This is a genomic window from Novosphingobium sp. AAP1, assembly GCF_001295765.1.
Classification (GTDB): Bacteria; Pseudomonadota; Alphaproteobacteria; order Sphingomonadales; family Sphingomonadaceae; genus Novosphingobium; species Novosphingobium capsulatum.
On record NZ_LJHO01000007.1, the window covers coordinates 1 to 114,249 of the forward strand.

Genomic DNA, 114,249 nt, shown 5'->3' on the forward strand with positions numbered 1-114,249 from the left:
CGAGCCACAGCTACGGGCCAAATGCTCTCCAACACGGGGGCACATTTAACTGATGCCATAACTGCTGCTGCGATGAATGGGCGCCGACACGTAATAAGCACCTCCTTCTGCCACAAATTGCTCATAAAAGAGTGATGACTTTCACCAATTGGAAATCTATGGTTGAGATAAATTGAAATCGGCGTAAGGTCAGCGGGAAAATCTAACGAAAAGAGTGCTATAGACGAGGTCGGAGCAGGTCAGAATTTCGCACAGCCAAGACCACGCCGTGATCGCAAGATTCTGAAAAGTTTCAATATTTTCCAAACAAGTAAGCAGTGCTGGAGGCCAACCGACGCCCGCTGCTGGATATACGAAATTTAATGCTCGATGCTCACGTTAGTATGCAGTCAAATAATCTGAGACGTAAAATTCCAAAATGGTCGGAAATTATCAACCGGGGAATCTATGTCAGTTTCACTTTCTAAAAATCAGAGCGTTAGCCTCTCAAAGCAAGCACCCAATGGCCTATCGGCAATCACGCTGGGCGTGGGCTGGGATGTTGCCAAGCCTAAGGGCTTCTTTGGCAAGGTTTTTGGCGGTGGCAACGACAGCATCGACCTCGATGCCTCAGCACTTCTGCTAGACTCAAACAAGAACGAAATCGATGCCATCTGGTTCGGTCAATTGCAGAGCAAGGACGGTTCGGTTCGCCACAGCGGCGACAACCTGACTGGCGAAGGCGACGGCGACGATGAGTCAATCGCGATCAACCTAGATCAGCTGCCGGGTCAGATCGAGCATGTCGTGCTAACCGTTAACAGCTTTCGTGGGCAGACCTTTAACCAGGTCGAAAATGCTTACGGCCGGGTGGTCGACAACGCGAATGGCAAAGAACTCGCGCGTTTTCCCATCTCGGACAGTGGCCCGCACACGGGCCTGATCCTCGCTTCCCTGAGCCGCAACGGGGGCGACTGGACATTCAAGGCGATCGGCCACCGCACCAACGGCAAAACTGTCAAGAATCTGGTAGGCGACGCTAAGCGCGTGATCTGATTGCCGCATTCAGAATGCCGTGCCCTGAGTGGCACGGCTTTTCCATGTGATACGGGGGACCTCCATGCAGCTACAACGCGGCGAAAAGCGCGGGCTGTCTGATCTTGGCATCGGCACGACGTGCACGGTGAAGATCGACTTCGGCCTTGATGGCATCGACATTGCAGCCTTTAGCCTTAATGCCGATAAGAAAATAGGGGACGACCGCTACGTTGTGTTGTTCAGCAATCTGAATAGTCCGGAAGGTGCGATTAGGCTCACCCCCTACTCGGATACGGCGACCTTCAACTTCGAACTAGATCTTCTCCCGGCACATATTGAACGCATTGTATTGACCGCCACTCATGACAGCCAACCGGTGGCCAATTCACGCCCCCTGATCGTCAGTGTGGATGGTGGGAAAGCCGTGTTCGATGTAGCACCGTACTTGTCGAGTGAGAAAGCTATCATGCTCGTCGAGTTCTACCGTCACACCAGTGGCTGGCGTCTGGGCACGGTTGGCGCAGGCTTCAACGGTGGCCTTGCCGCCCTGGTGGCTCACTTTGGCGGTGATGTCGCTGAATCCTCGCCCGCCCTTGCGCCAGCGCCGATTTCTCCGTCGCCACCGCCGCCGACACCCTCGGCACCCGTTTCGCTGCGTAAGATTTCACTGGAGAAGTCCAATTCAACCGTCAGCCTGAAGAAACAAGGTTCGACGTTCGGTGAAATCGTTCTAAACCTCAACTGGAACCAGGACACTGGAAAGAAGGGTTTCTTTGGACGGTCAAAGGGCGTCGATCTTGATCTGGGTGTCATTTACCAGATGAAGGATGGGCACGGGGGCATCGTCCAAGCGCTGGGACGGACTTTTGGCAGCTTCCACCAGTTCCCTTGGATCGAGCTGTCAGGAGACGATCGCACTGGCGCTGTTGCCGCCGGTGAGACAATCCGGATCAACGGCAAGTACTTCGACGAATTCGAGCGTATCGCTGTCTTCGCATTGATCTACGACGGCGTGCCTGATTGGAGCCACACCGACGGTGTTGTTCGTATGAATATTCCTGGTCAACCTGAAATCGAAGTACGCATGAACGAGGGGCGGAACGACAAGCGTCTGTGCGGCATCGCCACCATCGAGAACCGTAACGGTGAACTCAAGATGGAGCGCTACATGCAGTATTTCGATAGCCAACAGCCGTTCGCTGAGTCGCTGGGATACTACTTCAACTGGCGCTCCGCGACCAAAGACTAACGTAAAACTGTCCGTCTTTCGAGACGCTTCTGGAAATAGGAATTAGCCCATGCAAGCTTTCCGCGGCTCGATCGTCTTTACGATCGTTTGCCTCACTCTTGCAGGCATTCTCGGGTATGCCGAGACTGGCCTTCTCGGCCAAGCCCTCTCGATGATCTTTCTCGCCGGTGTGCTCGGTGTGATGGAAACCTCGCTCAGTCTCGACAACGCCGTGGTCAACGCCTCGATCCTCAAGGACATGGATGAGAAGTGGCAGCGTCGCTTCCTTACCTGGGGCATTCTCATCGCCGTTTTCGGCATGCGCATCGTCTTCCCTATCCTGATCGTCTCATTCGCCGCGATGGTCACGCCATGGGAAGCAGCGCGCATCGCGATCACCGACCACAAGCTTTACGAAGCGATCGTCACCGGTGCGCACATCGGCATCTCCGGCTTCGGGGGCGCATTCCTCATGCTGGTGGGTCTCAGCTTCTTTTTCGACGAAGATCGCGAGCACCACTGGATCGGCTTCATCGAAAAGCCACTCGCAGCCTTCGCCAAAGTCCCGGCCGCACCCTATATCGCGACAGCCGCGATCATCGGTGCTCTCTCGTTCACACTCGACGCGGCCGCACAGCGCACCTTTCTGATCGCCGGCTTCTCGGGCGTTGCGGTCTATTTCCTCGTCCAGACGTTCGGCGACTTCATGGGCGGGGAGGAAGACGCAGCAACAGGCAAGATTGTGCGTTCGGGCGCGGCGGCTTTCGTCTATCTCGAATTCCTCGATGCCTCGTTCTCATTCGACGGCGTGATCGGTGCCTTTGCCATCACCAACGATATCTTGCTCATTGCGCTTGGCCTCGGGATCGGCGCCATGTTCGTCCGCTCCATGACCGTCGCTCTCGTGAAGGGCGGCCACCTCAGCGAGTTCCGATTCCTCGAGCCAGGCGCATTCTACGCCATCGTGGCTCTGGCCGTCATCATGCTAATCAGCATTCGCGTGCATACTCCCGAAGTCGTGACCGGCCTCATTGGCGCGCTGATAATCGGTCTCTCGCTTTGGGCCTCCATCCGCCACAAGAAGCTTTTCCCGAACGAGTATGAGGAAGACGGCGAGGCCGATGCGATCCTGCCGACCGGCGACGTCGTGCCAGGAACGCATACCACATGATCCATTAGGCGGCTCTACCAGAGCCGTCGTTCTCTTCCGGATCCGCGGGTGTTCCAGGCGGCGCACACGCAACTTCTACCACCGGTTACTGCCACAAATGGAAAGGACCAATGCCATGGCAATTTCTCTCTCAAAAGGCGGCAATGTCTCGCTGTCGAAGGAAGATCCCGGCCTCGACGAGATCATGGTCGGCCTGGGTTGGGACGCACGCTCGACCGACGGCCAGGATTTCGACCTCGATGCCTCCGCATTCCTGCTCAAGACCGACGGTAAGGTGCGCAGCGACAGCGACTTCTGTTTCTACAACAATATGAATGTCGCAACCGGCGCGGTTGTGCACCAAGGCGATAATCGCACGGGCGCAGGCGATGGCGACGATGAGCAGATCAAGATCACCCTGTCCAAGCTTCCGGCTGACGTCGACAAGGTTGCCATCGTCGTCACCATCCACGAGGGGGAACAGCGCCGCCAATCGTTCGGCCAGGTCTCGAACGCCTTTATTCGTCTGGTCAATGAGAAAACAGGCAAGGAAGTTGTCCGATTTGACCTGTCTGAGGACGCTTCCATCGAAACCGCGATGATCCTCGGTGAAGTCTACCGCCATGGCTCAGACTTCAAGTTTCGAGCGGTTGGCCAAGGTTACAAGGGAGGACTTGCCCCGCTTGCCACCAATTACGGAGTTAACGTCGGATAATTTATGCCGAAAGATATTGAATCAGCTTTGATCCACAAGATATCTTTCTCTTTGCAAGTAGCTGGCAATCTCTTTCCCCAGGGCGGGGTACAGCCCCGCCCCCTCGCCTTAAGGATCCCTCCCCCATGACAGTTTCCCTCGTCAAAGGTGGCAACGTCAACCTTAGCAAGGAAGCGCCGGGCGTTTCTTCCATCACCGTTGGCTTGGGCTGGGACGCCCGCAAAACCGACGGCCAGGAGTTCGACCTCGACGCCTCGGCCTTCATCCTCGGCCAGGATGAAAAGGTTCTTTCGGACACCCACTTCGTCTTCTTCAACAACAAGATTTCACCCGAAGGTGCCGTTATCTATGGCGGAGACAACCGCACCGGTGCCGGTGACGGCGACGACGAAACCATCAAGGTGGACTTCGCCAAGCTTCCAGACACGGTAAAAAAGATCGTGATCGCCGTGACAATCTATGAAGGCCAAGCCCGCCGCCAGAACTTCGGCATGGTCTCGAATGCTTATGCGCGCGTAGTCAACGATGCCGATGGCAAGGAACTCGCTCGCTTCGACCTCAGCGAGGACAGCAGCACCAATGCAGCCATGACCTTCGTTGAGCTCTATCGTTCAAACGGCGACGTCAAGGTGAAGGCCATCGGCGAAGGTTGGGCTTCGGGACTGGCAGGGCTGGCTGGCGCAATGGGCGTCAATGTCTGAACCTGCGGGAATTTAGCACGCCATCTTGCCCAAGACTGGGACCGGGTCACCTTGGCACCGGCCCCAGTCCCTTGATAACAAGGAACACGTTGTGCTCACCATGTCACCCGGCGAGAAGCGCGCTGTATCGGATCTGACCGCCAGCCGTCAGCTCGACGTTACCGTCCGCCATGCACCTGACGACATCGACATCGTCGCCTTTGGGCTGAATGCCGAGCGCAAGATTGCTGATGATCGCTACACCATTCTCTTCAGCAACGAACGCAGTCCCGACGGCGCCATCGCCTATCGCCGCACGTCGGGCGCAACAGTCATCTCGATCGCCCTCGATCGGTTACCAGCCTCGCTGGATCGCATCTCGCTCGTCGCAAGCCATGATACGGTGCCGCTCAAGCAGGCGCGTGAACTCTGCGCCGACTTCGCTGGTGTAGCTTTGGTTCAGCCCCTGCCCCATCTCGGCGACGAAAAGGCGGTGATCCTGCTCGACCTCTATCGCCACAACGGAGCATGGCGCATTGGCGCGGTGGTGCAGGGCTTTTCTGGTGGCCTCGCCAACCTCGTCCGTCACCTCGGTGGCGAGGTGGAAGTAGCCCCGGCAGCACCACCTCCTCCACCTTCGTCGCCACCGGTCTCCCTGAGCAAGGTCGACTTGCGCAAGCAGAAGGTCGGCGTCTCGCTCAAGAAGCTCGGGATCGACCAGGAGAAGGCGGAAGTCCTCTTCGTGATCGACGCAACCGGCTCCATGAGCAGACTCTACAGCAACGGTACAGTGCAGGAAACGGTCGAAAGGATCGTGCCCGTCAGCCTGCGCCTCGACGATGATGGCACCATGCCGACCTGGTTCTACGCTTCGGGCTGTGCCCGCACCGAGGACATTACCGCGAAGAACTATGAGGGTTACGTACCTCGCACCCTCCCCGGCCCGATGAAGCCTGTCCAAGGCGTGCAGAAGCACTCTTGTGCATCAATCAATCGCAAGGGCGAGGTCACCATCGGCGGGGTCAACAACGAGATCGTCATTCTCAATGCTTTGCTCGCCGACGAGCCTGCCGACCGCACTACGCCGCTCCTTGTGATCTTCATGACCGACGGCGGGTTTGCGCCGAGCAAGGACATCGCCCGCATCATTACCAACGCGGCACACAAGCCGATCTTCTGGCAGTTCGTTGGCATTGGCAACAGCAACTTCGGCATGCTGCGTAGCCTCGACACGCTGCCGAACCGTGTCGTCGACAACGCCGGTTTCTTCGCCGTCAACGATCTCGCCAAGATCACCGACGAGGAACTTTATGACCGCCTGCTTTCCGAATTCCCGGCCTGGCTCAAAGCCGCGCGCGCCAAGGGCATCCTGCGGACACGCTGAGTGCGTCCCTTTTATCTCTTTCAGGACATCCGATGCGTATCTGGTTCAATCGCGGCTTCTCGCTGGCTCCCATCGCCAAGGCGATGATGGCAGCAGACACCGACCTTGAGGTCGTCACCAGCGTGGACAAGAACAGGCCGGTCCATGCCGGGGCATATGACACCTGGGTTGAGCCTACTGTCGACGACGAGGCCTATGTCGCATGGGTGCGCAACCAGATCATCGAGAACGAAATCGACCTGTTCATTCCAACGCGGCACCGCAAGCTTCTTGCCGGCATCGCGCTGCCTTGTGCGGTCCATCTGCCAGCCGATATCGCTACGCTCGAACTCCTCGACGACAAGTTCGCCTTTGCCGATGCCATTGCTGGCGAGCCGTTCCACCTCGAGACCATCAACATCGCCAGTTCCGCCGATCTTGCTGCCGCACTTGCGGCATTCGCCGCGCTGCCGGATGAAACCTCGCTCTGCATAAAGCCGCGCAGCGGTGTCAACGGGCACGGCTTCTGGCGCCTGACCCGAGAATCGCCGCTCTCGCACATCATCAATCCGGATGCTCGCACCATGCAGCAGGACCTGTTCCTTGCGGCGCTGCGTTTCGAGGAGGCAGAGCGCCCGCTCGCGCCCTTCGTCCTGATGGAATATCTGCCAGGTCCGGAGGTATCGTTCGACGTATTGTGCCACCACGGCATTATCCTGAAGTACGTTGCCCGCACCAAAGAAGCCGCATACCAACGCTTGCAGACCTATCACCCTCTTGAGGAACAGGCTCGCAAACTGGTCGGAAGATTTGGCCTGCACGGGGTGATCAACGCCCAGTTCCGCAAGGCCAGAGATGGCAGCTGGAGAGTGCTTGAGATCAACGCCCGGCCGGCCGGCGGGTCGATCTATGGTGAAGAGTTTGGCACTGGCCTTCTTGCCGATTGGGGCGGCCTGCTGAGCGGCCGTCTTACGCCTGATACAATCTCGCGGCCAGATCTCGACTGCAAGATCGAGACCATTTCCTGCATCACCCAGATGTCGGAGCACCAAACGCGATGAACGACCTGCAACCTGGTCAGCGCTTCTCCTTGCCCGAGGGGCAGGGAATCTCGGTTCGTTTTGATGGACGCGATGCCAGCCGCCTGGCAGTCGCGGCCATCACCCCACAAGGACAGGCCATCGCCTTCGATCAGATCGACCATGGGCAGTGGGCGCTACAATCGCTGCACCGCATCGGCAAGCAAGCGGATATCATCGTGTACATCACCGACGACACACAGGGCGGCTTCGCCAGCTATGCCTATCCTGCGAGCCTACAAATAGGCTCAGATCACTACAGGCTGCCCGCACCGAGCGAGCAGTTGGCTGCGGTCATCATCGGTGAGATCTATACCCGCGACGGGACTCTGCGTATCAAAGTCTCGAACGAAGGATATACGTTCGGGATTGATGCTTACATTCGCGCGCGCAATTTCACATCAATCTCGATCCCGCATCGGAAACGACGGAATGCAGAGCAGACGCCGCCGCTCGGGCCGGATCATCACGATAGCAGACCTTCAGGCAGCACGATTGGCACCGGCAGCGGTGTGATCGTCGGCTCGAACCTGATCGTCACCAATGCCCACGTGATCGAAGGCGGCACCAGCTTTTTCCTGAGTCGCACCCGGACGTTCGTCACTGCCCTGGCGGTCGATGAACTTCATGACCTCGCGCTGCTGCAAGGCAATGTTCAAGGCGAACCACTCCCCCTCCGGTTGGCGGCACCGCTGTGGCTGGGTGAAAGCATCATGGCCTCGGGCTTCCCGCTGATGGATCTCCTCGGCGGCGACCTCAAGGTAACGACTGGAAACGTCTCGGGGTTGACCGGCGGTATGGGAGACGTTTCGCGCTTCCAGTTTACCGCTCCGATCGGCTCGGGCTCGTCTGGCGGCGCGATCATTGACGAGGCCGGTAATGTTGTGGGCATCACCTCCGCATCGCTCGCCCACCGCGACGTGCGCAAACGTGGCAGCATCTCGGAAAACGTCAACTTCGGCGTCAAAGCCAGCCTCGTCTATGAGTTGATTGCCGCGGCTGGCATGCCTCTGCCGGACATCACCGTGCTTTACGACGCCAACCGCCGCTCGGTTGTCAATCGACTGCGCGACTCGGTCGTCAGCATCACCGTACTTGCTTAGGAACGGTCATGGGTTTCCGATTTCAGAAGCGTATCACCCTCTGCCCCGGTCTGCGGCTGAACCTGTCGAAGTCAGGCATATCAATGAGCGCCGGGCCGCGCGGCGCATCGGTCACAGTTGGCAAGAACGGCGTCTACGGCAATGTCGGCCTTCCCGGCAGCGGCCTGAGTTGGCGTGAACGCCTGGACAAGCCCGATAGCCGGTCTCGGGCGAGCGGGAATCCGCCAGGCCTGCCGCCGATGCCAGCCTCTGCTCAGGCCCGGATGGTCGGCAACGGCATTGAATTGGTCGATGGCGATGGCGCCCCCATCCACCCTGCGCACATTCCGGGTGTGAAATCGCAGATGAAGAATTTGATCCGGGATCTGCTCGAAGCCAACGCCGCAACACGCAATGAAGCGCTCAACCTTCTGCGCCACCTTCATCACGATATCCCGCGCTCTGTCGCTCAGGCGAGGACAAGCAACACCGGGAAGCCGAAGTCTCACGATTTCGCTGCACATGGCGAATATATGGAAGCCCTGATGAAGTGGCGCGCTGACCAGGCGAATTCCGGACCGGATGATGCGGCCGTGGCCAACGCGGTCCTGCAAGCGCTTGGTCCTCTCGACTGGCCTACCGAGACGAACGTCGCGCTCGACGTCAGCAACGGACGCTTGCTGCTCGACGTAGATCTTCCAGAAATTGAGGACATGCCCTCCACTCGCTGGACTGTGCTGATATCCAAGATGGAACTGTCCGAAAAGCCTTTGAGCCAGAACGACCTCGCGAATCTCTATCTGGACCATGTCTGCTCTGCTATCGTCCGCTTGGTCGGACACAGTTTTGCAGCATCAAGCGCGGTCCAGACCGTTGCGCTATCGGCCTATACCCAAAGAAACACGGCGACAGGACGTCTTTCAGATGAGTACGTTGCCACCGTTTCAGTGACGCGCGATGCGTGGCGAAATGTGGACATATCGCAAATCACCGCAATCGATCCGCACAACTTGTTGCGCAACTTTGGCGCGAACATCGCTACAAATTCACGTGGCATGCTTCTCTTACAGCAGCCTCTGACTTGACGTCTCGCCTGCGATTGCCGCCGTGCCCTAAATTCAAATCTAATCAGCCTTGATCGAAACTAGGCGTGGGAAGAAGAAAGCCAGTGACTGACCAGATCACCGCCACAGCCGCCGTTCAAAAGCAGGTCGTGCTACCCACCGGCACACTCAACGTCACGATCGACAAGGATGCGGACATCGATGCCCTGTGCGCCTTTGCTGCCCGCGCCAATCCGAAGCGTGGCTTCCTGGTCGTCTCCAAAGTTCTCGGGCGGCACATCCCAGCGCGGCCAGCAGCCATGCGCGCGACGATGGATGAACTCGCCGCATCACTCGGGACCGATCTGCCGCAGCCAGTCGTCTTTCTCGGGATGGCAGAGACGGCCACCGCGCTTGGCCAAGGTGTCTTTGCCGCCTACCAAGCGCGCAACCCCGATGCTGCCTCGCTCTATCTCCAGACCTCGCGCCAGCGTGTGGAGGGCCTGACGCCAATTGCAACATTCGAGGAAGGACATAGTCACGCAACCTCCCACCTCGTGCAGATCGCAGAATCGGCAATGCTGGATTTCATCTCGACGGCCCGAACATTGGTTGTGGTGGATGATGAATGCTCCACTGGCAGCACGTTCGTCTCTGCGGCTGAAGGCATGCTCCATCTGATGCCACAGATGGTCCAGGCCGAGACGTGTTGCATCACCGATTGGAGCGGCGGCAATTACCTTCCCCTGATGCCGCGCCCGGCGAGGGGCCGTTCCCTGTTGTCGGGCAGCATGACATGGGAGACCAATCCTGCGGCCCCCTCGCCTCAGCTCGCAGCTGGATCGAATGGTGCTGGAATCGCGCCCGAGACTGGTATGCGCAGCCGGTGCGGCCTGTGGCGACCCGAAGCCGCCCGCCGCCCGCACATCCTCTGCGAGGCTGGCGAGCGCATCCTCGTTCTCGGCGACGGAGAGCACTCGTATGAAGCGCTAAACATCGCGGAAGAAATCGAAGCGCAGGGCGGTATCGCCGCTGTGCAAAGCATCACCCGAACGCCAGCAATCACTGGCCATGCCATGCGCACCCGCTCACGCTTTACCGACAGCTTCGGCTCGGGCGCCCCCTGCTTCCTCTATAACCTACTGGAACACCGCCCTGATCGCGTGATCATCGCAGCCGAAGCCATCGGCGAGCAAGTGAATGATGCACGGGCTGCATTACGTGAATTCGGCAGCACAATCCCTGTGGAACTGGTGCATTGCCGCTATGACCGTATTGTGTAAGCAGCAGCATGGCCGCCACATTAGGCGGCGCGGGCACCGACGCGACACCGCTAGTGCTTGGGCATTACAACGATCAACGAGAAGCATCGCTCCCTGCCTCCGCTCTGGACCGAGGGAATTTGGGCCCAGGCCGAGCAGGACAACGTCTCGGTCTGCTAAAGCGGCTTTGATAACGACGCGATCACCCGATGCGCCAGGAGGTCGCCGCCGCCCCCTCGATCCTTGATCGGGACAGGCGGAGAGCATGCAAGTGTTCCTGCGCGCGCAGGACAGGAAGGCCCGACCACGTAATGTTGATCCTTACAGACCTTGACGATACCCTCTTCCAGACGGCCCGCAAGTGTCCGCCGGAGGATAGAGCGCTGCTCGCCGTGAGCTACCTTGCGGATGGTCAGGAAAGCGGCTTTGCCACACGCCGCCAACAGCATATGTTGGATTGGCTACAGCAAGGCAAGGTCGTTCCGGTTACGGCTCGCAGCCGAGCAGTGCTCGGCCGCGTCAAAATCGAGCAGCATCCTGCAATTTGCTCGAACGGCGGCTGCATTGTCACTGCCAACGGCGACGTGGATGCTGATTGGCATGCGCGCCTGCACGAACAGTCGCGACGTGGTGTCGCGCCCGCTGACGCCTATGCCCAACTCCGCCATGTCATTGCTGGCGAAGAATATCGCCATTGGCTCGTCCAGGAGGGCGATCTTGACCTCTACCTTGTTGTCAAAAGCAACATCGACGAAGGCGACATGCTCAAGGACGTCGAGCCCTCCCTCAATGCAATGTTGCCAGAGGGCTGGCGCACGCATCGCAACGGCAACAATCTCGCCTTCCTGCCGCCATGGCTGAACAAGCGGGACGCGGCGCGCTACCTGATCGAGAACGCGCGAGCAGTAGACCACGATCTTCTCGTGGTGGGTGTGGGAGACAGCCACTCCGACGTCGGCTTCATGGATCTATGTGACTACGCCATGACCCCGACCACATCCCAGGTATGGGCCGAGATGAAGCTGGGGAATGTGTGGTGCTGCTGACCAACAATACGCAGGCAGCGCCCTTCTCTGGCTCTTACGATCCCGGCGACGTCCAGATCCTGTTGAAGCCGGCAGCAATCACTCCAATCTCTATCGAGCAGAAGGAGACGCTGATCCAGTCGGGTAGGCGTCACTATTCAGAAATGCTCAGCGCCGAGCAGTTGCCCGATGCGCGCTATCTGGCGCTGTACCGCGAAGCGCTCGAGCGCAATGCCTCCGCTTTGCATACCGACATCGCACGACTCGCCAGCGCCGTGGCGGCACGACCGGAAACGTCGCGGGAATGCGTGGTGATCTCGCTGGCCCGCGCCGGCACGCCAATCGGCGTCCTGCTCAAGCGCGCGCTCGCGCGCATGGGCATCGTCGCCCACCACTACTCGATCTCGATCATCCGCGATCGTGGCATTGACGAGAATGCTCTGCGCTTCATCAAGCAACGCCACGGGGTCGATACTTCGATCTTCGTGGATGGCTGGACCGGAAAGGGCGCGATCACCAGGCAGCTCGTGACGTCACTGGCGAACAGCGACCTGGGATTCAAAGCCTTCCTGGCGGTCGTTGCGGATCCCGCTGGCTGCGCCGATCTTGCCGCGACCACCGAAGATTATGTCATCCCGAGCGGCTTGCTTAACGGGATCGTCTCGGGTCTCATCAGTCGCTCGGTACTCAATGACGATCTGGTCGGTCCCGGAGACTTCCATGCCTGCAACTTCATGGAAGAACATCGCCCACACGACATGAGTGCGGCCTTTATCAGCGCGATCGAAGCGGCGCCGATCGATCCAGCACGGCCGGCAGGTCTGCACCAGGTCGGCGCGACGGCTGCCCGCACGAACTGCCAGGCCCTGCTCGCGTCGATTATGGCCGACGACGGGATCCGCGACGTGAACCGGATCAAGCCTGGCGTGGCGGAAGCAACCCGTGCCATCCTGCGTCGCGTACCGGAAAAGCTCTACCTCGCCGATATCGACGATCCTGAGGTCCAGCACATGATCCTGCTTGCGCGAACCGCCGGCGTGCCCATCATCGAACGCGACCTGTCGACCTATCGCGCGGTCGCGATCATCAGGAAGCTTGGAGGCGCTCAAGAATGAATGCGATTGCCCTTGGCGCAACCCTCTACATCCCGGTGCTGCGCCCAAATCTCCTCGACATCTGCCTTGGCGGCAGTCCCGATCTGCGCTCGATCGTGTGTGCCTTGAGGATTCCATCAGCGAAGACGAGCTTGACGCCGCGCGGGTGCGGTTTGCGTCTTTCTTGCTGACACTGACCACGATCACCTCACGCCTCACGATCTATGTGAGGCCACGCGACTTCGGCATGCTGGTATGGATGGCTGGCCTACCCGGCATTCATGCCGTGGATGGCTTCGTGCTACCCAAGGTGGAAGCGAGCAACGTTGCCCACTGGCTGTCAATCATGTTGGGAAACAACCACGCTTTCATGCCGACCATTGAGGGAATTGACGCTTTCGATCGTGCTGCGCTTGCGCAGTTGTGCAAGCAGTTGCTGCCCTTGCGTGAGCGAGTCACCGCGATCCGTATTGGCGGCCACGACATCCTCAACATTCTCGGTGTGCGACGCTCCAAGCACCGCACAGCCTACGAAGGACCGCTCGGCGCTGTCATCCGGGACATCGCAGGAACATTTATCCCGGCAGGCTTCGCCGTCGCAGCGCCGGTTTTCGAGCACTATGCCTCACTCGACCTGCTGCGTGAGGAAGTCGAGCAGGATATCGAGCACGGCCTTTTCACCAAGACCGCGATCCACCCCTGCCAGATCGGCATGATTCATGGTTGCTATCAGCCGAGCCCTTGCGAGCTTCTGGAGGCGCAGGCGATCCTCGAGGCTGATGCACGCGCCGTATTCGGCTCGCGAGGCAGCATGTGCGAGCCTGCCACGCACCGCCGGTGGGCTGGAAACGTCATCGCACGCGCACGGGCCTTCGGCGTCGCAGCGAGCGATCTGATCCCGGCGATCCGGGTGGCCTGACAATCTCGTCCCAGCCTCCTGTGACCGATTGCATGGAGTGCCGCCCGGCTCTAGATTCGCTCCATTGTGCTAAAGGCTTGTCATGTCTCAGCTTGCCCTGATTGCTCCTGATCCTGTGGCCGCCGTTCCCGTTGAGCAGGCTGCCGGCCTCGTTCCCGTCTCCGATGAAGTGCGAACGCACCTTCAGGGCAAAGTTGACGCCTATGTCGCCGACCTTCTCAAGCACGACACGCAGAGCCCCGAATTTGGCAAGGTAGCCGGCCAGCTAGCCAGCATTGGTCAGAAAGAAATCGTGGCGCTGTCGAGCGTATCCAGCCGCTTTCTCGACATGCCGGCCACGGCGATGGGCAATGAAAGCGGCGTCGGTCGCGCCTTGCTCGATCTGCGCACTGTGATCGACCGGCTCGACCCGGCTCGTGAAGGCGATCTCCTCAAGCCGCGCAAGCTTCTCGGCATCATCCCCTTCGGCAACAGGATAAAAGCGTACTTCGATCGCTACGCCTCGGCCCAGGATCATATCCAGGCCATCATCACCAGCCTCGTTCAGGGCAAGGATGAGTTGCTCCAAGACAACATCGCGATCGAGACGGAGCGCGACAAGATCTGGGAACTGATGGACAAACTCGAGCAGATGATCGTCGTCACCAAGATGCTCGACACCAAGCTGGAAAAGAAGTGCGCCGAGCTCGACAGTTACGATCCGGCCAAGTCCCGCGCGATGCGTGAAAATGCCTTGTTCTGTGTTCGTCAACGCCAAACCGACCTTCTCACGCAGATGACTGTATCTGTTCAGGGTTATCTCGCGCTCGACCTGATCAGAAAGAACAACGTCGAACTGATCAAGGGAGTCGATCGCGCGACCACGACGACGATTGCCGCACTGCGTACGGCAGTCACCGTCGCACAGGCCCTCAACAACCAGCGCTTGGTGCTCAATCAGATCACGGCGCTCAACTCGACGACAGCCGGCATGATCGAGTCCACGGGCAACCTCCTGCGCACGCAAACGACCGCGATCCACGAACAGGCCGCTTCGGCAACGATCCAGGTCGAGGTGCTCCAGCGCGCATTCCAGAACATCTACGCGACGATGGATGCCGTCGACTCCTTCAAGCTCAAGGCTCTGGATGCAATGAAAGCCACAATTAACTCGCTGTCTGTAGAAACGGAAAAAGCGCAGGATTACATCACCCGTGCTCAAGGCGCAGGGCCTTCTACCGGCGATTTTCTCCCGACAGCGAACTGAACCATGTTTTGGGCCGTTTTGTCTGCTCTGCTGTTTTTGGCCACAGTGAGGGTAGTATATGTTCGCCTTTTCCGCGGGCCGCCACGAGCAGACTTTGTTCTGGCATCGGATCAGGGAATACAGGGACGTAACAGATCTGGCTTTGCAAGAAGACACAAGGGCGTGAATGAAATGAGCAACGACAGCTTCATTGCCCGCATCGGAAAGGCGCTTCGAGGCGGAGCAGCCTCTGCACTCCCGCCTGCACCCGCTCCGGCCGCGACCCCGCCAGTGGCTGTCGATTATGAAGACAGCCGCATTCCGCCCAGCGCGAAGGACCGCATCCGGCGCATTCTCGCGTGCTTGCGCGAAGTAGAAATTGCGCTTGATCGCGAGGACATGCCGGGCTTCTCGCGCATCGACATCGACCAAATGCGCGAGCAGCATCTACCCAAATTGGTAAAAAGCTATATCGACATTCCAGAATCTCACCGATCGGAAATATTTCGTAAGACTGGAAAATCGGCCAGCTTCATCTTGAATGACAGCCTCGAGCAGATGCAGAGTCGTATTGACTCGATCCTTCGCAACCTTGCACAAAAGGATATTGACGCATTTACGAACAATATTCGTTTTGTGGACGAACGATACACATCGCACAATCCTTTTGATTAATAAGTTCATAATATAATTATATCTTAATTACATATATTTTTGATATTCTAAGAATAAAATTTCCCCTGATCATCACGGTATAGCTTGAAATTTTATCCTCGATTTTCGGCCGAGTTATGTCGGCGCAAGGTCATAAATGACAACGCTAGCAAAACTTTTTGCCGGAACTGCCATTCCGGGCGGCAGTGGAAATTCAATTGATAAACTTAAAATTTTATATAATTTCATTATGTTGTGTTATTTGGAAATCGGCCCATCTAGCGCGCGCCTGTCAAGGAAAGTGTGACGCAGTTCGGTTCCACGAGCGGGGGCTCATCTCGACCAACGCGCCTGCGCCAATCAGGGAATAGTCATCCTCAGACCGGTCTTTTAGAGCCCGATCCGAAAGTTGTTAAGCGATACCAGTATGTTGTGATTCACGCCGTCCTTGCGAGAAGATGGTGTGACCAATGGCATGGACTGATATCGCTCAACAACTTTCGGATCGGGCTCTTAGAATCCTGCCGCCCCAGCCAGATTTGCTGTCCATGAAGCCAACCGGCGCGGGCAGAGCACCCTCCATATGCGCCAGAACTTGCTTTTGCGCACAACGCGCTGCTTGTCTCCAGCAGCCTGCCCATGAGCACGCGGGCACCCCGTTTCGTGCGGAAGCGGGACCGACCTGACCCAATGCGGGCGCAATCGGCGTTGTTATACCAGCGTCAAACAGCTATTGCCCCGCGCCGGGGACGATTGGAGGTTGGGGTTGTTGCGCGTATATCGATGGCTTGGCCGGGACGGCGGGACGGCCGATGGCTGATCGCGCCCTGGCAAGACAAGCCCCGGCGCCTTTGCTTTCCGCCCTGCCTGTTGCCCCCTCTCCTGCTCCAGCGCCGTCTGTCGCGCTGGTCTACAATCCCCATGCCGGGAATTTTTGCGCGCGCACGCTGGAACGTTGGCGCGCCGCGTTGACCGCCGCCGGCCACGCCACGCGCCTGGTCGACAGCCTTGACTATGCCCGCGCGCCGCAGTGCCACCGCGCCGATGTCGTTTGCATCGTCGGCGGCGATGGCACCGCGCGGCTGGTGGTGGAAGCCGAACTGCACGCGCCACGCATCACGCCCGCGCCAGCCGTGCGCCACGCCTTGCTGCCGGCCGGGACGGTGAACCTTATCGCCCGTGAAACCGGCTGCGGCACCGATCCGGCAGGGCTGGTGGCGGCACTGGCGCAGGATGATGCCCCTGCCCTGCAATATCATGGGCTGCTCGATGGCGCGGCCTTCCTGTGCTGCGCCTCGGTCGGGCCAGACAGCGCCGTGGTGGCGCGGGTGACGCCTGAGGCCAAGCGGCGGTGGGGCCGCGCCGCATATGGCCTGGCGCTGATTGCCCAGCTCTGGCGCTGGCCTCGCCCGGCCCTGGCCGTGACGATCAACGGCGCAGCCCACCGCGCCGAAGCGGTTTTCGTACTCAAGGGCCGCTTCTATGCCGGGCCGTGGACTCTCGATCCCCAGGCAGACTTGCGTTGCCGCGAATTTCGCGTGCTGCTGCTGCCGCGCGCGCGCCGGCGCGACATTGCGCGGCTGGCGCTGGCGGCCATGGTCAACCCCCGCTTTGCCGATCCGGCCTGGCAGCGATTTTCGGCGCAGACCGTCACGGTGACAGGGCAGGACGCCGTGCCGATCCAGGCCGACGGCGACATTCTGGGGCAAACGCCCGCCCGGTTCAGCTTGGCGACAGCGCCCATCGCGTTTCTCTCATCTGCGGCGCGACAGACCACAAGGGACCAGGCCTGATGCGCCCGCAGATCGAACGAGAACCTTGTGATGATGCTGTCCAGCCCCGGTCTCTTGCGCCGCCGCCACACCCTGGTCCTTCGCGGCCGCGCCCGATGCCCGTTCCACCACCCAGCGGCACGGCCCACCCTTTCCAGCCGATGACGCCTGAAACATCGTTGGCGCCCGTACGCGCCGCGCCGCCGGTCGATCGCTGCCTTTGGGCACTGGTCGGCGGTTCGGCGCTGGTCGTCATGGCCATGATGGTGGGCAATCGCCTTCCAGTCGTGGTGGCGAGCCCGTCCTTCGCGGTGCTGGCCCTGATTGTCGCCCTGTTCTTGGCCACCTGGCGCCACTGTGCCCGCGCCACCACGCCGTTGCAGGCCCGGCTGCGCAACCTCAGCGAATATGGCCTGATCCTGATCGCGATCGGCGTGCTTGGCGCGGTGGCCAGCTATCAGGTGGCAGCGATTTCGCGCGGGTTCTGTGACGATGCCCTGCAACGGTGGGACGAGGCACTGCATTTCGACTGGCTCGGCCTCTATGCCCTGGTGGTGCGCCATCCGGTGCTGCAATATACCGGATCGGCGGCCTATAACGCCGTGTTCCTGTACCCCTGGGCCATTCTGATCTGGCACAGCTGGAAGGGAGAACGCGACAAGGCGCGCGAGTTCCTGCTCACCTTCTGGCTGGCCGCGGTCATCACGCTGGTGCTGTTTCCGCTGTTCCCGGCACGCGGCGCGCTATCGCACCTGTGGCACGGCGCGGTGCCCTATGCGCCCAGCAACGGGCTGGACCAGGGCACGGTGATCGCCGCCCTGCGCGCCCATCGCCTGGCCGGAATCGAGCTGTCTTCGGTCACTGGCCTGGTATCCGCGCCCAGCTTCCACACTGTGTGCGGCCTGCTGTTCATCACCTTTTCGTGGCGGATCGCGCACCTGCGCCCACTGATCGTGCCGCTCAACCTCGTGCTGCTGGCCGCCACCCCGATCGAGGGATCGCATTACCTGGTCGACATGGTGGTGGGCGCCGCGGTGGCTGGGGCGGCCTATGTGCTGGTGCGCAAGCGCGTGGCCTTGCTGGCCTGGGTCCAGGGCATTGCCACCCGCCGCCTGCGCCCCGCTGCCGTTACGCGCTGATCTCTTCCTGTTGCTACCGACCTGAGTCCGCTTGATGGGCAAGCACGCACCCGTGCGCGCGCCTGCCCATGGCCTTCAATAGTCCTTGCTGGCCTTCACGCTGATCTGTTCATCCCCGATCGTCGAGATCGTGGCGAGCAGGGCCAGCCAGCGGGTGATGCGGAATTCGATCGAGGTGGCATTATAGCCGCGCCCGTCGGTCACCAGTTCCAGATAAAACCGGCGCCCCAGGTACTTGCCCACGGCGATCGACGTGCCGCGACCGGTGGTGGCATCAGCGCCAACGATGCGCAGGCGATCGAGCCCGATGGCGCTGCGCACCTTGTTGATCGGATCGCCGCCGCCGCCACCGCGCAGGCTGGCCAGCGCCGATGCCAGCTGCACCGCTTCCGGCGCCGAAATCTGCGTGATCGACGTGCCGAACAGCAGGCGGCTGAGCAGTTCTTCCTCGGGCAGCGCCGGGGTTGAGCTGAACGCGATGGAAGTGTGCGCCGCCGTGCCGGTGATGCTGATCGTGGCCGTCACCCCGTTGGCATCGCCCGTGGCGACGATATCGAGCTGCGGATCGATCGGCGTGGAGCCGGTAAAGCGGATCTTGCCGCGCGTCAGGTCAAAGCGCTTGCCGGCAAATTCATAGGCCCCCCGGATCACTTCGGCGGTGCCGGTGATCTCGGGCGCGGCAGTGGTGCCGCGCAAGTGAATGTCGGCGCCCCATTCGCTGTCGAGGCCCATGCCGCGCACCGCCACGCGATTGGCGGCGACGGCATCGATCATGAACTGCCATGGCGCCGAAGGCACCTTGGCCGGCGCGGCATCGGCCGGGGCATTGATTTCACGCGTCTTGATCGTCGGCAGATCGGCCGCCGCGCTGGCCTTGCCCAGCGCCCAGCTGGCCTGGTCAATCCGCACGCGCCCGGCAATGGTACCGCCATTGCCGGTGCTGATCACCCGCAACGGCCCGGTGACCGTGGCCGACATATCGTCGCGCCGGATCAACTGAGCGTTGCTGGCCGCCAGGCGCAGGTCGATGCCCACGCCCTTGGTGGCGATGGCCGAGAGGTCGATCGTGCCACTGCCTTCCACCTTGCCCCCATTGCTGGTAGTGCCGGCAAAGTGCTGCAACGCCAGGTGAGAGGCATCGAAGCTGCCCGCAGCCTCGACATTCTGGATATCGGCCCCGATCAGCGAAGAGCGCACGCGCAAGCCCTTGGCCGCCAGCGCGCCGGACATCACCGGGGCATCGATCGTGCCGGTAATGTTGGCAGTCGCGCCCAAGGGGCCGGTAAAGTCGAACGCTTCCACCCCCGCCAATCGCCAGAGCGATTCGGCCGGTCCGCTATAGCGCACCTGCGCATTGAGCTTCCCGCCGCGCAGGCGTTCGGCAAGCGTGCCGCCACGCGGCAGATCGGCGATCGCCGCCTGCAAGCGTCCGCGCACCGCGCCCTGGTCCTTGACCACGGCGCGCGTCTGCAACGACGCGGCATCGAGTTGGCCAATCAGATAGAGATCGACCGGTTGCGAGGTAAGCACCAGGCCCGAGCGCGAGAAGTTGCGCACCTGGATCGCCACGTGCCCTTGCGGTGCGCCGGTGCCATCGTCGCTGTAATCGATCAGGCCCGATGCCAGGCCGCCCAGGCCAAGGTCGGCCACGGCGATATCCAGCACCGACAGCGGCATCCGCGCGACCTTGAGGTCGATCTTGGTCGGCCCGCCCAGCACATGGCCTTCGGCGATGACGATGCCGCGGCCGAAAGTGACCTGCGTGGGATTGAGCTTCCAGCCCTCGCCCTCGCGCTCCATCACCATGCGGCGCGGCATGTCGACCGTGCGGCCGGCATAGTTGCCCGCGACATAGGCCACGATCTTGTCCGGCTCGAACGCGGCAGTGCCCTGCAGCGCAAATTGCGTGCCGCGGCGCCCGGCGATCGACGCGGTGACGCTGCCCGAGCCGTTGACCAGCGCGGCGCTGGCCGCCATCCGGCCGATGAACACCTTGCCCGCCGAAAGCCCCTGCGCCGTGACGTTGGCGGTCAGCGTGCTGTTGCCCTTGGCAAACAGGCCGTCCACGTCGATCTTGGCATTGCCGATGGCAAGCGGCGTATCGCCCCCGAACCTGGCGTTGCGCGCCAGGATCAGCGCCTTGACCATCTGCCCACCATCTTGCGGCGCGAGGTGGATCGTGCCGTCAAGCCCGCCGCCCTTGAGCGCGAGATCGCCGGTTACCCCACCGCTGCCCAGCGTGACGCCGCCGGTCACGTCGGTTTGCCACACGCGCAGGAACTGGATTTGCAACCGGGTCGGCCCGCCCTTGGGGGAAAACAGCCCCATCGAGCCGTTGAACGGCCCCAGGCGCGACTGGCCTTGCGCGGTAATGCCCAGGCCATCGGCGATCGGGCTGATGCCCACGCGCACGTCTTTGAGGCCAGCGGCCGGCAGCGGGCTGGCAAAGACCAGTTCCGCATGCGGGCCATCCTTGGCCATGCGCGCGTCGACGGTGAATGGGCCGTAATCGGTGGAGCGGCCCTGGCCGACCACGCTGGCGGTGCCGTCCTGGCCAACCTGGCCATCCATCGTCAGGGTCAGCTTGGGCGCGTTGACCGCCACCTTGCGCAGCGTGAGCGGGATATTGCCGCCCATGCGCGCGCTGCCGGTAAAGCGCACGTCTCCCCCGGCAAGATTGGCCAGGGTAGCGTTGCTGAGGCGCGAGAGGCGCCCGGCGGCATTGGCCTGGATCGACCACGGCAGATTATCACCCACCTTGATCAAGACCTTGGCCGTGCCATCGAGCATGCCGACATCGGGCACGGCAAAGCCGCGCGCCACGATCGGCCCGGCCAAAGCATAGCCGCCGCGGGCGATATCGCCGCGCAGCGTCAGCCGCGCATCGAGGCCCTTGAGATGCAGCGCCAGCGGATCGGCCGAGAGCGCATTGCCGCGCAAGACCAGGCTGCCCTGCAGGCGCGCGCCCGACAGATGCTGATCGACCATCGCCTGGCCGCTGCGCAGAACCTGCGCTGTCACATCAAGCGGCAGCACCAGCGCCTTGCCATCCCAGCGCGCAGTGCCCGCACTACGCAGACCCTCTGCGGTGATCTGGCCGCTGTGCAGATTTCTGATGGTCAGCACGTGCTGGAACGACAGATCGGTGAACGCGCCATCGAGCGTGCCGGTCAGTGCCACGCCATCGGCTTGAGGATTGGCCAGCAGCTTTTCCGGGCGCAGGACTTGCGCCTTGACCGCGATCGCTTCGGCGCGATTGTTGGCCAGATCAAGGCCGCCCTGGGCCATCGCACGCAGCGTGGGCGTGACGGCAAAAGCCGTGCCCTGCGCGTGGCTTTGCGCAAAGGTGCCTTGATAAAGCAGCGACACCTTGCCACCGGCTGCGGCCGCCGCAGTGCCCTTCAGCAGATCAGCCGGAAACAGCTGGCCGGCCAGGCGATAGGTGCCACTGCGATTATCGAGCAGGAAGGCCGCCATGGTCTTGCCATTCTGCTGCGCCCAGCCAAACCCGTGCCAATCGGCAAAGCTGCCACGCCCGGCCACGCGCAGATGCACATCGCGGCGCAGGCCGGACAGCCCGGCCAGCAGGCCATCGCGCGGCGCATCATAGATGCCACCCAGCTCGAAGCGGTCACGATCGGGCTGGCTATTGAGATGCAGCACCAGGCGATCGCGCCCGCCGAGCTTGCCGGTCACATCAACCAGCGCGCGGCCGTTGCGGATATCGGCGCGCGCCTGTACGTCGATGTGGCGGCGATCGCCGACGATGCCCTTGGCGATCGTCAGGTCATCCAGCGCAAAGCGATCGATGCGGATGTTGAAATCGGGCAGGATCGGAGCGTTGGGATCGCCCGGGTTCATCTTGGGCGTGCGCCACAACGTGCCGTGGTGAAACACCAGCGTGCGAATATCGAGGCCGCTGTGCAGCCACGACAGCGGGCGCCAGTCCAGCTCTACCTCCGGCACGGTCATGAAGCGGCCGTGGGGATCGCTGATCACCACATCGCGCAGGGTGGAGGCGCCGAACAGCGAGCCATCGATCCGCCCGATCTTGACGCGCAGGCCCGATCCCGGCGTGACCTGGGCAATGCGATCGATGACGAAGCGATGCCCGATCGCCGAATCGAGGATCAGGAACAGCACGCCAAGACCCGCTGCCAGCAGCAGCAGGCCAGTGCCCAGGCGCCTGGCCCAACGCGCGGCAAAGCCGGGCTGGCGCGGCGTGGCGCGGGGCGGAACAGGGGCAGGCCCGGGCGCGCCGGCCGGGCCGGTATCTTCCGTTTCCTGCACCATCAGAAAGCTTGCCCCAGCGCGATATAGACACCCAGGCGGCTGTCGCCCGGGCGTGGATTGATGGGCGTGCCCACGTCGATGCGGATCGGGCCGAAGTTGGTCTGATAACGCAGGCCCAACCCGGCGCCCAGGCGCAGGCCGTTGAGGGTGGGCGTGGCGTTGGTGCCCACGGTGCCCGCGTCAACGAACGGCACCAGGCCCACGGCCCCACCGAACAGCCCGGTCTTGACCCGCGCTTCCAGCGAGAATTCGGTCAGCGAGCGGCCGCCGGTCGGCTCTCCGGTAGCGTCGAGCGGCCCCACCCGCTGATAGGAATAGCCGCGCACGGAGGCGCCACCACCGGCGTAGAACCGCCGCGACGGCGCGATATTGTCAACCTGTGTGCCGACGATGGCGCCAAGCCGGGTGCGTGCCGCCAGGATCACCCGGCTGCTGATGTGCTGGTACACGCTCGCGTCGATCTGGGTTTTGACATAGCTGGACTTCGTGCCATCGGTGGTGGACAGTTCCGGTGAAACGCGCAGCGACAGGCGCCAGCCCTTGGTGGGATCGAGCAGGTTGTCGCTGGCATCGTAGGCGCCGCGCAATGGCAGCGCGGCAATGAAATACGTGGTGCGCGGCGTGGTGCTGGTGGTTTCCTGCGTGCCGATCAGCTGGATGCCGAACGAATAGGTCCACGGCTTCTGGAAGATCAGCGTGGATTGCTTTTCCAGGCTGGCCGTGGCCGACAGCGTATTGGCGTCATAGGCGCGGACCTGGATCGTCTGGGCATAGAGATCGGCCGTCAGAACCTGATCACGCTCGTGGAAATTGTTGCGGCGGAACGTGAAGCCGGCGAGCTGCTCCTGCGTGCCGAGCACGCCGCGGAAACGGATCATCCCTTCGGGCGGGAAGAAGTTGCGGTGTTCCCAGCTGCCTTCCAGCCGCGCGCCTTCCCCGCTGGAATAACCGATCAGGCCCGCCAGCGTGCGCTGCGGCGCCTTGGTCAGGTCAACATCCACGTCGACCACGCCCGGCTGGCCGTTGCTGGGCGGGGTCACTTCGCGGGCCTTGACCGTGGCGGTGGACACCAGGCTGGTGGCAAGAATGCCCTCGCGCAGATCGTCCATATCGCTGCGCTGGTACATGTCGCCGGGGCGGAAGCGGGCGATGCGTTCCAGGTGGCGCGAGCTGAGATAGGCCGGCAGGTTGCTGTTGACGTGGCCAAAGCGATACTTGCCACCGGTGGTGACCGGCAGGTTGAGATCGCCGGTGCGCGGTTCGTGGTCGATCACCAGATCGGGTTCGCCCACGGTGGCAAAGGCATAGCCGCGCTCGCCCATTTCCTTGTTGAGGCTGTCCTTTTCCGTCAGAATCTTGTCGGAATTGATCGGATCGCCAACATTGAGGTGGAACGCCGCGCGCAGATCCTGCGCGTCGCTTGCGGCCTGGATATCGCCCAGCGCGATATGGGCAAAACGGTATTGCGGGCCGGGCTGGATATCGAACCGTACCACGGCCTTGGCCAGGCTCGCCTGGCGCCGCGCCCGCGCCTCTTCAGCGGTTTCCGCCTTGGCCGGGGCAGCACCCGCACCGGTTGTAGCGCCGGCCGTTCCAGCCGCTACGGGCGTAGTCGTCGGGCGCTCGATCGTCTGGATCACGTCGGGATCGTAATAGCCATAGACGCGCAGTATCTGTTGGAGCAGATCAGCGTCACTCTTGGCGCGCCGGGTCAACTGCGCCAGGTTGTCTTCATCATCCTTGAGCGTGGCGAGCGCGGACAGCCCCTTGAAGCGGGCAACGATGGCATCGCGATCGGGCAGCGTGACATCAGGCGGGAACGCCAGCTCTACCTGGTTGGCCACATGCACCAGCGTTGCGTTGGCGATGCGCAGCCCTTGTGCCGAATCATCGGTTTCCAGCGCCACGCCGGCGGCCTTGGCCTGTTCCTGGGCATCGGCGATGTCGGGATCGGCGCTCAGCGGCTCAATCGCGGGGAGATCGGCCTTGTCCGGCCATTCCAGGGTGATGCCCGGCATGGGCAGCAGGGCCGGCAGCGGATCGGGGCTGATCAGCGTGGAAACATCCGGCACGGTGGTGTGCGCCGCATCGGTGTCGCGCGCCCATGCCTGCGGGTTGTCGATCGCCGAATCCGGGATCAACGCCTCGAGCGCGGGATCGGCGTTGCGCGACTGGCCCAGCGCCGGCAGCGGACCGAGCGTTGCACCAAGGCCCAGCCCAAGCGTGGCCAGAGCCCGCGCCAGGCCTGACAGGCAGAAGATGTCAGAGCGGAGGGAAACCTTCGGCCAGGCCAGTGCCGACCACCCTTGCCGCGCCATGGCCCACCGGCTGGGACGCCAGTTCAGGCTTGGCCGGCATGGCATTGCCGCCATCGCTGCGGCCAAGACGGTCAATCGCGTCGGCCTGGGCATCGGGCTCAAAGGCGTGCCAGCCATCCCGGCCCAGTCGCTCCATCGGGCGATAGCGAACCTTGTACTGCATCCGGGCCGATCCCTCGACCCAATAGCCGAGGTAGACGTAGGGCAGGCCGATCCTCTGTGCGTGGAGGATGTGATCGAGAATGATGAAGTTTCCAAGCCCGCCGCGCGTTTCGTGATGTGGATCGTAAAAACTGTAGACCATCGAGAGCCCATCACCCTGCTGATCGGTCAGGCAGGCCCCCACCAGTTTGCCCGGGCTGCCATCGGCAGTGGGCTCCCTGTATTCAATCACATAACTTTTCACCGACGTATGTTCCACCATGTCCGCGAAATCGATTTCGTCCATGGTCGCCATGCCGCCACCCGGATGACGGGCAGCGAGGTAACGCCGCAAGAGGTCGAATTGTTCCGCAGTGGACCACGGTTTGCATGCGGTGACAACCAGATCGCCGTTGCGGCGCAGATCGCGGCGTTGCGTGGCCGAAGGGCGGAACGCGCCCGCCACCACCCGCACCGAAACGCACGCGGTGCATTCAATGCATGAAGGACGATAGGCCACGGTCTGGCTGCGGCGAAAACCGATCCGGCTCAAGGCGTCGTTGAGTTCTTCCGCGCCCGGCCCCTTCAGCTCGGTAAACACCTTCCGCTCCTGCCGATCGGGCAGATAGGGGCAAGGCGCCGGGCTGGTGACGAAAAAGCGGGGAAAACGGACAGGCGCAGTCACAGCCAGAGCAGTTCCTTGTCGCTGGCCGGCCCATCCGGCGCGCGTCGTGCCCATCACCGTGCCCCGGCATGGCCCTGGGTTAAAGCATGTTAACCACGAAATCCGTTCCGCCGACAAGCCTGCCCGGTCATTTCGGAGTGTATTTCCATGCCGCCGCGCGATCCCGTGCCATGGCAGGACACCCTGCCCGGCACGGGTTAACGGATCAGCGCGTCACGCCAGTTCCACCTGGGTCACGTCATAGCCACGGTTGCGCAGCGCGCGCACTAGGAGATCGATCTGCTCGCGGTTGCGCGCTTCGCACTCGATCTCGGCGGTGAGGCCCTTGGCCGGCAGCGAGGTGAAGATGCGCTGGTGCCACACCTCCAGGATGTTGACCTGGTGGCGGTTGAACTCTTCCACCACGCTGTAGAGCGCGCCAGGACGATCCTGCAGCACGATGCGCAGGCGCCCGAGCCGGCCCGAGCGGGCGAGATCGCGCAGCAGCACGTTGGCCAGCAGACGCGTATCGATATTGCCGCCGGTCAGCACGATGCCCACCTTGCGCCCTTCGAACATGGCGCGGTTGGCGATCACGGCGGCCAGGCCAGCAGCGCCCGCCCCTTCGACCACGGTCTTTTCGATCTGCAGCAGCAGCGCCACCGCCGATTCGAGCGCGGCTTCATCGACCAGGACGATATCGTCCACCAGCGTCGCCAGCACGGCCGAGGTGAACGCCCCCGGTTCCTTGACCGCGATGCCTTCGGCCAGCGTGTCTCCGCCGCACGGCAGGCTCTGGTGCTTCAGCTTGTCATACATCGAGGGGAACAGCTTTGCCTGCACGCCGACCAGGCCGATCCCCGGCTTCATCGCGCGCGCAGCGGTGCCCATGCCGGTAAGCAGCCCGCCCCCGCCGATCGGCACGGCCAGCATGTCGATCTCCGGAACGTCGGTGAGCATTTCCAGCGCCACGGTGCCCTGCCCGGCCGCGACGGCCGGATCATCGAACGGATGCACGAACGTGAGCCCGCGCTCCGCCTCAAGCAGGCGAGCATGGGCGTAGGCTTCGTCGAACGTTTCCCCTTCGAGCACGACGTTGCCGCCCACGCTTTCGGTCTGCATGATCTTCACCGCCGGCGTGGTGCGCGGCATCACGATCGTGACCGGCACGCCGAGCCGCGTGCCGTGATACGACAGGCCCTGGGCATGGTTGCCGGCAGAGGCCGCGATCACCCCGCGCGAACGCTGTTCTTCGGTCAGCAGGAGAAGGGCATTGAGCGCGCCGCGTTCCTTGTAGGCGGCGGTGAATTGCAGGTTTTCGAACTTAAGATAGATTTCTGCGCCGGTGATCCGGCTCAGCGTCTGGCTATGCAGCGTGGGGGTGCGCACCACCTTGCCCATAATTCGCCCGGCCGCCGCGTGAACGTCGGCAAGGGACAGCAGGGCATGTGCCGGCTGTTGGGCGAGCTTGTGGACAAGGTTTTCCATAGTGAGCCACCCCCTAATGCAAAGGGGGCAGCAAAGAAACCGTTTCCGCATCCAGCGATCAGCCCCAAGGGAGGGCTGGCGCGGGTGCACAAAGCGGCTAAACAGCGGGCATGACCGAACCACTCACCATCGCATGCATCGGCCTTGGCACCATGGGCGGGCCGATCGCCCGCCATCTGAGCCAGGCCGGCCACCGCCTGACCATCTTCAACCGCAGCGATGCCCGGCGCGAGGCCTGGATGGCCGCCAATCCGGGCCTGGCCACGCGCATTGCCGCCAGCCCGGCCGAAGCGGCCGAAGGCGCCGATGCGGTGATCACCTGCGTGGGCAACGATGATGACCTGGCCGACGTGGTGCTCAGCCCGCAGGGCGCCTTTGCCACGCTGCGCCCCGGCGCCGTGCTGATCGATCATACCACGGTTTCGGCGCGCATAGCCCGGCAGATTGCCGTGGAAGGTCGCGACAAGGAAATCCTGTGTGTGGATGCGCCGGTTACCGGCGGCCAATCCGGCGCGGAAAGCGGCACCCTGTCGATCATGTGCGGCGGCAGCGACAAGGCGATCGCAGCAGCCCGGCCGATCCTGTCGGCCTATGCCAAGCGCGTGGTCCACGTGGGCAAATCTGGCGCGGGGCAGACCACCAAGATGGTCAACCAGATGTGCCTGGCCGCCACGATCGCCGGCCTTTCCGAAGCCATGCGCTTTGCCCAGGCCGCGCATCTTGACCTTGCCAAGGTGTTCGAGGCGATTTCCGGCGGCGCCGCGCAATCGTGGCAGATGGACAACCGCTGGGACACCATGGCCGCCGATTCCTTTGATTTCGGCTTTGCCGTGGACTGGATGCGCAAGGACCTGGGCCTGGCGATCGAGGAAGCGCGCGGCCTGGGCGCCAGCGTGCCCACCACCGCCCTGATCGACCAGTTCTATGCCGAAGTGCAGGCGCTGGGCGCAGGCCGCCAGGATACCAGCGCGCTGATTCGCCGCCTGCCGCTGCGTGGCCAGAAGCCGGCATGATCAGCCTGCGTCCGGCGACCCGCCCCGCCCTCATCGCCGCCCTGCTTGCCGCCGCAGCCCTGCCGGTTGCCGGGCATGCCGCGCAGGCCCCATCCACCGATACGCTGGTGGACAATGTCCATGGCGAAACGATCGGCGCCGATGGCCAGCCCGAACAGGTCATCGGCCTGCTGTTCGATCGGTCCGGCGTGATCCGCCAGGTCTTTCACCCTGGCGACAAGCTGCCCAAGAAGGGTTTTGGCTATCACATCGATGGCCAGGGCCAGGTGATCCTGCCCGGCCTGATCGACGCGCACGTCCACGTGATGGAACTGGGCCTGGCCGCCCTCACGCTCGACCTTTCGTCAACGCGCACGCTGGCCGAGGCGCTAGATGCGATCCGCGCCTATGCCGCGCAGCATCCCGATCGCACCTGGATCACCGGGCGCGGCTGGAACCAGGAGCAATGGGGCCTGAAGGATGGCAGCGGGCACAGCCGCTATCCCACGGCGGCCGAGCTCGATTCGGTGGTGGGCGACCGTCCGGTCTGGCTTGAGCGGGTCGATGGCCACGCCGGCTGGGCCAACAGCGCTGCGCTCAAGGCCGCCGGGATCACCGCCGCCACCAAAGCCCCCGACGGCGGCGCGATCGACCGCCGCCCCGATGGCACGCCGGCCGGGGTGCTGGTCGATGCGGCGATGGGCCTGTTGACGCCGCGCCTGCCCGCGCCGCGCGCCGCCGACCGCGATGCCGCGCTGGCCAAGGCGCAGTCGATCCTGTTCCAGCGCGGCGTGACGGCCGTGGCCGACATGGGCACCAGCATCGAAGACTGGCAGGCCTTCCGCCGCGCTGGTGACAAGAACCAGCTCTATGTGCGGATCATGGCCTATGCCATGGGCATCGACCAGATGGCCTTGATCGCCGGGGGTGAGCCGACGCCGTGGCTCTATGCCGACAGGCTGCGTATGGGCGGGGTAAAGCTGTTCATGGATGGCGCGCTGGGCTCGCGCGGGGCCTGGCTCAAGGCGCCCTATGCCGATGCGCCCAACACGCGCGGGTTGCCGCGCATGACCGATACCCAGTTGGGTAACCTGATGAGCCGGGCGGCGATGGACGGGTTCCAGGTGGCGGTCCATGCCATCGGCGACGCGGCCAATGCCGCCGTGCTGTCCAGCATCGAGGATCTTTCCGCCACCTATAAAGGCGATCGCCGCTGGCGGGTGGAACATGCCCAGATCGTCGATCCGGCCGATATCGCCCGCTTTGGCCGCAACGGCGTGATCGCGTCGATGCAGCCGGTGCACGAAACCTCCGATCGCGTGATGGCCGAAGCGCGCCTTGGGCCGCAGCGGCTGGCCGGGGCCTATGCCTGGCAATCGATCGCCAAGGCAGGCGCCCGGCTCGCGTTCGGTTCGGATGCGCCGGTGGAAGCGCCCGATCCCTTTGCCGGGATCGCGGCTGCAATCAGCCGCGAGGGCCCGGATGGCCAACCGGCCGGTGGCTGGCAGCCGCAGGAAAAGGTCTCACCCGTGCAGGCGCTGGCCGCCTATACCACCGGTGGCGCCTATGCCGGCTTTGCCGAAGGTCGGTTTGGCCGCCTGGCACCGGGCCTGCGCGCCGATTTCATCCTAGTCGATACCGATCCGCTGACCGCCACGGCCGATGCCATCCGCCACACCCGCGTGCGCGAAACCTGGGTGGGTGGCGGCAAAGTGTGGCCGGATGATGCCGAAAACGGGGCGGCCAAAAAGGATGGAAACCAAAAAGGCTGAGAGCCGTTAGATGGCGCGACGCGGAAGGCGCCGGGTTCCCCCCTCATCCCGGCGCTGCGTTGCCAAGCCTTGATGGTGTTCTCCCCTCGCACCCGGGCACGGCCATGCGGGCAGCGGAAAAATTCGGCCGCGCATGCAATTTCCCTCAAGACTGCGCAGGCGGTGGGGGCCAGTGATGGCCCCCACCGCATAGCCAGGTCAGGGCAGCAATTGCGTAGGATTGCCGGCGGCCTGCTGGGCCGCTGCGGCGGCATCAGCCGCTGCCTGGGCCGCCTCTGCCGCGGCTTCTTCGGCCGCCAGGCGGGCCTTTTCCTCGGCATCGGCCTTTTCGACAAAGCGCATGACGATCAGCGTGCCTTCGAACAGGATCAGCAGCGGGATCGCCAGCATCAGCTGCGACACCACGTCAGGCGGGGTGATCAGCGCCGCCAGCGCCACGATGCCCACGATCACATAGCGCCGCGCCTTGACCAGCGCATCACGGCTGACGATGCCCGCGCGGTTGAGCAGCATCAGCAGCACCGGCAGCAGGAACGACACGCCGAACGCCAGGATGAACTGCATCACCAGCGCGAGATATTCCTCGATCCCCGGCAATGCTTCTAGTTGCAGGCCGCCTTTGTTGCCCTGGAACCCGACGAACCATTTGAACGCCGTGGGCATGACCACGAAATAGGCCAAACTGGCGCCCATCCCGAACAGGATCGGCGTGGCGATCAGGAACGGCAGGAATGCGCGCTTTTCCCGGGCATAGAGCCCGGGCGCGACAAACGCCCACAGCTGGTTGGCGACCACCGGGAAGCTGAGCAGGAAACCGGAAAACAGCGCCACTTTCAGGTTCACGAAGAACGCCGAATAGAGCTTGGTATAGATCAGCCGCCCATGCCCAGCCGGAAATGCCAGGCTGAGCGGGTGGACCAGGATCGCCAGGATGGCGTCGACAAAGTAATAGCTGATCGCCGAGGTCAGCGCCAAGGCATAGACACAGCGCAACAGGCGGGTGCGCAACTCGATCAAGTGATCGAGCAGCGGGGCCTGGGTTTCATCGATATCGCGTATCTGGATCACGGTTGGCCAGGCTCGGTGTGGGGGTGAACGGCAGGCGCCACTGCCGCATGGCCTTCATCGGCCGGCTGCGGACCGCGCGGACGCTCGCCCCTGCTTTCCACCGGCAGCAACTTTTCAGGCGGCGGCGGAAGCGGCGCGGGATCGGTCGGCGCATGGGGCGCAAGCACCGGATCGACCGGATGAGCCGGCGCTTCGGCGGTGGCGGCGTGGGGCGTTTCCGCCGCGCTCGCAGCCGCGCTTTGCGCCATGATCTGCGCGTTCTGCTCCTGCCACTTCTTTTCCATGTCAGCCAGTTCCGCCTCGCGGATCATGGTTTCGATACCGGCGCGAAAGTGGTTGGAAACACGGCGCATCTTGCCGATCCAACGGCCGGCGGTGCGCAGTGCGAGCGGCAGATCCTTGGGCCCGATCACCACGATCGCCACGATGACGACCAGCAGCAATTCGGACGGCGCAATATCGAACATCGATGGTCAGCCCTGCGTTATCGGGCCGATCAGGCCTGCGGCCCCTGCGGATGATCGCCCGGCTGCTGGACCGGCGCGGGGTGAACCGGCGCTTGCGGCGCAACGGGGGGAACCGGCGGGGTCTGCTGGATCTGGGCCGGCGGCGGCGTGACCGGAGGATTGGCTTCCTCGTTCATGCCCTGCTTGAAGCTTTTGATACCCTTGCCGAAATCGCCCATCATTTCAGAAATGCGGCCACGCCCGAACAAAATCAGCACGACCAGCGCCAGAATGATCAGGTGCGGTAGAGAAAGGCCACCCATTTCAAATTCTCCTTTGCCTGCCCAGATAGGGGATGTTCCCGCACTTCGCCAGCGGGCAAAGCCGATTCTTGTCGTTTAGTCCGCCTCGCCCGGTTCGTCTGGCGCGTCGGCATCCTCTTGCCCGGCCTCCTCCCGGTTGCCGGTGAGCACGGCATAGGCTTCGTCCACCGGATCGAGCAAGCCGGCGGCGCGCAACTCGCCAATGCCAGGCAGATCTGCCCGGCTGGCAAGACCGAAATGGCTGAGGAACTGCGGCGTGGTGGCATAGATGGTGGGGCGGCCCGGCACCTCGCGCCGACCGGCCATGCGCACCCAGCCCGCTTCCATCAACACATCGAGCGTGCCCTTGGCGGTCTGCACGCCGCGGATCGCCTCGATCTCGGCCCGGCTGACCGGCTCGTGATAGGCGATGATCGCCAGGGCCTCGGTCGCCGCGCGCGACAGGCGGCGCACTTCTTCCTTTTCCCGCCGCAGCAGATGCGCCAGATCGGGCGCGGTCTGGAAATGCCAGCGCCCGCCGCGCTCCACCAGATGCACCCCGCGCGGGGCATAGTGCTCTGCCAGCAGGGCCAGCGCCGCGCGCACGTCTGCCCCGCCCAGATGGCGCGAAATCTCATCAGCACGCAGGGGTTCCTGCGCGGCAAACAGCGTGGCTTCCACCGCGCGTACCAGATCGTCGGGCGCGCTCATGGCCTGGCGCCCTGCAGCGGCCGGATCAACAGCGGGCCAAAGCATTCGTCCTGCACCAGTTCCACCCGCCCTTGCTTGGCCAGTTCCAGCGCCGCCAGAAAACTCGACGCCAGGGCCGATCGCGCCAATTGCCGATCGGCCGCGCCGTTGATCGCCATTGGCGGCAGGAAGGCGCGCAGATCGCGCCATTCCAGGCTGGTGCCGAGCAGCGCGGAGATGCGGGCGAGCGCGGCGTCGAGCGTCATGACCAGACGCTCGCGCACCATGTGCACCACCGGCCGGTTGCGGTGCTGGATCTGGCCATAGGCCTGGATCAGGCCAAACAGATCGGCCTGCCACAGCGACCGGCGGGCCAGGGTAATCCCTTCCGGCGCGCCGCGCGTGAACACGTCGCGCCCCAGCCGATCGCGCGCCATCAGCCGGGCGCCCGCCTCGCGCATGGCGCCCAGCCGCTGCAGGCGCAGTTGCAGGCGCAGCGCCATTTCTTCCGGGCTGGGCTGCATATCGGGATCGCGCGGCAACAGCAGCAGCGATTTGAGATAGGCCAGCCAGGCGGCCATCACCAGGTAATCGGCCGCCAGTTCCAGCTTCAGCGCCTCGGCCCGGTCAATATAGCCAAGATATTGATCGACCAGTTCGAGGATCGAAATCCGCCGCAGATCAACCTTTTGCCGCCGCGCCAGATCGAGCAGCAGATCGAGCGGCCCTTCCCAACCATCGAGATCGAGATAGAGCGCATCGCCCGTCGCCACGGCCGGGGGCAGCCCGTCCCACAGCGCGTCGTCCTGCGGCTCTGCCCCCTCGGCCATGCCGGATCAGGCCAGGGCCAGCAGCGTGTCGCGCCGAGCGAAAAGCTCTGCCTGCAAGGCCACGTCGCGCGGGACGGCGGCGGCAGCGGTAGGCGCCAGGGCGCGGTCCAGCCGCGCGGCAGTCTGGGCGCTCATCGGCGCCAGGGATTGCGCGATGCCGATCATGTCGGGCATCCTGGCCCAGCAATTGAGCGCAATGTCACACCCGGCGGCCTGCGCGCGCGCCGCGCGTTCCGGCACAGTGCCTTCAAGCGCCGCCATGTCGAGATCGTCGGTCAGCAGCAGCCCGTCAAAGCCGATGCGGCGGCGGATCACCTCTTCGATCACGAAGGGAGAAAGCGTGGCCGGCAGATCGGCGTCCCACGCGGTGAAGCGGATGTGCCCGGTCATGCCGATGGCGGCGCCAGACAGGGCCTGGAACGGGGCGAGATCGGCGGCCAGTTCGTCTTCCCCGGCGGTGACCGTGGGCAGTTCCTTGTGGCTGTCGGCCATGGCGCGGCCGTGGCCGGGCATGTGCTTGATCACGCCCATCACCCCGGCCCGCGCCAGGCCATCGAGCGTCGCGCGGCCCAGGGCTGCCACGCGCTGCGGTTCCTTGCCCAGGGCGCGATCGCCGATCACGTCGTGCGCGCCGGGCTGCCGCACATCGAGCAGCGGCAGGCAATCCACGCTGATGCCAGCTTCGGCCAGATCGATGCCCAAGGCTTGCGCATTGGCGCGCGCCGCCTCGATCGCGCTCGCGGGCGCCACGTCATAGAGCCGGTCGAACGCCTCGCCAGCGGGATAGGGAACCCAGACCGGCGGCTTCATCCGCGCGACGCGGCCACCTTCCTGATCGATCGAGATCAGCAGCCGGTCGCGCCCGTGCAGGTCACGCAGCGAATCGGTCAACTCTCGCAGCTGTTCGCGCGATTCGACATTGCGGCCGAACAGGATGTAGCCGGCAGGATCGGCGTCCTGGAAAAAGGCGCGCTCGTCGGCGGTGAGAACGGGGCCGGAAAGGCCGAAAATGGCTGGAAGCATCGGAGAAGCTTTCCCGCAATTCGGTGCCTTTGACAAGCCACGCAGGCCTTGCCGCCCCATCCGCATTTCCGCATTCCCCGGATGAAGCCATCCGGGGTCAGGCTGTCAGGCAGATCAGTGCTTGACCTGGCACTTCACCCCTTCGCCCTGCAGCGTGTTGCACAGCGAATTGGCAGCGCTCGCGTCGCCGGGCACGGCCTGAAGGCGATAGACCGTGCCGATATCGGCCTTGCCGGCGATGATGCGATGGCTGACGCCCTTGAGGCTTTCATGCGCGACGACCAGCTTGTTCCACCCGGCTTCGGCCAGGGCCTGGCTCGAAAACGCGCCAACCTGCACGCCCACGCCGCTGACCGGCGCAGCGGCGGGCGCGGCCTTTTCAGCGGGCTTGTCTGCCGGCTTGGCCGTGGCGGATGGGCTGGCCGCGGGCGCCGGCGCGTCCTTGGCAGCAAGGGCCGCAGTCGGGCGTTCGCCTTCGCTGACCTTGAAGCTGGAATCGCCAGTGCCCTGGAACGTCTTGCCGCCCGGATCCTTGGGCGCAACCTTGTAGGGTTCCTTGCTCGCCTCGATCAGGCTGCCATCGGCAGCGGCCGGGGCGGCGTTGCGGTGCGTGGCCCAGTAGATCGCCCCGACGATCGCGGCGAGCAGGATCAGCGCCAGCACGCCAAAGCCGATCAGGCGCCCGTTGTCGGGGCCTTCCTCTTCCAGATCGACATCGTCGGCGCTTTCCAGCCAGGGCAGGCGTTCTTCGCTGCCCAGGTCCAGCGCCTGCGCGCCGGTGCCCTGGCCATTTTCGCCGATCGCGGCGTTGTCATGCTGATCCCCGTTCACCATTGCCTTCAAAGCTCCTGCGCGGCCTCAACCCCCAAGATGGCCAGCCCGTTCTTCAATACCTGCCCGATTTGCGCGGCCAGGAAAAGGCGCGCCTCGGTCAGGGACTGGTCCTGTGCCACAATGAAGCGCTTTTCCGGCTTGTCGTTGCCTACGTTCCAATAGGCGTGGAACGCGGCAGCCAGATCATAGAGGAAAAACGCGATGCGATGCGGCTCGCGCGCAACTGCGGCGCCTTCCACCATGCGCGGGAACTGCGCGGCCTGCTTGATCACGGCGAGTTCTTCCTGGCCCAGCAGCGCGAGATGGGCAGCGCTGGGCGCCCAGCCCAGTTCGGCGCCCTTGCGCAGGGTGGAAGAAATCCGGGCATGGGCATATTGCACATAGAACACCGGATTGTCCTTCGACGCTTCCACCACCTTGGCAAAGTCAAAGTCCATCTGCGCATCGGGCTTGCGGGTCAGCATGGTGAAGCGCACCACGTCCTTGCCCACTTCCTCGACCACATCGGCCAGCGTCACGAAATTGCCCGCGCGCTTCGACATCTTGACCGGCTGGCCATCGCGCAACAGCTGGACCATCTGCACCAGTTTGACTTCAAACGGCTTGGGGCTCGCGCCTTCTGCCCCGGTCAGCGCGGCAACGGCGGCCTTGATCCGCTTGACCGTGCCGGCATGGTCCGCGCCCCAGATATCCACCAGTGCGTCGGCGGTTTCCGCCTTCTGGAAGTGGTAGGCCAGGTCGGCGCCGAAATAGGTCCAGCTGCCGTCCGACTTCTTGATCGGGCGATCCTGGTCATCGCCAAACCGCGTGGAGCGGAACAGCGGCAGCTCGACCGGTTCCCAGTCTTCGGGCGTCTTGCCCTTGGGCGCTTCGAGATGGCCGTCATAGACCAGATCGTGCGCGCGCAGCCAGGCTTCGGCCGCCTCGGGCTTGCCGGCGGCCTGCAGTTCCGCCTCGGACGAGAAGAGATCGTGGACGATGCCGAGCTTGGCGAGGTCTTCCTTGATCATCACCAGCATCGCGGCCACCGCCTTTTGGCGGAACAGCACCAGCCATTCGCTTTCGGGCGCGGTGACATAGCGATCACCAAATTCGGCCGCGAGGGCCTGGCCCAGCGGGATCAGGTATTCACCCGGATAGAGGCCTTCGGGAATGCCGCCAACGTCTTCGCCCAGCGCCTCACGATAGCGCACGTGCGCCGAGCGGGCGAGCACATCGACCTGCGCGCCGGCATCGTTGACGTAATATTCCTTGATCACCTTATGCCCGGCAAATTCGAGCAGGGCCGCGAGGGCATCGCCCACCACCGCGCCGCGGCAATGGCCCATGTGCATCGGCCCGGTGGGATTGGCCGAGACATATTCGACGTTCACCGTGCTGCCACCGCCCAGGGTAGAGCGGCCATAGCTGTTTGCGGCCTGGCCGATCAGGGCCAGCTCGTCGGTCCACGCGGCATCGGCCAGGCGCAGGTTGATGAAGCCCGGCCCGGCGATCTCGGCGCTGACGACGCGCGGATGGGCGGCGAGTTCCTCTACCATGAGCGCGGCCAGCGCGCGCGGGTTGGTGCCAGCGGGCTTGGCCAGGACCATCGCCGCATTGGTGGCCAGATCGCCATGCGCGGCATCGCGCGGCGGTTCGCACGTGACGGCGCCGCGCGGCAGGCCGGCGGGCAGCGCGCCCTTGGCGACAAGGGCATCGAGCGCGGCATCGATCACGCCGGCATAGGCAGCGAACAGCGTCTGGGCGGCAACGGGGCTATCGGTCGTCATGGCACGGGCCGATAGCGAATTTGTGGGGCGTTGGAAACCCGAGCGGCGCGGGCATGCGCAACGCCGGTTCAGCCAACGCCGGTTCAGCCCCTGTGCGCCATCCACCATTCCAGCAGGTGCCGCGCCACCGCCGTATGGGTCGGCGCCCCGAACGGCGCATCGGGCCGGCCCTCCAGCGCGGCGCTGACTTCTTCGCGGGTGAACCAGCGCGCGTCTTCCAACTCGTTCTGATCAATAGTGATGGTGGGATCATCGGCCACGGCATGGCAGGCGATCATCAGCGACGAGGGATAGGGCCAGGGCTGGCTGGCGACATAGCGCACGTCGCGCACGCGCACGCCGGCTTCCTCCAGCACTTCGCGTGCCACGGCTTCTTCCACCGTTTCGCCCGGCTCGACAAAGCCGGCCAGCGCGGAATAGCGCCCGGCGGGAAAGCGTGGCTGGCGCCCCAGCAAGAGGCGCCCGTCATGTTCGACCAGCATGATCGTGACCGGATCGACGCGCGGAAAGTGATCGGCGCCGCAGTCCGCATTGCTGCATGAGCGCTGCCAGCCGCCCTTGGCCGCCTGCGTGGCATGGCCACAGCGCGCGCAAAAGCGGTGGCGCGCGTGCCAATCGACCAGGCTGCGCGCGCCGCCATAGATTGCCAGATCGCGCGCCGGCATGGCATCGAGCAGGGCGCGCAGATTGGGCGCGGCGGGAGCCGTGCTACCGCCCAGATCCGGCGCGGCGGCGGCAAAGCAGCCCCGCCCCGCTTCATCCAACCCCAGGAACACCAGATCCGCCCCTTGCGGCGCGGATTGAAGCGGCGCCCAGGTCAATCCACCATCGGCGCCGAACGCCGGCGCCAGGCCATCAAGCACCAGCAACTGCGCATCGGGCGCAGCCTGCACCGCAGCCAGCCGCGCGGGATCGGTGCGCACGGCATCGGCCCGGTCCAGCGGATTGCCGGCATAGGCAATCGGCGGCAGCGCGCGGGCCAACGTGCGGGCCAGCGTGTCGGTAGTGGTCATGCGGCAACCTTGTGCTGGGCCAGCAGCCGCGCGCGCACATCGCTGCGCACGGCCTGGGGGAATGCAGTATCGAACGGATAGGCTGTGCTGGGCATGAACTGGGCAAAGAACCCGGCCCGCACGCCGCCCACCTTGCTGATGAAGCCGATCGTGCCAGCCGCGCCCGACCAGCCATAGGTGCCCGCCGAATCGCCAAGGCCAACGCGGCCGCCCGCGCCAAAGCCATGGCCGGCAATCCACGTACCTGCAGTACTGGCGCCGGGCGGCAACAGGTTGCTGGTGCCCATGTCGACCGCCCGCTGGCTCATCACCCGCTTGCCGGCAAACACCCCGCCGCCCAGCAGCATGGCCAGGAACCGGTCATAATCGCGCGGCGAACTGATCAGGCCTGCGCCGCCAAACGGAAAGGCCGGCGGATCGAGATAGACCGAATTGGTCGCGCCATCGATCGGCAGCAGGCGGCCATCGGCCACGACATAGTTGGTGGTGAAGCGCGGCACATCGGCCGGGGCCAGCTGGAACGTGGTGCTGTCCATGCCCAGCGGATCGAAGAAACGCGCTTTCAGGAAGGCGCTGAACTCTTGCCCGGAAGCCAGTTCGATGATCCGGCCCATGAGATCGAGCGCCACCGAATAGGACCAGCGCGTGCCCGGCTGATAGACCAGGGGAAGGCGGGCGAGATTGTCGGCAAAGGCAGCCAGGCTGGGCGCGGTATGCACTTCGCCAAAGCCCGGCAGCGGCACGCGGGTGGCGCGATAGGGCATGATGCCGGCCGCGGCATAGGCATCGCGGATCGGGCCGGTCTGGATAATGGTATAGCCAAGCCCGGCCGTGTGCGTCAGCAGCTGGCGCACGGTGATCGGTGCGGTTGCCGGCACCACCTTGTCCACCGGGCCGGCCGGATCGACCAGCACGTTCATGTGGGCATAGGCCGGCAGGAAATCGGCGATCGGCTGGTCGAGGCCAAGTTTGCCCTCATCGATCAGGATCATCGCGGCCATGCCGGTGATCGGCTTGGTCATCGAATAGATGCGGAACAAGGCGTTTTCATCCAGCGGCCGGGCGTCGCCGCGCGTGCCAGTGCCGCGCGCCACCACCTCGGGCGGGGCATCGCCCCAGCCCAGCGTGGCAACCGCGCCGGCCAGCTTGCCGCTGCTGACATAGTCGTCGAGCAGCCCGGTGATTGCCGGCAGGCGCGGATCGGTGGGCGCGGCATGGGCCCAGCGCTGCAACAACAGGCCCCCGCCGAGCAGCCCTGCCCCGCCCAGCAGGCCACGACGGCTGAGCGCCGGGGTTTGCGGAAGTGTCATGCGATCGTGCATTGCAGCCAAACCTTTCCTAGACGCCTGTTCATCGTTGCGCGCGTGGCGCTTTCACCCTTCGTGCGCACCGGCCAATGCCAGGCGCGCCGCCTTGGCAAAAACCGTTGGCAACCCGGCATTTTCCATGTCGCTGCGGGGCCACCACTGCGCACCGGGAATGTGGGCGCCGGGGATATTAGCGGGAGAAAATCCTGCGCCTACCAGCAAATGCAGATCGAGATCGAAATGGGTAAAGGCATGGCGCACCACTCCGGCGGATCGCCAGGTTCCGGCCACCGGCGGCTGGCCATCACCATCGGCCCGCGCGCTCCAGCCATCGTCGGGCAGCGCCCGCATGCCGCCCAGCATGCCCTTGCCCGGCCGCGTCACCACCAGCACCTGCGCCTGGCCATCGGCATCGACCCGTTCGATCCAGAACGCGTGTCCCTGGCGTTGCGGCTTGGCTTTCTTGGGCGCCTTGACCGGCAGCGCCTCGGCCCGGCCTTCCGCCTCTGCCTGGCAGGCGCCGCGCAGTGGGCACAACAGGCAGCGCGGCGCCTTGACCGTGCAGATCGTGGCGCCCAGGTCCATCATCGCCTGGGCGAAATCACCCGCGCGCGCCGTGGGCGTGATGGTGGCGGTGGCCGCGCGAATGGCCGGGCGTGCAGCGGGCAGCGGCACATCGATGGCAAAAAGCCGTGCCACGACCCGTTCGACATTGGCATCGACCACTACGGCATGCCGGCCAAACGCGATCGCCGCCACTGCCGCTGCGGTATAGGCGCCAAGGCCCGGCAGCGCGCGCAGGCCCTCCTCGGTATCGGGAAAAGCGCCCAGCGCGGAAACCGCGCGCGCGCAGGCCAGCAGATTGCGCGCGCGGGCATAATAGCCCAGCCCCGCCCAGGCCGCCATGACCGCCGCGTCGTCGGCGGCGGCCAGATCATGCACGGTGGGCCAGGTGCGGGTGAATTTCTCGAAATAGGGGCCGACCGCTGCCACGGTGGTCTGCTGCAGCATCACTTCCGACAACCACACGCGGTAGGGATCGGGGGCTGGCGTTCCCGGCCGGCTGCGCCAGGGCAGCACCCGCGCATGGGCATCGTACCAGGCCAGCAGGGCCGCGGCCACGCCATGGCTGGCCGGCACGCTTGCGGTTTCATCACGTTGGGCGGGGAAATCGTCAGGATGGCCACTGGCTTGCATGGCGCCGCTATGGCATGGCAGGCGCCATCATGGAAAGCGATCAGGCCAAACCCCGCCCTGCCCGAAAGGGTGCCGCCAAGCCGGCCGCCAAGCCAGCCAACGCGGCAGCGAGCAAGGCCGCGCCCAAGGGCTTTGAGCGCAAGCGCGGCGGAGAGGCACGGCAGATTGCCGACTTGATGCCGGCGATCGGCCGCACCGCGTTTCGCCGCTTCGGCTTTGTGCAAAGCTCGGTCGTGACCCGCTGGCCCGAAATCGTCGGCACGGCCCATGCCCGCCATTGCATGCCCGAATCGATCCGCTTTGCCCCGGGCGAAAAGGCCGACGGCATCCTGCAACTGGTGGTAACCCCCGCCCATGCCCCGCTGATCCAGCACGTGGTGCCCGAGATCATCGAGCGGGTGAACCGCTTCTTCGGCTATCGCGCCGTGGCCAAGGTCAAGCTGCGTCAAGGCGTGGTTCAGGCGCCACGCCCGACAGGCCCTGCGCCGCTGGCGCCGCCGACGTTGAAACCGGTGCCGATGGACCTGGGCGACAGCCTGCGCGCCGTGGGAGACCCGGAACTGCGGGCCGTGCTGGAATCGCTCGCCCGCTCGCTGGGCGAAGCCAGCGCCAAACCAGAACCAAAGCCAAACCGGGACAACAGGGATATCCGCAAGTGACCATTCCGAACGTGACCACGACACTTCGTTCCACTGCCAGGGCCATGGCCCTTTCGCTTGCCGCCGCGCTTGCCACGCTGGTGGCCAATCCGGCCCAGGCTGCTCCGCCGAAAAAGGCGCCCGCCGCACCCGCTGGCCGCAACTGGAACCAGACCGTGGTGCGCACCGCGCGCGACAGTTTCCTGCTCGGCAACCCCAATGCCCCGGTCAAGCTGGTGGAATACATCAGCTATACCTGTCCGCACTGCGCCCATTTCACCCAGGAAGCCGATGCCCAGTTGCGCCTGGGCTTCATCGCGCCCGGCAAGGGTTCGATCGAGGTGCGCAATTTCGTGCGCGACCCGATCGACCTGACCGTGGCGCTGCTCACCCACTGCGTGCCGCCCGCACAGTTCTGGCAGACGCACCTGATGTTCCTGACGCGCCAGGACGATTGGATCGGCCTGGAAATGACCGCCAGCCCGGCCCAGCGCCAGCGCTGGATCACCGGCCCGCTGGCCAGCCGCACCCGCGCCATCGCCAGCGATTTCAAGTTCTATGACATGATGGCCTCGCGCGGGGTCAGCCGTACCGCGGCCGATCGCTGCCTCGCTGACGAAGGCCTGGCCAACCGCCTGGCCGCCGGCACCAAGGACGCCGCCGAAAAGGACTATGTCGAAGGCACGCCGGCCTTCATGATCAACGGCTTGCCGCTGGCCGGCACGGCCAGCTGGGCCGCGCTCAAGCCGCAGCTTGAAGCGCGTATCAACTGATCGGCACCCCCCTCCCTTTACCGCCCCATGCAACGGGAAAACCTGTGATGAAATTTGCCACCACACGCCTTGCGCTTCTGGCCCTGCCGCTAACCCTGGGTCTTGCTGCCTGCGGCAAGAAGGACGATGCCGGCGGCCCGGCCGCCCAGTCTGCCGCTGCCCTGCCCACCGTGGCCCCGCCCGCCGGCAAGGCCTGGAGCGATGTGGTCAGCAAGAATGCCGATGGCGGCTATGTGATGGGCAATCCCGACGCGCCGATCAAGCTGATCGAGTTCGGCTCGCTCACCTGCCCGCACTGCGCCGAGTTCGAGGAAAAGGGCTTCCCCAAGCTGCGTGACACCTATGTCAACAGCGGCCGCGTCAGCCTGGAATTCCGCAATTTCGTGCGTGATCCGTTCGACACGACGATGGCCATGCTGACGCACTGCGGCTCGCCGGACAGCTTCTTTGCGCTGACCCAGCAGGTCTATGCCAACCAGAAGGACATCTTTGCCAAGCTGCAGCCCGCCGCCAAGGAAATCCAGGCGATGAACCTGCCGCCCGCGCAGATGTTCGGCGTGATGGCCGACAAGGGCGGCCTGATCGATTTCTTCGGCGCCCGCGGCATTGCGCGCGATCAGGCGATGGCCTGCCTCGCCAATTCCAAGACTGCCGAGGCGCTGGCCAGCGATACCCAGACCGCCGGTGACAAGTACACTATCAGCGGCACGCCCACCTTCATCGTCAACGGCAAGAACGTGGACGTGGCCACCTGGGAACAGCTCGAGCCGATCCTGCAGCGCGCCGGCGCGCGCTGATCCCCGTTCCGGGGATGGGGCCAGGGGGGCCGGGGCGATGCATTTCCAGCGGTTGAAGCTTTCGGGCTTCAAGAGCTTTGTCGAACCGGCCGAACTGCGCATCGAACCGGGGCTGACCGGCGTGGTCGGCCCCAACGGCTGCGGGAAGTCCAACCTGCTGGAAGCGCTGCGCTGGGTCATGGGGGAGGCTTCGGCCAAGGCCATGCGCGGCGCGGGCATGGACGACGTGATCTTTGCCGGCAGCACCAGCCGACCGGCCCGCGCCTTTGCCGAAGTGGCCCTGACCGCCCAGACCGACCCTGACGACCAGTGGGGCGGCGAACTGGAAGTGGTGCGGCGGATCGAGCGCGGCGCCGGTTCCGCCTATCGCGTCAACGGCCGCGATGTGCGCGCCAAGGACGTGGGGCTGATCTTTGCCGATGCCGCCACCGGCGCGCATAGCCCGGCACTGGTCAGCCAGGGGCGCATTGCCGCAGTCATCGCCGCCAAGCCGGCCGAGCGGCGGATGATGCTGGAAGAAGCAGCAGGCATTGCCGGCCTGCACGTGCGCCGGCGCGATGCCGAACAGAAGCTGCGCGCGACCGAGGCCAATCTGGCACGGCTGGAAGACCTCATGGCCAGGCTCGATGGCCAGATTGCCGCGCTGCGCCGCCAGGCCCGTGCGGCCGAGCGCTATCGCGCCGTGTCTGACAAGATCCGCGTGGCCGAGGCGCGGCTGGTCTTTGCCCGCTGGCGCGATGCCGCCGCCGCTGCCCAGGCCGCGCGTGAGGCTGCCGCCCGGGCCGATGCAGCGGTGGCCGGCGCCCAGGCCGCCACCGTCACCGCGCAAGGCGCGCAGCACAGCGCCGCCACCGCACTGGCCGAGGCGCGCGAGGAGCTGTTCGATCGCCGCCAGGATGCTTCTGCCCATGGGCAGCGCATGGCCGCCCTTTCCGCACAGCTTGAGGCAGCCGAACAGCGCGTGGCGGATATCGATCGGCAATTGCGCGCGATCGAGGAAGACCGCGCCCAGGCCGACCAGTTGACCGCGCAGGCGGCACAAGCGCTGGCCCAGCTGGAAAGCGACCTGGCCAGTGCCGAGGCGGCGCTGCTGGCCGACGAAGCACGCCGCCCGCTGTTGGCCAGCGCGCTGGACGAGGCGGAACGCGCCGCCCGCGCCGCCGAACTGGCCCAAGCCCAGGCCCAGGCGCAACAAGCCGGCGTCGAGGCCGAGTGGCGCGTGGCCCAGGCCGCGCTGGCGGCCGCGCAAACCGCGCTCACCCGGCTGGACGGCGAGGCCCAGCGCCTTGCCGGGCGCCGCGCGGCCCTGGCTGCGGAGCCCGATCCCGCAATGGCCCTGGCCGAGGCGGAACGCCGCCGGCAAGAGGCTGCCGCAACCCTGGCGGCGCAACGCGCCCGGCGCGAGGAACTGGCAAGCACGCGCGAGGCTTTGACCCAGGACCGCGACGGCGCCGCCAATGCCCTCGCCACCGCGCGGGCCGAATTCGCCGGCGTCGCGCGAGAGGCCGAAGCCCTGGCGCGGGACAAGGCGGCGCGGGCCAAGGCCGCCGCGGCGCGCGGGCGCGGGCCATCGGCGCTGTCAGGCTGCCGCGTCGCGCCCGGCTGGGAACGCGCGCTCGCCGCCGTGCTGGGCCGCGATGCCATGGCGCCGCTCGGCCCGGCGCCAGAGGCCGGTGAAGGGCGGTTCTGGACTGGCGCCACACCGCCCGCGCCACTTGCCGATGCGCTGCTGCATCACCTGCGCGCCTGCCCTGCAGAACTGGCAGCGCGGCTTGCCTTGGTCCGTGCGGTCGAGGCCGACAGCGGCGAGGCGCTCAACCCCGGAGAATGGCTGGTCACCCGCGCCGGCCACTTGCGCCGCTGGGACGGCTTTGTGGCACGCGGCGAAGGCGCGGCAGAAGCCGCTGCACTGGAAGCCGACAACCGCCTGGCCGATCTGGAAGCGCGCCGTCCCATGCTCGACGCAGCGGTAGCGGCCGCGCAGGCCGCCCATGATGCGGCGCGCGATGGCCTGGCCCAGGCCCAGGCGGAATGGAGCGGGGTGGAACGCTTGATCGGCCAGGCGGCCGAGGCCGAACGCAGCGCCCTGCGCGCGGTGGATCAGGCCGAAGCGGCACGCGCCCAGCAGGATGCCCGCGCCGCTGACCTCGCACAGCAAGAGGCGACCCTCGCCGAACAGATCACGGCAGCCCAGGCCGAGGCAGAGGCGGCAGGCACCCGCCACGCCGCGCTGCCCGATCCGGCAGAAGGCCGCGCCGCAGTCGCCACGGCGCAGGCCCAGCACCAGACAGCACGCACCGCCCTGCAACAGGCCATGGCAGCCCATGCCGCGCTGGAACAGGCGCTGGCCGTGGGGCGTGAGCGATTGGGCGGGATGAAGGCCGACATGCGCAACTGGCAGGCCCGCGCCGGCGACGCGGCCAAGCGTCTGGCGCAAATGGCCGCGCGGGCGCAAGACCTAGCCGCAGAACGCGCGATCAGTGCGGCCAAACCGGCCGGCCTCATCGCCGAAATCGAACAGGGCGAAGCGATCCGCAACCGCCTCTCCACCGATCTGGCCCAGGCCGAAGCCGCGCTGGCCCAGGCCGAGACCGCCGGCAAGGCCGCCGATACGGCCCTCGCCCAGGCCACCGAAGCCCTGGCCACCGCGCGTGAAGCGCGCGCCACGGCCAGCGCCCAGGCCAGCCACGAAGACCAGCGCCGCCAGGAAATGGCCAGCATTTCCGGCGAGCGCTTTCAATGCCCGCCGCCCCTGCTGCCCGAACGCTTTGCCTTTTCCAGGGCCGAGGTGGGCGATGCCGCCAGCGAAAGCACCACGCACGAGCGGCTGCTGGCCGAGCGGGAGCGGATCGGCCCGGTCAACCTGGTGGCGGCAGACGAACTCGCCCAGGCCGAGGCGCGCCAGGCCGAAAGCCTGGCCGAACAGGCCGAACTGGCCGAAGCGGTCAACCGCCTGCGCGGCTCGATCGGCAACCTCAACCGTGAGGGGCGCGAGCGCCTGCGCGCCGCGTTCGAGGCGGTGGACGGGCATTTCCGCCGCCTGTTCACCCGCCTGTTCGGCGGCGGCGAAGCCCATCTCGCGCTGGTCGACAGCGACGACCCTCTGGAAGCAGGCCTGGAAATCATGGCCCAGCCGCCAGGCAAGCGGCTGCAATCGCTGACGCTGCTGTCGGGTGGCGAACAGGCCTTGACGGCAGTGGCGCTGATCTTTGGCCTGTTCCTCACCAATCCCGCGCCGATTTGCGTGCTCGACGAAGTGGACGCGCCGCTCGACGATGCCAATATCGAACGCTTCTGCGACCTGCTCGACGCCATGGTCGCCGAAACGCAGACCCGCTATCTCATCGTCACGCACAACGCCGTGACGATGAGCCGCATGCACCGCCTGTTTGGCGTGACCATGGTGGAACGCGGCGTCTCGCGTCTGGTCAGCGTGGACCTCGGCGGCGCGGAAGAACTGCTCGCTACGGCGGTGTAGAACGCACAGGATCAAAAGCGCGGGCGCACCCGATCATGGTCGCGCGCGCCCGCGCGTGCCATTCAGACAGGATGGACACTGCACGCCGCTTTCGCCTCGCCCTTGCCCTTGGCCTTACCGCAGGATCGTCCCTGCTGATCGGCGCGGCCCCGGCGTTCGATCCCCCGCCCTTCGCGCACTGGATCGATGGCACCACGGCCAGCGAACCAGAGATGCAGGTGCAACAGGTTGACGCAGATACCTTCGTGATCCGCCAATCGGTGAAAACCAATTTCGAGGCGCCGTTCCTCTATCTATTGTTCGGACGCAAGGGTGCGCTGCTGGTCGATACCGGCGCCGGCGGCCTCATGGTGCGGCCCACGGTGGAGCGCGTGATCGCGCAATGGCGCCAGGCCCATGGCAACCGCCCGCTGCACCTGACAGTGGCCCATTCGCACAGCCATGGCGACCATCATGCCGGCGACAGCGAATTTGTCGATCGGCCGGATACCACCGTGGTAGGCCTTGCCCCAGCCGATGTCGCCAGCGCGTTTCACGTGGCCGACTGGCCCAACGGCCTGGGCACGCTGGACCTTGGCGGCCGCGTGCTGCGCGCCATCCCGACGCCAGGTCATCAAAGCGCCCACGTCATGATCTACGACCCGCAAACCCGCCTGCTCCTGTCGGGTGACATGCTCTATCCCGGCCGTCTCTACGTGCCGAGCAACCACTTCGCCGAATTCCGCGCCAGCGCCCATCGCCTGGCCGCCTTTGCCCAGACACACCCGATCCGCGCCTTGCTCGGCACCCATATCGAGATGACCACCACGCCGGGCCAGGACTATCCGATGGAAGCGCCCACGCACCCGACCGAACACGGCCTGGCGCTGCCGCCCGCCGCGATTGCCGACCTGGTTCAGACCGTGGATGCCATGGGCGACACGCCCGTGAAGGCTGTGCGGCCGGACTTCATCGTTTATCCGGTCGAACCACGGCCGAACTGATTGGGCGCGCGCTGTAACATGCCCTCCCCCAGCCCCTCCCGCACGCGGGAGGGGAGAACAGCGCCAAAAAGCCCCTCCCGCGTGCGGGAGGGGCTGGGGAGGGCATGTTTCCCAAGCCTCTCGGTCCGCCTACCCCGCGCTCCCCACCACCAGGCATGCCAGCGCCATCAGGAAACCCGCCGTGCGGTTTGAACGGAACCGTGCCAGGGCGTTGTCGCCATCGTCCACATCCAGGCTCAGCGCCTGCCACGCCAGGTGCAGCGCCACCGGCAGCAGCGCGAGCAGCGCGAGGGGATCGGGATGGATCAGCCAGAACGCCAGCGCCCATAGCGCCACGGCAGCGGCGTAGAATGCAGTCACGCCGGGCCGCACCTTGCTGCCCAGCGCGCGGGCGCTGGAACGGATGCCGACCATGGCGTCATCCTCGCGGTCTTGCAGGGCATAGATCGTGTCATAGCCGATGCACCAGCACATCGCCCCGGCATAGAGCGCGGCGAGTGCGCCGAGGTCGCCATCGTGCACCGCCACCCAGCCGGTCGGCGCGCCCCAAGTGAAGACGAGGCCGAGCCAGGCTTGTGGCCACCAGGTGATGCGCTTCATGAACGGGTAGGCGGCGACCAGCGCCAGACTGCCCAGCGCGACGATCTGCGCCTGCCAGCGCAACTGGAGCAGCACGACCAGCCCCACCGCAGCGAGCACCACGAGCCAGGCCCAGGCCGCCTTCTTGCGCACGCGACCACTGGCCACCGGGCGCTGCGCCGTGCGGGCGACCCGCGCATCGAGATCAGCGTCGACGATATCGTTATAGACGCACCCCGCCCCGCGCATGGCGATGGAGCCGAGCAGCATCCACGCCACCAAGTGCCACTGCCGCGCGCCGCCGGCCAGGAACACGCCCCAGGCGCAGGGCCAGAACAGCAGCCACCAGCCGATCGGCCGGTCCAGCCGGGCCAGCAGCGCATAATCGCGCAAGGGCTGCGGCAGGCGGGCCACCAGCCCGCGATGTTCGCTGTCAGGGACGATCTGATCGGTTGCCGTGGTCATGCTGCCATGCTCCTGCGCCGGTTTGGTCGGGCCCGCAAGGGGACAGATCGCCCGCGTGTTGCCGCCGCGCGCGGCGCTGCCTATGAACGCTGCCCATGACCGATCATCTGCCCGCCACCCCCGCCTGGCCGCCCCGCTCTGCCCCGCGCCTGTTCGTGGAACAACGGCTGGAAGAGGGCGCCAGCCTGGCGATCGACAGCGCACAGGCGCACTATCTGGGCAAGGTGATGCGCGCTGGGCCGGGCGACGCGGTGATCGTGTGCGACAACCAGACCGGCGAATGGCTTGCCCGCGTGGCGCACGCCGGCAAGCGTGACATGATGCTGACGCTCGAGCGGCAGTTGCGGCCACTGGAGGCGGTGCCCGATCTATGGCTGTGCGCGGCCTTGCTCAAGAAGCAGGCGTTCGACTGGGTGCTGGAAAAGGCGACAGAACTGGGCGCCGGCCAGATCCGCCCGGTGATTACGCGGCGCTGCGTGGCCGACAAGCTCAATGCCGAGCGCGCCGCCACGATCGTGACCGAGGCGGCCGAGCAATGCGCACGCACTGCCCTGCCCGCGCTGTTCGATCCGGTGAAGCTCGACGCCATGCTGCGCGACTGGCCAACCGGGCGCGCGCTATTCTTTGCCGATGAACAGGGCGGCGCGCCCGCTGCCGCTGCCTTTGCCGCGCACAAGGGCCCAGCGGCACTGCTGATCGGGCCGGAGGGCGGCTTTGACGAAGCGGAACGCGCCGCGATCCGCGCACATCCTGCCGCCCACGCCATTACCCTGGGTCCGCGCATCCTGCGGGGCGAAACGGCAGCCGTGGCGGGCCTGGGATTGTGGATGGGGGTTGCGGGGGACTGGGCTGCCGCGTGAGGGTTTGCGCTGCGCGCACACCCCTGGGATTATTGCCGCCCTGCAATCGTTCATCCCACGTTTATCGCTGGCGCAAAGTCCGTTTGGCCACTAACGGATGCGGGCATGAGCACGAGACAGGTTTCAGATAGCAACGATCCTCTCATCGAGAGCCGGGACCAGCTTGTCGCCCCCATGCAGAAGGGCGAAAAGCCGCGCGAGGCATGGCGAATCGGCACCGAGCACGAGAAATTCGTCTATCGCACGGCCGATCATGCCGCCCCGTCCTATGACGAGCCAGGTGGCATCCGCGATCTGCTGATGGCGCTGACCGAATTCGGCTGGGAGCCGGTGATGGAAGGCGGCAAGGTCATTGCCATGTCCGGCCCGGATGGCGCGGTCAGCCTGGAGCCGGCCGGCCAGCTCGAACTGTCGGGCGCGCCGCTGGAAAGCCTGCACGAAACCTGCGCGGAAACCGGGCGCCATCTTGCCCAGGTCAAGACCATCGGCGATCGCTTTGGCCTCGCTTACCTCGGCCTTGGCCTGTGGCCCGACAAGGCGCGCGGCGATCTGCCGATCATGCCCAAGGGCCGCTATGAGATCATGCTGCGCCATATGCCCCGCGTGGGCACGATGGGGCTGGACATGATGCTGCGCACCTGCACGATCCAGACCAACCTGGACTATGCCAGCGAAGCCGACATGGCGCAGAAGTTCCGCGTCAGCCTGGCGTTGCAGCCGCTGGCCACCGCTCTGTTTGCCAATTCACCGTTCCTGGAAGGCAAGCCCAACGGCTTCCTGTCCTATCGCAGCCACATCTGGTCAGACACCGATCCCGCGCGCACGGGCATGCTGCCCTTCGTGTTCGAAGACGGCTTTGGCTATGAACGCTATGTCGACTACATGCTCGACGTGCCGATGTATTTCGTGTTCCGCGATGGCAAATACATCGATGCCGCCGGCCAGTCGTTCCGCGATTTCCTTGATGGCAAGCTGCCCGCGCTGCCCGGCGAAAAGCCGCGAAAGAGCGACTGGATCGACCATCTTTCCACCGCCTTCCCCGAAGTGCGGCTGAAATCGTTCCTGGAAATGCGCGGCGCCGATGGCGGCCCGTGGAACCGGATCTGCGCCCTGCCCGCGTTCTGGGTGGGACTGCTCTATGATCAGGGCGCGCTCGATGCGGCGTGGGATCTGGTCAAGGACTGGGACCTGGAAGGGCGCGAGATCCTGCGCGCCAGCGTACCCAAGCTGGGCCTTGATGCGCCGCTGCCCGGTGGCGGCACCCTGCGCGATATCGCCGGCCGCGTGCTCGACATTGCGCGCTCGGGCCTGGCCGCGCGCGGGCGCCTCAACGCAGCCGGAGACAACGAAACCGGCTATCTCCTGCCGCTGGACGAGATCGTCGCCTCGGGCAAGACCCCGGCCGAGCGCTTGCTCGATCTGTACCACGGCGCGTGGGGCGGTGACCTGTCCAAGGTCTATGCCGCCAAGAGCTTTTGAGAGGATAGTACCCCATGATCCTGGTAATGGGCACGTTTCGCCTGCCGACCGCCGCCTTCGCCACCGCCGCGCCGATGATGCGCGCGGTGATCGAGGCTACCCGCGCCGAAGACGGGTGCCTGGCCTATGCCTATTCGCACGATGCGCTTGATCCCGAAGTGATCCACGTCAGCGAAAAGTGGCGCGACCGCGCCGCGCTCGACGCCCATTTCCAGACCGCGCACATGGCCACCTGGGCACAGCAGCGCGCCGGCCTGGGCCTGACCGAGCGCAACATCCGCGTGTTCGAAAGCGATGAAGGCGTGGCGGTTTGAGCGCTTAGCGCTAGGGTTCCCCCCCAACCCCCTCCTATGAAGAGGAGGGGACTTTTAGATTAATGCTTTATCCTCCCCATCCTCTTTGGATGAGGGGGTCTGGGGGTAGTGGATACCCGCGCCCGACCGACCAAAAATCATTCGCACCAACCGGCCCAACCGCCGCGTGATCAGCCCATGCTGGGCCATCCAGGCATGGTATGCGCGATACTTGGCGTCTTCGCCCAGCAGGTGCTTTTCCTCGGTCTTGGCGCGCCAGAAATAGACCGCGCTGACCAGCGCGAGGGTGACCGTGTTGCGCACGGCATCAACCTTGGAATGCGTGGTGGCGAGGAACGGCATCGTCACCAGCCACCAGAACAGGTTCTTCGACAGATAGGCGGGATGCCGGGTAAAGGCATAGGGGCCGTTGGTCAGCACGCCGCGATACGTAAGGTTGGAAAAGCGCAAGCCGAAGGCAATCGTGGCCCAGGCATAGATCGCCGTCAGCACCACCTGCGCCAGGCCCCAGGCCCACAGCAGCGCCGGATGGCCATCGAACCAATAGGCCCATTCTGCGGTGTTCTGGTGATAGTCCAGCACGCCGCCGCCGCCCATCAGCACAAAGGGCGGATAGCACATCAGCGCTGCCACCCACCCCGCCAGATAGGGATTGGCCGTGCGGATGTGGGCATCGAGCGGCTTCATCGTCAGCAGGTAGCCGACCATGGCGATCTGCACGTCGATCATGAACATCGCCTCGATCGCGGTGTTCGACCAGCGTACCGGATCGGCCCACAGCCCGGTCCAGTCCGCCTCGACCACGGCGGCAAAACCACCGGGCAGGATCGAGATCATGAAGGCGCAGAAAAAGCCTTTCACCGTCCAGGCGCGCAAGTGGTGCCACACCTGGTCCACGTCATAGGCTTCGCGCCCGATCAGCATGGCACCGAAATGCCAGGCCCCGTCGCGCGGGTTGACCAGCACGCGATCGAGCCACAGCACATAGGGAACGGCGCCCAGGAACAGGAACGGCGCGGCCTGTTCCAAAAGGTCCATGGCGAACAGATACTGCCCGCGCCAATACCAGCGCCCCAGGCAATAGACTAAGGCGATCAGCGCCCAGGTGGCCCAGAGCCCGGCCAGCTTGGTGATCGAGATATCGAGCACGCTGCGCAACGGGCGCGGCGCCGTCCAGTCGATGCCGGTGGAGGGCCGGCGATGAACCTTGTCGACCAGCAGCGACCAGGCCACCATCGGCGTGCCGGAAAACAAGAGGGCAAGCACCGCCGCGCTCGATCCGGCCAGCCGCGCGTGCGGCCCTGGCAAGCCCAGCGCATCGACGATCTGCGGCCAGGCGCGGCACACCGCCACCCATGCCAGCAGGCCAGCGAGGCCCACCAAGCCTACCCAGACGGACACATCGCTGGCAGGGCGGGGCGAAACGGCGTGGGCGGGCGACTTGGTCATACCCGCCCGCTTATACGCGCAGAAGTGGAAATTCGGTGAAGAAGGTTAACGCCAGGCGGTGATTTCGCCGCTGTCATCCAGCACGATCAGGGTCTTGTCAGCCACGATCGGCGGCAGGGTAACGGGCGCTGCCACCTTGGTCACGCGGGCCAGCGTGCCATCACCCACGGTGATGGTGGAAATCTCGCCACGCGAATTGGCCACCCACAGCTTGTTGCCTGCCAAGACCGGCCCGGTCCAGAAGATCGGGCTCTCCTTCTTCTTGGGCTTGAGATAGCGGGGCAGCTGGCTCATCCAGCGGACCTTGCCGGTGGACTTGGCGATGCACAGCAGCTTGTCTTCGTCGGTCAGGGTAAAGATCCACTCCCCAGCCACTGCCGGGGTGGAAATGCCCGCGAGGTTGAGTTCCCAGATACGCTGGCCGGTGACCAGTTCATAGGCGGCCATGCGGCCGCCCTGGCCCAGGGCATAGACCCGGCCACGTTCGATGATCGGATCAGCATCGATATCGGTCAGCGTCGAAACGCTCGTGGCGATCGAGGTACGCGCCAGCGCATCGGACCACAGCTGCCGCCCGTTTTCATAGCGATAGGCCACGAGTTCGCCCGAGCTGTAGCCGGCGATCACCGTGCCTTGGCCAGCGGCGGGAGCCGCCACGCCGAACACGCCGCTTTGCGTGACCGAGGCGGACTGATTCCACAGATTGGTGCCATCAGCGGTGTTGAGCGCAAAGATCTGGTTGTCCTGCGTCATCACATAGACCGCGCCGAACGCCACGGTGGGCGCGCCGCGCAGCGGGCCAGCCGGCTTTACCCGCCACTTGATCTTGCCATCGGCCGCATCGAGCGCGGCCACTTCGCCAAGGCCGGTGGTGATGTAGACGTTGCCCGAATCAAAGCTGACGCCGCCGCCAAAGATCGAATCGTTCTTTTCGGGCAGACGGAAGCCCTGCTTCCACTTTTCGTGGCCGTTGTTTTCATCGAGCGCGCGCACCACGCCTTCGGTGTCCATCACGAAGACAGTGCCATTGCCCACCACCGGCGATGCGGCCAGGCGCTGCTTGGGCGAAGACCCGGAAATGCGCGTGGACCACAGCTTTTGCGGGGCATCGGCAAGCGCGAGATGGCCCGAAGACTTGCTGGCAGTGCCGCCGCCCTGGGCCCATTCGGTGTTGACCACGGGCGCGGGCACGACCACGTCCATGCTGGCCAGCGTGGGATCGACCTTGGTGCCGGCCTCGATCCGCGACAGCACGGGAATGCGTTCGCCCACGGTGGGCGTGGCCTTGACCTTGCCCTTGTGCCCGGCGCAACCGCCCAGAACCAGCGCCAGGCCGAGCACCGCCGCGGGGGCCAGCGCCGCAATCCGGCGGCGATCGGTGCCGGCGCCTGGCTGGCGGGCCATGTGGCCCTGGCTGGGAATGCGGATCATGCCTGTCTTCCTTGTCCTGTCATGCCCCGGCGGCCCGATGCGGGGCGGCGGCGCGCAATGCATGCAAACCCGATCGATCGGGAAACCGTGGCAGCCTTACTGGGCCTGCCCGATAACTGCCGAAACATCGTCAACCGCGTCGACACCCAGGCTGCCGGCAACCTGGCGCGCGCGGCGCTTGATCGTGTCGGGCACGTCCTTATCCTTGGCGATGGCGGCAAACAGCGGCCCGGCCAGATCGTTGTGCCCCTGCTTGAGATAGGCCAGGCCAACCAGTTCGCCGGCGCTGCCAAACCACGGGTTGCCCGGCACGGCCAGCGGCTTGAGGCGGTCGATCACCTGCTGCGGAGGCAGCTTGTCAAACGTGATGGCCACTTCACGCACCGTGGCGGCATCGCGATAGGCCTGCGGCGCATTGCTGTCGGCGGCAACGGCGGCAAAGCCCTTGGCGGCCTGATCGGCCTTGCCATCGTCCTGCGCCTTGCCAGCCAGCAGCAGCTGCGCGGCGGCGCGGTTGCCCGGGGTGCCGTCCTTGGCCAGCGGATCGAGCAGGGCTTGCGCGGCCTTGTCGTTCTTGGCTTCGAAATTGTCGAGTGCCTGGGTCAGTTGTTCACCCTGCTGGCCGCGCAGCGTATCCTGGTGATTGCTGTACCACAGCCAGCCACCCAGCCCGGCCAGGCCCAGCACCACGGCCGCGCCAACCGGCTTGCCCCACTTGCGCAGCGCATAAAGCGCCTCGTCCTGGCGCAGGGCATCGTCCACTTCGCGGGCGAAGACATTGCCTTCGGCGGCGCGCGCAACGGCACGCGGATCGGACGGGTTTTGCGGACGGTTCGGTCTAAGGGCCAAGGCTAAGCTTTCGGCGATTGAGAGCAAGGGATGGGCAAGAATTGCACGGAATGGGCGCGGTGTTTAGCGGATGGAGCCACCTTTTCAACGCCTATGATGCTGGCTGTCCCCCGCTGAACCGATGGTTAAGCGGCCAACCGCCTGCAACATCGCGACAACGAACGATGCTTCACGGGAATTGGGTCAGTCCCAGCGCATCGGCATAGACGCGGGCATAGTGGCCGGCCATCACGCTTTCATCATACTCGCGCGTGGCCAGAACGCGGTTGGCCGCCCCGGCGCGGCGGCGCGCCAGCTCGTCGGTTGCCAGGTCCAGCATGACCTGGGCCAGCGCTGCTTCATCACCGACCGGCGCGATGAACCGCGCGTTGTCAGCGGCAACGATCTCGGCCACGTCGCCCACGGCCGGGCTCGCCACGGCCAGGCCTGCGGCCATCGCCTCTACCACCGACAGCGGAAACTGCTCGCTATCGCTCGACAGCGCAAAGAAATCGAACAGCCCCACTGCCAGCGCCGGATCGGGAACATGGCCGGGCAGATGCACGCGGTGGCCGATGTTGAGATCCATCGCCTGGGTCAGGATCGCCTCGCGCTCGGGCCCTTCACCCAGGATCACCAGGTGCCATTCTTCGGGCAGCGCACGAAAGGCGCGCACCAGGCGAGGCAGGTTCTTGACTGGGCGCAGGCCGGCCAGCGTGCCCACCCACTTTTCCCCCGGCCGCTTGATCACACGCGGCAGCGCGTCGGGGCGCGCCTTGCGGGCATAGGCGGCGGTGTCGATGCCATTGGCAATGCGGTGGACCTTGCCGGCCGGCTGGTGCCAGGCATCGCGGGCCACGGCCTCAAGCCGACGCGAGGGCACCACCAGTGCGCTGGCCCGGGCCAGGGCCACGCGCCGGAACCAGTTGCGCCGGGGATTGAGCCGCTCTGCCTCGTCGGCATTGAAGCCGTCTTCATGGTGGACCAGCGGCGCCAGGCCATAGAGCGGGGCGAACAGCGCGTGCGCCATCACCGCATCCATCGCCCCCCAGTTGTAGGTGCAGATGAGGTCAAACCCCTGCATCCCGCGCGCCAGGGTCTGCAGGCGACGCACGCCGAGCTTGCCCGCCAGCGGGGGAAAACCCAGCGGAAAATGCACCGAAAGCCCGCGCGCCAAGAGGCTGCGCGCGCCCAGCGCGCCAGGCTGCGCCGAGACGACCGAATGATCGAGCGCGTTGCCGAACCGGTTCATCAGCGCCACGCTGCGGCGTTCCTTGCCCCCGGCATCGAACGTGGAATGCAGGTGCAGCACATGCAGGCGGCGGGCCGGGCCGGCTTGGCGATCCATGGTCAAGGTTCCTGCGCCAGATGCCGTCAGTCCAGCCGGGCCAGCAGGGCATCGATCGCCGCGCGTGCCTCGGGTTCGTCCAGCGTCGGGGCATGGCCCACGCGCGGCAGGGTCACCAGCGTGCAATCGGGATGGCGCTGCGCCATCGCGGCGGCGGTATCAGCCGAGAGAATGTCCGAGGTGGCGCCATGGACCACCAACAGCGGCACCGGCGTGAGCGCGGCAAATAGCGGCCACAGATCGGCCTCGGGCGGCGGCGCGGTGCCTTCTGCCCTGGCCTTGGCCGCAGCATCGTCGCGCGCCTGCTCTGCCGCCTCGATCGGGGCGGCGATCTTCATGTCATAGTCAAAGGCGATGCGCCCGCCCGTGCCCAGCGCCATCAGCCGCTTGGCCAGGCGCAGCCAGTCTTCGATGCTGAAATCGGGATAGATATCGCCCATCGTCTCGCGCAGGCCGCGTGCGGCGTGCATCCAGGTCAGATAGCTGCGCCCCTGGCCGACATAGTCGGTAATGCGCGCCAGGCCGGCCGGATCGATCACCGGGCCGATATCGTTGAGCACGGCGCCCGCCACCAGGCCGGGCTGGCCGGCCGCCAGCGCCATGGTGAGAATGCCGCCGAGCGAGGTGCCGATGGCGATGAAGCGGGTGATCTTTTCGGCGGCGAGCAGGCCCGCCAGATCCTGGGCATAGACCGGCGGCTGATAGGTCATCGGATCGCGGGCATAGTCGCTTTCCCCCCGCCCGCGCAGATCGGGGCACAGCACGCGCCGGCCGCTGGCAGCGATATGCGGGGCCAGATCCTCGAAATCGCGGCCATTGCGCGTCAGGCCGGGCAGGCAGATCACCGGAAGACGCGCCGCATCGCCGGGATAGGCGCGATAGGCCAGGCGCAAACCATCGGTGCTGGCCCAACTGCGAATCTCGAATGTGGCGATGGGCAAACGCGTTTTCCCGTGTCTTGTATCACTGTTAAGCCACAAGGCGCCTTGCCTGTGGCGTGCAAGCACCCCACTAATGGAAGAATGGAGCCTGTCCCGCAAGCCGTGTCGGATCGCCCGCTGCCGGGTCAAGCCATTCCCTATCGCCCCGATCCGCAATTGGCGGCGCTGGCGCCCTGGCTGGGCGATAGCGTGGCGGCGGCCGATTTTCCGCAGACCGTGCTGCGCTGGCGCAATGATCGTGCCGCCGCGCAGGTGGGGCTTGATGGCCTTAGCGGTGACGAGTGGCTCGCCCACTTCGGCCGCTTCGTGCCGCTGCCCGGCAATCTGCCCGGGCCAATGGCGCTGCGCTATCACGGGCACCAGTTCGGAGTGTACAATCCTGACCTGGGCGATGGGCGCGGCTTTACCTTTGCCCAGTTGCGCGATGGCGCGGGCCGCCTGCTCGACCTGGGCACCAAGGGTTCCGGGCAAACGCCGTGGAGCCGGCGGGGCGACGGGCGCCTGACACTCAAAGGCGCGGTGCGCGAAATCCTGGCGACCGAGCTGCTCGAAGCGCTGGGCGTCAACACCAGCCGCACCTTTTCGGTGATCGAGACCGGCGAGAACCTGTGGCGCGGCGATGAGCCCTCGCCCACCCGCTCGGCGGTGCTGGTGCGGCTCAGCCATGGGCACATCCGCATCGGCACGTTCCAGCGCCTGCTCGCGCTCGACAAGCCGGCCGAGATGCACGAATTGATCGCCTATTGCCTGGCGCAGTTTCCCGGCGCGCCCGATGCGGCGCCCGCCGGGTCCAGCCCGGCGGCCACGCTGCTGCACCAGGTGGTGGCGCGCATGGCCAATATGGCCGCCAGCTATATGGTCGCGGGCTTTGTTCACGGCGTGCTCAACACCGACAACATGAACGTGACGGGCGAAAGCTTTGACTATGGCCCGTGGCGCTGGCTGCCCCGCTGGGATGCGGGCTTTGTCGCGGCCTATTTCGATGAGGCCGGCCGCTATGCCTTTGGCCGCCAGCCCGAGGTGATCGGCTGGAACTGCGGCCAGTTGGCCGTAGCGCTGCGCCTGGTGGAAGAAGCGCCGCCGCTGATCGCCGCGCTCGAACGCTTTGGCCCGCTCTACCAGGCCGCCATGGCGCGCCGCTGGTGCTGGCGCCTGGGCGTGGTATCGCAAGGACTGGAACGCGATAGCGCTCTGATCGCGGCCTGCGAGGCGGGGATGCGCGCCAGCGGGACCGGCCCCGATGCATTCTTTCACGCCCATCGCGGCGGGCGCGGCGCCGATGCCGTGCCCGCGCTCGCTGGCTATGAACCTTGTGGCGGCGACCATCCACTGTGGCAGGAAGAGGCCCCGCCCAGCCTGCTGATCGACGAAGTGGAAAGCATCTGGGCGCCGATCGCCGAACACGATGACTGGAACGCGCTCGATGCCAAGATCGCGGCGATCCGTCGCCTGGGCGAGGCACTCGGCCAGCCGCCGGTGCCGGCCGGCCACGATCATTAAGCAATGCGACAGGCTGCTGGGCCGATCGCTGACCCATTCGTAACGCTTTTGGTTTATCCCCCCCTGTGACAGCAAGCCTCACCCAAAGGATCGACGCCCACCCCGTGGCAGCCGGAGAGATCATTTCCACAGAGCCGGCCACCGGCGCTGAACTCTGGCGCGGCGCCGTGGGCGATGTCGATGCCGCGGTGGCGCGTGCGCGGCGCGCGTGGCCGGCCTGGGCAGCGCAGCCGCTGTCCACCCGCATCGAACTGATGCGCCGCTTTGCCAACGAAGTGCGCAAGGATGCCGAAAGCCTTGCCACCCTGATCGCCCGCGAAACCGGAAAGCCGCTGTGGGAAGCCAAGGGCGAGGTCGACACCGTGCTGGCCAAGGTGGAAATCGCCGTGCGCAGCTATGCCGAACGCACGGCGCAACGCCGGCTCGACAGCGCGCTGCAGGGCACGGCCGCGCTGCGCCACAAGCCACACGGCGTGATGGCGGTGATCGGCCCGTTCAACCTGCCGGCGCAGGCGCCGGTGGGCCATATCATTCCCGCGCTGATCGCGGGCAATGCCGTGGTGTTCAAGCCATCGGAAAAGGCACCGGCCACGGGCCAGGCCCTGATCCAGTGCCTGCATCGCGCCGGGGTGCCGGCCGCCCTGGCGCAGATGCTGGTGGGCGCGGCGGAGGAAGGCAAGGCGCTGGCCATCCACGAAGGCGTCGATGGCGTGCTGTTCACCGGATCGAGCCACACTGGCCTTACGCTCAACCGCCGCCTGGCGGCGCAGCCGGGCAAGATCGTGGCGCTGGACCTGGGCGGCAACAACCCGATCGTGGTGTGGGACACGCCCAAGATCGCCGATGCCGCCGCGCTGGTGGTGCAATCGGCGTTTACCACCGCCGGGCAGCGTGCCACCGCCGCGCGCCGGCTGATCGTCAAGGCCGATCTCTATGATGCCGTGGTTGGCGAGGTAAAGGCTCTGGCCGATCGCCTGATCGTGGGCGCGCCGCTGGACGATCCCGCGCCGTTCATGGGCCCGGTGATCGACAATGCCGCCGCCGATGGCCTGACCGAAAGCTTTGTCTATCTGCTGTCGCACGGCGGGCGGCCGATCCGCCATCTCACCCGGCCGCGCGGCGATCTGCCGTTCCTGGCCCCAGCGATGATCGACGTGACAGCGATGACCCAGCGCCCCGATGTGGAACTGTTCGGCCCGATCCTGCAGGTGATCAAGGTGGATGATTTCGACCAGGCCCTGGCCGAGGCGAACGCCACGCGCTTTGGCCTGTGTGCCGCGCTAATCGGCGGCACGCCGCAGGATTACAACCGGTTCTGGGCCAATGTGCGGGCCGGCGCAGTCAACTGGAACCGACCGACCAACGGCGTCTCACCCGCAGCGCCCTTGGGCGGGGTGGGCCTTTCCGGTAACCAGCGGCCCGGCGCGTTCTATGCGGCGGATTTCTGCGCCTATCCCGTGGCCTCGGCCGAAATGGAACAGCCGCGCGCCTCGATCGGTATCGGGCTGTCTGGCTAGGGCGAATCGGGGGGCGGCGTGGCGGGATCGACCGGGCCGCCCGGCACCACCGCCGCGTTGCGCATGTTCTGCTGCGACAGATCGGGATCAACCAACAATTGCCCCTCAAGCGCAGCGCTCATTGCGGGATCGTGATCAGCCTTGCGCTTGGGCGCGTCATCCTGCGCGCAGGCCGTCACGGCCAGGCTGGCAAGCAGCGCAAAAAGGCATGAGGCAAAAGGCTTGGCCATGGCCATTCCTGAACCGGCCGTGGTTAGCGGTGCGTTAACGGCACGGCAAACCAGACGCAAAAGGGGGCCTGCACGCCACCACGCATGCAGGCCCCGGTCCCGCCCGATCCCCGACTGGTCCCTCCGGTCGGGCAGGATCTAGGCTGTTCGCTTTAGCGGCAGCGGGCGTTGCTCTGGTCGATCGACTTGCCCAGCAGCGCGCCACCGGCCGCACCCAGCAGGGCGCCAAGCGTACGATCACCGTTGCCGGCAATTCCCCGGCCGATCAGCGCACCGGCCACGCCACCCACCAGAAGGCCGGTGGTGCCGTCGTTGCGGCGGCAGTAATAGCGGCCGTCGTTGCCGCGCCAGCTTTGGCCGCGATAGGCAACGTCGCCATAATAGCCACGGTCGTTGCCGCGATAATCCTGGCGGTCATAGCCGCGATAGTCGTTGCCGCCACGGCCATAGCCACCGCGCCAATCGTCACGATCACGCCAGCCGCCACGGTTGTGGTTCCAACCCTGGTCCCAGCCATCGTGCGCCACCGGGGCAACCAGCGTGGGCTGGGGGGCAACTTCAATCGCCGCCGAAGCCGGGGCGATGCCGGAAGCCAGAGCGGCCGTTGCGGCCAGGCCCAGCATAGTCTTGCGAAGTGCGATCATGTTCGGTCTCCTGATCCGTCGTGTTGGTTCATGTTTACAGCCTTCAAGCTGAACGACATGCAACGCGACTGTCAGAATTGGTCAGAAACGAAAAAAGTTCGGACCGGCCCGCACGCCGCGCGGAAAAGGGCCTTGGCGCAAGGCGATGTGCCTGCCACAGGCCCGGCCATGAGCGAGAGGATAGACAGCGCAACGGCGAGCAACCTGAACAACCCCGGCACGTCCAAGGCCGCGAGCGGCCTGGGCGCGGCCGTGCTGGCCTATGTGATCTGGGGATTCTTCCCGATCTATTTCCATCCGCTGCTCGGCGTTCCGGCGATCGAGCTGGTGAGCTGGCGCGTGGTATTCACGCTGCCGGTGTGCCTTGCCGTGGTCTGGCTCAGCGGCCAGGGCCCCGCCCTGCGCGCTGCACTCACCACCCCGGCGGTGCTTGGCCGGCTGGTGCTGAGCGCGGCAGCGATCGGCTGCAACTGGCTGATGTATCTGGTGGCGATCGAAACGCACCAGGTGCTGGCGGCGAGCCTGGGCTATTACATCAACCCGCTGCTCAACGTGCTGATCGGCGTCGTTTTCCTCAACGAGCGCTTGAACCGCCTGCAATGGGCGGCCGTGGCGCTGGCTGCCGGTGGCATTGCCGTGCTGATGGCCGGCGCATTGTCGATGCTGGGCGTGGCCATGGCGATGGCCGGCAGCTTTGCCCTCTATGGCCTGGTGCGCAAGTTCGTCGTGGTGCCTTCAGTCATCGGCCTGACCGTCGAAACCGCGGTGCTGTTCGTGCCGGCGCTGCTCGCCGTGCTCCACGCCGCATCCGGCCCGGCCGGCTCGGCCCTGTCGCAAGGCGGCGTGGTGCCCTGGTTGCTGGCCGGATCGGGCGTGGTCACGGCCGTGCCGCTGCTGCTGTTTGCCGTGGCGGCGCGCAAGCTTGATCTGTCGACGCTGGGCTTTGCCCAGTTCATCGCGCCGACCATCCTCTTCGTGCTGGGCGCATTGCTCTATGGCGAGCCGCTCGATCCGGCGCGGGTGACGTGTTTCATGCTGATCTGGGCGGCAATCGCCTTGTTCAGCTATGACCTGCTGCGCCGGCGGTGAACCTTCCGCCGCAGGGGGATGGAGGCTTTTATGCCTTCAGGGCCGTATCAGGCCCCAACACCCCTCCACCAGCCTGCGGCTGGTCCCCCTCCCCGTGCCGGGGAGGAACTTAGACCAGGCGCCAGGCCAGGGTTTCACCTGCGTGGAACGGCACCAGCACTGTGCCGCCCGCCGCGATTTCGGCCGGCACGGCAACGCCGGTCTTTTCCAGGGTCACCGTGCCCTCGTTGAGCGGCAGGCCATAGAAGCGCGGGCCATTTTCGCTGGCAAAGGCCTCGAACTTGTCGAGCGCGCCCTCTTCATCGAACACGGCGATGTAGCTTTCCAGCGCATAGGGCGCGTTGAACAGCCCGGCGCAGCCGCAGGCGCTTTCTTTGAGATGCCGCGCATGGGGCGCGGTATCGGTGCCCAGGAACACCCGATCATGGCCCGAGGTGGCCAGCTTGCGCAGCGCCAGGCGGTGCTTTTCGCGCTTGGCCACCGGCAGGCAATAGGCATGCGGGCGCATCCCGCCCACCAGCATCGCGTTGCGGTTGATGTGCAGGTGCTGCGGCGTGATCGTTGCGCCCACGTTCGGCCCGGCGCTTTCCACGAACTGCGCGGCTTCTTGCGTGGTGATGTGTTCGAACACGATTTTCAGCGCCGGGAAATCGGCCACCAGGCGGCCCAGCGTGCGCTCGATGAACACCGCCTCGCGATCGAAGATGTCGACGTGGGAATCGGTCACCTCGCCATGGATCAACAGCGGCATGCCAATCTTCTGCATGCGTTCGAGCACGGGATAGATTGTCGCCACGCTAGTCACGCCATGGGCCGAACCCGTAGTGGCATGCGCGGGATAGAGCTTGGCCGCGGTGAACACGCCGGCGCCATGGCCGCGCTCCACCTCGTCAGGATCGGTATGATCGGTCAGGTAAAGCGTCATCAGCGGGGTGAAATCGCTGCCCGCCGGCAAAGCCGCTAGGATGCGGTCGCGATAGGCGGCAACGCCGGCCACATCGGTCATCGGCGGCGAGAGGTTGGGCATCACGATCGCGCGGGCAAACTGGCGCGCGGTATAGGGCGCCACGCCTTCCAGCATCGCGCCGTCGCGCAGGTGAACGTGCCAGTCATCCGGGCGGCGGATCGTGAGAGTCGTTTGCGTGCTCATGGCTTCCCCTTAAGCCCAAGCGCTCCTATCTGTCACCCATGAGCAATCCCCGCCTGTTCGATCGCGCCCTGATCCGGCTATCCCCCACTGCACCGGGAGAAGACGTGGCCGCATTCCTCCAGGGCCTTGTCACCAACGACGTGCAGGGGCCGCTGCCGGTCTGGGCCGGGCTGCTGACCCCGCAAGGCAAGGCGCTGTTCGATTTCCTGGTCTGGCCCGATGGCAAGGACGCGCTGCTGATCGATTGCGAGGCTGCCGTGGCCGAGGCCTTGGTCAAGCGCCTTTCGCTCTATCGGCTGCGCCGCAAAATCGTGATCGCCATCGCGCCCGAACTGGGCGTCTATTGGCAGGGCCACATGGGCGATGGCGGCGCCGCCGATCCGCGCCTGGCAGCGCTGGGCCAGCGCTGGATCGCCGCAGTGGCTGACGATGACGTGGCGGTCGATGCGCCATGGCGCGAACACCGCCTCAAGCTGGGCGTGCCCGAAGGACAGGCCGAACTGGGCAGCGACCAGACGCTATGGCTGGAAACCAATGCGGCCGAACTCAACGGCGTGAGCTTTACCAAGGGCTGCTATGTCGGCCAGGAAAACACCGCGCGGATGAACTGGCGGCAAAAGGTCAACCGCCGCCTCGCGGTCGTTCCCCTCGCCCAGTCAGACCCGGCCCGCCAGCGCGTGGCCTATCCCGACCTCGGCCTGGCGGTGGATCATCTGCGGACAGAAGCGATTACCCGTGCCCCGCATTGGCTTGAGGATGCGCTGAAAGCGGATTGAGCGTTGGCCCAGCGCCCTTCGACAAGCTCAGGGCGAACGGGGTCCGGTAACAATTTCTCGGGATTCCGTTCGGGCTGAGCCTGTCGAAGCCCCCCGTAGGTAAGCACCCCCCTCAAAACCGGCTTTGCGCGCGCCAGCGGTGGACGGTGCGCGCGACGCTTTCCGTTTCGCCGCCGCTCTTGCCCCATAGCTGGCTGAACGAGGGATCGGCCGATGCCGGGCGCCGCGCTTCGTCCAGGTCATCGAACGCGACGCGGATGGGAATGGCCACGCCCTCGCCACAGATGATGCATTCGCGGTTGCGCAGCGCAGGGATCGAATCGAGGAAGCCGCGCGCGCCTTCGGGCATGGCCGCGCGCACGAACTGCTGGTCGCGATCGTTGTTGAGGCGCATCGAGATGATCGTGCCGCATTGCGACAGCACGCCTTCAGCCAGGTCAGACGGGCGCTGGGTGATCAGGCCGAGCGACACGCCATACTTGCGGCCTTCCTTGGCGATGCGCGACAGGATGCGCCCAACCGACGATCCGTTGGAATTGCGCTCGTTGGGAACGTAGCGGTGCGCTTCTTCGCATACCAACAGGATCGGCCGCGTGGTTTCCTGGCGCGACCAGATGGCATAGTCGAACACCAGGCGGCTGAGCACGGCAACCACGGTAGAGGTGATTTCGGACGGCACGCCCGACACGTCGATGATCGAGATCGGCTTGCCATGGGCTGGAAGGCGGAACAGCCGCCCGACGAATTCGGCCATGGTATCGCTGACCAGCATGCCCGAGAACATGAACTGATAGCGCGGATCGTTGCGGATTTCCTCGATCTTGCTCTTCACCCGCATATAGGGGATCGAGCTGTGCCCCTTGTCGAGCTTGCCCATCTCGTTCTGCAGGATGTTGCACAGGTCAGACAGCAGATAGGGGATCGGCGAATCCTGGGTGATGCGGCCCACCTGTTCGGCCAGGCGGTTCTTCTGCCGCGCCATCAGCAGGCACTTGGCCAGGATATCGGCGTCGATCTGGCGTTCTGCCCCGGTAGCGGTGAGGAACACCTCGCAGTGTTCTTCAAAGTTCATCAGCCAATAGGGCATCTGCAGGTTCGACACGTCGAACAGTTGCCCGGTGTTGCGAAACGCCGAAAGATATTCGCCATGCGGGTCGATCATCACGATATGGCCTTCGGGCGCCATGTCGCAGATGCGGTGCAGGATCAGCGCAGCGGCGGTCGATTTGCCGGTGCCGGTCGATCCCAGCAGCGCGAAATGCTTGCCCAGCAGCGGATCGATATAGAGGCCGGCGCGGATATCCTGGGTGGGAAACACCGTGCCCACGGTCACATGCGCGCGGCCGTCGCTTGCATAGATCTGGCGCAGATCGGCGCTGGTCGCCGGATAGACCAGCGCGCCGGGCACGGGAAACCGGGTAACGCCGCGGCGAAAGCCGAAGATGCGGCCGGTGGCGGGGTCTTCCTCGCCCTCCCCCAGGAAATCGAGCTGGGCCAGCGCGCCACCATCCACCTTGCCATCGCGGCGCTGGTTGCGCACCGAGCCGAGCAGCCAGCCGCGCCCCACGCGCACCTTGATCTGGCTGCCCACCTGGCCCGATAGCGCCACGGTAGGGTCGGCATCGTCCATGCAGTCTTCCAGGCGATGCAGATCGAGCGCGATGCCGCTGCCCGATCCTGCCACATCCACCACCACTCCGATTGGGCTGAGCGCGCAATCGGACGGCGGCAGATCGCGCGGTTCAAGGACAATATCGGGCAAAGCGGCAGCAGCCGGCATCGGCCCGTGCGGGGCAAGGTCTCCAGGCCGGGCAGGGTCTGCCGAAATGAATACCTGCCTGCTCATGTCCGTCATGCCTGTTCTTGCCCCAGCCCGTTGTCGCGCCAAACGCTAGAACTGGCAGGGTTAATTTTGGGCTAAGCAGTGCCCCACATCACACCAGCGCAAACAGGCGCCCGGCGATCCAGCCCATGCCCACCGATACCAGCACGGCAAACAGGCCATAGAGCAGGCCGTTGCCATCGGCCTGGTCGGCCACGAAGCGTTCGAAACCCTGCTTCGACACGTCAACCCGCGTGACCGCCGAGGTGATCACGCGGCCCTGGCGGATGGCAAAGGTTTCGGCGGTATAGGTGCCGGTGCGCACTTGCGAAGGCAGCGTGATGCGCGCCTGATACAGCACCTGCCCGCTGATCGTCACGCCGTGGCCGTCTTCGCGATAAAGACCCTGCCGCTGCATCAGATCCACCAGGCCATCGGCAAAGTGCCGTTGCCGCGCCGGGTCGATCGCCCCGATCGGGGAAAGCTGCAGGCGATCGAGACCGAGTTCATAGATCGCTGCGGTCTTTTCATCCACGATCTCGCGCACCGGGCGGGACGAGGCGATGGCAAAGAAACTGGGCGCAGAGCGCAACTCGCTGCTGGCGGCATTCACCCAGATGCCCGCCACCTTGCGCTTTTCCCGCAGCACGATGGATTGCACCGGGCCTTTGAGCACGACGACGATATCGTAATCCTGCGCGGCGCGGGTGCCACCCGGATCGAGGATTGCGCCAAACAGCAAGAGGTCCGCCCCGGTAAAGCCCTGGCGCACTTCCACCCGATGCTGCGATATTTCGGGCACCAGGATCGGCGCGCGCGCCCCGCCGAGCAGAATGGCCACCGGCGCCAGCAGCGCCAGCACCCAGCGCGGCGTCATAGCGGCACCACGGTGAAAATCTCGTCGGGTCGATAGCCCAGGCCAAGCGCCATGCGCAGTGCCACGCCCAGCACGATCACCGCCAGGATCAGGCGCAACTGCTCAGGCTTGGCCTTTTGTGCAAACTGCGCGCCGATCTGTGCGCCCGAGACCGATCCCACCAGCAACAGCCCGGCCAGCACGATATCCACCGCATGCGTGGTCAGCGCGTGCATCATGGTTGTCGCCATCGTCACGAACAGGATCTGGAACAGCGAGGTGCCCACCACGACGTTGGTGCTCATGCCCAGGATATAGAGCATTGCCGGCACCAGGATGAACCCGCCGCCGATGCCCATCAGCATGGTCAGGATGCCGGTGGCCATGCCCAGCAAGAGCGGCGCCAGTGGCGAGATATAAAGGCCCGAGCGATAGAACCGCCAGCGCAGTGGCAGGCTGGCCACCAAGGGATGGTGGCGGCGGCGCCGCGCCGGCTGGGCGAGGCCAAGCCGCTGTGCGCGCAGGGCCGTGATACTTTCATGCGCCATCAGCCCGCCGATGCCGCCCAGCAGCACGACATAGAGGATGTTGATCACCGTATCGATCTGGCCCAGCGCCTGGAGCAGGCGGAACAGCAGTGCCCCCACCCCGGTGCCCAGCACGCCGCCGGCGACCAGCACCGCGCCCATGTGATAATCGATGCCGCCGCGCCGAGCGTGGGCAAATGCGCCCGAAACGCTGGCCCCGGTCACCTGGCTCGCGGCCGATGCGGCGGCCACCGTCGGCGGCACGCCATAGAAGATCAGCAACGGAGTAGTGAGAAAACCACCACCCACGCCGAACATACCAGACAAGAGCCCGGTCAAGGCGCCAAGCCCCACGATCACCAAGCCGTTGACCGCCAGATTGGCGATGGGAAGGTACACATCCATCGCCACTTGTCCTAGGCGGCGCAGGCCAATTCCGCAATGCCACGGTTGCCCCGCACGGCTGCGCCGCGGCAGCAAAAGGGCGATCGGCACTACATGCGAAAGCTATGCCCACAACGCCGGAAGCGGCGGTTGACCATATTCGTCGTCGCGCGGTTTCGAGGCATCGTGCACGATTACGCTTCGCACGATCCTGCCGCTGCGCGCCTCATCGGCCTGCAACGCAAGATAAAGCCGATTGAGGCAATCGGCCTTGGTCGTCGGACCGTCGCGATCATGCACCACGATGCGCAGGCGCGGATCGGTGGCGCAGCGCATGACCGCCGCCAGCGTGGCGGGATCGTTGCGATGGCAGCCCACATAGAGCCGCAGGTCCGCATTTGGCCAAGCCGCCAGACAATGCTCGATCACGGCGGCCACACCCGGCGCTTCCGACCAGACCGGCACCAGCACCGCTGCCGCACCCGGCTGACCACCCGCGCCACGGTCGACGCGCGCGGGCCAATCGGGAGTTGCGGCAAAGCCCGAAGCCAGATGTAGTGTGCAAGCCCGGCCCGTGATCCGGAGCCAGGCCCACAGTCCGTCCATCCGCCGTTCTTGGCAGGCACCCACGGCCAGGCATGTTGCAGCGAAAAGCAGAAGTTCGCGCTGCAACATGGCCAGCCACAGCCAGACTGTGGACAGCGACATCATTCCCAATTTGCCCTCACCCCCGTTTGACGGCAAACACCCCCACTGGCAAATTACGGCTGGCCGGGGCGCGTGGCAACGCTTGCAACCTTCAGGAATGAATCGAATATGGCGGAAATGCGCGGGTCCCCTCATCAGCCGCAATCGGCATTGCGCCGGTTGATGCGCCACGAAGCAGCGCCGGGCGTGCTGCTGCTGGTCTGCGCGGCACTGGCTATCGCGCTGGCCAATTCGCCCTTGCACCATACCTATCACGCCGCACTGCACCATGCCCTTCCGGTGATCGTGGCGCCCCAACTCGACAGCCTGCATGCTTGGATCAACGACGGCCTGATGGCCGTGTTCTTCTTTGTCGTGGGGCTTGAGATCAAACGCGAAATCATCAGCGGCGCACTGGCCGATGCACGGCGGCGGCGGCTGCCGGTGCTGGCGGCGCTGGCAGGCATGGCGCTGCCCGCGCTGGTGTTCCTGGCCGTCAGCCGTGATTTTCCCATGCTGCATCGCGGGTGGGCCATTCCCGCCGCCACCGACATCGCCTTTGCCATGGGTGTGCTGGCCCTGATCGGGCGCCGTGCCCCCCGGTCGATCAGACTGTTCCTGTTGACCGTGGCCGTGGTCGATGACCTTGGCGCGGTGGTGGTGATCGCCATTTTTTACACCAGCGGGGTGGCCTGGGCCTGGCTGGCGGCGGCGGCCGCCGTGTTTGGCGCGATGATTCTCATCAACCGCGCCGGTGCGACTCGGGCATCGACCTATGCGGTCTTTGCCGTGGCCCTCTGGGCATGCGTGCTGCAATCGGGCGTCCACGCCACCGTGGCGGGGGTGCTGGCGGCGCTGACCGTGCCGATGAAGCTCGATGCCCGGGGTAACAGCCCGCTGCTGCGCCTGGAACATCTGCTTGTGCCGATCAGTGGCTTCGTGATCGTCCCGCTGTTCGGCCTGGCCAATGCCGGGGTCGATCTGCGCGCCACGGGCCTGGCCGGCATCCTGGCGCCGCTGCCCCTGGCAATCGCGGCCGGGCTCGTCATAGGCAAGCAGGCCGGCGTGCTGGGCGCGGTGCTGGGTGCCGAACGGCTGGGCCTGGCGCCACGGCCAGTCGGCGCGCGGCTGATGCATCTGTGGGGCATGGCGCTGCTGTGCGGTATCGGCTTTACCATGAGCCTGTTCATTGCCGCGCTGGCGTTTCCAGCGCAGCCCGATCTGGTCGAGCAGGCCAAGATCGGCATCCTGGGCGGATCGCTGCTGTCCGCCCTCGGCGGCGCGCTCGTCTTGCGACTGGCGCCAAAGCCTGCCGATTGATCGACAAAACCGATTTTTACAAGCCACCATTTGCGTGAAACTTTGGCGCCGTTGTGGCGTATGAAAGCGCAAAGCCAAGCAAAGGAAAGGGGTTTACCATGCCGGGCGACAACGCAAACAAGGCGCTGATCGATAGCCTGAACGGGCTGCTCGCGGATTATTTCGCGCTCTATATCAAGACCAAGAACTATCACTGGCACGTGGCCGGCCCGCAGTTCCGCGATCTGCACCTGCTGTTTGACGAGCAGGCCACCGAGCTTTTCGCACTGACCGACATCGTGGCCGAGCGCGTGCGCAAGAACGGCGGCGCCACGCTCACCTCGATCGGCGCGATCGGCGCCAAGGCCAGCGTAAAGGATGATGACCGCGCCAAGGTTGATGCGATGGACATGGTCAAGGCCCTGCGCGACGACAATGCCGCGCTGGTCGAAACCATCCGCAAGGTGAAGGCCGCGGCAACCGAAGCCGGCGACAACGCCACCGAAGGCGCGGCCGATGACTGGACCGACCAGGCCCAGCAGCGCGTGTGGTTCCTGAGCCAGATCCTGGCCTGAACCAACGCTGCCTGCCATGCCAAGGCCCGCCGCGCATGCCTTGCGCGGCGGGCCTTTTCCTAGGCAGTGGCGGGTGCGCAAGGCGGTTTCCATCCGCGCCCGATTGCCTTATGGGGCGCGGCTTATGCCCGCAGAGAATCCCCCCCGGACGTTTCACGTCAAGAGCTTCGGCTGCCAGATGAACGTCTATGATGGCGAGCGCATGGCCGAGTTGCTTGCCGCCCAAGGCATGACCGCCACCGACGAACGCGATGGTGCCGATCTGGTCGTGCTCAACACCTGCCACATCCGCGAAAAGGCCACGGAAAAGGTCTATTCCGATATTGGCCGCCTGCGCCGTGCCGATGGCACCACGCCACTGATCGCCGTGGCTGGTTGCGTGGCCCAGGCCGAGGGCGAGGAAATCATGGCGCGCGCGCCGTCGGTCAAGGTCGTGGTCGGGCCGCAAGCCTATCACCGCCTGCCCGAAATGGTGGCCGATGCCGCCGCCGGCAAGCGCGGCACCGAGACGGACATGCCGGCCGAAGCCAAGTTTGCCGCGCTGCCCAAGCGCCGCCGGTCGGGCCCCAGCGCGTTCCTGACGGTGCAGGAAGGGTGCGACAAGTTCTGCACCTATTGCGTGGTGCCCTATACGCGTGGCGCGGAAATCTCGCGCCCGTTTGCCGATCTGGTGGAAGAGGCCAAGCTGCTGGTTGCCGGCGGCGCGCGCGAAATCACCCTGCTGGGGCAGAACGTGAATGCCTGGACCGGCCAGGACGCCAAGGGCCGCGCCATCGGACTCGATGGGCTGATCCGGGTGCTGGCGGCAGAGCCAGATCTGGCGCGCATCCGTTATACCACCAGCCATCCCAACGACATGAGCGATGGGCTTATCGCCGCCCATGGCGAGATCGACAAGTTGATGCCGTTCCTGCACCTGCCCGTGCAGGCCGGCAACGACCGCGTGCTCAAGGCGATGAACCGCAGCCACACGGTGGAAAGCTATCTCAAGATCCTCGATCGCGTGCGCGCCGCCCGGCCCGATATCGCGCTGTCGGGCGATTTCATCGTCGGTTTCCCGGGAGAGACCGAGGCCGAATTCCAGGACACGCTCGATCTGGTGGGTACGGTGCGCCATGCCCAGGCGTTCAGCTTCAAGTATTCGCCCCGCCCCGGCACGCCAGCGGCCACGATGGACGATCAGATCGCGCCGGCGGTGATGGACGAGCGGCTCAAGCGGCTGCAGGCTGCGCTGGCACGCGATGCCACGGCGTTCAACCAGGCCAGCGTGGGCCGGCGCTGCCAGGTGCTGGTCGAGCGGCGCGGGCGCCTTGCCGGCCAATGGCTGGGCAAATCGCCCTGGCTGCAATCGGTGCACTTCACCGGCGATGTGGCGATCGGCGATCTGGTGACGGTTGACCTGGTGCAGGCCGGGCCCAATTCGCTCGCTGGCCAACTGGTCGCCTGATCCGGCCCAAGCACCGCGCAGACAGCAAAAGGCCCCCGCCGCGATCCACGCGACGGGGGCCTTTTGGTTTGGGCGCCTGACCTTAGCCGTGGTGATGGCGATAGGCGTGGCGGATCTTGTGATGCATCACCTTGCGATCGTGGCGCATGTCACGGCGATCATGGCGCAGTTCGTGCTTGGCGATGCGCACTGCGCGTTCGTTGCCATGGGCGCGGGCCACGGCCACTTCGCGGCGATCATGGCGCACTTCGGCGCGGTCGCGGCGCACTTCGTGGCGGGCGGCGGCAACGGCCGGGGTGTTGACCGGCTGGGCATTGGCAATGGCCGGCGCCATGACGGGGGCAACCAGGGCGGCGGCAACGAGAGCGAGGACGAACTTGCGCATGGGGGTAACTCCTTGTTCCGGCCGGACCTGAGCGTTTTGCCCGGGGGTCTCGTTCGGCCATGAAACGGTTATGGCCCTGCCCGGCTGAATGCCTGCCGAAGCACGTTGCAAGAAACCGCTCAGGTTTGTCGTGCCCCGGCAGCAAAGTGTCGCGCAATTGTTACCTGCGTTGTGCATTTTGCCGCCAGTCTCCCTTGCACAAGGACAATCACGCCTTACACTTGGATAAAGTGGTTCGATGAAAGGAGCGCGAAAACCCCATCCCATGGCTCGCAAATTCCCCCGTGCCCACGACGAGGCACATCGCGACATGACCTTCGACCGCCCCGGACACCGTGCCAGAATACAGGGCGATGGCGGGGTCAGGACCGGGCCTCGGCCCGACCAACCCCGTCGCGCCCGCGTGGAAGTGGAATTTGAAGAGCAGACGATGCTGGGCGCGCTGTTCGGACAGTTCGACACCAACCTGGTGCAGATCGAAAACCGCCTCGGCGTGTTCATTTCCGCACGCGGCAACAAGGTCTTGATCGAAGGACCCGAAGACGCCGTGGCCCGCGCCCGTGACGTGCTCAAGGGCCTGTACCAGCGCCTCAACACCGGGCACGAGATCGACAGCGGCGCCCTGGAATCGCTTATCGCGATGAGCGCGGAACCCACGCTCGAAGGGATCATCACCGGAACGCCGGGCAATGCCCCGCCGATCATGATCCGCACCCGCCGCAAGACCATCGTGCCGCGTTCGGCCACGCAGATCGCCTATATGCAGGCGCTGGTGCAGAACGACGTGATCTTTGCCCTGGGGCCGGCGGGTACCGGCAAGACCTATCTTGCCGTGGCCCAGGCGGTGGCCCAGCTGATGACCGGTTCGGTTCAGCGGCTGATCCTGTCGCGCCCGGCGGTGGAAGCTGGCGAGCGCCTGGGCTTCCTGCCTGGCGACATGAAGGAAAAGGTCGATCCCTATCTGCGCCCGCTTTACGATGCGCTCTATGACTGCATGCCGCCCGAACAGGTGGAGCGGCGCATCGCCAGCGGCGAAATTGAGATCGCCCCGATCGCTTTCATGCGCGGGCGCACCCTGGCCGATGCCTTTGTCATCCTCGACGAAGCGCAGAACACCACGCCGGCGCAGATGAAGATGTTCCTCACCCGCTTTGGCCAGAACAGCCGCATGGTGGTGTGCGGCGATCCCAAGCAGGTTGACCTTCCCGGCGGCGTGGCTGCCAGTGGCCTGGCAGATGCAGTCGGCCGGCTGGAAGGCGTGGACGGCATCGGCGTGGTGCATTTCAGCCGCGCCGACGTGGTGCGCCATCCCATCGTGGGCCGTATCGTTGAAGCCTATGAAGGGAACGAGGCCTGACCTTGCACGGTGACTCCACCACCCCCACCCCCTCCCCTGAAAAGGAGGGGGCTTTGCTTCATCCTCCCCATCCTCTTTAGAAGGGGGGTCGGGGGGTGGCGGAAACCTTGCACTGACCCTGACCTTGCATTTTTTGCACATGGCGGGTGGCGCGGCCCGCGTCGCCATGCCAAAGCGATTCGTCCCCCAATTGCACAGGCCCCCCACATGACCGCGCCGATTCTGGAAATCGACATCGATCCCATCTGGGGAGATACCACCGATTGGGAGGCACTGGCCAACCGCGCCGCCGAGGCGGCCGCCCAGGTTGCCACTGAACTTGCCCATCCCAATCTGCTGGTCAGCCTGGTTCTGGCCGACGATGACGAGGTGCACGCCCTCAACAAGCAGTGGCGGGCCAAGGACAAGCCCACCAATGTGCTGTCTTTCCCGATGCTTGCCCGCGAAGACGTGCTGCGCGCCGCAGCCGACGAGGGCGCGCCGGGCATGCTGGGCGACCTGATCCTGGCGCAGGGCGTCTGTGCCCGCGAAGCCGTGGAAAAGGGCATTTCGGTCGAGAACCATGCCACCCACCTGGTGATCCACGGCCTGCTGCATCTGGCCGGCTATGACCACGAGGAAGGCGAAGCCCAGGCCGAGGAAATGGAAGACCTGGAGCGGAAGGCGCTTGCCTTGCTGGGCCTGGCCGACCCATATGCATGAATATTGACAGTAACAGCTAAGGAGCAAGGTCAGTGCCCGAGGGCAATGGGTCCGGCGGTGAAAATCGCTCGGGCGAAGGCGACAGTAATGGGGCGCTTTGGCGCGTGATAAAGGCCTTTTTCAAGGGGCCTGACCATGACCAGTCTCTACGGGCGCAGATCGAGGAAGCGATCGAGGAGCACGAGCACGAACCCGGCCACGATCTGGGCGCCGATGGCGACCTGGTGCCGGTGGAACGCCAGATGCTCAAGAACCTGCTCCATTTCAGCGAGCGCGATGCCGATGACGTGGCCATCCCGCGTGGCCAGATCATTGCCATCCCTGCCTCCTCCACGTTTGCCGAGGTGGTTGCCGCCTTTGCCGAGCATGGCCACAGCCGCCTGCCGGTCTATGGCGAATCGCTCGATGAAGTGCAGGGCATGATGCACATCAAGGACGTGTTCCCGTTCCTGGCGGACATGGCGCTCAAAGGGGTGCCCGCGCCAGAGGACTGGACCGTGCTGCTGCGCCAGCCGCTGTTCGTGCCCCAGGCACGCGGCGCGATCGACGTGCTGGCCGACATGCGCGGCAGCCGCACCCACCTGGCCGTGGTGGTGGACGAATATTCCGGCACCGACGGAATCATCACGTTCGAGGATCTGGTCGAGGAAATCGTCGGCGACGTGGAAGACGAGCACGATGACGCGCCCGAAGTGCTGCTCAACCGCCTCGATCCCGATACCTGGGATGCCGATGCCCGCGCCGAACTGGAACACGTCGCCCGCATCATCGATCCGCGCCTGGCCGAGGTGGAGGAAGACGTCGACACCCTGGGCGGCCTGGCCGTGGTCCTTGCCGGCGAAGTGCCGCCGGTTGGCCGGGTGCTGGAACACGAATCCGGCTGGCGCCTGGAAGTGACCGGTGGCGACGAACGCCGCCTCACGCGCCTGCGCCTGCATGCCCCCTCCACCGCCCTTGCCGAAGAAGAAGACGCCTGATGATCCGCCGCCTGCCACCACTGCGCTCGCTGGAAGCTTTCATTCGCGTGGTGCGCGCCGGCTCGGCCAAGACGGCGGCGGCCGAACTGGCACTCAGCCCTTCGGCCCTGTCGCGCCGGCTGGCGGCGCTGGAAGAGTTCGTCGGCAAGCCGCTGTTCGAGCGCAAGCACCAGGCCCTCAAGCTGACCGAGGACGGCCAGACGCTGTATGATGCGGTGGCCCCGTTGATCGACGAGATGGCCGACCGGATCGACCGCATGATCGATACCGGCAAGGTCATGCGCCTGCGCCTGGGCGTGCTGCCGCTGTTCGGCAGCCAGCGCCTGTTCCCGCGCCTGGGCGAACTGCGCAAGCTGCACCCGCAGTTGCATATCGATATCGACAGCTCGACCGCTGCGGAAACCAAGCTGGGTGACACGATCGATGCGGCGATTATCCTGTCGGAAGGGCCGGACGCCGCGCTGCATGCCGTGCGGCTCGATCACAACCGGGTCTATGCCATTGCCAGCAAGCAGTTGGCCGAAGAGCTGGGTAACCGGCCCGACATGGCCAAGCTCGCCAAGCAGACGTTCCTGGTTCACAACGATCTGCCCGCCAGCTTTGAGGCCTGGAAGCGCACGCTACACCTGGAAGCGCTGGAGCCAGCCGCGATCGACCATTTCGATTCCGGCCAGCTGATTCTGGAAGCCGCCGCGCAGGGTCTGGGCATTGCCATCATGCACGATGACCATTTCAGCCGCAGCCACGATCCCCGGCTGGCGCGCGTCTATGACATCGAAGTGGACAGCCCCTATTCCTATTGGTTCGTCTGCCGCCCCCGCGCCCTGCAATCGCGGCCGGTGCGCCTGTTCCACGACTGGATGCTGAAGGCGGGGCTTTAAGAGGCCCCCTCCACCGCCCGCTGCGCGGGCGGTCCCCCTCCCACGCCGTGGGGAGGATCCCAGGTCCTCCCCGCTCGGCGGGGAGGTGGCGGCCCGAAGGGCTGACGGAGGGGCTTACCCCGCCCGCATGGTGCCCGTCTGCACAAAGCGCTGATGCCATGAAAGCGCCTCGTCCAGCAACGAAGGCGAATGCTTGCCATAGGAATCGCGCAAGGCGCGGGCATAGTAGTCGCTCAACTGGTCGCGATAGATCGGGTGCACGCAGTTGGCGATGACCTGTTCGGCCCGCTGCTTGGGCGACAGGCCGCGCAGATCGGCCAGGCCCTGGTCGGTGACGATCACCTGCACGTCCTGATCGATATGGTCGACATGGCTGACCTGGGGCACGATCGTGGAAATCGCCCCGCCCTTGGCCAGCGAGGGCGCCATGAAGATCGAGATATAGGCATTGCGGGCAAAATCGCCCGAGCCGCCGATGCCGTTCTGGATGCGCGAGCCCATCAGGTGGGTGGAATTGACGTTGCCGTAGAGATCGGCCTCGATCATGCCGTTCATCGCCAGGCAGCCCAGGCGCCGCACCAGTTCGGGATGGTTGGAAATCTCCTGCGGGCGCAGCACGATGCGATCGCGATAGCGGTGCATTTCGCCGTTCAGCGCCTCTGCCGCATCCGGGCTGAGCGAAAACGCCGTGGCCGAGGCCATCGCCAGCTTGCCCGCGGCCAGCAGATCGAGCATGCCATCCTGCAAGACTTCGGTATAGGCCGTCATCGGCTCGAACGGGCTGTCCATCAAGCCATTGAGCACGGCATTGGCGATATTGCCCACGCCCGACTGGATCGGCAGCAGCGAAGCCGGTAGCCGGCCCATTTTCACTTCATGGCCAAAGAACTGCAGCAGGTGCCCGGCAATGGCGCGGGCGGCATCGTCGGGCGCCTTGAACGGGGCGTTGCGATCGGGCGTGTCGGTGGCCACCACCGCCACCACCTTGGCCGGATCGATGCGGAACGTGGGCTGGCCGATGCGATCATTGGGATGGACCAGCGGGATCGGGCGGCGATGCGGCGGCAGCGCGGTGCCATAATAGATATCGTGCATGCCGTGCAGCGCTTCATGCTGCCAGGAATTGACTTCCAGGATGATCTTGCCGGCCCGATCGAGCCAGGTCTTGTTGTTGCCCACCGACGAGGACGGCACCACGCTGCCATCGGGCAGGATCGCCGAAACCTCGACCAGCGCCACGTCGAGCGGGCCGAGAAAGCCCTGCCACGCCACGGGGGCCACCTGACTCAGGTGCATGTCGAAATACTGCACGGTGCCAGCATTGATCTGCTCGCGCACCAGGGGATCGGAGTTGTAAGGCAGGCGGAAATCGATGCCCTTGGCCCGCGCCAGCGCACCGTCGAGTTCGGGACCGGTCGATGCCCCGGTCCACACCTTGATGGCATAGGAATCGCCGGCGGCGTGGGCCGCCTCCATCCGCCGCGCCAGCGCCTGGGGCACCGCCTTGGGATAGCCTGCCCCGGTGAACCCGCTCATCCCCACCACGGCGCCGGGGCCAATCAGGCTGGCGGCATCGTCTGCGCTCATCAGCTTGGCGCGATAATCGGGATGGGCAATCCGCGCAGGAGACACGGACGGTGACGAAACGGGGGCGTTCATGGGGGGCTCCTCTCGGGTTCGATCTACCCTGCCCCTAAGCCGATGCGCCTTGTCCTACAGCAAAAAAGGCGGGGACCAGCCCCGCCTTTTCCCTGATATGATACAGGTTTTGTCTCGATAGCGAGACAGTGACCCGATCAGCCAGTCGTAATCAGGCCGCCTGCACGGTCGCCTTGCGGATCACGCCCGGGTTTGCCGGCGGCTCGCCCTTGGGCAGCGCGTCGATCAGGTCCATGCCGCTCTCCACTTCGCCCCACACAGTGTACTGGCGATCGAGGAAACGCGCATCATCAAAGCAGATGAAGAACTGGCTGTTGGCCGAGTGCGGATAGCTGGTGCGGGCCATCGAGCACACACCGCGCACGTGCGGCTGATCGTTGAATTCGGCCTTGAGGTCGGGCTTGCTGGAGCCGCCCATGCCGGTGCCCTGCGGGCAGCCGCCCTGCGCCATGAAACCGGGGATCACGCGGTGGAACTTCACCCCGTCATAGAAGCCTTCCGAGGCCAGTTCCTTGATGCGTTCCACGTGGCCGGGGGCCAGGTCGGGACGCAGCTTGATCACCACATCGCCCGAATCCAGCGACAGGACCAGTTTTTCTTCAGACATCGACCACTCTTCCTTGGCAAAGAATGCCGCCGATATAGGCAATCTTCGGACAAAGTCACGCTGCAGTGCACCATTGCATTTGCCGGATGATCGCCTATCCCCGCCTTGATGGAACAAGGCGCGCCCCACGAACACGACCCGCGGATGGACGACGGCGTGGACACTGACACCTTGACGGTGGCAGCGCCCGAACCTGCGCGCAATTCGCAGGAACTGGACGAGGAAGACAACACGCTGCGCCCCTCGTTCCTGCGCCGGGTGACCGAGGCGCTGGACGCGGAAAACCAGGAAGCGGTCTATAACCTGGTCGAGCCGCTCCACCCGGCCGACATCGCCGACCTGTTCGAGCTGATCGGCCAGGAATACCGTGCGCCGCTGGCCCGCGCGATCAACGACCTGCTCGGCTCAGACGTGCTCGCCGAGTTGAACGACTGGGTGCGCGATGACCTGGTCGATCAGCTCGAACCCGAAGAGGTTGCCGACCTCGCCGAGCAGATGGAGACGGACGACGCCGTCGCCCTGATCGAAGACCTCGACGAGGAAGACCAGGCCGCCGTCCTGGCAGAAATGGAGCCGGAAGACCGCGCCGCGATCGAAAGCGCGCTGTCCTACCCCGAAGAATCCGCCGGCCGCCTGATGAGCCGCGACGTGATCGCGGTGCCCGAACACCTGACCGTGGGCGACCTGATCGATTACCTGCGCCGCGACGACGATGACCTTGCCACCGAATTCTGGGAAGTGTTCATCGTCGACGTAAAGCATCGCCCGGTTGGCACCTGCATGCTTTCCTGGCTGCTGCGCGCACCGCGCAGCGTGCCCCTGGCCGATGTGATGAAGCGCGACCAGACGCTGATTCCCGTCACCATGGACCAAGAAGAGGTCGCGCTCCGCTTTCAGAAGTACGCGCTGATTTCTGCCGCCGTGGTGGATGACAGTGGCCGGCTGGTCGGCCAGATCACGGTGGACGACGTGGTCCACATTATCCAGGAAGAGGCGAGCGAGGACATCCTGCGCCTGTCGGGCGCGGGCGATGGCGACATCAACGAGCCGATCGGCCTGACCGTGCGCACGCGCCTGTCGTGGCTGGTGGTGAACCTGGGCACGGCGATCATTGCCGCCTCGGTGGTCGGCCTGTTCCAGGGCGCCATCGCGCGCTTTGCCCTGCTCGCCGTGCTGATGCCGATCGTTTCGGGCATGGGCGGCAATGCCGGCACCCAGACGCTGGCAGTGGTGGTGCGCGCGATTGCCACCAACCAGCTGACGAGTTCCAACACCGTGCGCATGATCCTGCGCGAATTGCGCATCGCGCTGGCCAACGGGCTCTCGCTGGGCGTGCTGATCGGGGTGGGCACCACGCTGATCTTTGGCAACCCGCACCTGGGCGCGGTGATCGGCGCGGCCATGGTGATCAACAACCTGGTGGCGGGCCTGGCTGGAATCCTCGTTCCGGTCAGCCTCGATCGCCTGCGGGTGGATCCGGCTGTCTCTTCGGCCGTATTCGTGACGATGGCCACCGATGTCATGGGGTTCTTCTCGTTCCTGGGGCTGGCTGTCGTCACCGGGCTTGCCGCCTGATTCGGATTGAAAGAACACCTGCAATGCCGCTCAACATGACCAAAGTGGCCTATGGCGCGCAGTCGCTGGCGGAAGTCCACGAATGGTTTTCCACCGGCCGGCGCCACGGTGCCGATGGCGTCGCCCGCCTGACCACGCGCAACTGCCCGCGCCGCCATGCCGAAATGATCGGCGGCTCGCTGTACTGGATTCTCAAGCACCAGCTGGTCGCGCGCAGCGAAATCTTGGGTTTTGAAGAGGCCGAGGGCGGACGCACCAATATCCTGGTCTCCACCCGCCTGATCGACGTGGTGCCGATGCCGCGCCGCGCCCACCAGGGCTGGCGCTATCTGGAAGCAGCCGATGCCCCGGCCGATCTTGGCCATGGGGAAGCCGGTGACGTGCTGCCCGCCGCGATCGCCGGCGAACTGGCCAAGCTCGGCCTGGTCTGACGCCCGCGGGCTGCCGGCCCGCCGATGCAGAAAAGGGAGCGACATGCGCTCCCCTTCCCTTTCCGCAATGGCCTGCGCGGCTCAGCTGACGTGGAACGCCAGCGCGCCGTCGCCTTCATCGATCGTCACCGTGCTGCCGTCGGGCACTTGGCCTGCCAGCAGCCGCTCCGCCAGCGGGTCTTGCAGATAGCGCTGCACGGCCCGCTTCAATGGCCGCGCGCCATAGACCGGATCATAGCCCACCCGGCCCAGCCAGCGCTTGGCCGCCTCGGTGAGGTCCAGCGTGATCTTGCGATCCTTGAGCAGCTTGGCCACGCGTGCCACCTGGATGTCCACGATCGGGGCCATGTGTTCCTGGCCCAGGCGGTGGAACAGGATGATTTCATCCAGCCGGTTGAGGAATTCCGGCCGGAAGTGCGCGCGCACCACATCCATCACCTGCGGCTCCACGCTGGCGGCATCTTCGCCCTCGCCCAGGTTGGCCAGGTACTGGCTGCCCAGGTTGGAGGTCAGGATGATCAGCGTGTTGGTGAAATCCACCACGCGGCCCTGGCCGTCGGTCAGGCGCCCATCATCGAGCACCTGCAACAGCACGTTGAACACGTCCTGATGAGCCTTTTCCACCTCGTCGAACAGGACGACCTGATAGGGCCGGCGCCGCACCGCCTCGGTCAGCACGCCGCCTTCGTCATAGCCGACATAGCCCGGAGGCGCGCCGATCAGACGGCTGACGGCATGCTTTTCCATGAACTCCGACATGTCGATGCGCACCATCGCGCTGTCATCGTCGAACAGGAAACCCGCCAGCGCCTTGGTCAACTCGGTCTTGCCCACGCCCGTGGGGCCCAGGAACAGGAAGCTGCCGAGCGGACGGTTGGGGTCTTGCAACCCGGCCCGCGCGCGGCGCACCGCCTTGGACACGGCCACCACCGCGTCGCGTTGGCCGATCACACGCTTGCCCAGCACGTCTTCCATGGCGAGCAGCTTTTCCCGCTCGCCCTCCATCATCCGGTCGACCGGCACGCCGGTCCACCGGCTGACGACACCAGCGATATCCTCGGCCGTCACTTCCTCGCGCAGCAGGGCGTTCTTGCTGGCGCCTTGCGCCTCGGCCAACTGGCGCTCCAGCTCGGGAATGCGGCCATAGGCCAGCTCCCCAGCCTTCGCCAGATCGCCCACGCGCTGCGCCTGCTCCAGTTCCACGCGCGCGCTGTCGAGATGCTCCTTGATCTTGCCTTCGGCATGGATCTTGTCGCGCTCGTTCTGCCAGCGCGTGGTCAGTTCGGCCGATTGCTGTTCCAGGTTGGCCAGGTCTTCGCGCAGGGTATCGAGCCGGTCGCGGCTGGCCTGGTCGGTTTCCTTGGCCAGGGCCATTTCCTCGATCTTGAGCTGGATGATGCGACGATCCAGGTTCTCGATCTCCTCGGGCTTGCTTTCCACCTCCATGCGGATGCGGCTGGCGGCCTCGTCCATCAGGTCGATCGCCTTGTCGGGCAGGAAGCGGTCGGCGATATAGCGGTTGGACAGCGTCGCGGCCGCCACGATCGCGGCGTCGGCGATGCGCACGCCATGGTGCACCTCGTACTTTTCCTTGATCCCGCGCAGGATCGAGATGGTGTCCTCCACCGTCGGCTCGCCCACGAACACGGGCTGGAACCGGCGTTGCAGGGCCGGGTCCTTTTCCACGTACTTCTGGTATTCATCCAGCGTGGTGGCGCCGATGCAGTGCAACTCGCCCCGCGCCAGCGCCGGCTTCAAGAGGTTGGACGCGTCCATCGCGCCTTCGGTCTTGCCCGCGCCGATCAGGGTGTGCATCTCGTCGATGAACAGGATGATTTCGCCCTCGGCGCCCTTCACCTCGTCAAGCACGGCCTTCAACCGCTCCTCGAACTCGCCGCGATACTTGGCGCCGGCAATCAGGCTGCCCATGTCGAGCGCCATCAGGCGGCGATGCTTGAGGCTGTCGGGCACGTCGCCATTGGCGATCCGCAGCGCCAGGCCTTCGGCAATCGCCGTCTTGCCCACGCCGGGTTCGCCGATCAGCGCCGGGTTGTTCTTGGTGCGACGCGCCAGGATCTGCACGGTACGACGGATTTCCTCGTCGCGGCCGATCACCGGATCGAGCTTGCCCTCGCGCGCGGCGGCCGTCAGGTCGCGGGCATATTTCTTCATCGCGTCATAGGCGTTTTCCGCGCCGGCGCTGTCGGCCGAACGCCCACCGCGCAGCGCCGTGATCGCGGCTTCCAGCGCCTGGGGCGACAGGCCCGCCGCCTTCAGGGCCTGACCAGCCGCCGTGGTGCCGGCCAGCGTCAGCGCCAGCAGCATGCGTTCCACCGTGACAAAGCTGTCCCCGCTCTTGGCAGCAACCTGCTCGGCCTGGTCGAGCAGGCGCACGGTATCGTTGTCGAGCCCGGGCGAATTCTGCGCGCCCGAACCAGACACCGCCGGCAACTTGCCCAGCGCCTTGTCCACTTCGGCCTGGGCCACGGCCGGGTTGCCGCCGGCCCGCTGGATCAGCCCGCTGGCCATGCCTTCAGGGTCTTCCAGCAACACCTTGAGCACGTGCTCGGGGGTGATGCGCTGATGGCTCAGGCGGATCGCCAGGGTCTGGGCCGCCTGGAGGAAACCCTTGGCGCGATCGGTGAATTTTTCGAGGTTCATAACGGTCTCTCGCTCTCCTGACCGCCACAAGGTAGTGTGACTTTTGGGCAACACAAGGACGTGGATCAAATTTTGCGCCACCGGTTGCAATCAAAACCAATGTCGCGTGGCAAGTCCTCACGATGGTTCAGCTTTGACTCCGCCGAACATGCCCTTACACATCGCCACAGAGACTTTTCGAGACAGGACAAGCCCCCCTCCATGCAGCGCTTCCTCAACGCCTCTCTCCTGGCCCTGGCCATCGCCTCGGCCGCGCCTTCGCCCGTGCTTGCCGCCACGGCATCGGCCCCGGCAGTGCCCGCCCCGGCGCCGCTGGCCAACCTGGTTTCAGCAGTGAACATCCCGTACGAGCAGTTCACCCTGCCCAACGGCCTGCGCGTGCTGGTCCATACCGATCGCAAGGCGCCGGTCGTGGCCGTGTCGGTGTGGTATGGCGTGGGTTCCAAGAACGAGCCCAAGGGCAAGACCGGCTTTGCCCACCTGTTCGAACACCTGATGTTCAACGGCAGCGAGCACAACAAGGGCGATTTCTTCACCCCGCTGCAGAACGCCGGCGCCACCGATTACAACGGCACGACCTGGTTTGATCGCACCAACTATTTCGAAACCGTGCCCACGGCCGCGCTCGATCGCTTCCTCATGCTGGAATCCGATCGCATGGGCTATCTGCTGGGTGCGGTGACGCAGGAAACGCTCGATAACCAGCGCAGCGTGGTCCAGAACGAAAAGCGCCAGGGCGACAACCAGCCCTATGGCCTGGTGGAATACGAGCAGCTCGAAAACCTCTATCCCGTCGGCCACCCCTATCACCACAGCACGATCGGTTCGATGGCCGATCTCGACAGCGCCAGCCTGGCCGATGTGAAAGCGTGGTTCACCGATCACTATGGCCCCAACAACGCCGTGCTGGTCCTGGCCGGTGACGTCGATCTCGCCACGGCCAAGGCCAAGGTCGCCAAGTGGTTCGGCGCCATTCCCGCCGGGCCCAAGGTGCAACCGGTATCGGCCCCGGTGCCGACCCTGCCCGCGCCGGTCGCCAAGACGATCAAGGATGAAGTGGCCACCACCCGCATCTACCGCATGTGGGCGATCCCGGGCTACGACAACCCCGATTACCTGCCGTTGCAGATCGGCGCGGTGATCCTGGGCGGGCTTGCTTCCTCGCGGCTCGACGACAACCTGGTGCGTGGCCAGCAACTGGCGGTTGCGGCCGGCGCCAATGCCGAAATCTATGCCCAGGCCGGGCAGTTCGTGGTTCAGGCCGATGTGAAGCCGGGCCAGAATGCCGCCGCCGTCGGCGCCGCGCTTGACGCGCAGATCAAGCGCCTGGTGACCGAAGGCCCGACGGCCGACGAACTCGCCCGCGCCGCCACCGTCACCGCCAGCGACCAGATCCGCAAGCTGGAATCGGTCGGCGGCTTTGGCGGCAAGGCACCGACGCTGGCCGAAGGTCTGCTCTACAACGGCGATGCCAACCACTATCGCAAGGAACTGGCGGCCATGGCCGCGCTCACGCCGGCGCAGGTGCGTGACGCGCTGCAAAAGTGGCTGACGCGCCCGGTCTTTGCCCTGACGGTCGAGCCGGGCACCCGCACCGAGGGCGGCGAATCCCACGGCGGCTGGGCCAACAACGATACCAAGGTCGGTGGGGGCCACGGTAGCGCTGCCCATCCCGCCTATTGGCACCAGCCCGGCCAAGACCCGGCGCCGCAGCCGGCCGTGCCGGCCGCTGCCGCCGGCCCCGATCGCAGCGAACTGCCGCCTATCGGCAACCTGGCCGCGCTGCAGTTCCCGCAGATCGAGCGGGCAACGCTGTCCAACGGGGTGAAGGTGGTCTTTGCCCGCCGCGCCGCCGTGCCTGTCGTTTCGGTGCAGGTGGCGTTCGACGCCGGCTTTGCCGCCGATCCGCGCCAGGCGCTGGGCACGCAGGCCATGCTGCTCAAGATGATGGACCAGGGCACCAAGACCCTGGATGCCGCCGCCTTTGCCCGTGCCCGCGAAAACCTGGGCGCCAACATCAGCAACGCCGCCCTGCCCGACAGCACGGCGTTCCAGCTCGATGCCGTGGCGCCCAACCTCGCTGGCTCACTGGCGCTGCTAGCCGACTATATCCGCAATCCCGCGCTCAAGAGCGATGACCTGGAACGCGTGCGCGCCCAGCAACTCGCCGCGATCGATGCCGAACTGCGCGATCCCTCGGCCATGGCCTCGCGCGTGCTCTATCCCGCGCTCTACGGGCCGCAGCACCCCTATGGCACGCCGCCCACCGGCACCGGCGATCCGGCCGTGGTCAAGCGCCTGACTCCAGCAGACCTCGCTGCGTTCCACCAGGCCTGGCTGCGCCCGTCCAAGGCGACGATCTTCGTGGTCGGCGATACCACGCTGGCCGCGGTCAAGCCGCTGCTGGAACGCAGCTTTGGCAGCTGGGCCGAACCAGCGGGCGCTGCCCCGGCCAAGAACCTGTCGGCAACGATTCCCGCAGCCAGCCCGCGCATCCTGCTGGTCGATCGCCCGGCCTCGCCGCAGTCGATGATCATGGCCGGCGAGGTTCTCGCCGCCACCGGCCGCGACGATCTCGTGCCGCTGCGCACCGCCAACGAAGTGCTGGGCGGCAGCTTCCTCTCGCGCCTCAACATGGACGTGCGCGAAAGCAAGGGCTGGAGCTATGGCGTGGGCAGCGCGGTGAGCGACCGCCAGGACCGCGTGATCTATCGCCTCGTCGCGCCGGTCCAGACCGACCAGACCGGCCCCGCGATCGCCGCGATGCAGGGCGACATGGCTGCGTTCCTCAAGGACAAGGGCGTTGCCCCCGATGAACTGGGCTGGGCCACGCAGGGCGCCGCGCGCGAACTGCCGGGCGCGTTCGAAACCTCGTCAGCGGTGCTCGATGGCCTGGTCAAGATCGTCCAGTTCCAGCGCCCTGACGATTACTACACGCGCCTCGCCGTGCGCTATCCCACTCTGACCGCCGCCGAACTCGACAAGGCCGCCCGCACCGCGCTCGATCCGAGCAAGCTGACCTGGGTGGTGGTGGGCGACGCCACCAAGATCAAACCGCAGCTCGACAAGCTCGGCCTGCCGGTTGAGGTGACCAGCGTACAGGGGAAGTAAAACCCGATTTTGCCATTTTGGCAGCACTGGCTCGGCAAGGTTCCAGATGAAGCCTTGCCGAGCTATGCCGGTTTAGCCTAGACGCAGACTTCGTAACAAATTGTTGCGCAAACTACGCTGGGTGTCCCGGGGAAGGCATGACAGAAAAGATCGGGTGGGGGCGACTGCGCAAGGCGCCGATTGGTTTGCTTGCTGCGCTGGCCGTTAGTGTGCCGTGGACAGCAACTGCGCAGGATGCCACGGCAAGCCTGGCCACATCCACATCACCTTGCACGCTTCACATTTGGCCTGGCAGCCCATTGCGGTCTACTTTTTACGGCTGGCTCCACGGCGGAATCGTTGATGGGGCTGTTAACGGGCGGCAGGGCTATCCAAAGCTGCCGCGAGCACCGCTGGACACGGCCACCCAACAGGCCGTGCTGGCGAGCCTCGACCTTCCGACTATACTCGGCCTGACGGGGTATCAAGTCACAGTCCATGCTGACACGCTCGACAGTCGCACCCTGCGCAATACGCCGGGTCGCTACACGGCCGAAGGCGGACCGTGCCATGCCGAACTGGCCGTGGATGACGTGTTCTTTCAGGAAGACAGCTTTTCCGGCCGCTATCTCAAGGTGATCTACCGCTTCAAGCGGTTCGACGGCAGCGAAACGCCCACCCGCAGCTTTGGCACGATTGCCACGGAAAAGCTCACACTGTTTCCTCCCGCAAAGCCAGAAGACGATCCGCAGGCTGCGCTAGGCGAATTGCGCCACGCGTTTGCAGAAAGCGTGGAAACGTTTGGCAGGCAGCTAGCAGCGCCGCCGCGTAAGAAAAATTAACCCAAGCACAGCCCAAACGGGGCCATTCCAGATGGGGATTATGGAAATGCTCAAGACCTTCCTTGCAACTAGCGTGGCTTTGCTGGCCACGGTTGGCACCGTCCAGGCGCAAGACACGACGGCGCCCGCATCTCAAGCAGCGCCTGCCGAAGCCGCAAAGTCACTTAGTCCGGAGGTCGTCGTGCATGCACCGTCGGCCGCTGCGCCCGATGGCTGCGAACTCCATATCTGGCCGGCCGAACGAATGGCGTCGATGACGACCGGACTCTTGGGCGGCGGCTTGCTTGATGCTGCCATCCACGGCAATCGCGATGCCACCAATCGCACGCTGATGGCCAGCGCGCTGGACAGTCCCAGCCAGCTCGATGCTCTTGAGACGCTCGACCTGCGCGGCATGCTCAAGCTTACTCCGGGCACCACGATCGTGACGCATGCCACGCCGCTGGTGCGCAAGACCATGAATTCCGTTAAAACGCGCCGCTCGGATTCTCAGGCCAAGTGCTATTCAGAACTCGTCGTGGCGGACGTATTCTACCAGAAAGCCGCAATTTACGGCCGCTCGCTGCGCACACTGTTCATGGTGCGGGAATTTGGCGACGATCAGAAAATCGACTTCGAATACAAAGCGTGGGGCGGCAACGGCCTCAAGCTTTTCCCGCCAAAGGAAGGCGATGACGCCGTGGCTGCGCTCGATGAACTGGTCGCCGTGTTCAAGAAGAATTTCGAGGAATATGCCGGCAACGAAGCCAAAGCGACGCGCACGCCCGTAAAGAGCTGACAGGCAGTCGACTTCCCAGAGAAAAGCCCCCTGTCCTTCGCCGGACAGGGGGCTTTCTTATGTCCTGAAAGTCTGGCCCTAGCGGTGCGAAGACCGCAGGGCGCGTCCCTCACCCCAGCTTGGCTTTCAGCACCTGATTGACCAGCTGCGGATTGCCCTTGCCGGCCATGGCTTTCATCGTCTGGCCCACGAAGAAGCCGAACAGGGCTTCCTTGCCGCCACGGTACTGTTCCACCTTGTCGGCATTGGCGGCCAGCACGGCATCCACTGCCGCTTCGATCGCGCCGGTGTCGGTCGTCTGCTTGAGGCCTTCGCGTTCCACGATCGCGGCCGCGCCGTCGCCGGTTTCCAGCATCTTTTCCAGGACCTGCTTGGCGATCGAGCCGGAGATCGTGCCATCGCCGATCAGCGCCAGAAGTTCTGCTGCGCTTGTCGGCGAAACCGGGCTGTCTTCCAGGCCCTTGCCCAGCTTGTTGAGCGCGCCGAACAGTTCGCTGGTCAGCCAGTTGGCAGCCTGCTTGGCCACGGCGGCTTCATCCTTGCCCTGCTTGGCAGCGCTCGCCGTAATCAGGGTTTCGAACCAGGCAGCCGTATCCACGTCTGCCGTCAGCACCGCGGCGTTGTAGGCCGACAGGCCCAGCGCATCAGTATAACGCGTGCGCTTGGCATCGGGCAGTTCGGGCAGAGACGCGCGGCATTCATCCAGGAATGCCTGGTCCAGCACCAGCGGCAGCAGATCGGGATCGGGGAAATAGCGATAGTCGTGCGCGTCTTCCTTGCTGCGCATCGACCGCGTGGTGCCCGTGCCCGGATCGAACAGGCGGGTTTCCTGCACGATCTTGCTACCGGCTTCCAGCACGTCCACCTGGCGGCTCGCCTCGTGCTCGATCGCGGCCATGACGAAGCGCACCGAGTTGACGTTCTTGGTTTCGGTGCGGGTGCCCAGCGGCTCGCCTGCGCGGCGCACCGAGACGTTGACGTCGGCCCGCATCGAGCCCTGATCCATGTTGCCGTCGCACGAGCCGACATAGCGCAGGATCTGGCGCAGCTTGGTCAGGTATGCCCCGGCCTCGGCCGGCGACGTCATATCAGGCCGGCTGACGATTTCCATCAGCGCCACGCCCGAGCGGTTGAGATCGACGTAGGACATCGTCGGGTGCTGATCATGCATCAGCTTGCCCGCGTCCTGCTCCACATGGATGCGCTCGATACCGATGACCTTGGTGCCGGCCTCGGGGTTCTTGTCATCCAGCGCGATCTCGATCGACCCTTCGCCCACCAGCGGGTGGTAGAGCTGGCTGATCTGATAGCCCTGCGGCAGATCGGCATAGAAGTAGTTCTTGCGATCGAACCGCGACCAGGTGTTGATCTGCGCGTCGATCGCCATGCCGGTGCGCACCGCCTGACGGATGCACTCGCGGTTGGGCACGGGCAGCATGCCCGGCATCGCCGCGTCGATCAGGCTGACCTGGGTGTTGGGTTCGGCGCCGAATGCGGTGGCAGAGCCCGAAAAGAGCTTGGCCTGCGTGGTGATCTGGGCGTGCACTTCCAGCCCGATGACCACTTCCCATTCGCCCGTGGCGCCCTGGATACGATAGCTGCTCATCTTACCACCACTTACCCGGCTTTGCCGAAAACTGTGCGCGCTGTTCAAGCGCAAGGCTGGCGTTCAGCACGCCCTGTTCATCGAGTGGCCGGCCGATGACGTGCAGACCCAGCGGCAGCCCATCGCGCGACAGGCCGGCCGGAACCGACATGGCCGGAAGACCGGCGAGGCTCGCCGGCACCGAGAACACGTCGTTGAGATACATCTCCACCGGGTCGGTGCTCTTCTGCCCCAGCGGGAACGCGGCCGATGGCGCGGTGGGCGTCAGGATCACGTCCACCGTCTCGAACGCCTTGGCGAAATCCTGCGCGATCAGCGCGCGAACCTTCTGCGCCTGGGTGTAATAGGCGTCATAGAACCCGGCCGAAAGCACATAGGTGCCGATCAGGATGCGGCGCTTCACCTCGTCGCCGAAACCGGCAGCGCGGGTGGCAGCGTACATGTCCTGCAGGTTGGCGCCATCAGGCAGATCGCGCAGGCCGTAGCGCACGCCATCATAGCGGGCGAGGTTCGACGAAGCCTCGGCCGGGGCAATGATGTAATAGGTGGGCAGGGCGTACTTGGTATGCGGCAGCGAGATATCGACGATTTCCGCGCCGGCATCCTTGAGCCAGGCGATGCCATCTTCCCAGCTCTTGGCGACATCGGCGTCGAGGCCATCGACGCGGTATTCACGCGGAATGCCCACCTTCTTGCCGCGCATGTCGGCATTGAGGCCCGCTTCCCATGCCGGCACCGCCAGATCGAGGCTGGTCGAATCCTTGGGATCGAACCCGGCCATGGCTTCGAGCATGATCGCGCAGTCGCGCACGTCGCGCGCCATCGGCCCGGCCTGGTCGAGCGAGGAGGCAAACGCCACCACGCCCCAGCGCGAGCAGCGGCCATAGGTGGGCTTGATCCCGGAAATGCCGGTGAAGGCGGCGGGCTGGCGGATCGAGCCGCCGGTGTCAGTGCCCGTGGCCGCCGGCGCGATGCGCGCGGCAACCGCGGCCGACGAGCCGCCCGAAGAACCACCCGGTGCCAGCGGGGTGGTATCGTCCCCCTTGCGCCAGGGCGAAATCACATTGCCAAAACCGCTGGTCTCGTTGGACGAGCCCATGGCGAACTGATCGAGGTTGAGCTTGCCCAGCATGCCGGCACCAGCATCCCACAGCTTCTGCGAGACGGTGCTTTCATACGGCGGGACAAAGCCCTCCAGGATCTTGCTGGCGGCCGTGGTCTGCACGCCCTTGGTGGCAAACAGATCCTTCATGCCGATCGGCACGCCGGCCATCTTGCCCAGCGGCTGCCCGGCGGCGCGGGCTGCGTCCACCTTGGCCGCTGCGGCAAGCGCGGCATCCGGGGTGGTGACGATAAAGGCATTGAGCGCGCCCTGCGCCGCTTCGACCGCGGCGTTGAACGCACTGGCCACTTCCGTGGCGGTGAAAGCGCCACTCGCCACCCCATCACGGAGCGCGGCAACGCCAAGTTCGGTAAGGTCAGTCATCCGTTCGGACCGATTGTTGCGCATGAACCGATCGGGGTTCGTGCGTGGGAAACTGGAAGGCGGTGCTGCGCCGGCCCTTCGACAAGCTCAGGGCGAACGGGGGATTGATCCAAAACCCACATCCGTTCGTGCTGAGCCTGTCGAAGCACGGCCCGCGCAAGGCCGGCCAAAGCTTACTCGATCACCTTGGGCACGCCGAAGAAGCCATGTTCGGCCACCGGGGCATTGGCCAGCACGGCATCGCGGATGTCGCCGCCGGTCAGCGGATCGGCGTTCACCACGTCATCGCGCAGGCGCAGCGTATTGGGGATCACGGCGGTCATCGGGGTCACCCCGGTCACGTCGACTTCGCCCAATTGCTCCACCCAGGCGAGGATGCCGTTCAATTCGGGCACCATCGCTTCAAGCTGGGCCTCACTCACCTTGATGCGCGCAAGACTGGCGATCTTCGCCACGTCGGCGGTATTCACGGACATGCCGTCCCTTTCGTGCAGGGTTTGCCAAAAACAAGAACACCGCGCGCTACCATCGCGCGCGGTGTCCTTCAAGCCGCTGGGGCAAGCCACGGGGCCGACAGCCCCCTGGCATAAAGCCGGATCAGTTGGCGGGCACCACCGGGGCTGCCGCCGGATCACCCGCTGCGCCACCAGCCGCACCGGCCGCGCCGCGCGCCTGCATCTGCTGCTGCAGCGCCTGCATCGCGGCCTGCTGGCGCTGCAGTTCGGCCATGGAGCGGAACTCGATCAGCTCGACCTCGAACACCAGGTCGCTGTTGGCGGGAATGGCGACACTGCCATCGCGGCCCGGCATGGCCTGGCTGCCATAGGCAAGCGCGGCCGGGATCTCGAGGCGGTACTTGCCGCCCACCTTCATCTGTTGCAGGCCCTGGGCAAAGCCGGGGATCACGCCTTGCAGCGGCATCGCGGCGTTTTCGCCACGATCGAATTCCTTGCCGGTGCTGGCGATGCGGCCAACATAGTTGATCAGCGCCACGTCAGACGTGGTGGGAGACTTGCCCGTGCCTTCCTTGAGCGCGATCACGCGCACTTCACTGAAGTGCACCGGGCGCGCCGCCCAGGCCAGGCCGATGCCCACCAGCACGGCAACGATCACGCCGAGCCAAACCTTGGCGAGCGAGCCCTTGGCAACGGGCTGCAACGGAACGCGGGTGATTTCCGACATTGGTTTCCCTCTGGGGTTTCCCTCTGGATTTTCCCTGATCAGGCAGCGCCCAAAGGAACGGCCGCCCGGCCGGTGCCTGCCCGTCGATTCGAGCCAGGATGCTCGACCCAACGAAAAGGGCGCCGTGATTCACGGCGCCCTCTTGGCCCAGCACAGGGCCTATCGCAAGTGCTCAATGTGACGGATAGTCCCGCCACGATTGAAGCTTACTTCGCGCCGTCGCGCTCCTGGCGCTTGCGCTCAAGCTTGCGGGCGCGACGCACAGCGGCGGCCTTTTCGCGAGCGCGCTTTTCCGACGGCTTTTCAAAGTGACGACGCAGCTTCATTTCGCGATAGACACCTTCGCGCTGAAGCTTCTTCTTCAGGGCACGAAGAGCTTGATCAACATTGTTGTCGCGAACGAGAATCTGCATAAACCGACATACCTCAACAGCTTCGGGCGAGAGCCCGCGGCCGCGCGGGGGTCACCAGATACCAGGAACACAAAGCGTGCCGAATCCGATCAGGACCGGCTCGAACCGGGCGCCCAATAGTGATTCTGCCGGCGAAAGGCAAGCAATGTCGTGCAATTTGCGGGCAAAGGCCTTATGGGCGCGACCATGACCTCTTCAAAAGCCTCTAACGGCAAAGCTTCGAATGGCAAAGGTGCCGGCAATGCAGATGCCGTGCGCCAGTTCACAGTTCGCCCTGATGACAACGATGTGCGGCTGGACCGCTGGTTCAAACGCAACCTCCCCGAGGTGAGCTTTGCCATGGTGTCGCGCTGGGCGCGCACCGGCCAGATTCGCGTGGATGGCAAGCGCGCCGATGTCGACACCCGCCTGATCGCCGGGCAGTCCCTGCGCGTGCCCCCGGCGGGTGGCCCGCTGCCGCTGGCCGGCGGCGGCAAGGGCGGCCGCGTGCGCAAGCCGCTGACCGAAGAACAGATCCACCTGGCCGAAGACATCGTGCTGGAACAGGATCGCGCCGCGATCGTGATCAACAAGCCGCCGGGCCTGGCCACCCAAGGCGGCAGCGGCACCTATGAGCATGTCGATGGCCTGCTCGATGCCTATGCCGGCGATGGCGATCCGCGCCCGCGCCTGGTCCACCGGCTCGACAAGGATACCTCGGGCGTGCTGCTGGTGGCGCGCACGCCGGGCAGCGCGGCGTTCTTTTCCAGGCGCTTTTCCGGCCGCACCGCGCGCAAGATCTATTGGGCGCTGGTCATGGGCGTGCCCGATATCCACGATGGCATGATCGAACTGCCGCTGGCCAAGCAGCCGGGCACCGGCGGCGAGAAGATGATGGTCGATGAAACCGAGCACGGCATGCCGGCCCGCACGCGCTATCGCGTGATCGATCGCGCCGGCAACCGCGCTGCCTGGGTGGAATTGCAGCCGTTCACCGGGCGCACCCACCAACTGCGCGTGCACATGGCCGCGATCGGCCACCCGATCGTGGGCGATGGCAAGTACGGCGGCCAGGGCGCGTTCCTGTCGGGCAGCATCAGCCGCAAGCTGCACCTGCATGCCCGCCGCCTGCGCATCGAGCATCCCGAAGGGGATCTGCTGGACGTGACCGCGCCGCTGCCCGAGCACTTTTCCAAGAGCCTGGAACAGCTGGGCTTTACCGAAACCGAAGGCGATCTGCCACTCGAAGCGCCGGTGCTGGTCGAACCCAAGACCATGGAAAAGCGCGCGGCCAAGGCCCACGCCAAGCAATACCGCAAGGAGCGCCGCGGCGAACGCCGCAAGCGCATCGATGGCCCGGCAACCACCGGCGCGCGCAAGCCCACTGGCCAGCGCGCCCGCGTGGCCGGAGCCGCCGCAGGCAAGACGCCTGCAAAAGCTGGGGCGAAACCTGGGGCCAAGCCTGGAGCGAAACCGGGGGCCAAGCCCGCCGCGCGCACCGCAAGCGCCAAGCCCGGCGCCAAGCCGGCACCGCGCCGCGCCGCGCCCAAGGCCCCTGGCAGCAAGGCGCCCAGCCCGCGGAGCCCGGGCAAGCGATGAGCCTGCGCCTCGCCATCTTTGATTGCGACGGCACCCTGGTCGATAGCCAGGCCGATATCGGCGCGGCGATGGACGGGGCGTTTCATGCCATGGGCCTGGTGCCGCCGCCACGCAGCGAAACCCGGCGCATCGTCGGGCTGTCGCTGGTGGAAGCGATGCGCCGCCTCCATCCCGAAGGCGATGCGCAGGCGCACGACATGCTCACCCAGGCCTACAAGGACACGTTCCGCGCCCGGCGCGAGGCCGGCATGGTGGGCGAGCCACTCTATGACGGCATCGCCGCGCTGGTCGAAGACCTGGCGCAGCGTGGCTGGCTGCTGGGCGTGGCCACCGGCAAGAGCGACCGGGGTCTGGCCCATTGCCTGGCCACGCATGGCCTGTCGCGCCATTTCGTCACGCTGCAAACCGCCGATCGCCACCCATCCAAACCGCATCCCAGCATGATCGAGGCCTGCCTCGATGCCACCGGCGCAGACACCGCCCTGACCGTGATGATCGGCGATACCGCCTATGACATGGCCATGGCCCGCAATGCCGGCGTGCGCGCGATCGGCGTGGACTGGGGCTATCACGAGCGGGCCGAACTGTTCGCTGCCGGCGCCCATGCCGTCGCCGGCACCGTGGCAGAGCTGGCCGAACTGCTCCACGCGGTAGGTTGAGGCGATGCGCGATCCGGCGATGGGGCGCTTTGCCCTGCTGCAACTGTTGCGCCTGGCAGGCACGCTGATCGTGTTGATCGGCGCCATGGTGGCGTCGGGCAATGTGCCGTGGCTGGCGCGCGTACCGCAATGGGGCGCGTTCGCACTCGCCTTTGCCGGCCTCACCCTGTTCTTTGGCGCGCCGCGCTGGCTGGTGCGGCGCTGGAAAAGGCCATCATGAAGCGCTTTTATCAAGACGTTACGGTTTCACCTGAAGACGCTGGCTTTCGCGTGTGCCTCGATGGGCGCGGCATCCGTACCCAGGGCGGCCGCCCGCAGATCGTGCCCACCGCCGCCCTCGCCCAGGCCATGGCCAGCGAATGGGCCAACCAGGGCGAGACGATCGACACCGCCGCCTTCGCCTTTCGCGACATGGCCGACTATGCGATCGACGTGGTAGCGCCCGCCCCGGCCGCCGCGCGCGCCGATCTGCTGCCTTATGCCGAGACCGATACGCTGTGCTATCGCGCCGAGCCCGACGAACCGCTCGCGGCGCGCCAGCGCCTGCTGTGGGAGCCCCTGCTTGCCATGGCCGAGGCACTCTATGGCGTGGCTTTCACGCGCGTGTCCGGGATCATGCACAAGCCCCAGCCCGCGCCGACGCTTGCGGCACTTGCCGCCGAGCTGGAGCAGCTTTCGCCCTTTGCCCTGGCTGCCCTGCGCAACACCGCCACGCTGTCGTGCTCGCTGATCATCGGCCTTGCCGCGCTTGATCCCGGCGCAGACATTGCCGCGCTGTGGGATGCGGCCTGTGTGGAGGAAGACTGGCAGGCAGAGCTGTGGGGCAAGGACGAGATGGCCCAGGCCCGCCGCACCTTGCGCGGGGAGGCCTTTGCCACGGCCGCGCGGTTCGCCCAGCTGCTGTAACGCGGCGCGGCGCCCCGTTGGCACGGCAAAAGCGATCACCCTGATCGAATCGCCTGCCTTGCGCCGGTGCGCCGCTCCGCCTATCTTGGCGCCATGGCTATCCGCGAAATTCTTGAAGTTCCCGATCCGCGCCTCAAGCAGGTCTCGGCTCCGGTGGAAACGTTCGACGACGAACTCCGCACGCTCGTGTCCGACATGTTCGATACGATGTACGATGCCCCCGGCATCGGCCTGGCCGCGATCCAGGTGGGCGTGCCGCTGCGCGTGCTGGTGATCGATCTGCAGCCCGATGACGAGGATGCCGAGCCCGAAGCATGCCACGACCACGGCTGTGGCCACAGCCACCAGCCGGTGCGGCGCGAACCGCGCGTGTTCATCAACCCGGAAATCCTCGATCCTTCCGAAGAACACACGATCTATCGCGAAGGCTGCCTCTCAGTGCCGGAAATCTATGCCGAGGTGGAACGCCCTTCGCGCATCCGCGCCCGCTGGCAAGATCTTGACGGCACGGTCCACGAGGAAGCGATCGACGGCCTGCTGGCCACCTGCCTGCAGCACGAGATGGACCACCTCGAAGGCATCCTGTTCATCGATCACCTCTCGCGCCTCAAGCGCCAGATGGCGCTCAAGAAGCTGGACAAGCTGCGCAAGGTGGCGTGATCGCCCCTGACAGTTGAGGATAAAGCGGCCCGGCACATTGCGTTGCCGGGCCGCTTCGTTTACGTTCCCGCTCTGTTCTTGAGTGGAGGCGGACCTTGGCGGTGGTTTTGGTAATCGTGGCGCTGGTGATCGGCCTGGCCCTGGGCTGGTTCCTGGGCGGCCGCCCGGTGGCAGAGGCGCAAGGCCGCGCCACTGCCCGCGAGAACGAAGCGCGCGAGGCGCAAGGCACGATCAAGGCCATGGCTGTGGACCTTGCCACCATGGCTGAGCGCGCGCGCCAGGCAGAGCAGCTTGGCGCCGAGCGCGATGCCCTGCGCGCCGAGCGTGATGGCCTGGCCACCCACCTCGCCGCCGCCAGCGAGCGCGCGGCCGAAGCCGACGCGCTGCGCGATGCGCTGCACGAGGCGCGCCAATCGCGCGAGGACCTGCGTGCGGAACTGGCCCGAATGAAAGCCGACGCTGCCAATTTTGCCGAACAGAAGCGCCTGTTGATCGAGGCGCAGGAAGCGCTGCGCCGCGAATTCGAGAATGCCGGCAACAAGGTGCTGGAACGCGCGCAAGAGGCCTTCATGGCCCGGGCACAGGAGCGCTTTGCCCAGAGCGAGGAAAAGGCGGCGCAATCGCTGCGGGCCCTGCTCGCCCCGGTGGATCAGCGCCTGAAAAGCTATGAAGAGCAGGTCGGCAAGCTGGAAAAGGAACGCGTCGATGCGTTCGGCAATCTCACCGGGCTGATCCAGGCGATGCGCGACGGGCAGGAGCAAGTCCGTGCCGAAGCAGCGCGGCTGGGCAATTCGCTGCGCAATGCCCCCAAGGCGCGCGGCCGCTGGGGCGAACAGCAACTGCGCAACGTGCTGGAACAGTGTGGCCTGGCCGAGCACACCGATTTCGTCACCGAGCATTCGATCGATACCGACGAAGGCCGCCTGCGCCCCGATGCCATCGTGCGCATTCCCGGCAACAAGCTGCTGGTGATCGACGCCAAGGTTTCGCTCAACGCCTATCAGGATGCCTTCGAAGCCGCCGACGATACCGCGCGCGGCGTGGCCCTGGCGGCGCACGTGCAATCCATGCGCAACCATATCCAGACGCTCGGCGCCAAATCCTATCAAAGCCAGTTCGAAGAAGCGCCCGACTATGTGCTGATGTTCGTGCCGGGCGAACACTTCATCGCCGCCGCGCTGGAACGCGATCCGCAGCTGTGGGACTTCGCCTTCGATCGCCGCGTGCTGCTCGCCTCGCCCACCAACCTTGTCGCCATCTGCCGCACCGTGGCCCAGGTCTGGCGCCAGGATGGCCTGGCGCGCGAAGCCCGCGAGATCGGCCGGATGGGCGGCGAACTGTACGATCGCCTGGCGGTCGCCGCCGATCACCTCAAGCGCGTCGGCTCTGGCCTGGAAAGCGCGGTCACCAACTACAACAAGTTCGTCGGCAGCTTTGAGCGCAACGTGCTTTCGGCCGGTCGCCGCCTGCGCGAAAAGCATATCGAGATCGGCAAGCGCGAGGTGGAAGAAGTGCCGCTGGTCGAAACCGCGCCGCGCTATGTCGCCACGGACATTGCCGCAGACACCCCTGCAGTCGGGGCCTCGGAACTGCCCGCGCCAAGCGGCGTTGGCGTTGAAGGGGAAACGGCTGCAGGGTAACGATGGGCATGATGGCACGACAGGCAAACAAGGGCTTGCCCATGCGCAGCGCAGCTTGGACAGTGGCACTCGCCAGCCTTGCGCTGGCCGCCTGCCAGCGCGAGCCGGCGCCGCAGGAAAGCGCCAGCCCGACGGCAACGCCCAGCGCCAGCGCCACGCCCGAGCCTACCCCCACGCCGCCCGCGCCAAGCCCCAGCCCGACGCTGGCGCTTCCGGTCAAGCCCACACCCGATGTGCCGCTCACCCCGGCCGATACTGCCTCTGCCCTCCCGGCGATCGCCCTGCCCCCGCGCGACGATTGCGCCGCGCTGCCGGGCTGGAGCGCCTTTGCCACGCGCCTTGCCGCCGCCGTCAAGGCGCGCGACGCTGCCGCCCTCGCCGCACTTTCATCCCCCGATGTGACGCTCGATTATGGCGGCGGCCATGGCCCGGCCCAACTGCAAAAGCGGCTGGCCGCGCCGGCCGGCGCCGCCATATGGGCCGATCTCGCGCGCATCCTGCCGCTGGGCTGCGCCGTGCAGGGCGATCTGGTGGTCATGCCGTGGTTCTTCTGGAACGTGCCTGATGAGGTCGATCCGGGCATGACGATGCTGGTCACCGGGCAAGGCGTGCCACTTCGCGCCAAGCCCAGCGACACGGCACCGGAAGTGGACAAGCTGGACTGGTCGCTTGTCACCATTGCCACGAGCCCTTCCTACAATCCCGCCGCGCGCTACACCGCCGTGATCACCGGCAAGCCGCAACGCAAGGGCTGGATCGAAACCGCCCGCCTGCGCAGCCTGCTCGCCCGCCGGATCATCGCCGAACGCAAGGGTGATGATTGGCATATCAGCGCGCTGGTGGCGGGGGATTGAGGGGAATATGCCGGGCGCCATCCTATTCAGACGCTCCGCAAAATCGAATTCGCGCAGAGGCGCTGAGACGCAGAGAAAATCTTATCCTCTGCGCCTCTGCGCGAAATTTACATCAGTATTTGCCAATATGCACAGCGGGCTTTCTCCCACCGTCACCCTGAACTCGTTTCAGGGTCCAGGCCGCAGCCTCACGCTGTGCTACAAACCCACCAGTAATGAGCGAGCCGGATGCCGAAACGAGTTCGGCATGACGAATGTGTAGGAGGAGCGTCTCAGCGCGGCTGCATATCCCGGGCCTCTGCCGGCACGCGCACTTCCAGGCCGTCCAGCGCGGGGTCAAGCACGATCTGGCAGGCGAGGCGGCTGGTGCGGGTGACCCCGACGGCAAGGTCGAGCATGTCTTCCTCGTCCTCGCTGGCTTGCATCAGGCGGTCGAACCAGTCGGGAGCAACCACGACATGGCAGGTGGAGCAGGCCATCTGGCCTTCGCACGTGCCTTCGAGCGGCATGCCGGCGTTCTGGCCCAGTTCCAGCAGGCGTTGCCCTGCCTCGCCCTCGGCCGCCACGCGCTGGCCATCGGCTGTGAGGAAGGTGACGCGAACCATAGGCACTAGACTCCCTGCATCTGCGCCGCCGCATTCAGCACGGCAGCAGCCTCCTTCAGTTCCTCACCCGTGGTATAACGTCCGAAACCGATGCGGATCGCGGTTTTGCTATCCCTGTCGGAAAGTCCCAGGGCGCGCAAGACATGGCTGGGCCTTCCCGAGCCGCTGGCACAGGCCGATCCGGCAGAAAACGCAACATTGCGACATTCTGACAACAGCCTGGCCACATCAAGCCCCGGCTTGCGCAAGTTGAGGTTGCCACGCCAGCGCTGCGTGGCGCTGCCGTTGAGCGTCCATCCGGCAAACAGGCCAAGTGCCTGCTCCCACAGCGTCTCAACATGCTGTCCATCACTTTTCCACAGGCTGGTGCACAGCGCTGCCGCCGCACCGAACCCCGCGCATAGCGCCGGGCTGAGCGTGCCGGACCGCAAGCCACCTTCCTGCCCGCCGCCATGGACGAGAGGCGCCAGTTCGAGCCCATCGCGCACCCAAAGCGCGCCGATGCCCTTGGGCCCGTGCAGCTTGTGCGCCGAAATCGCGACCAGATCGGCCCCTTCGGGCGCCGCCAGCTTGCCGGCGCCCTGCACCGCATCGCACAGGAACAGCGCGCCCATGGCGTGCGCCCGCGCGGCCAGCTCGGCCACGGGCTGCACCGTGCCGATCTCGTTGTTCACCTGCATCACCGCCACCAGGCTGGTGCCGGCGGGAATGGTCACGTCAGGATCGACCAGCCCGGCCCCGTCCACCGGCAGCACGGTGAGCGCGGGATCGTGGAACCGCACCGTGTCGAGCACGGCGGCGTGTTCGATGGCCGACACCGCCAAATGCCGTTTCCCCACGCCCGCGATGGCCAGATTGAGCGCCTCGGTCGCGCCCGAGGTGAAGATCACCCGCCCGCTTGGCGGAAACAGCGCGGCCACTTGCGCACGGGCCACCTCCACCGCCGCTGCAGCCGCGCGGCCCGGGCGGTGCGGGCTGTGTGGATTGGCAAAGCCGGCGCGCACGTCCTCGGGGCCGGCCAGCCACGGCAACATCGCGGCCCGCGCTTGCGGGGCGAGCGGCGTGGTCGCCTGGTAATCGAGGTAGATCACGCCAGCCCCGCAATCGCGCGCCAGGCAGCAACGAAACGGCCCACGGCGTCCACCGTGGTCTCCCGACCGAGCGAAACGCGAATCACTTCGTTCGGCTGCGCCACACCCATCGCATCCAGGACGTGGCTGGTGCGCAGCGAGCCGGAAGAACAGGCACTGCCCGCCGAAACGGCCATGCCCATCCCGTCAAACCGGATCAGCTGCGCCGTGGCCGATTTGCCCGGCATGCGATAGGCACCAATCGCGGGCAGGCGCGGCGCATCTGCCGCGATCACCTCGGCACCACTTTCCAGCAGCGCGGTTTCCAGCCGATCGCGCAGACCCTGCACATCAGCCAGCCACGCGTTCCCCGCCTCCAGCGCCGCGGCCATGGCCAGGGCGCCAGGCAGGTTTTCGGTGCCCGCACGATAGCCGCGCTCCTGCCCGCCGGTGGGATGGAGCAGCGCCCAATCGCGCACCAGCAAGGCGCCCACCCCGATCGGCCCGCCAAACTTGTGCGCCGAAATGGCGATCAGGTCGGCCTCTGGCAGCGGCAGCTTGCCCGCGCCTTGCGCCGCATCGGCCAGCAAGACGCCGCCGGCATCACGCACCGCCTGGGCCACCGCCGCCAACGGCTGGATCACCCCGGTTTCGTTGTTGACCTGCTGCACCGCCACCAGCCCGGCAAGCGCGCATGAAGCAGGAACGACTTGGCCACGGCCATCGACGGCAAGGCGCGCGGCATCGCCGGCCAGGCGCAGCACCGCCTCGTGCTCAACCGCCGAAACCGCCATCAGCGGCGCCTTCGCCCGGCCGATGGCCAGGGCCAGCGCCTCGCTGGCGCCGCTGGTCAGGACCACCTCGCCCGGCCAGCCCAGCGCGGCCTTGATCCGGTTGCGGGCATCTTCCAGCGCCGCCCGCGCCGCACGGCCGGCGGCATGCGGGCTGGAGGGATTGGCCCAGCGCGCCATCCCCTCCAACAGCGCGTCACGCGCCTGCGGCAGGAGCGGCGTGGTGGCCGCGTGATCGAAATAAAGCGAGAGCGACAACGAGAAATCCCGGAAAAGTTGCGTTTACGGGGTTCGTTTCTATATAGCGACCAGTTCCATGCCCAGCCCCGACCGCGCATTGCCCTTGAAACAGGGTCTTGCACCGCCGGTCTTCAGGGCCAGCCAACAGGTTCATCAGGTCAACGATGCCCGCAGTCATCTTCCCCGGTCCCGAAGGTCGCCTCGAAGGCCGCTTCCAGCCCGCCACGCGCAGCCGCGCGCCTGTCGCCATGATCCTGCATCCCCACCCGCAGGCCGGTGGCACGATGAACGACCGTGTAACCCAGGCGCTGTACAAGACATTCGTGGCGCGCGGCTTTGCCACGCTGCGCTTCAACTTCCGCGGCGTGGGCCGCAGCCAGGGCAGCTTTGACAACGGCGTGGGCGAATTGTCCGATGCCGCTGCAGCGCTCGATTGGGTGCAGTCGATCCATCCCGAAGCTTCGGCCACGTGGATCGCCGGCTATTCGTTCGGCGCGCTGATCGGCATGCAGCTCTTGATGCGGCGCCCGGAAATTCGTGGCTTCATCTCGGTGTCGCCGCCCGCCAACATGTATGATTTCAGCTTCCTCGCGCCTTGCCCGGCTTCGGGCATCATCGTGCAAGGCTCTGCCGATACGGTGGTGACGCCCAATGCCGTGCAGAAGCTGGTCGACAAGCTGCGCACGCAAAAGCACATCACGATCCATCACGACGAAATCCCGCGCGCCAACCACTTCTATGAAAACGAGTTGGACGAGATGATGAAGTCGGTGGACAATTACCTCGACTTCCGCCTGTCGCCCGATTGCCCGATCCGCTGATCGGCGCAGGCTCGGTATCAGGAAAGGCCCCGGCAGCGCGCGCTGCCGGGGCCTTTTTTGTGTGACTATTGCGGATTGGCAGCGCGTGGGTCCACCAGCGGCGCTGGCCCCGGATGAAGGTCGCGGCGTGCCCAGATGTAATAGGTGCGGTCGATCGTTGGTGTCCTCGCAATCAGCACATAATCGCGCACCAGGGCTTCGCGGACCAAGGCCTGCGTTGCCGGCGCCACTCGCGGCACGACAGACCTGCTCGCCGTGACGATCGCGCCCGGCTGGCTGGCCAACACGCGTCGCTCTTCTTCCACCGGATCGACTCCCAGTGCGCGGGTTTCGATGGGATTGGTAAGATGGTCGGGAAAGGCGAACCGCGTCGGGATGCAGGCATTGGTAAGATAATAGAGGATCGTCGGCCCGTCATAAATGTACAGGCAGTGCCCGCTGACATAAGGCGAAATCGCCGAAACCATTCGTGACGTCTGCAAAATGCCTTGGTGCCTCGAAAAGTAATTGGCCGGGATAAAAATGCAGGGCCATAGCAGCAGCAGGCAACCAAACGTGAAGCCGCGCCGCTCGCCGCGAAGCGCAAAAGCGCCGAGAATGACGCTGGGCAGAACCACCGGCAGAAAATAGAAATCATAGAAGTCGCCGAGCATGCCGAATCCGGCGAACGCACTGACCCACCATCCCGCCAGAAGTGGAAAATCTGCGTAGACCCGCCCGTGTGCATGGGTGCGCAGTTGGAACAGCCCGACACCAGCGGTGGTGAGCAGCCCCATGCAACATGCAACGACCTGGGAAATCTGATCGTTACGGACTTGGGCTGGAAAGGGTTGGCGCAGGAAAATCGAGGTGAAATTGGCAAATAAAAATTCGTCTAAATGCCCCGCCAGCGCGTACGCACCCAGCGCCAGCCCGGTAGGTGCCAGCGCCACCAGCACCATGGCAATTGCCATGCCCAATAGCTGGCGCAACCGCTCTCCAGCAGCAAACAGCCGCCACACGAACCAGCATCCAAAGAAGATGCCTTCAGGAATGACGGTGTACTTGATCTGGATCGCCAAGCCCAACGCAAGCATCGCCGCCAAGGCAAGGGCCGCGATGCGGCCGGGGGTGTTCGCGTCATTGGCCTTGCAAGCGCACCAGGCGGCAAAGGCAGTCAATGCGTTATAGAAGATTGCCGTCTGCCCGCCGAGCCCGTGGAGAACATTGAGCATCAGAACATATGCTACCGCCGCGACAATCGCAGGGATTTCCCCCATGTGCCGCCGCACGATGGCACGAACAAGCCAGGCCGCGATTGCTACACATGCTGTAGCAACCAATTGGTATTGGATGATTCCGCTGCCACCCAGCAGCCGTATGGCGGCATAAAGGGCAAACAGGCCGACCGGCTTGCGATCCCACAAGTCTACGTAGGGCAAATGCCCATGCAGCATGCGATCGCCAACCAGCAGGTAAAGTTGCTCATCAAAATCGAGAATCGGATTGCCGAATGTCGGCGAGCGGACGAGCAGCGTCACCAACCCGATAAGAGCATAGGGCCAGGCCGCAGCCAGCCAATGAAACGCCGGGCGTTGCAGCATCGTGCGCGTTGTCATCTCGTTACACGCCACCACACTCGCCACGTTACTCACCCCCCAGCCTGCTGGTCGTGACCATGGCGCATCGCCCGTAACGACATGGTTAACAGGCGCGACGTTGCCGCCAAAAGCAAACCCCCGGCACGCCAGGGCGCACCGGGGGTCTTGCAGACGCTGCGTGGGCAGCGCGGATGATCAGGCCGAGACGGGCGCCGCCTTGCGCACGCTTTCGTCGACATGCTCCATGAACTGCTCGAAGTTGTCGATGAACTTCTTGACCAGTTCCTGGGCGGTCTTGTCGTATTCGCCGGCATCGGCCCAGGCGCCGCGCGGATCGAGCAGCTTGGTATCGACGCCCGGCACTTCCACCGGCACTTCAAAGCCGAAGTTGGGATCTTCGCGGAATTCGGCGCTGTTGAGGCTGCCATCGAGCGCGGCATTGAGCAGCGCGCGGGTGGCCTTGATCGGCATGCGCTTGATGCCTTCCTGCGTGGCCTTGCCGCCCGACCAGCCGGTGTTGACCAGCCAGCACTTCACCCCGCCCTTGGCGATGCGTTCCTTGAGCAGGTTGCCATAGATCGAGGGGTGACGCGGCATGAACGGCGCGCCGAAGCAGGTGGAGAAGGTTGCTTCCGGTTCGGTCACGCCGATTTCGGTGCCGGCCACGCGGGCGGTATAGCCCGAGAGGAAGTGATACATTGCCTGGTCGGGCGTGAGACGCGCGATCGGCGGCAGCACGCCATAGGCATCGGCGGTGAGGAAGATCAGGTTCTGCGGCACGGGGCCGAGGTTTTCTTCCGAGGCATTGGGGATGAAATCGATCGGATAGGAACCGCGGCTGTTTTCCGCGAGGCTGGCGTCATCCAGATCGATTTCGCGCGTCACCGGATCGATCACCACGTTTTCCAGCACCGTGCCGAAACGCTTGGTGGTGGCAAAGATTTCCGGCTCGGCCTCGGCCGAGAGGCGGATCATCTTGGCATAGCAGCCGCCTTCGAAGTTGAACACGGCGGTATCCGACCAGCCATGTTCGTCGTCCCCGATCAGGGTGCGGCTGGCGTCGGCCGACAGCGTGGTCTTGCCGGTGCCCGAGAGGCCGAAGAACACGGCGGTGTCGCCATTGGGGCCAATGTTGGCCGAGCAGTGCATCGGCATCACACCCTTGACCGGCAGCAGGTAGTTGAGGATGCCGAACACCGACTTCTTCATTTCGCCGGCATAGGACGTGCCGCCGATCAGGATCAGCTTTTCGGTGAAGTTGACCGCGATCACGGTTTCGCTGCGGCAGCCGTGGCGGGCCGGATCGGCGCGGAAGCTGGGCAGGTCGATGATCGTGTATTCGGGGGCGAAGCCGGCCAGTTCATCGGTCGTCGGGCGTACCAGCAGCGTGCGGATGAACAGGTTGTGCCAGGCAAACTCGTTGATCACGCGCACGTTGACGCGGTGTTCGGGCTGCGAGCCGCCGAACAGATCAGCGACATAGAGCTTGTCCTTGGTGGCGAGCGCAGCAAGGAAATCTTCCTTCAGCGCGGCAAAGTGCGCCGGGCTCATGCCCACGTTGGTCTTGCCCCACCACACGGTGTTTTCGGTTTCGGCGTCGCGGACGATGAACTTGTCCTTGGCCGAGCGGCCGGTGTGCTTGCCGGTGGCGACGACGAAAGGACCGTCCTTGGCCAGGACGCCTTCCCCGTTCTTCACCGCATGTTCCACCAGCGGGGCGGTGCCGAGGTTGGCAAACAGCTCGGCAGGTTCAGGAAAACCCTGCGCGGACAAGGAAATGTTCAGGCTGTTGGCGGACATCACAAGCCTCCCGTTTGGTGGGCCATGCTGCACCCCGGACTGTCTGGAGCCGTGGGCAAAAAGGCAGGCCACTGATTGCAAAAGCGCGGTATCGAGCATGATCGCACAGCCGCATTGCCGTTGTTTTCCGGCTTCGCATACGAATGCCGAATACGAATGCGCGATTCCCTGTTCGGATAGTTGACCACCCGCCCCGCGTCAAACCGGATCGACCCAAGATTTTTGCGCAGCAAGTTGCACAATTTTCAACTGCTGCCCTGTCGCAGCTTGTCCCCACACGAACAAATCCAACGTCCTTGGGGGTTTCTTGCCAGCCGCGCCTGCGCGCCCTAATCTAGCGCGCCACCCTGGTAGGCCACACCCGAGCAGGCCCACTCGAGCAGGATCGCCGCAACGCCTATGCACAATGCCCCTGCCCCCCAGCCCGAAGGCACGGGTACGCCCCCGGCAGGGCAGAGCCAGCCGCGCCGCACGATCGCGCTGGTCGATGATGATCGCAATATCCTGACCACGGTATCGATCGCACTGCAGACCGAGGGCTTTGTCACCCGGCTCTACAACGACGGCGATACCGCGCTCAAAGCGCTGCTCGACAATCCGCCCGACCTGGCGGTGTGCGACATCAAGATGCCGCGCATGGATGGCCTGGAATTGCTGCGCCGCCTGCGCGAGCAGAGCGACCTGCCGGTGATCTTCCTGACCAGCAAGGACGACGAGGCCGACGAGGCACTGGGCCTGGCCATGGGCGCCGACGATTACATCGCCAAGCCATTCAGCCAGCGCCTGTTGCTCGCCCGCATTCGCGCCATTTTGCGGCGCAGCGAAATCGTGCGCCGCGATCCGGTTGCCGCCGATGCCGAGCCGGCCGAAAACCTGCCCGATCCGATCCGCCGCGGCCGCCTGGCGATGGACCCGGCGCGCCACCTGGTGACCTGGACAGACAAACTGGTTTCGCTGACCGTCACCGAGTTCCTGATCCTGGAAGCGCTGGCCGTGCGCCCCGGCGTGGTGCGCACCCGCGACCAGCTGATGAACGCGGCCTATCACGACGACGTCTTTGTCGATGATCGCACGATCGACAGCCATATCAAGCGCCTGCGCCGCAAGTTCCGCGCCGTCGATCCGCAGTTTTCCGCGATCGAGACGCTCTATGGCGCGGGCTACAGCTACAGCGACGAATGACGCCGGCCAACTCTGCCCCACCTGCGCCAGAGCGCACCGCGCGCATGCTGGTGCCACGTGCGCTGCGGCCGCGCGGCCTCTCGCTCACCGCACGTATCCTGGCGGTCAACGTCATCGCGCTGGCGCTGCTGGCAGGCAGCTTCTTCTATCTCGATAGCTACCGTTCGCAGCTGCTGGGCGAGCGATTCAAGCTGGCCCGGGCCGAGGCGGAAATTGCCGCCGATGCGCTCGATGGCGCCAGCCTGGCGCAGCAAAAGACGCTGCTGGTGCGCATCGGCCAGGAACAGCGCCTGCGGCTGCGACTCTATGATCGCGAAGGCCGCCTGGTGGCAGACAGCTTTGCCCTGGCGCCGCCCAGCTTCGCCCTGGTCGATCCCACGGGCGAGCCATGGTACCAACATGCCGCGCGCCTGCTCGATCGCGGGGTCGATTTCATCGTCGGTGCGCCGCCGGTGGAACGCTATGCCGAACCGGCCGATCCGGGAGCCGGCAACTGGCCCGAAGTGGTGCGCGCCCGTGCCGCCCATTCCACCCAGGTCTATCTGCGCTATGCCCCCGATCGCACCCCGGTGCTGACCGCCGCGACGCCCGTGGGGAGCGACAGCGATGGGCAGATGCTGCTGGCCATGCGCAATGCCGTGGATATCACCCAGGCGGTGCGCGATGCGCGCCAGACCCTGGTGATCATCATCGGCCTTGCCCTGATGCTTTCGGTGCAGTTGTCGTTATTCCTGGCGCGCACCATCGTCCAGCCGTTGCGCGCGCTGGTTCGCGCAGCGGTGCGGGTGCGGCTGGGCCGTGACCGCGAAGTGGTGGTGCCCCGCCTGCCCGATCGCGGGGATGAGATCGGCCTGCTCGCCCGCGCCTTTTCCGACATGACCATGGCCCTGCGCCATCGCATCGACGCGGTGGAAAGCTTTGCCGCCGATGTCGCCCACGAACTCAAGAACCCGCTGGCAAGCCTGGCCAGCGCGATCGAGTCGCTCGACCGGGTGGAAGATGCCACGCTGCGCCGGCAACTCACCGCGATCGCCACCCACGATGTCCAGCGGATCGATCGCCTGATCACCGAAATCGCCGATGCCAGCCGGATCGATGCGGAGCTGAGCCGCGCCACGTTCGTGCGGCTCGACCTGGGCGGCCTTGCCGCGCAGGTGGTGGGGGCACGCGGCGCGCGGGAAACGCGCGGCGGCGCGGTGATCCGCCTGCGCCAGCCCGATCCCGGCACTTACGCCCCGCTGGTGCTGGGCGATGCCATGCGGCTGGAGCGCGTGCTGGAAAACCTGCTCGACAACGCCGTGTCCTTCTCTCCGCCCGGCGGCGCGGTGGACGTGGCAGTGTGGACACAAGGGCCGCGCGAGGGTGAAGACGCCCGCGTCATGCTGAGCGTGACCGACGAGGGACCCGGCATCCCCCAGGCCGAGCGCGGCAAGGTGTTCGAGCGCTTCCATTCGGTGCGACCGGCCGAGGAGGCGTTTGGCGCGCACAGCGGCCTCGGCCTTGCGATCGCCCGCACCATTGCCGAAGCCCACGATGGCCGCCTGACGATCATCGACCGTCCCGATGGCGCACATGGCGCCTGCCTGGTCCTGACCCTGCCCTATGCCGGGGAACTGCGCGCATGACCGCGGCGGGCCAAGCGCACCAGGCCACGGCAGTGGCGATCGGCGGGCGCGCCGTGATGATCGAGGGGCCACCGGGCAGCGGCAAGTCCAGTCTGGCGCTGGCGCTGATCGATCGCGGTGCGCAGCTGGTGGGCGATGACGGGCTGCTCCTCCTGCCAGATATCGCGCCGGGCAACGCGCCACGGCTGCTGGCCCAACCCCATCCCCGCATCGCCGGCTTGCTGGAAGTGCGCAATCTGGGGCTGCTGCGCTTTCCCCCCCTGGCACAGGCGCCGGTGGCCTTGGTGCTGCGCCTCGACGCAGATGCGCCGCGCTTCATCGATGCGGCAGGTCGCGTTGAGCGCGCCGGAATAGCCGTGCCGATGGTGCAGTTATGGCCAGAAACGCCGATGCTGGCCCTGCGCGCCACGCTCGCGCTGGAACACTATGGCCTGGGCTGAGTGCCATGCCTGCAACAAGATCAGGGCTGGCCGTCGCGTAACCGCACTTTTCTTTGCCCGCCAATGCGCGCAAAAGGTCGTGCATGGTCGCCACCGATAGTTCCGCTCTGCCCGATCCGGATTCGCCGCAACGCATCCTGCTGGTCACTGGCCTCCTCGGCGCAGGCAAGACCACGGCGCTGCGCACGTTGGAAGACTTGGGCTGGGAAGCGATCGACAATTTCCCGATCCGCCTGCTAGATCGCCTGCTGGAGACCGAACCGGGCCAGGCCCGCAGCGAAAGCGGTGGGATCGATGCCGGAACGCCGCTCGCCATCGGGTTTGACACCCGCACCCGCGGGTTTGATCCGCAGACGATCATCGAGCGGGTCAAGGCGCTGAGCACGCGGCCCAACCTTTCGGTCACCACGCTGTTTCTCGACTGCAGCGGGGCAGAGCTTGAGCGCCGCTACAACGAAACCCGCCGCCGCCATCCGATGAGCGAGGACAAGCCCGCCGCCAGCGGCATCGCTGCCGAGCGTGACCTTCTGGCCCCACTGCGCCGCTGGGCCGACGTGGTCATATCCACCACCGATTTCACCACCAACGACCTGCAGCAGGCGATCCGCCAGCAGTTCGGTGCGATCTCACCGAGTCGCACCACGGTCACGATCAGCAGCTTCGGCTTTTCCCGCGGCACCCCGCCGCTCGCCGACCTGGTTTTCGACATGCGTTTCCTCAACAATCCGCACTGGGATGAAACGCTGCGACCGATGACCGGCAAGGACGCCCCGGTGGGCGATTACATCCGCAACGACCCTGCCTTTGCCGAGGCTTTTGACCGGATTCTGGGGCTTTTGCGCCTGCTCCTTCCCCGCTTCGCGGCCCAGGGCAAGGCCTATGTCCACATCGCCTTCGGCTGTACCGGCGGGCGCCATCGCTCGGTCTTCATGGCCGAAGAGATCGCACAAGGCTTGCGCAATTCCGGTTTTTCACCCACATTGTTGCACCGCAACCTTGCCGCCCGCGGCGCCAACCTGCTGGAAGGCGCCCAGGCGGTTCAGGTATGACAATGATGCCAGTGACAATGCCAATGATGACGATAGCGCGGGCAGCGAATATCCTGCGCTCGGGGGATGGGACGGTTCTGAAAGACATGCCTTGTGAATGCCAGCATTCTGGCAGCCCACATGTGCCCGCCAAGGCTCTGTTAAGCTTGGTTGTGGCATCTTGTCAGGCTGTATTTCGGAGCCCGTTCCCTTCATGATCGGCCTTATTCTCGTCACCCATGGTGCCCTTGCCGACGAATTCATCCATGCGATGGAACATGTCGTGGGCCGACAACAGGACGTCATCGGCGTCTGTATCGGCCCCAATGACGATATGGAGCGTCGCCGCAAGGAGATCGCCGATGCCATCCGCCGGGTCGATAGCGGCGAAGGCGTCATCATCCTCACCGACCTGTTCGGCGGCACGCCTTCGAACCTCGCGATCTCGCTGATGCAGGCGGGCCGGGTGGAAGTGATCGCCGGGATCAACCTGCCCATGCTGATCCGGCTTGCCAAGGCGCGCGGATGCATGAATGTTCGCGATGCCACGGCCGCCGCGCGCGATGCCGGCCGCAACTATATCACGATCGCTTCGGAATTCCTGGGCCAGGACGCATAAATCCCACGCCCGAGGGTTTCCCGAACAAAGCGACGCACCCGACAACGACGGGCAGGGGAAGAGGAAAGCCGATGTCGAGCCAAAGCTACGTTGCCCGAGAGACGATCACCATCGTCAACCAGCGCGGCCTCCATGCCCGCGCCAGCGCCAAGTTCGTCAATGCCGTGGCCAAGCTGCCTTCTGGCGTTGACGTGACGGTGTTCAAGGACGGCACCGAGGCAGCCGGCGGCTCTATCCTGGGCCTGATGATGCTGGGCGCGGCCAAGGGTGATACCATCGATGTCGTGGTGTCTGGCCCGGAAGGTGAAGCGGATTCTGTGCTGCTCAAGCTGGCGGGCCTGGTCAAGGACGGGTTCGGCGAAGACTGAAAGCCTTGCCCATCGCGGCTGGCTGACGCATGGACCGCCCCATGTCCCGCCCAACGTCCCGCCGCACGATCACCGGGTTTTCCAACCCCACCGTCAAATTCGTCCGCAGCCTGCGCGACAAGAAGCACCGCAAGCGCGAGCAGCGCTTTCTGGCCGAAGGCCTGCGCCTGCTGACCGATGCCCGCGCCGGCGGGCGCCTGCCCGAAATCCTGCTGATGGCCCAGGGGCGCGAGGCGCATCCGCTGCTGTCAGACCTGGAAAGCGCGGTGGCCGCCGCCGGGGGCGATGTGATCGAGTTGCCGGTGGATATACTGGCCAAGGTGACCGGCAAGGATAACCCGCAGGCCGTGGCAGGTGTCTTTGCCGAATGGGACACGGGCCTGGCGCAGATCGATCGCCAGTCCGCCCCGCTCTGGCTGGTGGCGCAGGCCATGCGCGATCCGGGCAATCTGGGCACGATGCTGCGCACCGCCGATGCCGTGGGCGCAGGCGGGCTGATCCTGATCGATGATTGCGTCGATCCCTTTTCGGTAGAGGCGGTGCGCGCCAGCATGGGCGCGATCTTCACCCAGCGTCTGGCCCAGGCGCGCTGGGACGAATTTCTGCCCTGGCTACGCGCCGGGGCCGGCCAGTTGGTGGCCGCATCGTTGCGCGATGCGGTGCCCTATCGCGGCGCCCCCTATGCCGGTCCCTGCTTCGTCATGGTGGGCAACGAATCGCGCGGCCTGCCCGAAGACTATGAGCTGGCCTGCGACCTGCGCGTGACCATGCCGATGAAGGGGCGCGCCGACAGCCTCAACGCTGCTGTCGCTGGCGCCGTGCTCGCCTATGAGGTATTGGCAAGCCTGGAAGGCTGAGTTCGGCGCGAGGGGGCTTCGACAGGCTCAGCCCGAACGGGGTTCAGACGCTAACCTTTCCGCCTTCGTTAGCCCTGAGCCTGTCGAAGGGCCCAGCGCGACACCCGCGGGTCAAACCGGCCGCCGCGCGCGCAGGGCCTGGGCCAGGGTGCCCTCGTCCATATAGTCCAGTTCTCCCCCCACGGGCAGGCCATGCGCCAGTTGCGTCACGCGCACGGGCAAGTCTTCCAGCCGTTCGGCAATATAGTGCGCCGTGGTCTGCCCCTCGAGCGTGGCGTTCATCGCCAGGACCACTTCATCAATCCCGCCGGCGCGAACCCGATCGAGCAACCGGCCGATGGTCAGGTCTTCCGGCCGCACCCCTTCGAGCGCGGAAAGCCGCCCGCCCAGCACGTGATAGCGCCCAGTGAACAGCCGCGCGCGATCAAGCGCCCAGAGGTCCGCCACATCCTCCACCACGCACAGCGCGCGCGCATCGCGACGCGGATCGGCACAGATCCCGCACGGATCGGTGGTGTCCACATTGCCGCAGGTCTGGCATTCCACCAGGTTCTGGCGCACGGTATCAAGCGCGGCCAGCAGTTGCGGCAGCGCGCTTTCACGCCGCTTGATAAGCCAGAGCACAGCCCGCCGCGCCGAGCGGGGGCCGAGGCCGGGCAGACGGGCCAGTGCGCTCGCCAGCGCCTCGATCTCTTGCGATGCCATGGCGCGACAGATAGGGCCGCGCGCAGGATTGGAAAAGGACCCATTGCACCATGCGCGTTGTCTTCATGGGCACACCCGAATTTGCCGTGCCCACGCTCGATGCGCTGGTGGCCGCCGGCCACGATGTGGTGGCGGTCTACAGCCAGCCGCCGCGCCCGGCCGGCCGGGGTAAAAAGTTGCAGCCCTCGCCCGTGCATCTGGCGGCAGAGCGGCATGGCTTGCCTGTGCTCACCCCCGTCAGCCTCAAGGGGGCAGACGAACAGGCTGCCTTTGCCGCGCATGGCGCCGATGTGGCGGTAGTGGCGGCTTATGGCCTGATCCTGCCGGCCGCGATCCTGGCAGCCCCGGCAAAGGGCTGCCTCAACGTGCATGGCTCGCTGCTGCCACGCTGGCGCGGGGCAGCACCGGTGCAGCGGGCCATCCTGGCAGGCGATGTGCACACCGGCATCACCATCATGCAGATGGAGCGCGGACTCGATACCGGGCCTATGCTGGCGACGGTGGCCACGCCCGTGGCCGGCAAGACCGCCGGCGAACTCACCGCTGAACTGGCCACGCTGGGCGCAGACCTGATGGTGCGCGTGCTGGCCGATCTGGCCAGCTTTACGCCAGAGGTTCAGCCCGAAGCGGGCGTGACCTATGCCGCCAAGATCGACAAGGCGGAAAGCCGGCTCGATTTCGCCCAACCGGCCGAACAGGTGGAGCGCCAGGTGCGCGCTTTCGCCCCTGCCCCCGGTGCCTTTTTCGAACTGGATGGCGAACGCTATCGCGTGCTCGCTGCGCAGGTGGTGGCCGGTGAAGGCGCGCCCGGCACGGTGCTGGACGATGTGCTGACAATCGCCTGCGGACAAGGCGCCATTCGCCCGCTGACCGTGCAGCGCGCCGGCCGCCCAGCGATGGACACCGCCGCTCTCCTGCGCGGCCGCGCCATTCCGGCGGGCACGGTGCTCGCCTGATGCCGCGCTATGCTCTCACGCTGGAATTCGATGGCGGCCCGTTCATGGGGCTGCAGCGCCAGTCGCACGGCCCATCGGTGCAGCAAGCGGTGGAGGAAGCGGCGCAAAGCGTGGTGGGGCATCCCGTCATTCTGCATGCCGCCGGCCGCACCGATACCGGCGTTCACGCGCTTGGCATGCGCGCGCATATCGATGTGGCGCGGCCGTTCGATCCGTTCCGCCTGTCAGAGGCGCTCAACGCTCGGCTCAAGCCCGATCCGATCGCCGTGCTCGATTGCCGGATCGTGCCCGATGACTGGCATGCGCGCTTTTCCTGCCTTGGCCGCGCCTATGAGTATCGCATCGCCAACCGGCGCGCGCCGCTCACGCTAGATGCCGGCCGCGCCTGGCGCATCGCGCGGCCGCTGGATACGGCCGCGATGCACGAGGCAGCGCAGGAGCTGGTCGGCAACCACGATTTCACCACGTTCCGCTCGGTCCATTGCCAGGCGGCCAGCCCCGTCAAGACGCTCGACCGGCTCGACGTGCGCCGCGAAGGGGACATGGTGATCATCGAGACGGCGGCGCGCAGCTTCCTGCACCACCAGGTGCGATCGATGGTGGGGTGCCTGGGCCTGATCGGCCAGGGCCACTGGACGCGCGCTGATCTGGTGGCCGCGCTCCACGCCCGTGATCGCCAGAAGCTGGGCCACAATGCCCCGCCCGAAGGCCTCTATTTCGTGAAGGCGGTGTATCCCGGCGAGGATTGAGTTCGCACGCGGGGGGCTTCGACAAGCTCAGCCCGAACGGATTTCAACTTCGGCTGCATCCGTTCGCCCTGAGCTTGTCGAAGGGCGTCAAGCGCCCAGCATCACGCCTTGTGCGCGACGCTTTCTGGCAGGTCCTTGGCAAACACCCGCTGATAATATTCGGCCACCAGCACGCGCTCGGCCTCGTCACACTTGTTGAGGAACGAGAGGCGGAAGGCAAAGCCGACGTCGTTGAAGATCTGGCTGTTCTGCGCCCAGCTGATCACGGTACGCGGGCTCATCACCGTGGAAATGTCGCCAGCCATGAAGCCCTTGCGGGTCAGGTCGGCCACGCGGACCATCTGCGCGATCACCTGGGCATCCAGGCCTTGCACCTTCTTGGAAACCACGTCGATTTCGGTTTCCGCGGGCAGATAGTTGAGCG

At 65.5% G+C, this 114,249-nt stretch carries 104 protein-coding genes (1 of these 104 only partly in view); 60 read left to right on the forward strand and 44 right to left on the reverse strand.

Features of this window, described 5'->3' with window-relative positions; all coding sequences use genetic code 11:
- The first annotated feature begins 447 nt into the window (after positions 1-447).
- The 17 genes from IP65_RS13960 to IP65_RS14040 all read left to right on the forward strand — a co-directional run bounded on the left by IP65_RS13960 (position 448) and on the right by IP65_RS14040 (position 18,447).
- Positions 448-1,035, forward strand: a complete 588-nt coding sequence (locus tag IP65_RS13960) for a TerD family protein (protein ID WP_022675131.1) — start codon at positions 448-450, stop codon at positions 1,033-1,035.
- A 64-nt stretch (positions 1,036-1,099) separates the two neighbouring features.
- A complete protein-coding gene (locus IP65_RS13965) occupies positions 1,100-2,266 on the forward strand; it encodes a TerD family protein (protein WP_022675132.1) in 1,167 nt (388 codons plus the stop codon).
- A gap of 49 nt (positions 2,267-2,315) precedes the next feature.
- Complete coding sequence (locus tag IP65_RS13970; RefSeq protein ID WP_022675133.1) at positions 2,316-3,416, forward strand: DUF475 domain-containing protein; 1,101 nt, start codon at positions 2,316-2,318, stop codon at positions 3,414-3,416.
- 115 nt (positions 3,417-3,531) lie between these two features.
- Positions 3,532-4,110: a TerD family protein gene (locus IP65_RS13975; RefSeq protein WP_028657540.1), complete on the forward strand. Its 579-nt coding sequence runs from the start codon at positions 3,532-3,534 to the stop codon at positions 4,108-4,110.
- Positions 4,111-4,235: 125 nt separating this feature from the next.
- The gene (locus IP65_RS13980; protein WP_022675135.1) at positions 4,236-4,811 is read left to right on the forward strand and encodes a TerD family protein; all 576 of its coding nucleotides are present in this window, start codon (positions 4,236-4,238) and stop codon (positions 4,809-4,811) included.
- 100 nt (positions 4,812-4,911) lie between these two features.
- A complete protein-coding gene (locus tag IP65_RS13985; RefSeq protein WP_022675136.1) occupies positions 4,912-6,174 on the forward strand; it encodes a VWA domain-containing protein in 1,263 nt (420 codons plus the stop codon).
- A gap of 32 nt (positions 6,175-6,206) precedes the next feature.
- Positions 6,207-7,214, forward strand: a complete 1,008-nt coding sequence (locus IP65_RS13990) for an ATP-grasp domain-containing protein (protein WP_022675137.1) — start codon at positions 6,207-6,209, stop codon at positions 7,212-7,214.
- Positions 7,211-8,335 (forward strand): S1C family serine protease, encoded by a 1,125-nt coding sequence (locus IP65_RS13995; RefSeq protein ID WP_197279257.1) that lies wholly within the window; start codon positions 7,211-7,213, stop codon positions 8,333-8,335. The genes IP65_RS13990 and IP65_RS13995 overlap by 4 nt, the downstream gene beginning before the upstream one ends.
- Positions 8,336-8,343: 8 nt before the next feature.
- Complete coding sequence (locus IP65_RS14000; RefSeq protein WP_082208989.1) at positions 8,344-9,399, forward strand: DUF4236 domain-containing protein; 1,056 nt, start codon at positions 8,344-8,346, stop codon at positions 9,397-9,399.
- 83 nt (positions 9,400-9,482) lie between these two features.
- Positions 9,483-10,640, forward strand: coding sequence for a phosphoribosyltransferase domain-containing protein (locus IP65_RS14005; RefSeq protein ID WP_022675140.1), 1,158 nt, complete (start codon positions 9,483-9,485; stop codon positions 10,638-10,640).
- A 290-nt stretch (positions 10,641-10,930) separates the two neighbouring features.
- Positions 10,931-11,665 carry a sucrose-6-phosphate hydrolase gene (locus IP65_RS14010; RefSeq protein WP_028657543.1) on the forward strand — a complete coding sequence of 245 codons (735 nt, stop codon included), beginning with the start codon at positions 10,931-10,933 and terminating at the stop codon, positions 11,663-11,665.
- A complete protein-coding gene (locus tag IP65_RS14015; protein ID WP_028657544.1) occupies positions 11,656-12,759 on the forward strand; it encodes a cysteine protease StiP family protein in 1,104 nt (367 codons plus the stop codon). The genes IP65_RS14010 and IP65_RS14015 overlap by 10 nt, the downstream gene beginning before the upstream one ends.
- 145 nt (positions 12,760-12,904) lie before the next feature.
- On the forward strand, positions 12,905-13,657 hold the full coding sequence (locus IP65_RS14020; protein ID WP_231627724.1) for an HpcH/HpaI aldolase/citrate lyase family protein: 753 nt from the start codon (positions 12,905-12,907) through the stop codon (positions 13,655-13,657).
- An 82-nt stretch (positions 13,658-13,739) separates the two neighbouring features.
- Positions 13,740-14,903 carry a toxic anion resistance protein gene (locus IP65_RS14025; protein WP_022675144.1) on the forward strand — a complete coding sequence of 388 codons (1,164 nt, stop codon included), beginning with the start codon at positions 13,740-13,742 and terminating at the stop codon, positions 14,901-14,903.
- A gap of 171 nt (positions 14,904-15,074) precedes the next feature.
- Positions 15,075-15,557, forward strand: coding sequence for a hypothetical protein (locus IP65_RS14030; RefSeq protein ID WP_022675145.1), 483 nt, complete (start codon positions 15,075-15,077; stop codon positions 15,555-15,557).
- Between the two features lie 791 nt (positions 15,558-16,348).
- Positions 16,349-17,329, forward strand: coding sequence for a diacylglycerol kinase family protein (locus tag IP65_RS14035; protein WP_082350166.1), 981 nt, complete (start codon positions 16,349-16,351; stop codon positions 17,327-17,329).
- Between the two features lie 140 nt (positions 17,330-17,469).
- On the forward strand, positions 17,470-18,447 hold the full coding sequence (locus IP65_RS14040) for a phosphatase PAP2 family protein (protein WP_054132139.1): 978 nt from the start codon (positions 17,470-17,472) through the stop codon (positions 18,445-18,447).
- A gap of 75 nt (positions 18,448-18,522) precedes the next feature.
- On the opposite strand, the gene IP65_RS14045 is transcribed toward IP65_RS14040, so the two are convergent.
- The 4 genes from IP65_RS14045 to IP65_RS14060 all read right to left on the reverse strand — a co-directional run bounded on the left by IP65_RS14045 (position 18,523) and on the right by IP65_RS14060 (position 27,351).
- Complete coding sequence (locus tag IP65_RS14045; RefSeq protein ID WP_054132140.1) at positions 18,523-22,740, reverse strand: translocation/assembly module TamB domain-containing protein; 4,218 nt, start codon at positions 22,738-22,740, stop codon at positions 18,523-18,525.
- Positions 22,740-25,058, reverse strand: coding sequence for an autotransporter assembly complex family protein (locus tag IP65_RS14050; RefSeq protein ID WP_082350168.1), 2,319 nt, complete (start codon positions 25,056-25,058; stop codon positions 22,740-22,742). The genes IP65_RS14045 and IP65_RS14050 overlap by 1 nt, the downstream gene beginning before the upstream one ends.
- On the reverse strand, positions 25,003-25,884 hold the full coding sequence (locus IP65_RS14055; protein ID WP_082350178.1) for an arginyltransferase: 882 nt from the start codon (positions 25,882-25,884) through the stop codon (positions 25,003-25,005). The genes IP65_RS14050 and IP65_RS14055 overlap by 56 nt, the downstream gene beginning before the upstream one ends.
- Positions 25,885-26,097: 213 nt before the next feature.
- Positions 26,098-27,351, reverse strand: coding sequence for a threonine ammonia-lyase (locus IP65_RS14060; RefSeq protein ID WP_022677647.1), 1,254 nt, complete (start codon positions 27,349-27,351; stop codon positions 26,098-26,100).
- Positions 27,352-27,461: 110 nt separating this feature from the next.
- On the opposite strand from IP65_RS14060, the gene IP65_RS14065 reads away from it, so the two are divergent.
- A complete protein-coding gene (locus IP65_RS14065; protein WP_022677646.1) occupies positions 27,462-28,364 on the forward strand; it encodes an NAD(P)-dependent oxidoreductase in 903 nt (300 codons plus the stop codon).
- Positions 28,361-30,115 carry an amidohydrolase gene (locus IP65_RS14070; protein ID WP_054132141.1) on the forward strand — a complete coding sequence of 585 codons (1,755 nt, stop codon included), beginning with the start codon at positions 28,361-28,363 and terminating at the stop codon, positions 30,113-30,115. Before IP65_RS14065 ends, IP65_RS14070 begins: the two co-directional genes overlap by 4 nt.
- A 198-nt stretch (positions 30,116-30,313) precedes the next feature.
- On the opposite strand, the gene tatC is transcribed toward IP65_RS14070, so the two are convergent.
- From tatC to IP65_RS14125, 11 genes are all read right to left on the reverse strand, one after another.
- Entirely contained in the window at positions 30,314-31,183 is an 870-nt protein-coding gene (gene tatC, locus IP65_RS14075; protein ID WP_022676855.1) for a twin-arginine translocase subunit TatC, read from the reverse strand.
- Entirely contained in the window at positions 31,180-31,650 is a 471-nt protein-coding gene (gene tatB / locus IP65_RS14080; RefSeq protein WP_022676854.1) for a Sec-independent protein translocase protein TatB, read from the reverse strand. Before tatB ends, tatC begins: the two co-directional genes overlap by 4 nt.
- 29 nt (positions 31,651-31,679) lie before the next feature.
- Complete coding sequence (locus tag IP65_RS14085) at positions 31,680-31,952, reverse strand: Sec-independent protein translocase subunit TatA (protein ID WP_022676853.1); 273 nt, start codon at positions 31,950-31,952, stop codon at positions 31,680-31,682.
- A 75-nt stretch (positions 31,953-32,027) separates the two neighbouring features.
- Positions 32,028-32,642: an SMC-Scp complex subunit ScpB gene (gene scpB, locus IP65_RS14090; RefSeq protein ID WP_022676852.1), complete on the reverse strand. Its 615-nt coding sequence runs from the start codon at positions 32,640-32,642 to the stop codon at positions 32,028-32,030.
- Positions 32,639-33,451, reverse strand: coding sequence for a ScpA family protein (locus IP65_RS14095; RefSeq protein WP_054132142.1), 813 nt, complete (start codon positions 33,449-33,451; stop codon positions 32,639-32,641). Before IP65_RS14095 ends, scpB begins: the two co-directional genes overlap by 4 nt.
- Positions 33,452-33,457: 6 nt before the next feature.
- Positions 33,458-34,474, reverse strand: coding sequence for a beta-N-acetylhexosaminidase (gene nagZ, locus IP65_RS14100; protein WP_054132143.1), 1,017 nt, complete (start codon positions 34,472-34,474; stop codon positions 33,458-33,460).
- 114 nt (positions 34,475-34,588) lie between these two features.
- Positions 34,589-35,308, reverse strand: a complete 720-nt coding sequence (locus tag IP65_RS14105) for an SPOR domain-containing protein (RefSeq protein ID WP_022676850.1) — start codon at positions 35,306-35,308, stop codon at positions 34,589-34,591.
- Positions 35,309-35,313: 5 nt separating this feature from the next.
- Positions 35,314-37,077 (reverse strand): arginine--tRNA ligase, encoded by a 1,764-nt coding sequence (gene argS / locus IP65_RS14110; protein ID WP_022676849.1) that lies wholly within the window; start codon positions 37,075-37,077, stop codon positions 35,314-35,316.
- An 83-nt stretch (positions 37,078-37,160) separates the two neighbouring features.
- Positions 37,161-38,090 (reverse strand): NAD(+) diphosphatase, encoded by a 930-nt coding sequence (nudC, locus tag IP65_RS14115; protein WP_054132144.1) that lies wholly within the window; start codon positions 38,088-38,090, stop codon positions 37,161-37,163.
- The gene (locus IP65_RS14120) at positions 38,087-39,400 is read right to left on the reverse strand and encodes a serine hydrolase (protein WP_028658001.1); all 1,314 of its coding nucleotides are present in this window, start codon (positions 39,398-39,400) and stop codon (positions 38,087-38,089) included. Before IP65_RS14120 ends, nudC begins: the two co-directional genes overlap by 4 nt.
- A 63-nt stretch (positions 39,401-39,463) precedes the next feature.
- On the reverse strand, positions 39,464-40,594 hold the full coding sequence (locus IP65_RS14125) for an A/G-specific adenine glycosylase (protein ID WP_082350169.1): 1,131 nt from the start codon (positions 40,592-40,594) through the stop codon (positions 39,464-39,466).
- Positions 40,595-40,608: 14 nt separating this feature from the next.
- Between IP65_RS14125 and IP65_RS14130 the strand changes: the two genes are divergently transcribed.
- The 5 genes from IP65_RS14130 (at position 40,609) to IP65_RS14150 (ending at position 47,263) form a co-directional block, all read left to right on the forward strand.
- Positions 40,609-41,253 carry a DUF721 domain-containing protein gene (locus tag IP65_RS14130; protein ID WP_022676846.1) on the forward strand — a complete coding sequence of 215 codons (645 nt, stop codon included), beginning with the start codon at positions 40,609-40,611 and terminating at the stop codon, positions 41,251-41,253.
- Positions 41,250-42,005, forward strand: coding sequence for a thioredoxin domain-containing protein (locus IP65_RS14135; protein ID WP_022676845.1), 756 nt, complete (start codon positions 41,250-41,252; stop codon positions 42,003-42,005). The genes IP65_RS14130 and IP65_RS14135 overlap by 4 nt, the downstream gene beginning before the upstream one ends.
- A gap of 47 nt (positions 42,006-42,052) precedes the next feature.
- A complete protein-coding gene (locus tag IP65_RS14140; protein WP_022676844.1) occupies positions 42,053-42,802 on the forward strand; it encodes a thioredoxin domain-containing protein in 750 nt (249 codons plus the stop codon).
- 37 nt (positions 42,803-42,839) lie between these two features.
- Positions 42,840-46,280 carry a chromosome segregation SMC family protein gene (locus IP65_RS14145; RefSeq protein WP_054132145.1) on the forward strand — a complete coding sequence of 1,147 codons (3,441 nt, stop codon included), beginning with the start codon at positions 42,840-42,842 and terminating at the stop codon, positions 46,278-46,280.
- 71 nt (positions 46,281-46,351) lie between these two features.
- Complete coding sequence (locus IP65_RS14150; RefSeq protein WP_022675030.1) at positions 46,352-47,263, forward strand: MBL fold metallo-hydrolase; 912 nt, start codon at positions 46,352-46,354, stop codon at positions 47,261-47,263.
- Between the two features lie 129 nt (positions 47,264-47,392).
- Here the strand turns inward: IP65_RS14150 and ubiA are convergent, their stop codons facing one another.
- Positions 47,393-48,307 carry a 4-hydroxybenzoate octaprenyltransferase gene (gene ubiA / locus IP65_RS14155; RefSeq protein WP_022675029.1) on the reverse strand — a complete coding sequence of 305 codons (915 nt, stop codon included), beginning with the start codon at positions 48,305-48,307 and terminating at the stop codon, positions 47,393-47,395.
- Between the two features lie 107 nt (positions 48,308-48,414).
- Between ubiA and IP65_RS14160 the strand changes: the two genes are divergently transcribed.
- From IP65_RS14160 to IP65_RS14170, 3 genes are all read left to right on the forward strand, one after another.
- Positions 48,415-49,167, forward strand: a complete 753-nt coding sequence (locus IP65_RS14160) for a 16S rRNA (uracil(1498)-N(3))-methyltransferase (RefSeq protein WP_028657514.1) — start codon at positions 48,415-48,417, stop codon at positions 49,165-49,167.
- 105 nt (positions 49,168-49,272) lie between these two features.
- A complete protein-coding gene (locus tag IP65_RS14165) occupies positions 49,273-50,646 on the forward strand; it encodes a glutamate--cysteine ligase (RefSeq protein WP_022675027.1) in 1,374 nt (457 codons plus the stop codon).
- 14 nt (positions 50,647-50,660) lie between these two features.
- Positions 50,661-50,960 carry a putative quinol monooxygenase gene (locus tag IP65_RS14170; RefSeq protein WP_022675026.1) on the forward strand — a complete coding sequence of 100 codons (300 nt, stop codon included), beginning with the start codon at positions 50,661-50,663 and terminating at the stop codon, positions 50,958-50,960.
- A gap of 54 nt (positions 50,961-51,014) precedes the next feature.
- Here the strand turns inward: IP65_RS14170 and IP65_RS14175 are convergent, their stop codons facing one another.
- From IP65_RS14175 to IP65_RS14195, 5 genes are all read right to left on the reverse strand, one after another.
- A complete protein-coding gene (locus tag IP65_RS14175; RefSeq protein WP_022675025.1) occupies positions 51,015-52,409 on the reverse strand; it encodes an isoprenylcysteine carboxylmethyltransferase family protein in 1,395 nt (464 codons plus the stop codon).
- 45 nt (positions 52,410-52,454) lie between these two features.
- Positions 52,455-53,813, reverse strand: coding sequence for a PQQ-binding-like beta-propeller repeat protein (locus IP65_RS14180; protein ID WP_022675024.1), 1,359 nt, complete (start codon positions 53,811-53,813; stop codon positions 52,455-52,457).
- 123 nt (positions 53,814-53,936) lie between these two features.
- Entirely contained in the window at positions 53,937-54,689 is a 753-nt protein-coding gene (locus IP65_RS14185; RefSeq protein ID WP_022675023.1) for a tetratricopeptide repeat protein, read from the reverse strand.
- A 169-nt stretch (positions 54,690-54,858) separates the two neighbouring features.
- Entirely contained in the window at positions 54,859-56,016 is a 1,158-nt protein-coding gene (locus IP65_RS14190) for a glycosyltransferase family 4 protein (RefSeq protein ID WP_022675022.1), read from the reverse strand.
- 26 nt (positions 56,017-56,042) lie between these two features.
- Positions 56,043-56,951, reverse strand: a complete 909-nt coding sequence (locus tag IP65_RS14195) for an alpha/beta fold hydrolase (protein WP_028657511.1) — start codon at positions 56,949-56,951, stop codon at positions 56,043-56,045.
- Positions 56,952-57,038: 87 nt separating this feature from the next.
- Between IP65_RS14195 and IP65_RS14200 the strand changes: the two genes are divergently transcribed.
- Both IP65_RS14200 and IP65_RS14205 read left to right on the forward strand, forming a co-directional pair.
- Positions 57,039-58,457: a protein adenylyltransferase SelO family protein gene (locus IP65_RS14200; protein ID WP_022675020.1), complete on the forward strand. Its 1,419-nt coding sequence runs from the start codon at positions 57,039-57,041 to the stop codon at positions 58,455-58,457.
- Between the two features lie 104 nt (positions 58,458-58,561).
- On the forward strand, positions 58,562-59,974 hold the full coding sequence (locus tag IP65_RS14205) for a succinylglutamate-semialdehyde dehydrogenase (protein WP_054132146.1): 1,413 nt from the start codon (positions 58,562-58,564) through the stop codon (positions 59,972-59,974).
- Here IP65_RS14205 and IP65_RS14210 read toward each other — a convergent pair.
- Positions 59,971-60,204, reverse strand: coding sequence for a hypothetical protein (locus IP65_RS14210; protein ID WP_022675018.1), 234 nt, complete (start codon positions 60,202-60,204; stop codon positions 59,971-59,973). The genes IP65_RS14205 and IP65_RS14210 overlap by 4 nt on opposite strands.
- Before the next feature lie 152 nt (positions 60,205-60,356).
- The gene (locus IP65_RS14215; protein ID WP_028657508.1) at positions 60,357-60,848 is read right to left on the reverse strand and encodes a glycine zipper 2TM domain-containing protein; all 492 of its coding nucleotides are present in this window, start codon (positions 60,846-60,848) and stop codon (positions 60,357-60,359) included.
- A 168-nt stretch (positions 60,849-61,016) separates the two neighbouring features.
- Here IP65_RS14215 and rarD point away from each other — a divergent pair, with 168 nt between their 5' ends.
- A complete protein-coding gene (rarD, locus tag IP65_RS14220; RefSeq protein WP_022675016.1) occupies positions 61,017-61,937 on the forward strand; it encodes an EamA family transporter RarD in 921 nt (306 codons plus the stop codon).
- A gap of 109 nt (positions 61,938-62,046) precedes the next feature.
- Here the strand turns inward: rarD and pyrC are convergent, their stop codons facing one another.
- On the reverse strand, positions 62,047-63,087 hold the full coding sequence (gene pyrC, locus IP65_RS14225) for a dihydroorotase (protein ID WP_022675015.1): 1,041 nt from the start codon (positions 63,085-63,087) through the stop codon (positions 62,047-62,049).
- 38 nt (positions 63,088-63,125) lie between these two features.
- On the opposite strand from pyrC, the gene IP65_RS14230 reads away from it, so the two are divergent.
- Complete coding sequence (locus IP65_RS14230; protein ID WP_022675014.1) at positions 63,126-63,863, forward strand: folate-binding protein YgfZ; 738 nt, start codon at positions 63,126-63,128, stop codon at positions 63,861-63,863.
- Between the two features lie 112 nt (positions 63,864-63,975).
- Here IP65_RS14230 and IP65_RS14235 read toward each other — a convergent pair whose 3' ends face one another.
- From IP65_RS14235 to IP65_RS14250, 4 genes are all read right to left on the reverse strand, one after another.
- Complete coding sequence (locus tag IP65_RS14235; RefSeq protein ID WP_369801294.1) at positions 63,976-65,709, reverse strand: ATP-binding protein; 1,734 nt, start codon at positions 65,707-65,709, stop codon at positions 63,976-63,978.
- Between the two features lie 88 nt (positions 65,710-65,797).
- Positions 65,798-66,562 (reverse strand): TIGR02186 family protein, encoded by a 765-nt coding sequence (locus tag IP65_RS14240; RefSeq protein WP_022675012.1) that lies wholly within the window; start codon positions 66,560-66,562, stop codon positions 65,798-65,800.
- Positions 66,559-67,473 carry a sulfite exporter TauE/SafE family protein gene (locus tag IP65_RS14245; RefSeq protein WP_022675011.1) on the reverse strand — a complete coding sequence of 305 codons (915 nt, stop codon included), beginning with the start codon at positions 67,471-67,473 and terminating at the stop codon, positions 66,559-66,561. Before IP65_RS14245 ends, IP65_RS14240 begins: the two co-directional genes overlap by 4 nt.
- 102 nt (positions 67,474-67,575) lie before the next feature.
- Positions 67,576-68,160, reverse strand: coding sequence for a glycosyltransferase (locus tag IP65_RS14250; protein ID WP_158272938.1), 585 nt, complete (start codon positions 68,158-68,160; stop codon positions 67,576-67,578).
- Positions 68,161-68,277: 117 nt separating this feature from the next.
- On the opposite strand from IP65_RS14250, the gene nhaA reads away from it, so the two are divergent.
- The 3 genes from nhaA (at position 68,278) to miaB (ending at position 71,460) form a co-directional block, all read left to right on the forward strand.
- Positions 68,278-69,459 carry a Na+/H+ antiporter NhaA gene (gene nhaA / locus IP65_RS14255; RefSeq protein ID WP_156306622.1) on the forward strand — a complete coding sequence of 394 codons (1,182 nt, stop codon included), beginning with the start codon at positions 68,278-68,280 and terminating at the stop codon, positions 69,457-69,459.
- 98 nt (positions 69,460-69,557) lie between these two features.
- Positions 69,558-70,013, forward strand: a complete 456-nt coding sequence (locus IP65_RS14260; RefSeq protein ID WP_022675008.1) for a Dps family protein — start codon at positions 69,558-69,560, stop codon at positions 70,011-70,013.
- 124 nt (positions 70,014-70,137) lie between these two features.
- Positions 70,138-71,460 (forward strand): tRNA (N6-isopentenyl adenosine(37)-C2)-methylthiotransferase MiaB, encoded by a 1,323-nt coding sequence (gene miaB, locus IP65_RS14265; protein WP_022675007.1) that lies wholly within the window; start codon positions 70,138-70,140, stop codon positions 71,458-71,460.
- Between the two features lie 82 nt (positions 71,461-71,542).
- On the opposite strand, the gene IP65_RS14270 is transcribed toward miaB, so the two are convergent.
- Complete coding sequence (locus IP65_RS14270; RefSeq protein ID WP_022675006.1) at positions 71,543-71,845, reverse strand: hypothetical protein; 303 nt, start codon at positions 71,843-71,845, stop codon at positions 71,543-71,545.
- A 265-nt stretch (positions 71,846-72,110) separates the two neighbouring features.
- Here IP65_RS14270 and IP65_RS14275 point away from each other — a divergent pair, with 265 nt between their 5' ends.
- The 4 genes from IP65_RS14275 to IP65_RS14290 all read left to right on the forward strand — a co-directional run bounded on the left by IP65_RS14275 (position 72,111) and on the right by IP65_RS14290 (position 75,762).
- Positions 72,111-73,202: a PhoH family protein gene (locus IP65_RS14275; RefSeq protein ID WP_082350170.1), complete on the forward strand. Its 1,092-nt coding sequence runs from the start codon at positions 72,111-72,113 to the stop codon at positions 73,200-73,202.
- A 207-nt stretch (positions 73,203-73,409) separates the two neighbouring features.
- A complete protein-coding gene (gene ybeY, locus IP65_RS14280) occupies positions 73,410-73,904 on the forward strand; it encodes an rRNA maturation RNase YbeY (RefSeq protein ID WP_054132148.1) in 495 nt (164 codons plus the stop codon).
- A 32-nt stretch (positions 73,905-73,936) separates the two neighbouring features.
- Entirely contained in the window at positions 73,937-74,881 is a 945-nt protein-coding gene (locus IP65_RS14285) for a hemolysin family protein (RefSeq protein WP_054132149.1), read from the forward strand.
- On the forward strand, positions 74,881-75,762 hold the full coding sequence (locus tag IP65_RS14290; RefSeq protein WP_022675002.1) for a LysR substrate-binding domain-containing protein: 882 nt from the start codon (positions 74,881-74,883) through the stop codon (positions 75,760-75,762). The genes IP65_RS14285 and IP65_RS14290 overlap by 1 nt, the downstream gene beginning before the upstream one ends.
- Before the next feature lie 114 nt (positions 75,763-75,876).
- Here the strand turns inward: IP65_RS14290 and IP65_RS14295 are convergent, their stop codons facing one another.
- Together IP65_RS14295 and IP65_RS14300 are read right to left on the reverse strand one after the other, a co-directional pair.
- The gene (locus IP65_RS14295; RefSeq protein WP_054132150.1) at positions 75,877-77,421 is read right to left on the reverse strand and encodes an acetyl-CoA hydrolase/transferase family protein; all 1,545 of its coding nucleotides are present in this window, start codon (positions 77,419-77,421) and stop codon (positions 75,877-75,879) included.
- A 151-nt stretch (positions 77,422-77,572) separates the two neighbouring features.
- The gene (locus tag IP65_RS14300; protein ID WP_054132151.1) at positions 77,573-78,028 is read right to left on the reverse strand and encodes a peptidylprolyl isomerase; all 456 of its coding nucleotides are present in this window, start codon (positions 78,026-78,028) and stop codon (positions 77,573-77,575) included.
- A gap of 144 nt (positions 78,029-78,172) precedes the next feature.
- On the opposite strand from IP65_RS14300, the gene mgtE reads away from it, so the two are divergent.
- A complete protein-coding gene (gene mgtE / locus IP65_RS14305; RefSeq protein ID WP_028657501.1) occupies positions 78,173-79,603 on the forward strand; it encodes a magnesium transporter in 1,431 nt (476 codons plus the stop codon).
- 23 nt (positions 79,604-79,626) lie between these two features.
- Positions 79,627-80,034: a DUF1489 domain-containing protein gene (locus tag IP65_RS14310; RefSeq protein ID WP_022674998.1), complete on the forward strand. Its 408-nt coding sequence runs from the start codon at positions 79,627-79,629 to the stop codon at positions 80,032-80,034.
- 81 nt (positions 80,035-80,115) lie between these two features.
- Here IP65_RS14310 and clpB read toward each other — a convergent pair whose 3' ends face one another.
- Positions 80,116-82,695 carry an ATP-dependent chaperone ClpB gene (gene clpB, locus IP65_RS14315; protein ID WP_022674997.1) on the reverse strand — a complete coding sequence of 860 codons (2,580 nt, stop codon included), beginning with the start codon at positions 82,693-82,695 and terminating at the stop codon, positions 80,116-80,118.
- A 201-nt stretch (positions 82,696-82,896) separates the two neighbouring features.
- Here clpB and IP65_RS14320 point away from each other — a divergent pair, with 201 nt between their 5' ends.
- The 3 genes from IP65_RS14320 to IP65_RS14330 all read left to right on the forward strand — a co-directional run bounded on the left by IP65_RS14320 (position 82,897) and on the right by IP65_RS14330 (position 87,405).
- A complete protein-coding gene (locus IP65_RS14320) occupies positions 82,897-85,806 on the forward strand; it encodes a pitrilysin family protein (protein WP_022674996.1) in 2,910 nt (969 codons plus the stop codon).
- 137 nt (positions 85,807-85,943) lie between these two features.
- Entirely contained in the window at positions 85,944-86,627 is a 684-nt protein-coding gene (locus IP65_RS21390; RefSeq protein ID WP_148291615.1) for a hypothetical protein, read from the forward strand.
- Positions 86,628-86,673: 46 nt separating this feature from the next.
- On the forward strand, positions 86,674-87,405 hold the full coding sequence (locus tag IP65_RS14330) for a hypothetical protein (protein ID WP_133726818.1): 732 nt from the start codon (positions 86,674-86,676) through the stop codon (positions 87,403-87,405).
- Between the two features lie 109 nt (positions 87,406-87,514).
- Here IP65_RS14330 and gatB read toward each other — a convergent pair whose 3' ends face one another.
- From gatB to rpsU, 5 genes are all read right to left on the reverse strand, one after another.
- Complete coding sequence (gene gatB, locus IP65_RS14335; RefSeq protein WP_022674993.1) at positions 87,515-89,011, reverse strand: Asp-tRNA(Asn)/Glu-tRNA(Gln) amidotransferase subunit GatB; 1,497 nt, start codon at positions 89,009-89,011, stop codon at positions 87,515-87,517.
- A gap of 1 nt (position 89,012) precedes the next feature.
- Positions 89,013-90,497: an Asp-tRNA(Asn)/Glu-tRNA(Gln) amidotransferase subunit GatA gene (gene gatA / locus IP65_RS14340; RefSeq protein WP_028657500.1), complete on the reverse strand. Its 1,485-nt coding sequence runs from the start codon at positions 90,495-90,497 to the stop codon at positions 89,013-89,015.
- Between the two features lie 173 nt (positions 90,498-90,670).
- On the reverse strand, positions 90,671-90,973 hold the full coding sequence (gene gatC, locus IP65_RS14345) for an Asp-tRNA(Asn)/Glu-tRNA(Gln) amidotransferase subunit GatC (protein ID WP_022674991.1): 303 nt from the start codon (positions 90,971-90,973) through the stop codon (positions 90,671-90,673).
- A gap of 121 nt (positions 90,974-91,094) precedes the next feature.
- Positions 91,095-91,679, reverse strand: a complete 585-nt coding sequence (locus IP65_RS14350) for an FKBP-type peptidyl-prolyl cis-trans isomerase (RefSeq protein WP_022674990.1) — start codon at positions 91,677-91,679, stop codon at positions 91,095-91,097.
- Between the two features lie 206 nt (positions 91,680-91,885).
- Positions 91,886-92,092 (reverse strand): 30S ribosomal protein S21, encoded by a 207-nt coding sequence (gene rpsU, locus IP65_RS14355; RefSeq protein ID WP_011446475.1) that lies wholly within the window; start codon positions 92,090-92,092, stop codon positions 91,886-91,888.
- 186 nt (positions 92,093-92,278) lie between these two features.
- On the opposite strand from rpsU, the gene IP65_RS14360 reads away from it, so the two are divergent.
- The 7 genes from IP65_RS14360 (at position 92,279) to IP65_RS14390 (ending at position 98,389) form a co-directional block, all read left to right on the forward strand.
- Entirely contained in the window at positions 92,279-93,670 is a 1,392-nt protein-coding gene (locus IP65_RS14360; protein WP_054132193.1) for an RluA family pseudouridine synthase, read from the forward strand.
- Complete coding sequence (locus IP65_RS14365; RefSeq protein WP_028657623.1) at positions 93,667-94,329, forward strand: HAD-IA family hydrolase; 663 nt, start codon at positions 93,667-93,669, stop codon at positions 94,327-94,329. The genes IP65_RS14360 and IP65_RS14365 overlap by 4 nt, the downstream gene beginning before the upstream one ends.
- 4 nt (positions 94,330-94,333) lie before the next feature.
- Positions 94,334-94,549 (forward strand): hypothetical protein, encoded by a 216-nt coding sequence (locus IP65_RS14370; RefSeq protein WP_022675400.1) that lies wholly within the window; start codon positions 94,334-94,336, stop codon positions 94,547-94,549.
- Positions 94,546-95,235: an ATP12 family chaperone protein gene (locus IP65_RS14375; protein WP_022675401.1), complete on the forward strand. Its 690-nt coding sequence runs from the start codon at positions 94,546-94,548 to the stop codon at positions 95,233-95,235. Before IP65_RS14370 ends, IP65_RS14375 begins: the two co-directional genes overlap by 4 nt.
- Before the next feature lie 93 nt (positions 95,236-95,328).
- Positions 95,329-95,895, forward strand: coding sequence for a peptide deformylase (def, locus tag IP65_RS14380; RefSeq protein WP_028657624.1), 567 nt, complete (start codon positions 95,329-95,331; stop codon positions 95,893-95,895).
- A 95-nt stretch (positions 95,896-95,990) separates the two neighbouring features.
- Entirely contained in the window at positions 95,991-97,535 is a 1,545-nt protein-coding gene (gene rmuC / locus IP65_RS14385) for a DNA recombination protein RmuC (protein ID WP_051146257.1), read from the forward strand.
- A 41-nt stretch (positions 97,536-97,576) separates the two neighbouring features.
- Positions 97,577-98,389 carry a hypothetical protein gene (locus IP65_RS14390; RefSeq protein ID WP_156306624.1) on the forward strand — a complete coding sequence of 271 codons (813 nt, stop codon included), beginning with the start codon at positions 97,577-97,579 and terminating at the stop codon, positions 98,387-98,389.
- Between the two features lie 272 nt (positions 98,390-98,661).
- Here IP65_RS14390 and IP65_RS14395 read toward each other — a convergent pair whose 3' ends face one another.
- Genes IP65_RS14395 through IP65_RS14405 form a run of 3 tightly spaced genes read right to left on the reverse strand, consistent with a single transcriptional unit; the run spans position 98,662 to position 101,113 of the window.
- Positions 98,662-98,994, reverse strand: a complete 333-nt coding sequence (locus IP65_RS14395; RefSeq protein ID WP_022677954.1) for a 2Fe-2S iron-sulfur cluster-binding protein — start codon at positions 98,992-98,994, stop codon at positions 98,662-98,664.
- A 5-nt stretch (positions 98,995-98,999) separates the two neighbouring features.
- The gene (locus IP65_RS14400; RefSeq protein ID WP_054132155.1) at positions 99,000-100,085 is read right to left on the reverse strand and encodes a cysteine desulfurase family protein; all 1,086 of its coding nucleotides are present in this window, start codon (positions 100,083-100,085) and stop codon (positions 99,000-99,002) included.
- The gene (locus IP65_RS14405; RefSeq protein ID WP_054132156.1) at positions 100,082-101,113 is read right to left on the reverse strand and encodes a cysteine desulfurase family protein; all 1,032 of its coding nucleotides are present in this window, start codon (positions 101,111-101,113) and stop codon (positions 100,082-100,084) included. Before IP65_RS14405 ends, IP65_RS14400 begins: the two co-directional genes overlap by 4 nt.
- A 146-nt stretch (positions 101,114-101,259) precedes the next feature.
- On the opposite strand from IP65_RS14405, the gene IP65_RS14410 reads away from it, so the two are divergent.
- On the forward strand, positions 101,260-101,916 hold the full coding sequence (locus IP65_RS14410) for an alpha/beta hydrolase (RefSeq protein ID WP_022677177.1): 657 nt from the start codon (positions 101,260-101,262) through the stop codon (positions 101,914-101,916).
- 65 nt (positions 101,917-101,981) lie between these two features.
- Here IP65_RS14410 and IP65_RS14415 read toward each other — a convergent pair whose 3' ends face one another.
- Entirely contained in the window at positions 101,982-103,514 is a 1,533-nt protein-coding gene (locus tag IP65_RS14415) for a glycosyltransferase family 39 protein (protein ID WP_022677178.1), read from the reverse strand.
- A 177-nt stretch (positions 103,515-103,691) separates the two neighbouring features.
- On the reverse strand, positions 103,692-105,296 hold the full coding sequence (locus IP65_RS14420) for a phosphoenolpyruvate carboxykinase (RefSeq protein WP_022677179.1): 1,605 nt from the start codon (positions 105,294-105,296) through the stop codon (positions 103,692-103,694).
- Positions 105,297-105,695: 399 nt separating this feature from the next.
- Between IP65_RS14420 and IP65_RS14425 the strand changes: the two genes are divergently transcribed.
- The 7 genes from IP65_RS14425 (at position 105,696) to IP65_RS14455 (ending at position 111,415) form a co-directional block, all read left to right on the forward strand.
- The gene (locus IP65_RS14425; protein ID WP_022677180.1) at positions 105,696-106,478 is read left to right on the forward strand and encodes a response regulator transcription factor; all 783 of its coding nucleotides are present in this window, start codon (positions 105,696-105,698) and stop codon (positions 106,476-106,478) included.
- Positions 106,475-108,103, forward strand: coding sequence for a stimulus-sensing domain-containing protein (locus IP65_RS14430; RefSeq protein ID WP_022677181.1), 1,629 nt, complete (start codon positions 106,475-106,477; stop codon positions 108,101-108,103). Before IP65_RS14425 ends, IP65_RS14430 begins: the two co-directional genes overlap by 4 nt.
- Positions 108,100-108,543: an HPr kinase/phosphorylase gene (locus IP65_RS14435; RefSeq protein WP_022677182.1), complete on the forward strand. Its 444-nt coding sequence runs from the start codon at positions 108,100-108,102 to the stop codon at positions 108,541-108,543. Before IP65_RS14430 ends, IP65_RS14435 begins: the two co-directional genes overlap by 4 nt.
- A gap of 83 nt (positions 108,544-108,626) precedes the next feature.
- Positions 108,627-109,592 (forward strand): RNase adapter RapZ, encoded by a 966-nt coding sequence (rapZ, locus tag IP65_RS14440; RefSeq protein WP_022677183.1) that lies wholly within the window; start codon positions 108,627-108,629, stop codon positions 109,590-109,592.
- Between the two features lie 193 nt (positions 109,593-109,785).
- Positions 109,786-110,190, forward strand: coding sequence for a PTS sugar transporter subunit IIA (locus IP65_RS14445; RefSeq protein WP_022677184.1), 405 nt, complete (start codon positions 109,786-109,788; stop codon positions 110,188-110,190).
- Positions 110,191-110,261: 71 nt separating this feature from the next.
- A complete protein-coding gene (locus IP65_RS14450; protein WP_022677185.1) occupies positions 110,262-110,558 on the forward strand; it encodes an HPr family phosphocarrier protein in 297 nt (98 codons plus the stop codon).
- A gap of 41 nt (positions 110,559-110,599) precedes the next feature.
- A complete protein-coding gene (locus IP65_RS14455) occupies positions 110,600-111,415 on the forward strand; it encodes an RNA methyltransferase (RefSeq protein WP_022677186.1) in 816 nt (271 codons plus the stop codon).
- Positions 111,416-111,526: 111 nt separating this feature from the next.
- Here IP65_RS14455 and recR read toward each other — a convergent pair whose 3' ends face one another.
- The gene (recR, locus tag IP65_RS14460; RefSeq protein WP_022677187.1) at positions 111,527-112,120 is read right to left on the reverse strand and encodes a recombination mediator RecR; all 594 of its coding nucleotides are present in this window, start codon (positions 112,118-112,120) and stop codon (positions 111,527-111,529) included.
- A gap of 50 nt (positions 112,121-112,170) precedes the next feature.
- Here recR and fmt point away from each other — a divergent pair, with 50 nt between their 5' ends.
- Positions 112,171-113,076 carry a methionyl-tRNA formyltransferase gene (fmt, locus tag IP65_RS14465; protein WP_022677188.1) on the forward strand — a complete coding sequence of 302 codons (906 nt, stop codon included), beginning with the start codon at positions 112,171-112,173 and terminating at the stop codon, positions 113,074-113,076.
- Positions 113,076-113,825 (forward strand): tRNA pseudouridine(38-40) synthase TruA, encoded by a 750-nt coding sequence (gene truA, locus IP65_RS14470; RefSeq protein WP_022677189.1) that lies wholly within the window; start codon positions 113,076-113,078, stop codon positions 113,823-113,825. Before fmt ends, truA begins: the two co-directional genes overlap by 1 nt.
- A 101-nt stretch (positions 113,826-113,926) precedes the next feature.
- Here truA and cobS read toward each other — a convergent pair whose 3' ends face one another.
- On the reverse strand, positions 113,927-114,249 hold the final stretch of the coding sequence (gene cobS / locus IP65_RS14475; protein WP_022677190.1) for a cobaltochelatase subunit CobS. The gene runs 670 nt beyond the window's last position; 323 of the gene's 993 nt are visible here — the last part of the coding sequence; its start codon lies off the right edge, out of view; the stop codon is at positions 113,927-113,929.

What these genes read in the sequence shown, in the direction of transcription:
- IP65_RS13960 (WP_022675131.1), top strand. Translation starts at nt 448, where the DNA reads ATGTCAGTTTCACTTTCTAAAAATCAGAGCGTTAGCCTCTCAAAGCAA.
- IP65_RS13965 (WP_022675132.1), top strand. Translation starts at nt 1,100, where the DNA reads ATGCAGCTACAACGCGGCGAAAAGCGCGGGCTGTCTGATCTTGGCATC.
- IP65_RS13970 (WP_022675133.1), top strand. Translation starts at nt 2,316, where the DNA reads ATGCAAGCTTTCCGCGGCTCGATCGTCTTTACGATCGTTTGCCTCACT.
- IP65_RS13975 (WP_028657540.1), top strand. Translation starts at nt 3,532, where the DNA reads ATGGCAATTTCTCTCTCAAAAGGCGGCAATGTCTCGCTGTCGAAGGAA.
- IP65_RS13980 (WP_022675135.1), top strand. Translation starts at nt 4,236, where the DNA reads ATGACAGTTTCCCTCGTCAAAGGTGGCAACGTCAACCTTAGCAAGGAA.
- IP65_RS13985 (WP_022675136.1), top strand. Translation starts at nt 4,912, where the DNA reads ATGTCACCCGGCGAGAAGCGCGCTGTATCGGATCTGACCGCCAGCCGT.
- IP65_RS13990 (WP_022675137.1), top strand. Translation starts at nt 6,207, where the DNA reads ATGCGTATCTGGTTCAATCGCGGCTTCTCGCTGGCTCCCATCGCCAAG.
- IP65_RS13995 (WP_197279257.1), top strand. Translation starts at nt 7,211, where the DNA reads ATGAACGACCTGCAACCTGGTCAGCGCTTCTCCTTGCCCGAGGGGCAG.
- IP65_RS14000 (WP_082208989.1), top strand. Translation starts at nt 8,344, where the DNA reads ATGGGTTTCCGATTTCAGAAGCGTATCACCCTCTGCCCCGGTCTGCGG.
- IP65_RS14010 (WP_028657543.1), top strand. Translation starts at nt 10,931, where the DNA reads ATGTTGATCCTTACAGACCTTGACGATACCCTCTTCCAGACGGCCCGC.
- IP65_RS14025 (WP_022675144.1), top strand. Translation starts at nt 13,740, where the DNA reads ATGTCTCAGCTTGCCCTGATTGCTCCTGATCCTGTGGCCGCCGTTCCC.
- IP65_RS14030 (WP_022675145.1), top strand. Translation starts at nt 15,075, where the DNA reads ATGAGCAACGACAGCTTCATTGCCCGCATCGGAAAGGCGCTTCGAGGC.
- IP65_RS14035 (WP_082350166.1), top strand. Translation starts at nt 16,349, where the DNA reads ATGGCTGATCGCGCCCTGGCAAGACAAGCCCCGGCGCCTTTGCTTTCC.
- IP65_RS14040 (WP_054132139.1), top strand. Translation starts at nt 17,470, where the DNA reads ATGACGCCTGAAACATCGTTGGCGCCCGTACGCGCCGCGCCGCCGGTC.
- IP65_RS14045 (WP_054132140.1), bottom strand. Translation starts at nt 22,740, where the DNA reads ATGGTGCAGGAAACGGAAGATACCGGCCCGGCCGGCGCGCCCGGGCCT.
- IP65_RS14050 (WP_082350168.1), bottom strand. Translation starts at nt 25,058, where the DNA reads ATGGCGCGGCAAGGGTGGTCGGCACTGGCCTGGCCGAAGGTTTCCCTC.
- IP65_RS14060 (WP_022677647.1), bottom strand. Translation starts at nt 27,351, where the DNA reads ATGGAAAACCTTGTCCACAAGCTCGCCCAACAGCCGGCACATGCCCTG.
- IP65_RS14065 (WP_022677646.1), top strand. Translation starts at nt 27,462, where the DNA reads ATGACCGAACCACTCACCATCGCATGCATCGGCCTTGGCACCATGGGC.
- IP65_RS14070 (WP_054132141.1), top strand. Translation starts at nt 28,361, where the DNA reads ATGATCAGCCTGCGTCCGGCGACCCGCCCCGCCCTCATCGCCGCCCTG.
- tatB (WP_022676854.1), bottom strand. Translation starts at nt 31,650, where the DNA reads ATGTTCGATATTGCGCCGTCCGAATTGCTGCTGGTCGTCATCGTGGCG.
- IP65_RS14085 (WP_022676853.1), bottom strand. Translation starts at nt 31,952, where the DNA reads ATGGGTGGCCTTTCTCTACCGCACCTGATCATTCTGGCGCTGGTCGTG.
- scpB (WP_022676852.1), bottom strand. Translation starts at nt 32,642, where the DNA reads ATGAGCGCGCCCGACGATCTGGTACGCGCGGTGGAAGCCACGCTGTTT.
- IP65_RS14095 (WP_054132142.1), bottom strand. Translation starts at nt 33,451, where the DNA reads ATGGCCGAGGGGGCAGAGCCGCAGGACGACGCGCTGTGGGACGGGCTG.
- nagZ (WP_054132143.1), bottom strand. Translation starts at nt 34,474, where the DNA reads ATGCTTCCAGCCATTTTCGGCCTTTCCGGCCCCGTTCTCACCGCCGAC.
- IP65_RS14105 (WP_022676850.1), bottom strand. Translation starts at nt 35,308, where the DNA reads ATGGTGAACGGGGATCAGCATGACAACGCCGCGATCGGCGAAAATGGC.
- argS (WP_022676849.1), bottom strand. Translation starts at nt 37,077, where the DNA reads ATGACGACCGATAGCCCCGTTGCCGCCCAGACGCTGTTCGCTGCCTAT.
- nudC (WP_054132144.1), bottom strand. Translation starts at nt 38,090, where the DNA reads ATGACCACTACCGACACGCTGGCCCGCACGTTGGCCCGCGCGCTGCCG.
- IP65_RS14120 (WP_028658001.1), bottom strand. Translation starts at nt 39,400, where the DNA reads ATGACACTTCCGCAAACCCCGGCGCTCAGCCGTCGTGGCCTGCTGGGC.
- IP65_RS14125 (WP_082350169.1), bottom strand. Translation starts at nt 40,594, where the DNA reads ATGCAAGCCAGTGGCCATCCTGACGATTTCCCCGCCCAACGTGATGAA.
- IP65_RS14130 (WP_022676846.1), top strand. Translation starts at nt 40,609, where the DNA reads ATGGCAGGCGCCATCATGGAAAGCGATCAGGCCAAACCCCGCCCTGCC.
- IP65_RS14140 (WP_022676844.1), top strand. Translation starts at nt 42,053, where the DNA reads ATGAAATTTGCCACCACACGCCTTGCGCTTCTGGCCCTGCCGCTAACC.
- IP65_RS14145 (WP_054132145.1), top strand. Translation starts at nt 42,840, where the DNA reads ATGCATTTCCAGCGGTTGAAGCTTTCGGGCTTCAAGAGCTTTGTCGAA.
- IP65_RS14150 (WP_022675030.1), top strand. Translation starts at nt 46,352, where the DNA reads ATGGACACTGCACGCCGCTTTCGCCTCGCCCTTGCCCTTGGCCTTACC.
- ubiA (WP_022675029.1), bottom strand. Translation starts at nt 48,307, where the DNA reads ATGACCACGGCAACCGATCAGATCGTCCCTGACAGCGAACATCGCGGG.
- IP65_RS14165 (WP_022675027.1), top strand. Translation starts at nt 49,273, where the DNA reads ATGAGCACGAGACAGGTTTCAGATAGCAACGATCCTCTCATCGAGAGC.
- IP65_RS14170 (WP_022675026.1), top strand. Translation starts at nt 50,661, where the DNA reads ATGATCCTGGTAATGGGCACGTTTCGCCTGCCGACCGCCGCCTTCGCC.
- IP65_RS14175 (WP_022675025.1), bottom strand. Translation starts at nt 52,409, where the DNA reads ATGACCAAGTCGCCCGCCCACGCCGTTTCGCCCCGCCCTGCCAGCGAT.
- IP65_RS14180 (WP_022675024.1), bottom strand. Translation starts at nt 53,813, where the DNA reads ATGGCCCGCCAGCCAGGCGCCGGCACCGATCGCCGCCGGATTGCGGCG.
- IP65_RS14190 (WP_022675022.1), bottom strand. Translation starts at nt 56,016, where the DNA reads ATGGATCGCCAAGCCGGCCCGGCCCGCCGCCTGCATGTGCTGCACCTG.
- IP65_RS14200 (WP_022675020.1), top strand. Translation starts at nt 57,039, where the DNA reads ATGGAGCCTGTCCCGCAAGCCGTGTCGGATCGCCCGCTGCCGGGTCAA.
- IP65_RS14210 (WP_022675018.1), bottom strand. Translation starts at nt 60,204, where the DNA reads ATGGCCAAGCCTTTTGCCTCATGCCTTTTTGCGCTGCTTGCCAGCCTG.
- IP65_RS14215 (WP_028657508.1), bottom strand. Translation starts at nt 60,848, where the DNA reads ATGATCGCACTTCGCAAGACTATGCTGGGCCTGGCCGCAACGGCCGCT.
- rarD (WP_022675016.1), top strand. Translation starts at nt 61,017, where the DNA reads ATGAGCGAGAGGATAGACAGCGCAACGGCGAGCAACCTGAACAACCCC.
- pyrC (WP_022675015.1), bottom strand. Translation starts at nt 63,087, where the DNA reads ATGAGCACGCAAACGACTCTCACGATCCGCCGCCCGGATGACTGGCAC.
- IP65_RS14230 (WP_022675014.1), top strand. Translation starts at nt 63,126, where the DNA reads ATGAGCAATCCCCGCCTGTTCGATCGCGCCCTGATCCGGCTATCCCCC.
- IP65_RS14235 (WP_369801294.1), bottom strand. Translation starts at nt 65,709, where the DNA reads ATGAGCAGGCAGGTATTCATTTCGGCAGACCCTGCCCGGCCTGGAGAC.
- IP65_RS14240 (WP_022675012.1), bottom strand. Translation starts at nt 66,562, where the DNA reads ATGACGCCGCGCTGGGTGCTGGCGCTGCTGGCGCCGGTGGCCATTCTG.
- IP65_RS14245 (WP_022675011.1), bottom strand. Translation starts at nt 67,473, where the DNA reads ATGGATGTGTACCTTCCCATCGCCAATCTGGCGGTCAACGGCTTGGTG.
- IP65_RS14250 (WP_158272938.1), bottom strand. Translation starts at nt 68,160, where the DNA reads ATGTCGCTGTCCACAGTCTGGCTGTGGCTGGCCATGTTGCAGCGCGAA.
- nhaA (WP_156306622.1), top strand. Translation starts at nt 68,278, where the DNA reads ATGCGCGGGTCCCCTCATCAGCCGCAATCGGCATTGCGCCGGTTGATG.
- IP65_RS14260 (WP_022675008.1), top strand. Translation starts at nt 69,558, where the DNA reads ATGCCGGGCGACAACGCAAACAAGGCGCTGATCGATAGCCTGAACGGG.
- miaB (WP_022675007.1), top strand. Translation starts at nt 70,138, where the DNA reads ATGCCCGCAGAGAATCCCCCCCGGACGTTTCACGTCAAGAGCTTCGGC.
- IP65_RS14270 (WP_022675006.1), bottom strand. Translation starts at nt 71,845, where the DNA reads ATGCGCAAGTTCGTCCTCGCTCTCGTTGCCGCCGCCCTGGTTGCCCCC.
- IP65_RS14275 (WP_082350170.1), top strand. Translation starts at nt 72,111, where the DNA reads ATGGCTCGCAAATTCCCCCGTGCCCACGACGAGGCACATCGCGACATG.
- ybeY (WP_054132148.1), top strand. Translation starts at nt 73,410, where the DNA reads ATGACCGCGCCGATTCTGGAAATCGACATCGATCCCATCTGGGGAGAT.
- IP65_RS14290 (WP_022675002.1), top strand. Translation starts at nt 74,881, where the DNA reads ATGATCCGCCGCCTGCCACCACTGCGCTCGCTGGAAGCTTTCATTCGC.
- IP65_RS14295 (WP_054132150.1), bottom strand. Translation starts at nt 77,421, where the DNA reads ATGAACGCCCCCGTTTCGTCACCGTCCGTGTCTCCTGCGCGGATTGCC.
- IP65_RS14300 (WP_054132151.1), bottom strand. Translation starts at nt 78,028, where the DNA reads ATGTCTGAAGAAAAACTGGTCCTGTCGCTGGATTCGGGCGATGTGGTG.
- mgtE (WP_028657501.1), top strand. Translation starts at nt 78,173, where the DNA reads ATGGACGACGGCGTGGACACTGACACCTTGACGGTGGCAGCGCCCGAA.
- IP65_RS14310 (WP_022674998.1), top strand. Translation starts at nt 79,627, where the DNA reads ATGCCGCTCAACATGACCAAAGTGGCCTATGGCGCGCAGTCGCTGGCG.
- clpB (WP_022674997.1), bottom strand. Translation starts at nt 82,695, where the DNA reads ATGAACCTCGAAAAATTCACCGATCGCGCCAAGGGTTTCCTCCAGGCG.
- IP65_RS14320 (WP_022674996.1), top strand. Translation starts at nt 82,897, where the DNA reads ATGCAGCGCTTCCTCAACGCCTCTCTCCTGGCCCTGGCCATCGCCTCG.
- IP65_RS21390 (WP_148291615.1), top strand. Translation starts at nt 85,944, where the DNA reads ATGACAGAAAAGATCGGGTGGGGGCGACTGCGCAAGGCGCCGATTGGT.
- IP65_RS14330 (WP_133726818.1), top strand. Translation starts at nt 86,674, where the DNA reads ATGCTCAAGACCTTCCTTGCAACTAGCGTGGCTTTGCTGGCCACGGTT.
- gatB (WP_022674993.1), bottom strand. Translation starts at nt 89,011, where the DNA reads ATGAGCAGCTATCGTATCCAGGGCGCCACGGGCGAATGGGAAGTGGTC.
- gatA (WP_028657500.1), bottom strand. Translation starts at nt 90,497, where the DNA reads ATGACTGACCTTACCGAACTTGGCGTTGCCGCGCTCCGTGATGGGGTG.
- gatC (WP_022674991.1), bottom strand. Translation starts at nt 90,973, where the DNA reads ATGTCCGTGAATACCGCCGACGTGGCGAAGATCGCCAGTCTTGCGCGC.
- IP65_RS14350 (WP_022674990.1), bottom strand. Translation starts at nt 91,679, where the DNA reads ATGTCGGAAATCACCCGCGTTCCGTTGCAGCCCGTTGCCAAGGGCTCG.
- rpsU (WP_011446475.1), bottom strand. Translation starts at nt 92,092, where the DNA reads ATGCAGATTCTCGTTCGCGACAACAATGTTGATCAAGCTCTTCGTGCC.
- IP65_RS14360 (WP_054132193.1), top strand. Translation starts at nt 92,279, where the DNA reads ATGACCTCTTCAAAAGCCTCTAACGGCAAAGCTTCGAATGGCAAAGGT.
- IP65_RS14365 (WP_028657623.1), top strand. Translation starts at nt 93,667, where the DNA reads ATGAGCCTGCGCCTCGCCATCTTTGATTGCGACGGCACCCTGGTCGAT.
- IP65_RS14370 (WP_022675400.1), top strand. Translation starts at nt 94,334, where the DNA reads ATGCGCGATCCGGCGATGGGGCGCTTTGCCCTGCTGCAACTGTTGCGC.
- IP65_RS14375 (WP_022675401.1), top strand. Translation starts at nt 94,546, where the DNA reads ATGAAGCGCTTTTATCAAGACGTTACGGTTTCACCTGAAGACGCTGGC.
- def (WP_028657624.1), top strand. Translation starts at nt 95,329, where the DNA reads ATGGCTATCCGCGAAATTCTTGAAGTTCCCGATCCGCGCCTCAAGCAG.
- IP65_RS14390 (WP_156306624.1), top strand. Translation starts at nt 97,577, where the DNA reads ATGCGCAGCGCAGCTTGGACAGTGGCACTCGCCAGCCTTGCGCTGGCC.
- IP65_RS14395 (WP_022677954.1), bottom strand. Translation starts at nt 98,994, where the DNA reads ATGGTTCGCGTCACCTTCCTCACAGCCGATGGCCAGCGCGTGGCGGCC.
- IP65_RS14410 (WP_022677177.1), top strand. Translation starts at nt 101,260, where the DNA reads ATGCCCGCAGTCATCTTCCCCGGTCCCGAAGGTCGCCTCGAAGGCCGC.
- IP65_RS14415 (WP_022677178.1), bottom strand. Translation starts at nt 103,514, where the DNA reads ATGACAACGCGCACGATGCTGCAACGCCCGGCGTTTCATTGGCTGGCT.
- IP65_RS14420 (WP_022677179.1), bottom strand. Translation starts at nt 105,296, where the DNA reads ATGTCCGCCAACAGCCTGAACATTTCCTTGTCCGCGCAGGGTTTTCCT.
- IP65_RS14425 (WP_022677180.1), top strand. Translation starts at nt 105,696, where the DNA reads ATGCACAATGCCCCTGCCCCCCAGCCCGAAGGCACGGGTACGCCCCCG.
- IP65_RS14430 (WP_022677181.1), top strand. Translation starts at nt 106,475, where the DNA reads ATGACGCCGGCCAACTCTGCCCCACCTGCGCCAGAGCGCACCGCGCGC.
- IP65_RS14435 (WP_022677182.1), top strand. Translation starts at nt 108,100, where the DNA reads ATGACCGCGGCGGGCCAAGCGCACCAGGCCACGGCAGTGGCGATCGGC.
- rapZ (WP_022677183.1), top strand. Translation starts at nt 108,627, where the DNA reads ATGGTCGCCACCGATAGTTCCGCTCTGCCCGATCCGGATTCGCCGCAA.
- IP65_RS14445 (WP_022677184.1), top strand. Translation starts at nt 109,786, where the DNA reads ATGATCGGCCTTATTCTCGTCACCCATGGTGCCCTTGCCGACGAATTC.
- IP65_RS14450 (WP_022677185.1), top strand. Translation starts at nt 110,262, where the DNA reads ATGTCGAGCCAAAGCTACGTTGCCCGAGAGACGATCACCATCGTCAAC.
- IP65_RS14455 (WP_022677186.1), top strand. Translation starts at nt 110,600, where the DNA reads ATGTCCCGCCCAACGTCCCGCCGCACGATCACCGGGTTTTCCAACCCC.
- recR (WP_022677187.1), bottom strand. Translation starts at nt 112,120, where the DNA reads ATGGCATCGCAAGAGATCGAGGCGCTGGCGAGCGCACTGGCCCGTCTG.
- fmt (WP_022677188.1), top strand. Translation starts at nt 112,171, where the DNA reads ATGCGCGTTGTCTTCATGGGCACACCCGAATTTGCCGTGCCCACGCTC.
- truA (WP_022677189.1), top strand. Translation starts at nt 113,076, where the DNA reads ATGCCGCGCTATGCTCTCACGCTGGAATTCGATGGCGGCCCGTTCATG.